Source organism: Candidatus Mycoplasma haematohominis, assembly GCF_902712995.1.
Lineage (GTDB): Bacteria > Bacillota_I > Bacilli_A > Mycoplasmatales > Mycoplasmoidaceae > Eperythrozoon_B > Eperythrozoon_B haematohominis.
The window spans coordinates 1-90,081 of record NZ_CACTIB010000020.1 but is presented as its reverse complement, the minus strand read 5'-3'; the positions used below and the strand labels follow the sequence as shown (position 1 = coordinate 90,081).

Below are 90,081 nucleotides of genomic sequence, written 5' to 3'. Positions count from 1 at the left end.
TAGAAGAGCTTCATCTTTTATAGGCTTCATTCCATGCATTTTTATTTCTTGCAGGATCTAACATATATCTTCCATACTTCCCTCCAAAAGTAGTATTCTTATATTTAGTTGCAAAACCATCCAAAGAACTCAGAGGATAAACAACCTTCAATGTAGAGTCATAAATCAGATAGCCTCCTCCAGCAAAGCCGCTCAATACAAGAACAGCTGCTCCTGCTTTAATTAATGCTGACATTATCTATTACTATGAACCTTTAACGGAACAAAACTTAAGTACATCTGCCTCCTGAACTTTATTACCTTCTACGCTTTCATCTTTATTTGACTTATAAGCTTCTTTACAGGCATTCCTTAAAGTGTCTTTATCTCCTCTGGTTTTATTTCTTTTTTCAAAAAGATCTTTGAATAAAGAATTCCCAGTTTTAGATGCCTTAGCTCCGGATCTGTCACTTTTCTTTTCCTCTTTAAAAAATAATCTTTCCTGCTCTAATCAAAAAGAATCATTTCCAGTTACTGCAACTAAATTGCTTGCTTTTTCTTTTCCATAAGAATTGTTTATCGCATCGTAAATTTTCTTTTCTTCTGTAGCTTCTGAAATAGTCTTCGGTTTCTCTTCAACTGCAGAACAAAAACGTCAAACCTCAGACTCTAAATATTTATTATCTTCAACAGTTGCTGAAATATCGCTAGTTCCTTTTGTATAAGCATCTTCACAAACCTTCTTAATAGAATTGCTATCCCCATCTCCACTAGTAACGTTCTGAAACTTACCTGTTGTAGGTTTCTTAACTGATCATCTATTCTTATAGGATCATCTTCATCAATTTTCATTTCCATTTACAGCCGCAAAGTAATCTTTGTTGTCTGTAAAGTAAGTACCAGTGGGATTATCCAAAGGAGAATAATCAGGCATACTATTATTACTCAATGCCATACTCAATCCTCAACCTCCTCCTCCCAATAACACTGCACCAGTACCTGCCGCAGCTGCTGCTTTTAATGGATCCATAAATTTAAAAGTCTGCTTTTATTCAGAGCAGACCTTAATAGTCAATTTAAATAATAAGCAATACTTTTAATAAATATGTAGCCGCTATTTTTTTAAAAATTCAATAGTTCACTAAAAAACAAAGAGGAAGAATAAAGTCTTGGAGAAATAAGGAATTAAAAATTAACTTTACTCTTTAGCAAAGAAAGAAAAAGCAATAGCAGGCGGAAACATGTTTTTGCTTACGCATAATCAAAATCCAAAATATTTATCATACGCTTTATCTACACATCATGCAAAGCTACAAAAACAAAAATACGCAAAAGAAGGAGCAATAGTAAGTATTTCAACAAACGGACTTAAAAAAATAAAAATCCCTCTTCCTCCCTTAGAAATCCAAGAACAAATAGCTAACAAACTCGACAAGCTAAGAAAACTTTATGAAGAACTAAAAGAAGAAATACCTAAAGAAGTAGAACTAATTAATAAAAGATATCAATGTTATAGAGATCTATTAATTGCAGGAGAATCATTTCCTTATTACTATTACAGAACATCTGCAGATTACGAAAAAAATCCTGATTAATTGCCATACAAATAGAAGCGTTTGATTTCTGATGTTTCTCTATTGAAAATCATCCAAACTTGAGCTATTTTTTAATTTCTAAATTTTTAGACACTCATTTTCTACAATCAAAAAACAAAACAATATTGTTGAAATGTAGGATAACTATTAATAACTAAAAATTAATAAAAACTTTTTTTATAAAACTACCAGCTAATAATTTTTCTGAAAAATGAAAACTTTATTAGCGAAGACTGCAGCTGGCGGGACGGCATTGGCTGCTGCCTCCGCCGGAACATTTGGTTTAAAAAATAGTTCTTTATCAAACTTATTTCAAACAACCACAGAAGAAACAGGATGAAATCGTATTGCTATTACTTTTGAAGAATCATTTAAAGATTTAAGGCCAACTGAAGAAGATAACTACGATAAATTAACTGAAGAAGGAAAAAAATGATGAAAAATCAGATTTTCTACTTTTTGAGCCAACAAAAGCAAAATAAGAAGTAAACGGTTTGATGAATTGGTCGTAAAGAATAACAAATTTGACGTCGAAGATCCGAAAATACAACATTGAGAATATCAAACCGTAAGACAAAAATGAATGTTTGAAGAAATAGAAAGAGCTGAAAAAATAGAAGTACAACAGTTTATAAGAGATTTCTACAAAGAATGTAAGGATATATCTCAATTTATTTTCGGCAAAAAGTCAGATGAAAATCATTGAAGAAGAAGAGCTGAAAAGTTCTTAGAACCAAGCACAAAAACAGACAAAACCGAGATACAAAAAGAACAAGAAGAAAAGCTGGCAAGATACTTCAGAGATGCTTGGGTTGCTTGCTCTAATGAAGGAAGTACTGTTGGCGGGAAGATAGTTAAAGATTGACCTTATAGACAAGAAATTGAGGCAAACGAAGATCCAAATACAGGAAGATGGAGAAATTTAACAGATAAACTGTAGAAAAAACTATTTATTCATTCCCCAATTTACAGGCACTTTATAACCTTCAACCTCTGGGTCATATATAGAACATAGATCTCATACATCATTCCAATACTGTTTTCAATCAGATTCAGATACCTTATCAGAAGATCCAAAAGCATTTAATTTCTTAACTCCTCTCCAGTAATGAGTAGACTTAGTTGACTTACTAATATCCGCTAAATAAGCTTTTTTACATCACATAGCCAAATAGACAAAATCATGGCTTTCCTTAACACTCTTAAGTCTCAAGTTATGAGAATACTTAGTTAAATAATTATCCTGTAAATACCTATATTTAACCTTTCATGCTGATTGTGCTGGAAAATCTGAAGAAGAATGACCTGAAGTAGTAATCAAGTGTTCTCAATATAGATCAGCAACTATTGTCTTAGAAAAAGTATTTTTAGTATGCCTTAATTTGCTAAGACACTCTCTAGTCATAGCTCATGCCTTGCAAGCATCATAATTCTGCGAATAATAAATACCTATGCCAGTAGGTATAGTGATAGCCGTAATGGCAGCAGCAGCCGGCTGTACAAAACTCATATAATCATATTTCTCGCCGCCATTTTATGAACGATCTACAAAAAATAAAAATTAATTAAAGTTAAAAGTAAAAAACTCAGGAAAATGAAAAGAATTTTTTTATCGGGAATTTAAAAACACCACTATCTAAAAGGCATCAAAATTAATCACTACACCACTTCTATTAGTTTTAAAGGATCTAAACGCCACTCCAGCTAACTCAAAAAGTTTTCTAGAAGCAGTTGCTTCTTCTCCATCATGATACTTATCAGACATATATATAACTTCCTTTATCCCTGACTGAATAATTAACTTTGCGCATTCATTGCACGGAAATAAAGTTACATAGACTGCGCACCCCTTAACATCAGATGAATTTTTATTCATAATGGCATTCATCTCCGCATGACAAACATAAGGATACTTAGTAGATAATCTATCTTCTCCTCCCCTATCTCAAGGCAATAAATCATCATTACAACCATTAGGCATCCCGTTATATCCAATACCAACTATCTTGTTCTCTTTATTAACAATACATGCTCCGACTTGAGTATTTGGATCTTTACTCCTCTGAGCAGATAAAAAAGCTACAGCCATAAAGTAATCTGATCATTCCAAATAGTCTTTTCTTTTTTTAATGTTCTCTACACACATAATAGAAACCAAATCGTACTCAATTGTAACAATTATTTAGAAAAATCACATACCCAACAAAATTAGAAAAAAAGAAATATATTCAAAAATAATCTGTCCGGACAAAGTCTAAATATCAATTACTAAAAATTCTTGAATAAATGAGTATGAATTTAACAAATATAGTCGCCAATTTCTATGCTACACGGAGTCGCAAAAACTGTTTTAACGGTTGTGTTAATGATGGCGGGTTGTACTGCAGGTTACTTCGGTACTGCTACTTACTACGAAAAACATCCACAAACTTTAGCTCAATCACACGAATGTGACTCAACTACAGCAAGCATATGCTACGCAAAAAGAGATACTTTACTAGCAATTAGTCCAAAAGAAAACTGAAAAACTTGAAAAATAAAAGAACAAGAATTTCAAACAAAAACAAAAGAATCCACAAATGAGCCTAAAAGTACAGATTTCCAGACTCTAAAAACAACTATAGCAAATGCTGATCCTTCAAAACTAACTGGAGACAAACTAAGAGAAACATGCAAGAAAGCTTATGAAACATCTTCTACAGATGCAAATCAAGCAAACATTAATTTAGACATAGAAGCATACTGCAAAAGATAAAACGCCATGTTACACGGAGTAGCTAAAACAGTTCTAACAGTAGCTTTAATGATGATTGGATGTACTGCTGGATATTTTGGTACAGCAACTTATTACGAACAACATCCTCAAACAGTTGCACAATCTCATGAATGCGATACCATACCAAACTCAATTGGCTACAAAAACAGAAATGATTTCCTAGCAACAAATAGAAAAGAAAACTGAAGAACTTGAAGACAAAGAGAAATAGAACTGTCTAAGGAAACTACTGCTCCAACCAGCACTATATTCAACGGCCTACATACAACACTAAAAGGTCAATCAGAAACATCCTTAAACGGAGAAAAAATTAGAGATAAATGTAGAGAAGCTTATCAAAAAAATAACAATACTGACAGCAATTCAGAAGAAAATAAAACAGAAACAGACGCAAAAAAATACTGCAAATTTAAATAAGGTGGTTATAGAGATCAGCAGAAACAGATCTCCTTTTGTCTTTAAGACAAAAACTCATATCCTTGACAAATATGAGATAACCTTACGACAGACTTATCCTATCCCCTAACCAGACAAGTTGTCGTTAAGTTCAACTATAAACAAACGCTAAATATATAGGAAAAAAGGGAGTCCAAATATTAAAATTCTTTGCCATTTTAAAATTTTTCATGAATAACTCAAAAGTCTTAAAAGTAGGTCTAGGAGTTTTTGGAGCAGGTGGTGGTTGCGCAGCAGCTATGACTTGTTCTCCTCTTAAAAAAATAATGGGATCACATGAAGATATCTTTTACTTAACAGAACAAGAATCAAAACCAGGAACTATAGGAGAACTCTACAAATACCAACTAGTCTCAACAATATCAGACAAGAACAAAAACTGATGAAGAAAATCTTCAGCAGATTTCTATAAATCAACAGGACAAGAAGCAGAAAATTCTTTATTCCGATACATATATTCCGGAATACACAAATACAGTAAAAATGTATACAACTTCAAAACGGTATGTCGAATAGGCTATCACCAAGATATATCTCAGCTTAACGAATGAAAAAATGATTTACTAAAATACTGTTCCTGAACTAGTTCTTTTGAGCAACCCACAACTTAGCTGACCTAGAAGCTCAATTAATTGACTTCTCTAACTCAGTAGGGAATACGCATGCATTAGTTACAAAAGAAAACTGATTAACAAAATTCTGTGCATAATCCTGTATCTGAATATCATCGCAAAGCCTTTTCTTCCAAGCTCTCACTTTCTCGTCCTCTAAAGAATGGAAAGTAACAATAGCTACCACACCTTGTGGCTTAACTATTCTCTGTAAAGAATCTAAAGCTTTTTCTAAAACATCTAATTCTCTATTTACCTCTATTCTTACAGCCTGGAAACACTGCCTAACAAACTTATTAAAGTCAACTCTACCATCTCAAGATTCATTAATAATGTCTAAGAAATCCCCTATAGTACTGATAGAACCATACTGCTTTCTGAATATAGATATGTTGTTTATCAACTTAGATGGATTATTGATCTCACCATATCTCTTAAATATGTGATTTAAATGATTCCTAGAAGAATAGTTAAGAACTTCTGCAGCAGTGTACTGAGAGTCAGTATTCATTCTCATATCTAAGAAAGCGTTCTCCTCTTTAAAGGAAAACCCTCTCTTATTAGAAAGTAGTTGGAACGTACTTAACCCTAAGTCAAAAACAATACCATCTACTTTTCCTATATTGTTCTCTGACAAATACTTATCTATATCTGCAAAATTACACTTAACAATCTTGAATCTCTTATCTTCTTCCTCCAATTTCTTACCTCTCTCTATAGCCTCATTATCAATATCGAAAGCTATTAATCTGCCTTCCTCAGAAAGAATATCAAGAATAAATTTAGAGTGTCCTCCTCCGCCAAATGTAGCATCTATATAGATACCACCTCTATTCTTAACAACATACTTAACAACCTCGTCTCCTAATACAGGAAAGTGGTGAACAATAGGTGACATAGTTAATTCTTGGCTATAGCTTCTGCGGCGCTTTCTAAAGAGTTCTCTTCTTTTTCTGATCACTCTTCGTACTCTTTTTTGTTTCATATCTCAATTGAATCACCATTGCCCCGCATTATTACAGAGCCTTTAAAGCCTTTATTTAAACTATTGGGAATAACGAACCTGGATCATTTGTCCAATACTATGTCGTGTGCAGTACCCAGTATTTTCCTTTTAAGAATTCTTACATGCTTAGAATAAAGGTCATTACTGCATAGTTTATGGTAATATTCTTGAAAAACTGCCTTAGTCCTTATTTCTACTGCACCTTCAAATCCGTCAGATACAACAATATTATTTCCCATTTCTGCTCTTCATCTACTTGGAATCATGATTCTATTTTTGACGTCCACTGCTACCTCAAACTCCCCCATGAATACAAAATTCTGTGTGCTCAACATAGAAAAAGTTTTCCCAGATAATAAATAATGTGCTTACCACTTTCTACCACTTTTAATATTAAAAAACAAATTTCTAAACTCGGAGAAAAAAATTTTTATTTGGAATGCGGGTCTGACAGCCAGTAAAAGAAAAAATATGTCGGTGGTAGATAATTATTTAAAAGAACACGGATTCATAATTCCGGGCAACGAGATATATGGCGGATATAGAGGGCTATATGACTATGGTCACATAGGTGTTCTATTAAAGAAAAACATACAAAGATTATGAGAAAACTTCTTTGTTTTCCAGCATGACAACGTCTACTTTATAGAAGGAACCATACTAGGTTCTGAAATGTGTTGAAAAGCTTCCGGCCACTTAGATAATTTCCACGACATCCTTGTTGACTGCATGGAATGTAAGAAAAGGTACCGAGAAGACCACCTAAAAGACAACACCTGTCCAAATTGTGGTGGTAAAAAGTGGACAACTCCGAAAGAATTCAATCTAATTTTCAAAACAGAAGGAGAAAGTTTATATTTAAGACCGGAAACAGCACAAAGCATATTCATCAACTTCAGAAACGTACAAAGATTTACCCCTTCCAAAATCCCATTCGCTATAGCTCAAGTAGGCAAAGCATTCAGGAATGAAATAACTATGCACAACTCAATCTTCAGAACACTAGAGTTCGAACAAATGGAATGCGAATGATTTGTAAAAAAAACAGACAGCAATATTTGCTTCCAAAAATGCCTAGAACAAATGCAAACATTTCTTATCGATGTAATAGGACTTAAGAAAGAAAAAGTAAAACTATTAGAAATACCAGAACAAGACAGAGCGCACTACTCTAAAAGAAGTACAGATATTCAGTTTGAATATGAAACAGGATGAGGGGAATTATGAGGTTTAGCCAACAGAGGAAATTTCGATTTAACCGCTCACCAGAATGCAAGTAAAAAAAGTCTCGAATACCAGGAACAATGCGATGATTCAAAAGTATGTAAATTCCTACCAGAAGTAATAGAACACTCAATAGGTCTAAACAGACTTATGTACGCTTTAATTACCTCTGCACTAGAAGTACAGGAACCAAGAACTGTCTTAAAAATTAAAGAGTCATTAGCTCCCTATAAATTCGCAATTCTTCCATTAACCAAATCAGAACTAAATATAGCTAACAAAATATACAGTAACTTCCTACAAGAAGGAATTTCAATTCTGATGTTAAAAAAAGGTAGCATAGGAAAAAGATACAAGAAAAACGATGAAATAGGTACTCCATATTGCATAACAATAGACCAAGGAAGCAAATTAGATGCAAACAATCCTAGTTTCACTATAAGAGATAGAGATACCATGAAACAAATAGACAGTTCATGAGATCAACTAAAAAAAGACAACTTTAAAGTAACTTTCGAATAATAAAAATAGAAAACACAAAAGCAAAACCTGAATTTCCCATTCTCCCAGTAGTACAAAAATACCTGAAAACGGTATTGAAAGGAAATAACCATTGAGCTATCTGTCCATTCCATCAAGACAGCGCCCCTTCCTTATCTATTTCACAAGAAAAAAACCTATTTAAATGTTTTGCCTGCAACGTAGCAGGCAATGCTATTGGATTTGTTATGAGAATAGAAAACTGTAACTACGTTTCAGCCATCAGAAAAATAGGAGAACTTTTAGAAATAGACATATCACAATACCTAAATGCAAGAAACAATGAACTTTACTCACTATACCAACTAAATTCTCAGATAGCCAATGCATATCACAGATACCTATTCAACAAACAACCAGAAAGCCAAAAAGCCCTAGACTACCTAACTCAAGAAAGAAAACTAAGTATAGAAACTATAAAAAAATATCAAATAGGCTATGCCCCATCAGAAGACATACTACAAACCATATTCGAGATAGAACAAAGCAAAAGCAAAATATCAGAAGCAACCATAAAAGAAAGCAATATCTTCATATCAACAGCAGGAGAAAGAAGAGCCTACTTCAGAGACAGAATAATATTTCCCATATCAAATACAGAAAAAGAAATAATCGGATTCAGCGGAAGAGGAGATGAACCTAAATACTTAAATATAAAAAACAACAAAGCTTTCTCAAGAAGAACAGCCATCTTTAACTCAGAATACTTACAAGAAGATAAAAAAATATACATATTCGAAGGATTTATAGATCTCCTAAAAACTCAACAAGAACTTTACTGTACAAACGGTATTGCCTGCATGGGAGGTATAGTATCCAAAGAAGTACACACAGTCCTAAAAAAATACACAAACCAAATCGTTCTCTGTTTCGACAACGACCTTGCCGGGCAAAGCTTCACAATAAACATCGGAAAAGAACTTCTATTAAGTGGATTCGAAGTATCAGTAGTAGATTTATTAGACATACAAGAAAAAGACATAGATGAAGCCATTGACAAAGCTTCAGATAAAAGGATTCTCAAAGAAAAAATAGATAACCCTCTCTGCTTTATAGACTGAATTTACAAGAAAAACAAACCACAAAATCTAGATTCCACCATATTGCTAGTAGATGAAACATTCAACATGTTCATCAGCCCTCAAGGGCTAAAGCAAAAAGTAAACAACGTATACGCCAAAACATTGACCAACAAAATATTCGAATGATACAAGAACACACCGGAATACATAACTAGAAATTTAGAAGAAACATTAAATATAAAAAAAGAAAAATATCTGACAATAATAGACCAAAGTTCAGTAGCAGAAATACCTACTCAAGAAGAAGAAACACATCAAGAACTTCCTGAAAACGCTATAGAAAACGACTACAAAGAAATAACAAATCCATTTGTCAAACTAACTATCAAATACCAAAACTTACCTAAATTCCTAGAAAAAAATAAACAAACAATAGAACAAGAAAACGAATGAGAATACAAATTAAATCCAGAACATTTAATAGACATTCCAGAAATATCCTGATTAATATCTCAAATTAACCTCTCTAACCCAAAACTAGAAATACCAGAAAATATTGCAAAGTACAGTAAATTCTCTAAACAAATTACTTCCCAAGAAGAATTCTTTGACAACTATTACAGTTTCTATTGCGAATACCTAAAAGCACTAGCTAACTTCCATCTAAAAGACAACTATGGGGATATAGAAACTAGATTTCTAAAGAACAGAAATATAAAAGAAGAAGCTAAGAAAATAAAAGAAATATCAAGTAAGTTTTTTCTAAAAAGTAAATTTTCTAAGAAAAACTAGAAGGCAGTCCTGAAGGTTTTCATCTTTTCATTCAAGTAAGAGTAATAACTTGTTTTACAAATTGCAGTCGGAGATGATAAACCTATTATCTTCTTTGGAAATGAAAGACAACTTCTTGTGTCAACATCCCCTAAAATTTTATCTACACCCTCTGAAATTACTAGTTCTTTTGCTGTTACCATAGATCCCGATTTATCTTTATCACTAACAAGCTACAAGATTATAAAAATCTTTTGTGCTGTTTCTCAACAACCACAGGTGTCGGAAACGAGGAAGTATCTACAAACCCTTATCAAGAAAGGTTTTTTAGCAACTTCTAACTAATTTTGAACAAAAATAGGAATAGCCGATAATTTACAAGACTAAAGTGAATTCTAATAGGTAACGCATAGAAACAACAGGTCACTTTAGACACAAAATTGGATACTCAGGGAGTAACTAAAATTTGCCGTCAATGAAATTTTATACGAACTCGTTAACAAATTAAAGAAAATATTTTCAAAATTTTAAATATTGAAATGTCAACAGGAAGACTCATATGGAGTAGACCTATGAAAATAGTCTTCACAACTGCTGCCGCTAGCTCATCAACTGGCACTTTACTAAACAGTTCTAGCAATAGCAAACAACCCCAAATAATAAGTGAGCTAAGTGATTTAATAGAAAAATTAGAAACATTATTCCATGAGTTCCAAGAAAAGGTAAATTCATACACTACACCAGAAAAACAAAAAGCAGGTCAATTAAAGGTGCAAAAAGTACGATCGTATATAAATAAGATCAAAGAGATTCAACGTTACATTGTTGAAGAAAATCCCAAAAGGAACACCAAACAACAACTAAAAAAAGAAATTAAAGAGTTTTGTTTAAAAATATACAAAGTTATATATCTAGATAACACAACGTCCAAAATTGTCAGATAAATACCTCCACAAAAGAGATTTAGCAATATCCAATTTCATAGACAAAGGAGAATCTTTATATCAAATATGAAAGATTCAACTTTGTCTAACTCTGACTCTTTATTGAGTGCCTACGATAATCTCAATATGCCATGGAGAGTTATTGTTTTCCCTATATAAGTGACTAGAAAAAGGACTAATAGTTCTAATTCTCTGTTTAGTCTCAGTCTCAATAATTTTCTTTGCAAGTTTAATGAACGCATATAGGACATGAAAAGCTATAGGAAGCACTAAAGAAGCCATATGATGTTCAATGGAACATCCAAATATAAACAAACAAATCAAAAAAGCTAGACGCATGCTTATAACAATCGTTGCCTGCGCAGGAGGTATGGTATTTCTATTCCGTATATTCAAAGAATTACCTAACTGAGATATACAAATTACCTACATAGTTATAGGAATTGTCTCGCTAGTGCACGTAACCTCAACAGCATGTAAATATAAATTTGTAAGGGCAATTAAGAAAATTAAAAGACTATGCGCAGAAGCCTAAAGATCTAAAACTTTTAAAAAATCAATAACGCCTGGAAAGCTAATAGGAATATGTTTGCCTATTGTCTCAATCTCAGAAAAAAATATCTTCTTTTTCTTCCTATCAAATAATTCCTTAAGTCGGTCAGCAGTTATTAAATAAGAAGCATCATTGTAAGAAGAAAAATTAATTAACAAAAAAGATACAGCAGAAAAATCAAGTAATTTAATAAGTATCTCTTTCTGATGATCTCTTATCTGTGAAAGTAAGAAATAATCCTTATTAGTCTCCTTGACCTCAAAAGAGATATATTTTCCCTTGTAAACACCATAATAATCTATATCTGCAAGATCACTAAATTTAGCTCTAAAGTCTAAAGATGAACATTTATCTAATATAGAGATGGGTGTATATGACTTCCTAAAATAAGCTATCCCTTCTCTTAGGTATCAATCAATAGTATTATTTACTAATCCTTCTGCAAATGAGCCTAACACTCTAGTTTAATTTCCAAAAACAGTCAAAAAGGAATAAAAGGTAATTAATAAACTATTATTAACAGTTATTTATGAAGCAAAACTTATTCTTGGATAGATCCAAATACTTGATGAAATGTTGAATAATCTTTGCTGGTATCTGATTCTGCATAACAATGTTTCAAGTCATCCTAGGATTCAAAAGAACAGGATATGCAGCAATATCTAACAACGGCCACGGAGCAACCTCCTTAGAAATGTTTGTTTCAGCATTCTGCTTTGTTTTCTTCTGTACATGATGAATAGTAGAGTTATGAAAAACAAACTACATAAGACAAGACTACTTTGCTTTCGTGAGAAGCAAAAACAAAACTAAAGAAATGAAGCAAATACTCTACAGTATGAAAATATCCATATGATTAATCATGATCGGTTTATTCTTATCAATACCTGCAGGCTTTATTAATCAACTTAATTGAATAATAGTTATGCTAATCTTAACAGTAAAAATAAATTACATATCTAAATTTCACAAACTAATAAACATAGTGATAAATTCAGAAGATAGAGATGTTATTCAGATATCAAAAAAGAAATAACTATAAAGAAACAAAAGCTACTTCAGAGGATTTTCTAAAACAGTGCTCTAAAGTTATTTATTGTTGGACAGCAATCCTAATCTTAATGATTGCTGTTCTGATACTAATATTCCAAAAAGCAGAACAAACAGAAGTAAAGTTGGGTTGTAGTATTGCCTTCTCAGCTATCTGCCTAATAGACATGATAGTAGCCCTAAAAGCAATCCCTATATCCTTCAAATTACTAAGAGATGAGACATACAGAGATGCCTATGTCAAATCATCTATCTGAAAACTAAGACTACTTATCTTGACAAACTTACTATTCAGCCTAGGTTTCATATGCTGAATATGAGCTACCTACAAAGGAGGAACAACTACAGCAGATCAAATACTCAAATGATTCTTCATAGCTATCCTAACAATAGGCATACTATCAATAAAAGGAATATTTATAAAGATATATCTATCCTTTAAAAGACACATCCACGCTCTATTCGCCGGCTTCACAATGATTAAACAACAACCAGAAGAACCAGAAATCTATTCAATAGAAAAAGTTGAAACTATAGAACCAATGAAACAACTAGAAAGTTCAGATCCTATAGACGAGCTAGATTAATAAGCATAAGAGTATCACAGCAAAGAAACTATAGAGCCAACAACAAGCGCAAAACATTGTGAATCAAATCTATCTCAAAAGCCTCCATGAGACTTCAATAAATTTGAATAATCCTTTATTCTGTATAACCTCTTATGCATACTGTAGTATATATCTCCCATATTAGCAATCAATAAAAATCAAACAAACAAAGAAAAAAACAATTCAGCTGGCAAAGAAGAAATAGGTATCAAATAGAACATAGCTACACAAATTAAAAGGGATAACAAAACAGCAATAATTAAACCCTCTCAGGACTTCTTAGGAGAATACTCTATGAGCGGAGTTCTCCCAAACAAGCAACCAAATAAAAGAGCGAAAGAATCATTCAATACAACAAACAAAAAAATAAAAGCTAATACATACCAAGGAGCAAAAACAGTCATAAAAAAAACAGAATTTCAAAAAACACCCGCAGACACCAATAAAGAAGTAAAAGATTTATTCCTAGCGCATATACGAAAATCAACCCAAGGTGTATATACTCCAACTAACAACTTAGATAATCCCCACAATAAAAACAAAAGACAACAAACAGAAACAATTCCATACCCCAAAATAGGCTTAAAATCATAAGAAAATCCAGACCTCATCACAAAAGAAACAAAAATAGGAACAAATATCAAAAAACTAACTAAAGAACCAACAATCCTGTAATCAAAAAAACCTTCTTTCCTTAACAACAATATCTCCCTAATACTCAATCAAACAAAAGGGAACAATAACAATACCCAGAAAACAAAAATAAATGTATGAAATGATGAAGCAGATCCTTGAAATAAATAACTAAAAAAACAAGCAAGAACTAAAGCTAAAACAACCGCAATCCCTACTTTTAATCTAGAAGAAAGAACACCTTTAAGTTTTCGAATTGAAACCATGTTTCAAAACAGGCAACAATCTATCTATAAAGAAATCAGACAAACGATTTACCCTAGTAAAAATACAGGCATTCTCATTGTTTATACTATCCAATTCCTTCAATGCCTCTCCCACTAAAGTCTCGCTCTCAACTCAATCCAAAACCTCTTCCATATCTATAGTTTTTAGATGACTCAATTTCTTAAATCCCTGAGACAATAAATTGTCATTAATCATAGGAAATAAAAACTTATTTCCCTTGTACCCAACTATATAACTATCACTCACAAAATTCATAAACTCCTTAAGAGCCTTACTATTCAAAACACCATCACTATGCTCTCACTTACCAGAGATATAACCTCTAACAGAATGAGGATCTAAAAATATCTTTACTGCAAATAACTTATTTATCTTTGCCTTCTTAATATTCAAACTCCTATCTAATCCCTCCTCTAAGCTACAGTCATTTGATTCCAACAACAAAACACAAAACTTATCCTCTTCCAACTTTCAAGGATTAAGTCCTATCATTTAAATTGTCATCAGGTCTTTCTCTTTAGCGCTAAATATAGCCTCTAATTTACCGTTCATCTTCTTTATTTCTACATCTATCTGATTTATATACTTTTTCTCTTGATCTTCAGGTATTTGATCATCTTTTTTCAATTTATCCATACATTCTTTCCTTATATTTCTAACACCTATCTTAGCCTGCTCTAAATACTCCTTAGCTTCCTTAACTGCTTTCTTTCTACTCTCCTCTGTAGGAGGATTAAGAATTATTTTTATATGATCTGATTGCACTATCGGACTAAACTCTGGATGATACTTCTGTAAACCCTTTACTATTTCATCCATGATAGAAACATCATAAGGCTTAATAACCAATGTTCTGGCAGCTGAAACCTGAAAGTTAGCTGTTTCCTGTATTTTCATTTCAGAACCATAAGCATTAACGTACACATCAGAAACTAAATCAGGACTAACTCTAGATGTATAAAGCTTCTTGTAATTCTTCTCTAATCTATCAACTACACCCGCAAAATCCCCCTGAAACTTCTCTTCCAAAGAAGCCCAATCAAAGTCCATTACTAGTAGACTACAGTATGCTCTAAATCGTCTCCAGTTAAAGCTTTAATATATGCATTCTCAGCATCCTGATCAAACACAACTAATTTAGGTCTTCCATTATCCAACAAAAGAGTCATAGAAGCTAAATCCATAACTTTCAATCTTCTTTCAATAATCTCCTCATAACTAATTTCTGTAAAGAACTTAGCATCTGAAAATTGATTAGGATCTTTGTCATATATCCCTTTAACACCATTCTTGCCAATCAATATCCTGTCAGCTTTCACCTCAAGAGCTCTGATAGCTATACATGTATCAGTAGTTACAAAAGGTAAACCAGAACCGGAAGCAAAAATAACTATTTTTCCGCTACTAAATGCACTCTCAACTCTCTCTGTACAAATATCCTCAGCAACTCTAGGACAAGAAATAGAGGAAAAAATAACTGACTTAGCTCCTATATGTGTCAGATAATTCTGGAAAACGATGGAATTAATAAGGGTGGAAAGCATACCGATAATGTGAGAATCCTGATTCAGAAGAGGAGCAAGATTGTTCTCTTTTCCCCTTCATATATTCCCTCCTCCAATAACTAGGGCAACTTCATAATTTTCAGCAAGCGTCTTGACTTGTTGAGCTAACTTAGTAAGCGTATCTCCGTCGATAATTGTATTATCTTTTCGATTTTCTAAAGTCGCACCACTTATCTTGATAATTATCCTTTCTTTACCCAAAACTAATTGCTACTATTTCTATAGTAATTCTCTATTGATAATAATAAGGGAAGATGTAATGTTCCGCATTCGAATTTGTAAAGTAAATCACTAACAGCATACTTAATTCTATCCGCATGAACAACAGATTTAGAACCTAATATAACCGGTTCTAATTTCAAATAATTCTTAAATCCCATTACTGTAACTCCTGGCATAGGTGTAAATATAAAAACATCCGACTCCTTTATTAATTTTGAAAATTCTCCCAACACTTCCACAACTAAATACCTACAGTTATCTTTTTTACATCAAGTATCCTCCAAAGATAAATTTTTATCATCAAAACACTTTTCTAGTTCAGAAAGAAAACAAACTGAAGTGTCAAAATTAGAATGATTGAGCTCTTCCAAATTCTTGAAGTATGTAGCATTTAAATTATTTTGTTCAAAAATAAAAGAATCTCTCTCCTTACTATTACTGAAAAAACCTACCTTACTCTTATCAGAATTCTTCAACAAATAATTTATAAATGTTATCTTCGCATAATACGGATTCGGTAAAAAAACAATAGTTCCTACATCTTTTCAATCAAAGATTTTCAGTAGATGCTCCCTTAGGGACTCTATTCTAGTCCTCAAGCTGCAGGAAGCAGAAGAATTCGAATTTTGTAAGTTTACTAATTCAGATAAGTAATATTCTCTAATTGTTTTAAACAAACTTCTACTTGCTATCCTTTGTAGTACCTCCCGCCTGATGCTTTGCCTCTTCTTCTAATTGTTTAGCCTTAGCAATAGCATCATCTATATTACCTACATAAAGAAAGGCTTCCTCAGGTAAATCATCTACTTCTCCATCAACAATCATTTTGAATGATCTAACTGTTTCAGAAATTTTCAAATATTTACCTGGCATGTTGGTAAATTTCTCAGCAACAAAGAAAGGTTGTGAGAAAAAATTTCTAATTTTTCTAGCTCTATAAACAGTATTTCTATCTTCAAGAGAAAGTTCATTAATACCCAAAATAGCAATAATATCCTGCAACTCCTCACATTTTTGAAGAATCTCAACAACCCTGTTAGCAACTCTATAGTGCTCTTCACCAACTAACTCAGGAGTCAACCAGTTAGAAGAACTTTGCAGAGGAGAAACAGCAGGATAAATACCTAAGGAAGCAATCTTTCTATCAAGAACAACTTTTGCATCCAAATGAGCAAATACTGTTGCAGGAGCAGGGTCAGTAATATCATCAGCTGGAACATAAACTGCCTGAATAGAAGTAATAGAACCGTTCTTAGTAGAAGTAATTCTTTCCTGCAATCTACCCATCTCATAAGCCAGAGTAGGTTGATAACCAACAGAGGAAGGAGTTCTACCTAGAAGAGAAGAAACCTCTGAACCAGCCTGTGAAAAACGGAAGATATTATCGATAAACAGAAGAACATCAGAACACTGCTCATCTCTAAAGTATTCAGCCATAGTCAACCCAGAAAGAGCAACACGCATTCTAGCTCCAGGTGTTTCATTCATCTGTCCGAATAAAAGAACAGTATTCTTTAAAACTCCAGATTCTTTCATCTCATGATAAAGATCATTACCCTCTCTACTTCTTTCACCTACACCCACGAAAATAGACAAACCATCATAACCAACAGCACAGTTGTGAATCAATTCAGTAACAATAACAGTCTTACCAACACCTGCACCACCAAATAAACCAATCTTACTTCCCTTTGTATAAGGAACTAACAAGTCAATAATCTTGATACCTGTTTCCATGATCTGTAGATTTGTTGACTGCTCTTTAAGTTGCGGAGGCAATGCATGAATAGGTTTTCTTGTGACAGTTGTATTGATACTCATATTGTCAATTGGTTCTCCCAATACATTGAACATTCTTCCTAGAATCTCTCTTCCAACAGGAACAGTAATACTCTCGTAAGTTCTTGAAACTTTATTTCCTCTACTTAAACCAACTGTACTTGTAATAGCAACACATCTAGCCACTCCATCACCTATTAACTGAGCAACTTCTAAAGAACCAACATTCTCTCCCTGAGCATTCAAAATAACCAATTTTTCATTAACTGTAGGCTGTGAAGACTGCTCAAACAGCACATCCACAACAGGGCCAAAAATTTGGTATACGCTACCTTCTGCTTTCATCTACTTAATAAATTTTATTTCTTTGTCTTAAATTGTGACGCAACAACTATCTCAGTTATCTCTTGAGTAATATTAGACTGTCTTATCTTATTAAACAATAATGTATATTCATCCAATAATTCATTTGCATTTTTAGTTGCGCTATTCATCAACTCTCTTCTGATCAAATGTTCTCCTAATTTAGAACTAATCACGGCTCCTAAGATAATACATTCTAAATATTGAGGAAACAAATCGATAACAACATCTGGATATTTAACTTGAGCGTTGAAAGAACTAACAAATACTTTCTTTCTATTTGAAAAATATTTTTCTGTAAAAGGTAAAAGATTTAATTTTTCCAATATTCCTTTTTTAGGGTCTTTCATATAAACAATAGTTAACTTTTGATACCCCTTGTCCATAAACAAATTAAATAATCTCTTAGTCAATTTTCTTATCGAACTATTTGCATTCCTAACCCCCAATTCACTCTTATCTTTAAATTCAAAATACTGCCCTAAATCTTTTTCTATAGAAGAAGCTAAACGATTTCCTAGAACCACCAAACCATCTCCTTTTGGATTAAATGCATGCAGAATATACTTCTTCATCTGATCATTCATATCCCCACACATTCCAATATCTGTTCCTAACAACAACCAAAGCTCCCTTTTCTTCCTAGAAAAAGAAATAAGTCTTTTATTTGTCTCTCTAATATCATGTTCAGGATCACTGAAAACCTCATAGAAAATCTTGTATATCCCCTGAAAATAAACTAAAGACTTAGATTGTAAATCCCTATAAATATGACTCTGAGTTGCTGAAACTATCTCAAGTGCGCGTGTAATCCTAGATGTAACCCTAACAGACTTAATTTTTCTATTAATTTGCGGTAGGTTTGACAAGGTACCACTACTTACTATTTTTCTTCCTGTCTCTGCTGTTTAACAAGAAGAAACTCCTCATAACTACTATAAGCAATATCTCTCATTTTTTCTCTATGCTCTAGGGGCGTAGAAACGTCAAAATTTATTGAATTAGGTAGGTCACTCTTTGCAAAATTATTCAATGCAACATCCAGATATTCAACGACATCATTCACATCTTCAACTTTAAGAATATATCTCTCCCTAATCAAACAAAGAATAAACAACTCTTCTGCAGGACTTCTAGGCTTATTCAATTTCTGAATCAAGCACTTCTGAATCTTAGCTCCCAAATCCAAAGTGTTCTTTGTATGATCATTCAACTCAGAACCAAATCTAGAGAATTCCAGAACCTCAAAATACTGAGCCAACTCCAATTTCATAGTACTACTCATATCTTTAATTGCCTTTTTCTGAGCAGAACCACCAACCCTAGAAACAGACAACCCAACATCAATAGCGGGTCTCTGACCTTGGTTAAACAGCATAGTTTTCAGGAAAATCTGACCATCAGTAATGGAGATAACGTTTGTAGGAATATATGCAGAAATATCATCTGCCTGTGTCTGAATAATAGGAAGAGCAGTTATAGAACCACCCCCATATTCCTTGCTCAATCTACCTGCTCTTTCAAGCAATCTAGAGTGTAAATAGAAAACATCACCCGGAAAGGCTTCTCTACCGGGCGCAAAGTTCAATAGAAGAGACATGGTTCTATAAGCAATAGCATGTTGAGTTAAATCATCGTAAACAATAAGAACATCTTTACCTTCTCTCATTCATTTCTCAGCAATAGTGATACCAACAAAAGGGGCTAGATATTTAAGAGATGGAAGATCAGAAGCAGAAGCATTAACTATGGTTGTGTATGAAAGAGCATCTTTATCTTTAAGTTTCTGAATTAGCTGAAACAAAGTAGAGTTCTTCTGACCGATAGAAACATAAACACAATAACAATCCTTTCCTTTCTGATTAATAATCGCATCAATAGCTATGGATGTTTTTCCTGTCTGCCTGTCACCAATAATTAATTCCCTTTGTCCTTTACCAATAGGAATCAAAGAATCAATAGCAAGAATACCTGTATAAAGAGGTTCAGAAACAGTCTGTCTTTCCATAACTCCAGGGGCTATTCTTTCCACTTGTTCCATAGGAAGATCTCCTAGATCTAATCCTCCATCAATTTGTCTACCAACAACGCTAATTGCCCGACCTAGTAATTGAGATCCAACAGGCGCTGAGAAACTTCTACCTGATCTCTTAACAAGATTTCCCTCTTTAACTTCATCGTATTCACTCAACATAACAGCACCAATCAAATCAGCATTCAAAGATAAAACAAGTGCATAAAACTTATCGTTAATTATTACAACCTCATTCAACTGAACATCGTTCAAACCAGAAATAGTAAGAATTCCATCAGAGTTAGTAACTACCTGACCAATCTCACTACTTACAGAAGTCTTCTTATAGTTCTTGATTAAATCCTTAATCGCCTCTGTATGAGTATCTAACTTTAAATCTGGCATTGCTAAATTAAAAAAACAACTAGAATAGAACTGAATCTAATTTTAATTTCACATTCAACAAATTAGAACTCAATGAGAATTCTTCAACGTATGTGTCCTCTTGAATCTTAATTCCCAATTTCAAGCTCTTGTCTATAGCATAAAAGAAATTGCATTTAGAAGACTGTTTTCTCATTTTTCAAAGTTTCTCAATTCTCACTTTTTGATCAGCAATTACAGGAAAAGCTGAATAAACATAGATATTTCTAACCTGTAGATTCTTTTGCAACTTAGTTCTTATTGTTGAAAGAAACAGATCCAAATGAGAAATCAAATTTTTATCTATCAACATATAAAAAACATTAACCAAGTAAACGTGTAGTCCAGATTTAGATAATAAATCAACTATTTCTTTTTTGGTATCTCTATCAGACAATCTATTTTTCAAAAAATCAGCAACCTCTCTTTCTTTTTCAAAATACTCAACCAAAGAATCAACCTCTTCTAAAAGCTTCTCTTGTTCGTTTATGGAAAATAAACCAACTAGAGCATCAGCAACTCTAGAAACAATTTGAACACAGTACTGAAAACTAGACATAGGTTATTGTGTTAACTTACGAGCTTCACCTTCAACCAATTTCTTCTCTTCTAATTCTTTTAAGTAAGCATCAATAATAGCTTTGTTGTTCGCATCATTTATATTCGCATCAACAAGCTTTTCTGTCAATTCCAATGCAACATTAACGATTTTCTCCTTGATGTGTTCTTTAGCTTTCTCTTCCATCAACTCAATTCTTTCCTCAGCTTTTCTCTGCATATCAGCAACAACTAAATTAACAGATCTCTGTGCTTCTGTTCTAATTCTCTCTGCTTCATCTATAGCTGCTCTAGTAATTGCTCTCTTAGTGTAGAAAAGCTCATTCTTCTCCTTCTTTAGCAAACCCAAAAAATATCTTGTCTCCCTATTGTTAACAACCAAATCATTCTTTTCCTTCTCCAGCTTCTTCTTTTGATTAGCAACAAAATCATTCGTTGGTTTCCATACTCATATAGCGATGAAAGCCATAATGATGATGGCACAAACAAGATGGACTAAAAAAACTCAGACATTCATTTTTAAGTGTTCTTCTACAAATTTAGATATTTTCTCTGCAAAAGTTGAACTATTTCCACTAAGAAGTGATAGATTTCAACTCTCCATCTCTTTTAAATGCATAAGAACCGGGAAAAATAATCCCGGATAACGAGCGAAAAGCTATCAGATCTTAATCGGACTAACCTAACTTTAACTAACTTACGGCGAACATTAACAAAATAGCAACGATCAAACCGTAAATAGCAGCCGACTCACAGATAGCTGCTCCAACTATAAACTGTCTAAAAATTAGAGCTTCCACTTCTGGATTCCTAGCAAGAGCTTCAATAGCTTTACCTCCAATATAACCTTGACCTAAAGCAGCACCTAAACCTGCAATAAGAGAAACACCCGCACCTATGTACTTACCTGTATCACCAGTTTGAAGAGAAAAAGAAATCCCATTAACTAACTCAACAACAAGCTCAGCGAAATCACCCATAAATAATTTGATCTATATTTATTTTAATCTATAAACACCTCAGGTTGAACATCATAATTTTTATCTGATGATCCTTCACCATGTCTTGCCATAGCTCAGTAGCACATAGTTAGCACCATAAATATTAATGGTTGAATGGTTCCATCAATAACGTCAAAATAGATGTGAAGAGGGAATACAAACAAAGGGATTAATATAGGACCCATATATTCAATTCCTCCTTGTTTGAACAATCCTTCAGTAAAGCTCATAACCACAAACAATATAAGAGAACCAGCTAAAGTATTACCTCAGAGCCTAAATGTAAGAGAAAGAATCTTACTAATCTCCCCAACAAACTTTAAAGGATCAACAATAGGAAATATCTTCTGGCCTTTAATCCTCAGCCAAACAACATAATCTCCAAAGAATCTATAACCCCTATGGACTAAACCAGAGATAATAGTTCCTAAGAACACTACCAGAGCTAACGAAGCAGGAACTACCAGAGTATTACCTAGGGAATCAAATCCGAGTATGGAAATTATGTTCGAAAACCAAAATAGAGAAATTATGTATATAAAAAACGGAACTGCTACCTTATAAGACTTCCCAACTATCTGATAAGTATTCTTCTTAATTCACTGAATGGCAATAAACATCAAGAATGCAACAGTAGGAATCTTCTGATAACTAGTTGCCTTCTTCAATGAATATGAATAGTAAATACACAATCCACACATCAAGAATGTCAAAGTCAACATCGTAACGATGTGACCTGAAAACTTCCAATCTAAGCTAAACGCTTCACTAGCCATACTACCTATAAATATTAATTTTTAAACATATTCAATCTTTTCACCCCTCGAAAGATAGTGATCCTAGATGCGATACTAGTTATATACCAAGCAAGATACTTAATAGATGCAGCAGTTAAGAAAAAAGCAAGAGACAATATTGTCCCTTGAGTTCTAGCCGTATCCAAAATACCACACAAACCCAATACAACCAAAGTAATCATAGGTATTAAACCAATAAAGTTAGCAATTGCATGAACAGTGAAAAAAGTTACGTATTTATGCTTCTTAACATTCTTTCTAATCTTTCTTCTCGTCCTAACCTTTATAAATTTTTTCTTCCAATATTTGTTATCTACCTTCAATAAATCTGGCTTAAGAAGAAACTTAGGTCACTGATTTTGCAACAATGCAGAAATAGCTGCAAATATAAATACAAAGACAACATTTAAAAATCTAGGAGTTCTAAGAGCAAAACCACTACCACTTGAACTACTACCTACATAAATACAATCAGCAATTAAAGCGACCCACAACAGCACAAAAAACATATAGAAAAAAATCCATAGATACTGTCTGTGGTAATTTAATGATTGCATCTCCCTAACCTAAACTTGCTTTACTTCTAACTGATTCCAAAACCTTTCTTCTTCTTTCAAACTCTCTAGCAGCAAAAGAAAAAATCTTATCCCAATAATAAATAACTCCTTTTATTAATAAAAGCAAAAACATATGTACACATAGTAATACAAATCCTAAAACCTTAGTAGTCTGTGGATCCGTAATAATGAGTGCCAACTTATCATCCTTAGTAGGAAAATTCCAGTTAAATCCATGAGTAGAACCCAAAATTATCAACAAGAACCAGCAAAACAATAAATAGAAATTAAACGTTCAGACAATCCAAGAAAACAATTTCTTTCTAGAAACCAGAAAATTATCATAAGTTAAATTCCTGAGTATCTTTCCATGGGACTTAAGAAAAAACTTATATGAAATACAAAAACAAACTATACCCAAAAATAAGAAAAGCACCATCTGATTGTAAAAAGGATCAAAGAAAAGAATGGACAAGCTCAACATTATTAAAAAAAGAGTAGTAAAGATCCCAGTAATAGAGACAAAAACTGAATTAGAAACAGTCTCAAAAAAGTGAAAAACCCTTCTCTGAGGCTTCTTCTCTGAACCAAAATGAGGTCTAAATTTATCTAACTTATTCATTTCCTAAGCGCTCCAAACATACTTGCAAATAAAACTAATTTAGCAATTTCCTTAAATGCTCTAACTCTTAAAAATAATAAAGGAGAACCGATCGGATTTAAAAATATTGACCCTATAGTACCCAAACCAAATGAACATAAATATACAGACAAATTCAAAATTATTAATCACCTAAGTGAATCAACATTTTTACCAAATACAAAGACAATCAAAAGATTAATTACAGGAAAAAGCATTAATCACATCATTAACTCAGGAAAAATCAAACAATAAAAGCAAGAAAAAATAATTGAAATAAATATCAACAAGGTCAACAAAGAATTTTCATTTCACTTCTTAAAATTGATTCCGCCTAAAAATCCAATCAAGCCAGACTGCAGCAAAAATAAAAAAGAAAAAGGATAACTACCTCCTCAAGGAAATGTAACTAAATCTACCGCCAATCCATTAAAGAAACCAACTATTGGGCCAAACAAAAAACCTGTCAATAACAGCGTAAAAGACTCAAAACCAATTGAAATAGATAAGTAAGGTATGTAAACGTTAGAGTAGCTAAGGATTACAGAAGATAAGAACAGGATAAATAAGAACTCAGGCCTATATAAAAAATTTTTTTTATTTAAAAGAAACATCTTTACTTAAATCTGACATATGTTTATCCAAAATTGAATCAATCAATTTCTTATCTTTCTTAGGTTGTAAAAAGAAATAAGAGATTAAATAAATAATCAAAACAAGTACAACAATAAACAAAGAAGCAGAAAAACAAATCTTCTCCATACCAGGAGTTTGAGAAAGATCTAAATTATCAAGCCCATAAGTAGTAGCAATAGTTAACCACAGAATAGAAAATACTGAAACATATCCACAAGAATTCTTTTGAAACGAATACTTAAAGTTGTCATTGCTAAACGAATCTTTAATTTTGTAAATCCCAACAGTAAAAAAAACAATCATAAGTATTGACAAAGCAAACGGAGCCCATTGACTTCCATTTGAAGAACCTTTAATCAAAGATATGAAGGAGACTACGCAAAACAATAAGGACGAAAAGATACCTAAAGATAACAAGAAAGTAAGTAGGTATTTAATAAAGACATTTCTTTTCGGTTTGGATTTATAGATATAAACAGATCCATCTCTTATATCCTGACTCAACCTATCATAAGCGTGTGTCTTTAAAAGTAAATCATCAAATAATTTATTTACCTTACTGTTCCTGTCTGTCTCAAAATCCTCATTCAAAATATTTCTAAAAATAGAAACAGAATCAATCCTCTTAGTGTATTTAGTGGTTTTCTCTTCCTCTTTCTTTAAAGAAGATAAATCCTCCTCATCTAGATCAAAGCCAGAGATATTCTTAACACATACTCTCAAATAATTAATTTCATCTTTCAATTCATACTCTTCTTTTTCAGAATAATCAACAACTACAATTTCGTGATCTACATCAACAGAAAAAACTTCATTGAACTTTCTAATTAAATCTTCTGCTGCTGGTTTCTGAAAAGATTCATTAGCTAAAAACAAAAACAAAGGAAAGATACTTTGAACCGCTGGAACAATAACATCCCTATATTCTTTCTTGGAAGAGAAAGCTCTCCCATTTATCAACAAGTTAATGTACTTATTTAAAGTAGCAAACAGACTCCTGTAACCCATAATCACTATTTTCCGAATAACTCAACTCTTTTTCTAAGCAAAAAATACCTAAGAATAGTAGAATCTGCCGAGAAAGAATGCAACGCTCTTGAATGTAAAAAATACAAATCAATTATAAATTCGTCCAACCATAAAATCATCCGCTCTCCATGCCTCTTGAAATATGAATTAAGTATAGACACAGAATATTTTTCTACTTTCATAAGACTTGCTATTCTACTTAAATCCTCTGATTTACTTCTTAAAGACAAAAATTTCTTCAACTCCAACAACTTAAAAGTTAAAGAATAGGAAAATTTTCTTAGAGTTTCAGGACATACAACAAATTCATTAAAGAAAGAAAATCATCTGTTTTCTTCTTTGTCTATATAAAGTTCAAAAAAGTTAAAAAAATTAGGTTCTCTCCTCTGTGTACTTAGAAGGGTTGTCAATATATTGTCCGTAAGCAACCCATTCTTCATCAAAACAATAACATTTTCCATCAACTCATTTATAGAAGTTGCACAAGGAGGTACCTTCTCTTTAATTAACTTAAGAAGATTGTGCGGAAAATTTTTTGAATACCTATTCTTAATCAATTGATTTATATAACCCTTTTTAGTATTCTCATTCAACTTCTTAATCTCCACTTCAGCATTATCAGAAAACCCAATTAAACCCTTTTCCGGTGTACCAATTTGAACCATCAAAATATTCTCATAATCTTCCTTCGCAAAAGGAATAACAGCCTTTAAAAGCTCAAAAGAACCTCTATAGTTTTCAATTATTAAATTACCTATTTCTTCTTCATCACCTAAATTCCTTTGTACAAGAGCTAACTCCAATTCAGAAGAATCCAAATTCCTCAAATGTCTAACATTCCTGTGTTGTCTCTTAAACAAATAAATTCGATTATCTAACAATCCCTGATCCTTAGAGTAGTAAATTTCAAACATCGATAATGAAGAACTAAAAACAATAGACTTAAAACAACTAGGAGAAAATTAGATAATTCTTGACTCCAATGTTCTAAATCAAATGAAGAGGCATTTAAAGGAAACCATTCATTAATAGATAACACAATATCAGTAGCTAGCCTGTGAAAATTTAAAAAATCTGGAATAAACCAAGTAAATCATAAGTATATAAACAAGGCAGAAATAATAGGAGCAAATATAAAAGTATTAACTATTGACAAAGGATATACCCTATGAGGATAAAAGGGAAGAAAAACTAAAGTTGCGAATATAAAAGCTGATCAAGAATTAGAAATACACAACCTTACTCTGCCATCATTTAATCTCCTATTGACAAGAAATATCAAAGAGAAAAAATAAGAAAGAAGAAAACTAAGTGACTTATATATATGAACATTAAAAAACAGAGAGAACAAGGATACTAAAGCTCACTTTTTCAAAGAGTTTTTACTGAATACAAAAAAACCTAGAATAACTCTTAGCGCAGGAATAGAAAAGTCTATCGCCGCTCAATACAAAATAAGAACAACAATAACTATTCATCTTTTCTTAATAAACCTAGACAAAAACTTATCAATCAATAAAAAATGAAATCCACTAATAGAAATAAGATGAAGTATTCCAAAACCCTTTAGATCTGTGTATATATGGCTATTCTTATTTCCAAATATCAATAAATTAATCAACTCCGCAATATCCCTATCATGAGTAGAAACAACATAACCAGTGACCCATCTATGTACAGGAAAGAAACTTTCGAAAAAAGGAGATAGATAATTCGTCTTAACAACCAGGCCGCGCTTGGACATAAAATCCTGAACAAAAATTAAAGTTAATCCAGCTAAACACGAGATGGAAACTCACTCAAAAGAAATTTTGTATAAATATACAGATAACAGAAGGGGGACAAAAAATAGTACCTTCGAGAAAGAAAAAGGAAATAAGTTAGAAAAAAGTATCAGGTTGAGAACCAAGTATACCCATGGAAATGCTCTCTTAGTAGCATTCCTTGATTCGCTGTAACTAAAAAGCATTCTTCCTTTTGATGCTTTTTTATTGCGAATTAACTAACAAGTTGGACTGTTTATTACAAAAAAATAAACATGTTTGAAAACCATTTAATTTGCAAAATACATTTTCTTAAAGACACAATTTTGTGATTTTTCAATTTTTAAACACTTCTCCGTAGAGAATGTAAGTAAAAGTAGACTCGACCGGCGAAGATAAACAATAGTTCTTAAGTACAGTTAGGGGGGTCGTTACTTAAGGAGACTGTATCTTGCGGTTAAAGTAGTTAAGATAGTTACTATCTTGGCTACATATTTTTGCGCTAACTAATAAAAAAATTAATTATCAATAACAATTACCGATCTATCTTTTTTTCCTTTATTAACTACCTTCACGTCCAGAAACTTAGGGTAAATCTTGTCATATCAGTAAGGATGCTTTAATCTAAACTTCTTCAACCTCTCATTAGTCTGCAAATTCTTCTTTATAAAAAGTCTCCAGGTCTCTCCAAAAAAGGAATCTGTCTTGTAAAGATTGTAATAAGTATAAGAAAAAAAGACACACGTATGTAAGAAAAAACCAACAAATACTACTGCCCAGAAAAATTTTTGATCTTCAACAGAATGAGCCTTAGGACTCTTAACATCTCAAAATCATTCATACAAATGATCCAACTCTAATAAATATGTATCTACAAACGTATAAAGGAAAAAGAAAATGTTGAATATAAAAGCGCCAAATAAAAAGCAGAATAGGAAGTTATGAAAGACATAGCTGTGCATTCAGAAATTCTTGCAATTCGAAAAGACAAAAACAACATTTTTATTCTTATTAATCTCCTTTAGGAATAGAAATAAACCACCAAAAATACAAGGGAAAACAAAGAACCAAAAAATAACTATGAACCTAGTAAAGTACGCACTCCAGTTATAAGAACCACTATCTATCCCCTCTCCAATTTCAACATTCAATAAATTCAAGAAGTCCATAACCTTGGACTAATTCCTAAGTCTCAAAAAAATAAAAGTGAATACTAATAACTAGTTTATTGTTCGAAATCAGAAACAGATTTAACGCGATACCTGTACAAAAACAAGAACAAAAAAAATATAAATTTTTAAAGATATTAAGAAATATTTAAAAAACAAAGTAAAAATTTTATTTTTCAACATAAAAGTAGGGACATTCACAAACGATAATTAAAGAAAACTGAGCGCATGTAGATTGGAATAAACTGAATATGTTACATTAATTACACATTCATTTGAGTAAGCAAAAACTCAAAGCTTGCTCATCAAGTCATTTTTTTAATATGTCAATTCTTAATTCAAAAACTACAGTTGCAGGTGGTTTAGTAACCGCCATTGCAGGAACAGGAACCTATCTAGGTGTTAAGTATGGATCAAGTGATGCTGTTGAAGAAAAAGAGAAACCAATCGCGATTGTAGGCAATTCAAATGAAGAAAAAAAGAATTTAGGTACTGAAAACTTAGTAGTTGATGAAAACGACATCGTAGAGGTTGAAGATGATGGGGAAGATTTAGAAGACGAACCCAGAACAAATATAAGTGATAAGCAAGAAACAATATCCGAAGAACAAAACGTTAGAGAAAACAAGGTTGACTCTGAAACTTCCAGACCAGAAAATGTGTCGGATGAGTCAAGTAAATCAGAAGAGAAAACAGAACAAACATCAGCCGCAGTTGATCTGCCGAGATATAGGAATGTGTCAGGATCAAGTTTTTTGCCTGTAAGAAATAGCTTCTCTTGCGAAACCTTTAAGCCTGGCTCAATAGGATACAGATTTAGAAATGATTTAATTTGCGACCCTAATGATTCAGAATGAGATAGAAAATTAGAGCATTGAAAAACCAACTTAAACGATAAAGTAGAGAGACATTTGTTAGTTGGATCTAAATTTAATCCAAAAAATAAAAATAACTTAACAAAAACGAAACTTCAGGCAAGATGCTCTAATGCGTTAATTGGAAGAGATTGAAATGTATCAGGCTTAAGAGAAAGATTCGCAAAAGAAAAATATTGGGCAGAAGTAAAGAACTATTGCACAAAATCAGGCACATCAATAACTGGCTGATACAGTCACTAATAGATTATGGCAATATCAAAAACTAAAGCTGCAGTTGCAGTTATCCTAACTAGCGGTTCTTCTTATGGTATTTATGAGATAGTTAAACATGGTTCTAGTAACACCCTTTCTAAAGAACAAGAAAATAAAAAAAATCAAAGCCTAAAAGAAAGTGCGGAAAATAAAAAAACAGAAAAAAACGGTGAGCAAAGAGAAACAAAAAAAGAAGTAAATGAAGCGGAAGACGACGTTGAAGTGGCTAATCTTTCAGTAAATAATGCAGATAACGAAGACACTTCTTTCTGTGATAAATTCCATGAAGGCACTTTAGGAAATAAATTTAAAAATAATTTGATTTGCGCTATAGGAGATAAAGAATGAGAAAAAAGAGTTGAGCATTGAAAAACTAATTTAGGAGAAGCAAACAGACATTCAACCTTATCTAAATTTAATGTGAGAAATATAAAAAATGCCAATATAAAAAATTTACAAACTAGATGCGAGAACTCTCTCAAAGTTTTAGATTGAAAAGCAGATTTTAAAAAAAATAAAGAACAAGAAAAAAACCAACATTGAGCAGAAGTAAAAATTTACTGTACTAAGCCAGGAACAACAATAGAAAACTGGAATCCGCAATAAAAGTAATCAATGCATCTAGCAGTTAAGACATTAATAACTGCTGTAGTTTCTGGTGGTTGTGTTTACGGAATTTACAAGGCAATCAAATACGATCTATACAGACAAGAAGATAAAGAAAAATCAAATACTCAAGAAGAATAGATTTCCTTAATCCTTCAAAGTCTTTAATTAATTATCTGAACCTCTTTCAGGAATCAAGTAACAAAATTGCTTTATATCTGTATTCGTAAACTTAACATTTGCATTTCCATTATTAACTAATTTTTCATAACTCTCTTCACAAATATTCTTTATCTCTTTTTCTCTTCTAGGAGCATGTCTATCGTTATATAGAGTTTCAAATATAGAACCCTTAGATGCCTTTGCTCCAGAAAAATCTGATTCAACTTCACCAAAGAATTCCTGATTTCTTCTACGTCAGAAATCTTCATTTACATTTTTATTGCCTTCCTTAACAGCAACTAATTTTCCGCTGAAAGTAGATTCGCCGCCAAATTTGCCTGTATAACTATGCCCAGTTGTAGGAACCAACTTAGGCTCTGATTTCAATATAGAACAATAAGTTCAGACATTAGTTTTTTTATTAGCTGCTCATGAGTCATAATTCTCTTCTTTAAAGAAATCTCCACAAGTTTTATTTAAGGCTTTATCTTCTCCTTCCTCTCCAGTTTTTGCATATCCTTTTGTAAATTTATTTTTTGCAAACTCTGTACTTAAAGAAGGGCTAGGTGATGTTTGTTGCTGATTTTTATCTCATCTTTCAAAAGCCTTATTTCACTCTTCTGCATTCTTTTTATTTGCAGGATCCAATAAATACATCCCATACTTTCTTCCAAATGATCCTTCTTCATAATCTTTTGTTTTCAATGTCTTAACTCCAATATCAATAAAGTTGTCATAAATCAAATAACCACCTCCTCCAGTTACAGCTGTTCCCAATCCAACTATTCCTACTGTCTTTAATACTGACATAAGCTAAGCTATAGATAAAGATTTATCTTTGCCTTTGACACAAAACATCTCAACATTTTTCTTTAATTTGTTTTTGTCTTCGTTTCCCGTAGTCGTTTCATTTGAAAAATCCGTTTTATCCTTCTTATAAGCGGTCTCACAAACTTTATTTAGGGCTTTTGTAGCATCATCATTTGTATTTCCATATCCTTTTTCTACTGACCCAAAATGACTATTTAATTGATCAGAACTTTTTTCCTTAAATGGTTTAAATACATTCTCATAAACTCAATCCCACCAACCTTTATTACCCTCAATATCTGCAACTAACTTAGATTTATTATTCGTAATACCTCCGAACTTATTTTCATAAGTATTAGAAGTTGTTGTCTCATCCGAAAGTGTCTTTGCTGTAGGTTCATTTCCTTTCTCAGAGAAAAGTGCAGAATCAGAAGAACAATATCTTCAGATATTCTTCACATAATCTGAATTAATAACTTCAACTTCTTTTTTAAGAAGAGCTGTATGACAAACCTGATTTAAATGTTGTGTAGCATTTGTTGGAATATCTTTTACAAAACCCTTTTCGATTTTCGAAAACTCACTGCTAATAGTTATCTTTGATCCTGCTTTATCTACTTTAAAAACATTCTCATAAACTCAGTTCCATCATTTTTCGTTACTTGCAAGAAGAGGATCAACAAACTGATCCTTGTATCTTCCCCCAATAGTTTCTGCAGAATAAGCATCAGTGCCTGATTCTTTTATAGTTGTATACCTTACAGAAATAAGATAATCAGACAAACCTCAACCTCCTCCTATAACCGCCGCACCAAACCCTGCTGCTAAAGTTGCCTTAAGTGGATCCATAAATAACTAATACTCTCAAATAAAAATTAAAGTTGGCTATTTATTAAACATCTGCAATTAAAAAATACAAAAATTTAAATTTTCTGCATATCTAACTCTCTACATGTAACAAATAACAACAATTCTTAATGTAACTCAAGATCTTAACTAGATGATTTTTCCAAATAACAATAAGCCTTTAAATCAGCTTCTTTTACTGAAGTAGCGCTACTTGAAGAATCCATATCATACGCTCTCTGACAAGTAGCCTTAACTGTACCATTTGAATTCTCCTTCAAAGCCTTGAAAATATTGTTTGTTTCATTTGTAACAACGGAGCTCGCTGACCTAAATTGTTTTTCTTTTAACTCTCAAAACCAATTATTAGATTCAACTCTTGTAGAAACCAAAACATCCTCTTTTTTCTTTCCTCATTTATTGCTATTATCAGCAGAAGTTCCTACTAATTTTTGATCTTCTGTATTGCCAGATTTATTAAGCAAAATCGGTTTAGTTCCATTTGAAGATATAGAACAGAATTTCCATACATCAGCTTCTAAATATTTGTTTGTTTCAGTATCTTGTGCATTATCTGTCACATCAGTCTTATTAGCTTTATATGCGTTTTTACAAATTTGATTTAATGCCTTCGTATCAGTACTATCAAAAGCTTTTGAAACACCTGCAAACTGCTTTTTAATTTTTGTTTTATCTTGCTTACCCAATAACCTAAAAGATCACTCTCATCAATCCTTGTTTTTAGGTTCTGACAACTTATCAGGATCAACTAAATAATCGCCATATGCGAAACCATATTTTCCGCTTTGATAATCGTTATTATCAGAAAAATTATTCATACCAGACAAAACATCACATTCTGGCATAGGATCCATAGAGCTATATACTCCAAAAGCAGTTCCTCCTACAATTACAGCACCTGCTGCAACTCCAATAGAACCTTTAACTGGATCCATGATTAATTAAGTAGTTTTAGAACCCTTTAAAGAACAAAACTTAAATAAATCATTTTCATCTACCTTATTATTTGCATTAGCAGAAGTTAATTTATAACCCTCCTCACAAACATCTTTAAGTGATCCTTTGCCTGAATCATATAACTTCTTAAAAATAGATGATCCGTTTCCTGAAAATGTTCTATCTGAACCGTTATCTTCTTTTTTAAAGAATCATTTTTCCTGAACATCTCAAAACAATGCATTCTCAGGATCTGTAATAGAAACTAGTTGATCTTTGTTTTGCCTTCCAAAAGAGTTTTCGGGATAACCTTCTGATTCTTTTTGTCCTCCTGTTCCGCCCTCCTTAGGAAAAACTCCAGCAGCAGTTGGTTTTCTATTTACAGCAGAACAGTATCTTCAAACATCTTCTTCAGAGTATTGGCTATCAGTTGGAGAAGAAGTGACGACATTATTCTTATCTGATCCATATGCAACAACACAAGCGTTCTTTAAAGCATCAACATCACTTAAACTATTAAATTTATTACCTACTGTCCTTGGATTTTCTGTAACTTTTTTATCATCTGAAAGTTTTTTAAATAATTTTTCCCACCCCTTACTATTTTTCCCTTCTTCATTACTTAAAAAATACTTTCAATAGTCAGAAGCATATTTGTTAGCATGGTCAGAGCTTTTAAGAGAAACAAAATCTTCTATTGATTCACTCAATAAATATTTAGCTCCTATCGCGGCAGAACCACCAACTGTAACAGTAAGAGCTGTGCCAACCGCAACAGACTTTGCAGGAATTGCCATTTCGTTATTCTGTACCTTTTAACGAACAATATCTAAGCACATCCTTTTTAGGAGTTTCTTCATCGCTTTCTTTCTTAAAATACGCCTCTTTACACAAGCTTTTTATCTGTTTGCCAGTTGAATTTTTAGTTTTGAAAAGTTTATTAAAAATTGATTTATCATCTGTTGCCTCCTGTCCGTTTGAAGCAGCCCCTTTCTTATTACTCCAACCAAAGAACTGCGAATGTTTCAAGTTTCAAAAATCTTCATTGTCCAGATGATCCGGATCTATTAGATTAGCAGCTTTATCTTTTCCATACATTCCTGCAGTAGTGTAAGTTGAAACCTTATTCGCTTCCTGAATAGTCTTAGGTTTCTTTCTTAACAATGAACAATATTGCCAAACTTCATATTCTGAATATTTATTCATTTCATGAGTAGTTCCTGTATTTATGTCCCCTTTATCCTTGGTATAAACATCCTTACATTTAGCTTTCAAAGAATTTTCTCCCTGTGCACCGCTTGCTATTCCAGCAAACTTACTACCATTTGCTGGTTTATCCATTAATTCATATCTATTCCTATAAGCTCATTCTCATCAATCATTGTTTGTATCACCATCTGCAACCACAAAATAATCTTTATGCTCTTCTACATACTTACCAGAAGTTACGCTACTTAAAGTTGTATATTCAGGCATACCATTATTCAAAAGAAGTACTGCTCCTAAACTAGTAGCTCCTATTAATGCAACAGATACACAAATCCCTCCTACAACTTTTACCATTGCCATAACTAACTAAGTTAATTAGCTACCCTTATATCCCTGTAAAGAACAAAATTTAAGAGTTTCATTGTCTTTATTGCCGCTATCAGAAGTATCCTTATACCTAGTTTCACAAGCATCTTTTAAATCCTTTGTTGCTCGTTTGTTCTGATCATCATAAAGAGTCTTAAATCCTGCGCCAGCATCAGAAGCTCTCTTTCCTAAACTATCTTTATTTTCCTTTGGCAAAAAGAAAGCCTTAGCTTGTCTATCCCAAAACTTTTGATTACTACTATTTTTTGTTGAAATTAGTTTCTTCTTTTTGGTTCCGCCTAATTTAGAAACATGCTGACCACCATCTTTAAAATCAGGCTCTTCGTTCACAGATTCTCCTATAGTTAAAGGCTTAACTCCATCTATAGAACAGAAGATTCAAATATCGCTTTCATATTTTGCTTTAGATTGATCAGAATCCTCATCAGGGGAAATATCTGTCTTAGTGGCTTTTTTATAAGCCTCGTTACACTTTTCCTTTAACTTATCAAATCCAGACAAATTCTTAAAATCGTTGCTCTGCGCTGTTTCAGATTTATATTTCTCACTAAAACGACTACTTCATCAAGAATCATTTTCATTTCCAGAGGCATCAGCAAAATGCAATTGAAAATCTTCTCCGAAAGTTCCAACAGTTGCAGTCTTTAAGTAAATAGGCTCTTGAGAAAATAAGGTACTAACTCCATAACCTCCTCCAGCTATCAATACAGCTGTTCCAGCTCCTATAGCTAATTTAGTTGGATCCATCACTAAGTTACTTTTTCAAAATAACAATATTTTTTAAGATCTGCTTCCTCAACTTGAGCCGTACTATTTGTTGAATCCTTGACATACGCAAGTTGACAAGCTTGTTTAACTGAATTTCCATTTCTCTTTCTAGTTTTGAATATATTCTGTTCGCCGACTGTCTCTGAATCCTTCTCAGAGCTAAATTTCTTCTCTTTTAATTCTCAAAATCAATCATTAGATGTATTTTTTGTTGAAACTAAATGATCTTTAGATTTTTTACCTCATGTTTCAGTACTTCCTGCGGCTGTAATTAATTTAAGATCTTCTTGATCCTGAGAATCCTTCAACAAAACAGGTTTAGAACCAGTTCTTGAGGCTGAACAATATTTTCAGACTTCTGATTCTTTAAACTTGTTTGCATCATCGGCAGCAGTATCAATTAAAACATCAGTCTTCTGCGACGTAAAAGCAGCCTTACAAATCTGATTTAACGCCTTTTCTTTAGCTGGTTCACTGTCATCTTCATAAGCAGACTGAACATCCGCAAACTTCACCCCTTTTTGGCCACTATCACTTTGCCATTTTTTAAATGCCGCTCCTCAAAATGGCTTATTTTTTCCGCTAACGGATCGGCCATGTAATCAGCATACGCATTTCCGAACGTACCTGTTTTATATACACTATCAATGCTTCCTTTATCTGAAATAACAAAAACTTCTATTGAACCATCAGCGAACAAGAAATATCCCCCAGTAGTCACTGTTGCTACTACGCCCAAACCAGCTGCTGCCTTAACCAATGCAGACATAATCAATTACTCTTTGCCTTTTAAAGAACAAAACTTAAGAACATGTTCCTTAGAAACCTTTGGAGTTGTGCTTTCTGATTTGTTATATGCATCTTTACACACATTTTTCAAAGTTTCATTCTTGCTTCTACGTTTATTTCTTTTGTCAAATAAAGCCTTGAATATAGAACTATCCGCAGTAGTTGCATGCCCTCCTGATCTACTATCATCTTTCTGATCTCTGAAGAATCTTCTCTCTTGCTCTTCTCAGAAATGACTATTCTCCTCAGCTAAAACAGAAACTAACTTACTTGCCAAATCTTTACCATGAGCATTAGTTTCTGTATAGGAAGAGGTTTCGGCAGTTCCGCTAGTAACCTCAGAAACTAATTTAGGCTTAACTTCAACTGCAGTACAATATCTTCAAACATCTGCTTCTAAATATTCAGTATTCTGAGAAGCGCCAGACGGCTTTATAGTATTGGTGCTTTTTTCCTTAGCCACTGCGTAAACCTTCTCACATACTTTCTTTATAGAATTATCCTTTCCATCACCGCTTTTCAAATTAGCAAACCCTGCAACAGGTTTATTATTGCTTCCTAGAGCGACTTGATATCTATTCTTATAAACCCATCTTCATCAAGCATCATTATCTGGTTTTGAATGATCTACAAAATAATCATAATAGTCAGTAATATATTTATCAGCTTGGTCAGGCAAAGAAAAATAATTAGGCATACTCCCATCAAACAAAGTACTCACTCCATAACCACCTCCAGCTATCAATACAGCCGTTCCAGCTCCTACAGCTAATTTAGTTGGATCCATGATCTACTCTCCTTCAAATGAACAAAACTTAAGAACATTAACTTGCTGCGCCTTTTCTTCATCGCTTGTGCCCGCAGCAGTCAAAGAATAAGCTCTTTCACAAGTATCTTTTATTGTGCCTCTATCTTTCTTATCTTTATCATCATACAATTTCTTAAATAAAGAATCAGAATCATTTAATCCATTCCCTATTCCACTATTTCCATTTTCCCCAAAAAACTCTTTATTTCTGATCTCTCAAAACAAATAATTGCTTGAATCTTTCGCAGAAACCAATTTATCCTTTTGAGTATTTCCATAAACTCCAATTCCTGAATAACTCTCATCATTATTTCCTGCAACAGTCACTGGCCTTCTAACTAAAACAGAACAATACTTCCAAAGATCTGTATTTAATTTATTTTGGTTGTCGCTTGCATTATTTGTAGGAGTTAAATCAGTCTTAGGTTTCCCATAAACAGAATTACATACCTTATTTAAGGATTTAGAATCATCACTACCATTTGCTGATTCAGGTCTGAAAGCATACTTAATCTTGTCTTCATTCTCAAACTCATCACTCAAATTAACTGTCTTATTATCAAAATCATACTTTCATCACCTATAAGCTCAATTTCATCAGTTCTCATTACTTGCATCAAAAGGATCAACTAAGTAATTCTCATATTTCTTTCCTACATTATTAGCGTCTGTATGTTTTCCATTACTACTACCCTTAGACAAAACAGTGTAAGTAGGCATCATCCAACCAACTGCATTATGAACGGCATATCCTCCTCCCCCAGCAATCACAACCGAAGCGGCCAACAGAGTCGCTAATTTAACTGTACTCATTTTGCTAACTTATTAAAAGAACTGGAGATTCTACCCGAAAAGTCTGCAAAAACATTTTTGTCTTTTATTTAAAAAAACCAACAACATCTACCAGCTATTTTTTTGAAAATTGAAATTTTAGGATTTAACTTTCATCACCTAGTGAACTAGCTCCTCTCAATGAACAAAACATAACAACCTCATTTAAAACTTTCTCGAATTCTTCTGGTTTCTTTTCATAATTCTCCCTACATTTTTTCTTTAACGCCTCCTTAGTCTGCTCTTCTTTCTTTGTAGAAGAGAAAATATCTTTAAAGCCAGCCTCATCTAATTTTGCTTTCTTACCTATTCCCTCCCATTTGTTATCTCCTGAAGCGAAGAAACCTTTTGCCTGTTTCTCTCAAAACAAATCATTAAATGAATTAGTAGAAACTAAAGAGGTCTCTTGAATGAAAGAAAATAGTTTTTCTCTTCTATCCTCTTTCATCTGTGAACATCTTTCTCAGAAAAACAAAACATCATCTTCTTCAATCTCTCCTTCCTCATAATCACATGCAACTTTCCAATCTAAATCATCTTCTAAAGTAACAGGAGAAAACCCATCTATAGAGCAATACATCCAAACATCATATTCATTAAATGATTTGTCCGCTTTTTCAAAATCAAAAGATTTAATTGCCTTAGAATAAAAGCTTTTACAAGCATCCTTCAAAGCAGAAAAGCTAGCAACATTCCTAAAAGAATTAGATGCAAATTCAAGCTCTACATATTGCATCCTCTTAGACGGCAAATATCTATACTGATAACTCCAATTCCATCACAAATCATTCGCTGCATCTTCTGCATCAACAAAGTGATATTTAAGGTTATGACCAAAAGTTCCCTCATTAGTATTCTGAATCTCCTTACTAGCAGGAGCATCAGGAACAACTAGCAAAGAGGATAAATTAGAACGAAGAACTGAAGATTTAAGTCTGGAGCTTAAAAATTTGTTTACAACAAGAGCTCCTGTGCCAATTACAAAAACTAAACTACCAAGAACAAAAGTTGGAAGTTTCAATTTAAAGGCCTATAAATCAGAAGAACCAGCCAAAGAACAGAATCTAAGAGTCTCTTTTGCTATATCAGTAATTTCATCGCTGTAAAAATAACTGTAATTCTTTTCACACAACTCTCTCAATGAATCAAGTGTTCTATCTTCTGTTTCATACAATTGTTTAAATCCAGCAGCTTCATTTTTAGCACTAATCCCTAAACCAACTGTTTTGTCTTTATTGCCATAAAAAGATGCAGCATGTCTCCTTCAAAATATATTATTTTTTTCAGAGGTAGTTGAAATCATTCTGGATGAATATATGTTGCTCAATCTGCTTCTTCCTTTCAACCCATCTCTCTGTTCTAAGACAGTAACAGGAACTCTTCCTTCTTCAGAACAATAAGTTCAAACATCGTTTTCATATTTGTATTGTTCTAAATTGCTATTAATAGGAGAAATATCAATCCTTGTATTTTTCTTATAAGCTTCATCACACTTTTTCTTCAGATCTTCTACGCTTTTGACATTAGAAAATTCAGAACTAGTCTTTCTATAGTTAGTGCCATCCTCTATATTCTTCAAAAATATATTTGTGTAATTTGAATTTCATCAACTATTGTTAGCAGGAACATGAACATCTATGAAATGACCTCTAAAGTCAGAACCAAATGTGCCTAAAATTGGTTCCTTAATAAACCAACGACTTGAAGACTTTCTTCCAGGCCCAGAACGATTCCTATAACTTGACCGTATTCTTAAAGATACATCTCTTGATCTAAGAGCGTAAGCGCCAAAATAAAGTAAAGCAAAAACAGCAGAACCAGTTATTAATGTAATAGCCGCCTTTGTAAAACTAAACAATGTAAATAATCTAGAACCTTGATCTTTGATCCTAGAACCCTTATAAAAAAGTTACAACAAATTAACAAGTTCCTTAAGATGAAAAAATGAAAATATATTTTTGTTCTTCTAGCTTAGATACAAATTGAAACTTTTTTATAAAAATCGCCAAAAAAACTACTTAGTAAGACAACTTATTTCTCAGGAAATAAATAACAAAATTTCTTAATTTCTTCCTCTTTTATCTTAGGTTTATTTGCTTCCTGAGCCTTAGAAATCTCTCTTTCATAAGCCTCTTTACAAATATTTTTTATTGTATCATTCTCATTTCTAGAAGATTTTTTTCCATACAAAGTAGCAAAAATAGAATCAGAAATTCCATGTCCTAATCCATTCTTACCATCTGCTCCGAAAAACTCATCATTTCTTATTTCTCAAAATCTATCTGTAGCTTTGCTGTTTGCATAAGTAACTGCAACTGCCTTATGCTTAAATTCTTCTTTCTTTAGAAAAGTTGTATTGTCTGTTGTTGCGTTCAATAACTCAGGAATTCCCTCTAAAACTGAACAATATTTTCACAAGTCATTTCATAACTTGTGTTTATTATCTGTGCTATTCGCCTTAGGATCCAAATGATCATCTTGCTTTTTTAAATAAACAGATTTACATACTTTATTAAGAGACTTATCATCATTTGTTCCTTTTTCCTTCTCAATCTTGTAACCTGACTTAACATTATCTTTTCCAAACTCAGAACTTGATTTATCAATTGTTACGCTTGAATCATTACTCCATCTTTCATAAGCTCTCTTTCATCAACCTCTATTCTCAGACTTACTTCCTTCTATAACTCCTCCAAAAGGAGCAACTAAATAATTACCATACCTTTTCCCAATATGCTTATCTTCACTATAAGTAGAATCAAAATTAGAAGTCTTAGATAGAACTACAACAATTTCTCCGCTAAATCAATGAAAAACACCATACCCAGTTCCTCCAACAGCCACAACTGAGGCAGCTGTAATAGCTCCTAACTTAGCTGGATTCATAAACTAAAAATAAGAATTAGTAATTCTAATGAAACTGACCAAATTTTTTCTTTCCCAAAGGAGAACAAAATCTAAATGCAGAAAGCTCATCTTCTTTCAAAACATTATTTTTAGGAGTTGAATAAATATTCATACATACCTTCTTTAGAGATTCAAACTTATCTACTTCTTGTCCATTTTTCTCATACAAATTCTTAAACAAATTCCCTTTTGGAGCTTCCTTCAGATCAAAAAACTTTTTCTCTCTTCTAGCCCATCATCAATTGTTAGAAGAATTAGTTCCAACTAAATACTTCTGATATGTCTCTCCAAATGTATCAACACCATATGTCCCAGTATTAGACAAATACTCCTCAACATATCCAGCTTTTCTAGCCTCTTCAATAGTAAAAGGAACTGAATTTAACTGAGCAGCTCCAAGAATCAAAGAACCTCCAATAACTAGAGATGCTGCTATAGCAGCAAACTTAACAGGGGAAAACATGATCTTTTAATTAGGGGAGTTAGACATGAACCTTATCTAATTAGACAAAGAACAAAAGACATTCAAACACAAAGTCAAAAAAATATCATTCATATCACTAATTCTTAATATCTCTTACCTGCACTTCATAGAAGAAAATACAGATACGTAAGATGAGGTGACTTTCAAATAACTTATTTGTTTTGTAAATACCTTTTCGTAAGCAGTCTCAACAATATCTACACCTTTAAAAACTCTCCTATTTCCTACTACAAGAGGATGCTTCTGAAAACCCTCTAAATCTGTAATGCGCTCATCTGTTTTGATAATCTTCAAAATCTCGAAGAACAACTTTCCTCTACCAAACAAATATGAATAACCCCCCCCCAAGAATCTCTGCATTACAAAAGAAGAACCCTTTGCTATCTGAATTAAAGACATAACTTAATTAAATTTTTTGATCTACAAACAATTACTTACTTCCCTTCAAAGAGCAGAATTTAAATACATCTGCTTCTTGCAAATTGCTGTCAGAAGTGCTTGTGTTATATGCTGTTTTACAAACTGACTTAAGAGTTTCTGTTTTCTTTCTTTTTCCGCCTTTCTCGTTTTCATAGAGAGTTTTAAATATAGAGCTTACAGATTTTCCTTGACCTGATCTTACGCCACTATCTTTGAAAAATAACCTTTCCTGTTCAACTCAAAAGAAATCGCTATCCTGAGCTTCAACGGAAATTAACTTATCTGCGTGCGCTTGTCCATAAGCGTTGCTAGTTGAATAATTAGTTTTCTCTTCAGTATTTTTACTTTCTCCTAAATCTTTAACTTCTGAAACAGTTTTTGGTTTCTTATAGACAGGAGAACAATATCTTCAAACATCTGATTCTAAATATTCTTCTCCTGTGGCTCCAGTTGCCTTTACTTTAGTGCTGCTTTTTTCCTCCAAATAAACTTGAGCACAAACCTTTTTTATAGATTTACCATCTTCGCCATAGCCACTAGTCAAACCACTAAAAGCGGCAGTAGGTTTGTAAGAAGAATTTTTTTCTAGATCTTTTTGATATCTATTTTTATAGACCCACGCTCATCAACCTTCGTTCTTAGTTGCATCTACAAAATAGTCATGAGAATTCTCTAAATACTTATTGCTCAAAGTTGAAGCACTCAAAGAAAAATAATCAGGCATATCACGATTAAGAAAAGAAATAAGGCCGTAACCTCCAGATCCTGCAACCACAACTACTCCAGCAACAACTGCAGCTCCTTTAAGGGTAGCCATAAATTTAAATCTCTACAAAAAACAAAAAAAGACTATTAATAAAACTAGATATACAATTAATAACTTACCTAACACATACCTCAAAGAAAGCTACTTGTTGATTTAAAAAAATATCTAAAAATTAGAACAAAACCCAAAAACTTCTCTTATCTCTGCTTCTGCAATGACATTGTTATCTGAATAAGCCTGCTTACAAGTATCCCTAAGAGATCCAACTATCTCACTAGACTTCTTATTCCTATTAGTTTCATAAAAATGATAAAAGTGAAAATAATTCAATAGAGCCCTGTCATAAGAAAAAAATCAATTCTGCTTCTTAATCCACCAATCATCATTAACTCCCTTAAAAGTAGCAGCTAAATAATTCTTATTCTTCTCCCCAAAAGAATTTTTCCCATATGTCCACACTACTTTCTTATTCTGATTAATACTTACAACTCCTTCATTATTTAACTTACTTCTAGATTCAGAAATAGTCAGAGGATAAACATTCTGTATAGAAGATCTATAGTTAATTCCAGTAACAACAAATGATCCTAGAATCGAGAAGAAAACAATTGAAGCTTTCTTATAAGCAAAATCCATATTCAACAACAAACAATAACAAATCAGTTTGATCTAGTTATTCAAAGACCAAACAACCCAAGTTTTCTTGCTCGTAAACTAAAAAACTACCTCAACAATATCAAATAAATATTCCATATTAGGATGCGCTGCTACTTGTCTATTTCTGACCCTTCAAAGAACAAAACTTAAATAGATCGTCTTCTAAAACCAGTGAATTCTGTTCTGTGTTATCTTTAGGTAACTTATATGCAGCTAAACATTCCTCTTTAATATCTCCCTTACCCCTATGTCAAAGCTTTCCAAATATAGAATTTTTGTCATTCTTAAACTTAGATCCTGATCTTCCTCCTGATTTTTTGAAAAATAATCTAGTTTGCTCTTTCCAAAAATAAACATTATCGTCAACAGTAATAGAAACTAATTGATCTTTATATTCCTCTCCATAACTTTTCTTGCTTGCATCTGAACCCTTATATGAACTATCTTCTCCCATATTTTCTGCAATAGTCTTAGGCTTGTATTTAACTCCAGTACAATACCTTCAAATATCTGCTTCTTCATATTCATCGTTAGCAGAAACTCCCTTCTTAACTTTTGCATTTTCTGCTTCATATACTTTTAAACAAACATTTTGTATATGCTTATCTGTTTTTCCCAACCCTCCAGTTAATCCAACAAATAAAGTTTTAGGATCAACTCTTTGCTCGCCATCATAATCTTGTTTATCTTCATAAACTAAATACCTATTCTTATATGACCACTTTCATCAAGAATCATTCTTGCTTGCATCTACAAAGTAATCTTTGAAATCTGAAACATATTTACCATCAGAATTAGATAAAGGTTCATAATCTGGCATTACTCCAGAAAATAAAATACTAACTCCATAACTTCCTCCTGCTACTAATATTGAAGAAGCTCCAACTACACCTGATGCTTTAGTTAATGTCATGTTCATTCACTCAACTCAATAGCAACTATATAAACTCTTTCCCTGAAATTATTCTCTAATTTACCTATATGTTGCTTATGTTTTTTCAAAAATATTTAACTATAAAAACCTATACATTTATTTCTAAAACTAATTTTTGCCTACCAAAAAAGAAAAAAATCAAGTCTTGACAACAATAATTTGAAAATTTAAAACAATTTTTTAATACTACCTACTTGTCTAAAGTGCAAAATTTAAGAAGATTAGTTTCTGTAACTTTAGGTTCAGTTGGTTGAGAAGTCTTATTAACTCTGTAAGCTGCTCCGCATGTATTTCTTAGATCTCCTCTACTTCCTTTATTTTTAGAATCATAAAGATCATAGAACAAAGAATCAGTGGCTTGAGTTAAACCATTGCCCGTTCCTTGATTGTTATCCCCTCTTTCAAAAAACTCTTTATTCTTTACTTTCCAGAAGCCATCATTACCAGTAATTCCAATTAACTTGTCTTTCTTATCTTCTCCAAAAGTACCAGTTCCATAATTCTCAGTTCCTATATCGCTAACAGTTTTCGGAGCTTCTCCAAATACAGAACAGTATTTTCAAAGATCATTTTTCAATCTTTCTTTTTCTGGTTTATTAGCCTCCTTATTTATTTCAGTCTTTGCCTTTTCATAAACAGTTTGGCAAATTTTGTTTAAAGATTTTTCTTCTCCGGATGTTTCGTTTTTGCCCCTATAAGAACTCTTTACTACGTTTTTGTCAAAGTTGCCACTTAACGTAATATTCTTATTTTCAGAATCTGCCTGTCATCTTCTATATGACCAATCCCATCATTCTTTATTGTCATTTCCATTGTCCCCAAAAGGGGCAATTAAATAATCGCCATAAACATTTCCAATATGGGCGGTATCTGATACCTTATCACTACTTTTTGCCAAAACAACATAATTCTCCGGCATAGGATCATGAGACAAATGTCTATAAACTCCAAAGCCTGTTCCTCCAACTATTACTGCTCCTGCCCCTAAAGCAGCAGCTCCTTTAAGTGTTGACATATTAAGGTGATGTTAAATCGTTATCTAAATCTGATGGAACTTCCCCAGAAACAGAACAGAATCTTCAAAATTCTTCTCATTTAGACTTATCTGCTGTTTTAAGTGCAGTTGCTGTCTCATCATACTTAGATTTGCAATTGCTCTTCAACTCATCTACTGCTGCTTTTAATTTAGTTTCATCCATTTTATTCGTTTTGTAGTCATTAAGTTTGGTCTCAAAATTAGTCTTGAAATAACTTTCAGCTACTAAAGAAAAAGAACTGCCTTCAACTAATTTCTTAACTCTTTGTTCTCAGAAAGGTTTATTCCTTTCTGCAGTAGTAGACATAAGTAGACTAGCTCTCTTTTGACCATATTTGGAATTATCAGTTCCAGAATACCCTTCTTCACCAACCAAAGTAGTTGGTTGTTGTTGATCAATAGCACACTTAATCCCGAATCCTCCTGCAACTGCTGTCGCCGTTGTTCCTGCTACTGCAGCTCCTAATTTAGCTAAAGACATTTTTCTATTCTTCGGAAGTTAAATAACAAAACTTCTTAATATCAGACTCATTCACTGTTGGGTTTGTGCTTGCTTCTGTGGTTTTTTTAGAATAGGCGGCTTCGCAAGTATTTTTTATAGTGTCACTAGATGCTCTATTTGACTTCTTTTTATAAAGCTCTTTGAATATTCCATTTTCTGTTGCACTATTTCCTTTTCCATCTCCTTCTCCTGCCCCAAAAAACTCCTCATTTTTTAACTCTCAAAACTTATCATTAGAGCTACTTCCTGAATAGCCTTTAGTTGCTACTGCCTTGCCATGATGATCTACTTTATTTCCAAATGTTCCGGCCTCATAACCAGATTTATCACCTAAAAACACTAATTTAGGGGCTAGAGAAGAACAATACTTCCACAAGTTTTTATTTAATTTATTTTTCGTTGCATCTGAAGTTGGTTTTATATCCACTTTATCCTTCTTATAAACGTCATCACAAACCTCATTTAAAGCCTTTGGAGAAGAATTAGGAGATTTACTACCAGAATCCTTATATGGAGAGTTAATTTTTTCTTGTCCTGCCTTATAAAAAATTTCATCAAACTCATTTGGATAATACTTAACATCATACTGATATTGCTTGTAAGACCATTCTCATCATTTCTTATTTCTATCCTTTGCTGCGCTTGTATTTCCATAAACTCCCACTAAGTATTTTCCATACTCTTGTCCAATTTTGTCGTTGTAATCTGTTGTTGAAAAATTATCCTCTTCTGAGAAAGCATAAAAAGTAGGTTCCATAGAATTAACAAACTCGTTAACTCCATAACCCACAGCCCCTATTACTACTAAACCTAATCCTCCTGCAGATAACTTGACTGGATCCATTATTTATTAACTATTATTCAACCCATCAGGAATTAAAAAGCAGAATTTTTTTATGTCACTTTCATGAAACTTATGTGTGTCTGTTCCGTTTTGTGTTGCCTCATAAGCCTCTTTGCAAGTCTCCTTAACTGTTCCTTTCCTTGTCCCATCAAACAATTCTCTAAAAATAGAGTTTGTTGTTTCTGATTGTGATCCAGTTCCTGTAACAGCATCTCCTCCTTTTCCATATCTAAATTCATGTTCTCTAATTTCCCAGAATCAATCAGTTGAATCTTTATCTTCTTTTTTTACGGACACTAACTTCCCTTTTAAGCCCGACTTATCTCCGAATTTATCACTTTCGTAACCTGAACTATTTTCGCTCACCAAAACAGGTTTAATGCCTCCTATAGAACAATATCTTCAAACATCCCTTTCTTCAAATTCATCATTATCATTTGCATCTTTTTTAACTTTTGCAGATTCTGCTCCATATGCATCTTTGCATTTCTTATTTAAAAAATTATCACTATCTGAATCTTTTCTCTTAAAGCCCCCTTTTAAATCTTTAAATTTATTTTTAGGTTTTGTGCTTTCTTCACTACCATCCTTATCTGAGAGTCATCTATTCTTATAAGATCATTCCCATCAATCCTTATTCTTGTCAGAACCATCATCTACAAAAAGAGATTTGAAATCTTTTGCATATTTAGTGTCATAACCAGTCCCTCCAATCTCTTTTAAAGTCTTAAATGTAGGCATCATATTACTAAATAAAACACTCATTCCTCAACCGCCGCCACCTAATACCAATGCAGCCGCCCCAGCTCCTGCGCCTAATTTAGCGATAGACATTTTTACTGTTCTGGACTTAAATAACAGAACCTCTTAATATCCGCTTCTGGATAATTAGAATTATCTGATGTTTCTGATTCATAAGCATCTTCACAAACCTTCTTGATGGTATCGTCTTTCTCTTTTTTCTTTTTGTAAAAAAGCTCCCTAAATTTTGAGTTTTGAGTTGCTAACTCTCCTTTATAAATTTCTTTTCTTCTTCCAAAAAACTCATCATTTCTTAAATTCCAAAAAATATCATTTTTGACATCTATTGCGACTGCTTTATCTTTATGGCTATTGCCTCGTTTGTCTGAATAATTGCTACTACTTACTAAAATTGGCTTCCCCTCTAATAAAGAGCAATAAGTTCAAACATTAGATTCTTTTTTATCTTCTGAACTTAAAGCATTTTCTTTACCGGTAAAAGCTGTTTTACAAATAGTATTTAAAGCAGTTGCTTCACTTCCAAAAGAAGAAGCAACCTTAGTTGTATCCTTAAATGTTTCGCCTAATTTACCTTTCTCACTTCCAATTGCATCTTTCTTAAAAGTTTCATACTTCTCTACTCATCATCACTGATTACTATCCGGATCAACCAAATATAAAGAATTCTTCCTTCCAAAAGATTCAGTATCAGAATAAACAGTATTTAAATTCGATAATTCAGCAAGAACAGTTGGAAGGTGTAAACCATACAAACTAGAGTAAGTTAAATAACCCCCCCCAGCAGCTATTAAAGCGCCTGCGCCAGTTCCAGCAGCTAACTTAATTGGATCCATCTAAAGTGCAAAACTTAACGACATCATCACTTGGATATTCAGTATTATTTGATGAGTCAGTCAAATAAGCGGCCTTACAAATATCCTTTATATGTTCGGATTTATTTCCAGCATCATACTTGATCTTGAACTTAGATTTTGATTTTGCTGTATCTAAATCTTTTCCAGATCTAGATCCAGAAGATGAGTAGAATTCTTCGTTTCTAATATCTCAGAAAATACTATTTCCTGAATATTCTGTAGAAACTAAAGTTGTCTTTTTAGAACTTCCGATTTTAGCGTCTGTATAAGTTTCACTTGTATTTTCTGAAATTGTTTTAGGTTTCTCTTTAACTATCGAACAGTAAGTCCAAACATCATTTTCGTAATTAGTATTAGTTCCGCTTTTAACATCAGTTGATTGTTTATTAAAAGCAGCTTCACAAACTTTATTTAAAGCAGTAGCTGTAGATTCATGATAGGCTGCTGTCACCTTATCATTGCCAGTGAACTCAGCACTCTTTGTTGCCGTAGAAGAGCTTCATCTTTTATAGGCTTCATTCCATGCATTTTTATTTCTTGCAGGATCTAACATATATCTTCCATACTTCCCTCCAAAAGTAGTATTCTGATATTTAGTTGCAAAACCCTCCAAAGAACTCAGAGGATAAACGACTCTTAATGTAGAGTCGTAAATAAGATAACCTCCTCCAGCAAAGCCGCTCAATACAAGAACGCCTGCTACTGCTTTAATCAATGCTGACATGATCTATTATTATTCACCTTTAACGGAACAAAACTTAAGTACATCCGCCTCCTGAACTTTATTACCTTCTACGCTTTCATCTTTATTTGACTTATAAGCTTCTTTACAGGCATTCCTTAAAGTGTCTTGCTCTTCTCTGGTTTTATTTCTTTTAGCAAATAAGTTTCTAAATAAAGGGTTTCCAGTTTCAGACGCCTTGGCTCCAGATCTATCACTTTTGTTTTCCTCTTTAAAAAATAATCTTTCTTGCTCTAATCAAAAAGAATCATTGCCAGTTACTGCAACTAAATTGCTTGCTTTTTCCTTTCCATAAGAATTGTTTATCGCATCATAAATTTTCTTTTCCTCTGCAACTTGTGAAATAGTCTTCGGTTTCTCTTCAACTGCAGAACAGAAATATCAAACCTCAGACTCTAAATATTTATCATTTGTAGCATTTGCTGAAATATCGTCAGTACCCTTTGTATAAGCATCTTCACAAACCTTCTTAATAGAATCTTTATCCCCATCTCCACTAGTAACGTTCTGAAACTTACCTGTTGTTGGTTTCTTAACTGATCATCTATTCTTATAAGATCATCTTCATCAATTTTCATTTCCATTTACAGCCGCAAAGTAATCTTTGTTGTCTGTAAAGTAAGTACCAGTAGGATTAGTCAAAGGAACATAATCAGGCATACTGTTATTACTCAACGCCATGCTCAATCCTCAACCTCCTCCTCCCAATAACACTGCACCAGTACCTGCCGCAGCTGCCGCTTTTAGTGGATCCATAAATTTGAAAGTCTGCTTTTATTCAGAGCAGACCTTAATAGTCAATTTAAATGATAAGCAGTACTTTTAATAAATATGTAGCCGCTATTTTTTTAAAAATTCAATAATTCACTAAAAAACAAAGAGGAAGAATAAAGTCTTGGAGAAATAAGGAATTAAAAATTAACTTTACTCTTTAGCAAAGCATACCTCCTTAAAAACATTTAAATCTGATTGTTTCTCCGTTTTTCATGTTCTATTCTTTCTTGACTTACATCATGCTTTTGTGAAATCAGCTACTGCGGTTTGCTTATCACTCAAGACAGGAGAAGTTCCATCATTAGGAAATAAACTGTCCAAATCATCTTCAGGTTTCTTATTTTCAGAATCTTTGAGATTCATACTCCCTCAATTCTTTTTCAAAGCTGCTCTATAGTCATTGTTTTTTTGGTTGTAATTTTTTATTAACTTATCTACAGAGTTGTTATCATCTTGATCCTTGCCTCCAACATACTCTTTCCCATGCATTTTCTCATCTGATAAAGCTATAGAAAAGAAAGTTGTCTTATTGCTATCTACTCTTGACATTCCAGTTTCTCAACTGAACTGTGTGCCAAGAAAATAACTGCTGCCACTAAGGATAGCAATAGCAGTTCCTCCTAATACAAGAGTTAAAGCAGTTGAAGCCATATCAAACTTTTATTTTTTAAATATCTTACAAACACCTCTCTTTCTCTGATCAATAGCCAACTTTCTAATTTGTTAAATCTAAATTAAATAAGCAACTTAAACCTTTTGCAATCTAGATTTTCTTGAAACAAACATCCTTAAAAATCCCTCATCTTTTTCCCTCTGCAGTTCTCTCATCTAACTGAACAGAAACCAAAGTCTTTTTTGAAGTTCTCTTACATCATTTTGTGATGTAATCTGATACATCATCAAGATTATTAAAAGAATTGATTTTGTCTATATCAGGTCTAGCTTCTCCATTCATGCCATTTCATCTAGCCTTAAGAGTGTTCAAATAGTGGACTGCGTCTCTGCTTAAATTTCCTTTAGCGTTCTCTAATAACTTCTTAACTTTCCCAACATCATTTCCTATGTATTCTTTTCTATTCTTAATATCAGAATCTTCTTCAGAATGCAATAAAAATGTTGGTGCTCTAACTGTTCTTTCTACTTCATGATTCAACTCTTCCTTGATTTTCTTCCCTAAAAAGTAACTACTACCACTTAAAACAGCAATAAATACTCCACCTAAAACAAAAGTTAAAACATTTGAAGACATTCTCTAGGTAGTAGCATCAGCATCCCAAGAAACAGAATCCAAATCTAAAGTACAAAATTTCTCGAATTTGTTGTAATCAGCTGAATTATTTTTTCCATTTGCTCAAAGTTCGCATCTGAAAGCTATTTCAGAAGCAACTTTCCTAACGCTCTGATAATCATCATCGCTTGTTCCTGCTGTATATTGAGTAGTTCCGCTCAACTTCAACTGCTTCCATATTTGCTCTAACTCTTCATGAGTCATATCAATCAATATGTCAGTAATCTTCTTCTCATCATGACCTATATATTCTTTCTTTTTTTCCTTAGCAGTTTTATAAAAACTCTGATACTTGCTTGTATCTAAATAAGTCTTTTCATAAACTCCCTTCTCGTTATTTCATGCAACTTTGTAAGTGTTAATCTCGTCAGCAAAAAGTCCTGCCGTAAAACAACCAGAAACTGCAAAAAAACCTACACCTATTAAGGATTTAACTAAAGGTTCCAACGAAATAAAAAATTAAACGCCTCCGTAGAGAAGCTTAAAAAAGATACTTTTTCTCAATTTGAGTAACTACTTTCCTAAATATGTATTTCTAAAAAACATGTAAACCAATATTCAAACAAAATTTAATTTTTTCTCTCCTCTACAGATGATAAATAATTAAAAAAATAGCTAAAAATTGGCTCAAAAATAGATGAAAAATGGAAGGCATACTTACTACCGCGAACAAAGTTTTTTTAATTCTTTATCTTGCATAACTTAAACCCGCCAAAAACCACTACTAATAAGACCAAATATGAAATTTCTATAATTCTTTGAACACATTCCTTTCTTTATGAAACTTGCTTTAACAACACCTACATTAATTAGTTCTTCTGTCGCTTCTGTTTCAACAATAGTAGCTGGCTTGTCTCTCGGTGGAGTGTTTACTCCCGAAAAGAAATGAGAGTGAGATCAAAACAAAGCAGACGATGTCGGCTTTTTAAATGAAGTTCTAGACGGTATGTGCGGAGTCTGAATAAAAACAGACGGTTACAAAAGAAATTTTTCAGAAGTAAAGGAAGAAGATGCAGAGCAAAACAAAAAACGAGCTCAAGACATAAACGAGGTTTGTTTTCAAAGAAAAGAATTACAGGAAAAAATGAAACAAAAACCCAATCGTTCTTCTTAGGTTCTTAAATTACCAAACCTAAAACAAACTAGTTTTCTCGGGAGAACTACCCTCAATTAATCTGAATAAAGCTTGCCAAGAACCAAAAAACAAAAATTTATAACAAAAAGAAATAATTCACAAAAGAGGAATCATTGAACCTAATAGATAAAACAGCAAAACAAATTTCAAATGCTTACAACTCTTTTCAAAGGCATAGAAAAATGGCATGCTAAAGCCTCTATTTACAACTGCAAAAGCATAAATATCAGAAATTAAAGTAAAACAGCGAAAAACATCAATAACTCAAGAAACAACTAATACAAACCCTGACAAAACAAAAATTATCAAAAAGATTGCGCTGAATAGTGTTGTTAACAAATAAGAAACTGATGCAACAACAAAAGCAGAAAACTCTACAATTCAGACAGTTTTTAAAAAAGATATCTTGTTTTCTAAGCTATCTATACGGCCATCCTCTGAAACATCAAATTTTGCCATTACAACTTTTAAAAACTGCCTACTTTAATAAAGAGTCTAATTAAAAGAAGGGAATTGCTACTCTTCTGATTACTAATCAACTTTCTTCTTTTAATTAACTACCCTTAAAAATCCGACAAAATCCCCAAATAAATAAAAATCAAGTAGCCTATCTAACAACAGAACTGCAAGTGGTTGAAGCTTTATTAGATCTTTCATTTGCATGAACCAAACCAAAACTAAAAGCGGAAGCCAATCCTAAATTTACAATTGCAAAACTACTCTTTAAAAATGCAAACATACTTTCCGAACACGAAAAACACCATAACAAATTCAATAAATATGGCTATTTAAGCCACATTAAACATTTAAAGATCTAAATGTCCTTAGGAATTAAATAACAAAATTTTTCTATATCTGTATCTTTTACTGTGGGTGTTCCGGACGTAGGTGTGTCATAAGCATCTTTACATTTTTTCTTGATAGTATCGTCATTTCCCCTACTGTTTTCTGATTTCTTTTTATAAAGTTTTGCAAATTCTGAACCTTCAGAAGCTTTAGCTCCTCAACCAGCTTTTTCTGCTTCTCCAAAAAACTGTTTATTTCTTTCTGTTCAGAAAGCATCATTATCGTTATTTTCTACAGAAAGAATCTTATTTTTGTGTTCCGGCTTAGAACCAAACTTACCTGTATATTTATCTGTAACAAAAATATATTTAGCGTTAACTATTGAGCAATAAGTTCAAGCGTTTTCTTCGTAGTTCGCTGGAGTTTTTAACGAATCAGGAGTAGATTTAAAAGCTGCATCACAAACATGATTTAAAGCTTTACCGTCTTCTACTGAAGAATAAGCTTTATCAATTTTTCCTTTTTGAAACTTATCACTTAACTTAGTATTCTTTGTGCTGTCTGCAATATCTTTCTTTAAGTTTTCATATACACGATTTCATCATCATTCATTCTCTGCTTTATTGGGATCAACCATGTAAATGGAATAGATTCCGCCAAACTTATCTGATGTATATACAGAATCTGGAGATGGTCTTTCAGAAAGAAGAATAGCTGACTTTTTCTCTCCTGTTTCCATATTGAAAAGATAGTATCCTCCCACACTTGTTGCTGCCAAAACAACAACTGCAAACCCAACTTTAAAAAAGGGAACCATATTTGTTAATTATTCTTGTTTGCCTCCCTGTAAAGAACAAAATCTAAGTGTTTCTTTTTCCTTATTAGTTTCTACGTCCTCCGCATATCTATTTTTACAAGCTTCTTTAAGTTCTGAAGTTGTTTTTTTAGATGCATACGTTACAGCTGATGTGCTCAACTCTTTAAAACCTGCTCCATCTACCGTCGCTCTACTTCCTAAACCACCTGTTTCAAAAAAAGCTTGTGCTTGTATTTCTCAAAATTTATCATTTCCCTTATGTTTTGTAGAAATTAAAGATGCTTTCTTAGAACCACCTAATTTAGAAGCATTAGCTTGTCCTGTTTGAAACTCTTTCTCTTCAATTTCTGCCTCTTCTATAGTAAAAGGTTTTTTGCCTTCTATAGAGCAAAAAGTTCAAATGTCTTTTTCATACTGAGTTTTATTTGCTTCTTTAGTATCAGAATGAATACTTGTTTTCACAACTTGAGAATAAGCAGTTAAACACTTACTTTTCAACTCAGAGCCACTTGAAACTCCAGTCTTAAATTCAGTACTTAAACGAGAGGTATCAGAAGGATATCTACTCTTATAGGATCAATTTCATCAACTATCATTTTTTCCATCAGATGCATCTACAAAATGATGTTGAAATTCATAACTTAAATTACCTTCAGTTCCTTTGTTTACTATGTGTTTCTTGCTAGGTTCTTTTCCTAATAAAGTAGCAACTCCATAGCCACCGCCTGTTATTGCCAAAGCACCTCCGCCAACCGCTGCTGCTTTTAATGGATCCAAATTAACTTCCTAAATCTAACTGACCAGATTCTTTATAAATACAAAATTTCTCAACATCGGCCTTATATTTAACCTTGTTTGGCTCATTATTGCCTTCAAAATCAGTCTTGTTTTTTTTATAAGCAGCATCACAAACCTTATTTAAAGACGTAGTAGTTCCTGTTCCGTATCCTTCAGTAACAGCTTGAAATTCGGTTGATAACTTAGACGCCTCTCCTTCTTTTGCTTCCTTTGCATATGAAAGTTTGTTCTTATAAACTCAATTAAATCAATCCTTATTCTTCTCGTGATCTGCAACCAACTTAGATTTATTAGCCTCTATGTTGCCAATATTTCCATTAGTAAAACTAACTGTTCCAATTTCTTTAGAAGATAAAGTAAAGGCAGTTGGTTCATTATTTATATAAGCAGCTCCTACTCCTCCTGCTACTATTAAAGCCACCGCTCCAGCACCAACTGCGCCTTTTAATGGATCCACAACTTAATCTATTACTAACTAGTCTTTTCTAAAAAACAATATTTCTTTAATTCAGCATCTGTGGCTTTACCATCGTTATCTGAAGTGCCCAAAAGATAAGCATCTTGACAAGTATCTCTAACTGATCTTTTGTTCTTCTTCATTAATTTGAAAATATTTTTTTCAGTACTTTCCGGTTCAGCAACAGTTTCCTTTTTAAGCTGTTCTTCTTTTAAGTCTCAAAATCATTGATTTTTATAGTCTTTGGTAGAAACCAATTTATCTTTATGAGTTGCGCCAAATTTTCCTGAATTTTTACTATCTATCAAACTTTTGTCTGAACCATCTTGAGAAGAAGATAAGAGAATAGGTTTAGCTCTATATGGAGATATAGAACAGAACTTTCAAACATCTTCTTCTCAAAACTTGGTTGTGTCTGTTGATGCAGGTTTAGTGCTTGTCACGTTAGCAATTTCAGCTTTATAAGCAGAATCACAAACCTTATTTAAAGCTTTTGTTGCATCTGATTCAGCAGAACTAAAAGACTTTTCAACAGACTTAAACTTTTCTCCGACATTTTCTTTTCCTACAGAAGTAAACACTCCATATGCCCATGTTCATCAACTTGAATTATTGTTATCTCCATCTAACTTATTAGGGTCAACTAAATAATCGCCATAAAAGTGACCATATTTGCTAGAATAACTAGAAAAAGTAGTAGTGTTTGCAGAAATAACTGAACATGCAGGCACGCCACTAAAAAAGTAGTAACCTCCAACTCCTCCAGTTATTACTAATGCTGTTGCCCCTAATCCGGCAGCTCCTTTAGCTAAACTCATTTTCTATCCTGCTGATACAGTTGCTGGAACAACACCATCAAAGGAACAAAACTTCCAAATATTAGATTTTTTCGTAGTCTCAGTAGGATCATTCTCTTTATACTGATCATCACAAACTTTATTTAATGCATTAGCGGCTCCAGTTTCAGAACTTGAAGCAGCATAACCCTTAGTCACAGCAGTTGACTGAAAAATAGAATTCAGTTGTGTAGTCGCATCACTAGCTGTTTGCATAGGCTTAAGAATCTTATCGTATATATACTCCCATCTTTTCTGATTTCCAGAATCAAAAGCAGCAATTAACTTTGCCTTATTCTTTCAACCAAACTTATCATTAGGATAAGTACTAGACTGACTACTATTACTCCCCAAAAACTTTTCTAGAGAAGAAGCATCAGGAACCTTAAAAAGAGTACTTACTCCGTATCCTCCCCCTATTGCTAAAACTCCCACTCCCGCACCAACTGCTCCCTTTACTGGATCCATAATCTAATAACTCTTATTTAAAAACTCTAAAGCTTTCTTATTCTCCTCTAGTTTATCAATTGACTCCTGCCTTATATGTTCAGGGGTCTGAAAAGTAAATTTATTTATTTGTCTTTCAAAAAAAACAATCTCTTGTTGTATCTTTTTTTTATCTTCTTCTATTATCAACCTATATTTATCAACCCATTCCTTACCTATATCAACATAAGTTACAAAACTAGAATGTCTAACACTAATCTCACTTTCATTTGCCCTTCTCTCATCATTCTCTAACCCTAAAAACCTATGTCCTAAAGAAGCAAGAGAACTATTTATTTCATCTGAAGAAACATCCAAAACACTAAACAACCTAACCTTTATCTCATAACTCTTAGGCATAGCTAATTTATTCCTGATAGACCTATGAAACTTAAAGTAGTCTTCAAACCAAAATATAAGAGGATCTAGGGAAATATCCTGACTCCAATCAGAAAGAGAAGCAGAATGAAACTTACATGAAATACCACTTGAAAAATCAGGAATAACAGAACTAATTAAAGAAATAAATTCCTTTCAAAGAGCAGATAAGAAAACTAAATTATTTTTGTTATTAACCTCCCAATACTTGTACATCTCCAAATAAGTACCACAGAAATCATCTCTAAGAAATCTCTCTATTTCCTTAACCACAAAAGAAAACTCAAAGGACTCAAAATGAACCTTAAGTTTTTCCTTCAACTCCAAAAAATTCTTAAAAATAGCCTTCTCACTAGAATTCAAACTCTCCTGTCTAATCTCATTTACATCCAACTTCTCCAATTTCTGTCCCACAAAAACAGCAGCATTCTCAAACTTCTTAACCAACCTAGCATAATAATCCAACTTCTGCTCAGAGAAAGAAATATTCCCATCCTCATGAGTATTGCCCAAAAAAAATAATCTAACAACATCATGTGAATACTTATCAATCAAAACTAAAGGATCTATCCCATTATTAAGAGACTTAGACATCTTCCTATTCTTGCTATCCAAAACCAATCCATGAAGAAATATCTTTTTAAAGGGTAACAACCCTTCTGAATAAACAGACATAAATATCATCCTAGCTATTCAGAAAAACAAAATATCTTTTCCAGAAATAAGAACAGATAAAGGCAACATGTCCCTCCTACCATGAAACACTATATTAGGCCAAAGGGAAGAAGAAAACCAGGTATCCAAAACATCCTCAGATTCCCTCAAACCTTCTCTTTTTTCTAAAGAATGCTCATTAGTCAAATCATTCAAATAAACAGGTATCTTTATCCCCCACGCCAACTGTCTAGATATACATCAATCCTTCATATTCTCAAACATAAAAACCAACTCATCATTCTTAGATTTCTTAGTTACCTCCATAGAAGAAAAATCTTTTCTTCAAAACTTCAATGCTCTCTTAGCCAACTCAGAACTCTTAACAAACCACTGCTTACTCAAAAGAGGCTCAATAACAGTCTTACTCCTTGAAGAATAAGAAACATTAGATGAATAATCAACTATAGTCACCAACCCCTTATCCAACAATTCCTTAACTATCAACTCTTTAGCTTTATCCCTATGCAATCCTTTGTAAGGATCTAACTTAACAACTAAATCAGAATCAAATACCTCTATTAAATCCAGACCATACTTGCTTCCTAACTCATAATCATTGAAATCATGAGCAGGAGTACACTTCATAACCCCTGTACCAAAAGAAATATCAATATAAGTATCAGACTTAACAGGTATAGATTTATCAATAATAGGTATAAGAACATTCTTTCCTATCAAATGAACATACCTCTCATCCTCAGGATGAACAAACACTGCTACATCCCCTAATATAGTCTCTGGCCTAGTAGTAGATACTTCTATATAAGAATCCTCTCCTTCTACCTGATACTTAATCGTATAAAGCTTCCCGTTAGTCTTTACATAATCTACTTCAGCATCAGAAATAGCTGTCTTAAGCGTAGTATCCCAATTAACCAATCTCTCTGCTCTATATATCAACTTCTCTTCATACAATCTCCTAAAAACTGAAAGGGTATACTCCTTAGATTTCTCATCCAAAGTAAATCTCTTCTCGTCAAATGGCAATAGATAACCTAATCTAGAATATTGCTCAGTTATCCTATCTTCATGCAATTCTTTTCACTCCCATAACTTCCTATCAAACTCCTCCTTAGACAAAGAATCCTTAGATATTCCCTTTTTTCTAAGCTCCTCCTCTACCTTTATCTGAAGAGATATCCCTGCATGATCTACTCCATATCCTCAATAACACTTGTCTTCTCCCAATAAACCTCTGTAATACCTAATAAGAGTATCCTGAAGAATAGCATTCCACATATGACCCAGATGCAACACTCCAGTCAAATTAGGTGGTGGCAAAAGAGTAGAAAAATACTTCATCATTCCTATTAATTCAAATAATCTCTTATCCTCTTATTAACCAAATTTATATTCACTCCCTCTTTAGCACTAATTAAAAAAACTGAATCTTCAGAAAGCTTAGTAGTCTTCAAAACTTCACTCAATAAATTCTTCTGCTGATTATTAGAAAGCTTATCTATCATATTTATCAACAACGTATAGTTATGAAACCTACTAGTCAAAAAAGAAAATATCTCCATATCATTACTAGTCAAACCATGACTAGAAATAATCTGAAAAACCCCGACTATAGGCCTCTCCCCTTCACAAAAATAACTATCTAATATAGAAAGTAAAGTAGCTCTATCAGTCTTAGAACCCTGAGAAAACCCATACCCAGGAGTATCAACTAAATAATGCCTATCAAACTCATAATAATTAAGTGTTCTAGTCTTGCCAGGCTTATTAGAAATCAAAGCTATCCTAGCTTTAGCCAAAGTATTTATTAAAGACGACTTACCAGAATTAGAAGAGCCTACTAAGGCTATATCTGGAAGATCAGAAAGATTGACGGAATCATTGAATTTAGATACACTAGTAACAAACCTAGCCATCTAATCCTGTTGCCTCTTAATACTATTCATAATTCTCAAAACTTGACTCTCAGAAAGCTTCTTACCTGTCTGTCTATAAAGTTCCCTTATCTGTTGCTCAGTAATAGGAGGATTCTCCTTTATTTGTTTTTTCAAAACATTAGAAGCAACAAGTCAACCAACAACAATGCCGATTAAAAGAGCCAAAATAGCTGCTCCTATCCCATACCCCCAACAACTCAAAATAAATATAGGCATACAAAAAATGGCAGGCGTGGCAGGACTCGAACCCACAACATATAGTTTTGGAGACTATCGTTCTACCAATTGAACTACACGCCCTTCTCCCTAACTAATAATATGTTACCGAATTAACAGCTTACAAAAATAAACCATAAATAATAAGAACTAAAATTAAAAGAACTATATATAGATAACTAAGACTTGCACAAAATTGAACAAATCTTAGAACAAGAAATAAAAAGAGCTTTAACCAATCTCAGCTATGAGGTTGGTGAAATATCTCTGGAGGTGATTAATTCAGATTACGAAGGAGACATCTGCACAAACGTTGCACTTCAAATAGCATCAAAATATCAAGTCAATCCTAAGCAGATAGCCACAGAAATAGTAGAACTAATATCAAAAAATGAATACATATCCTCAATAAAAGTAGAAAACAATGGCTTCATAAACATAACCTTCTCAGAAAAAGTATTCCAAGAATACTACTCAAACCTAATAAAAGACCAACCAAGAATAAAGAATAGAGGTTGAAAATACCTAGAAATCGTGTCAGCTAATCCAACAGGATACTTACACATAGGCCACACAAGACACGGAATCCTAACAGACACCCTAGGAAACATATTCGAATATATGGGCTATTCAGTAAAAAGAGAATACCTAGTAAACGACGCAGGAAACCAAATAAAAGAACTTATATTTTCATTCTGAGAACTATGAAAAGAAAGGAAATATATACCAACCAAAATAAACCTACTGAAAGCCCCACAAGAAATATCCTACAGAGGAATAGATATGCAAGAATGTGTAGATAACTTATGAAAAAAATACCAACACAGATGATGTGTAAATCAAATAGACAAATTAAAAGAACCTGCCTACACAGAAGTTAAAGAACTAGTACTCAACTACTTCCTACACCACATAAGAAAAGTAATGAGTCAATACAACATACAAGTAGACTACTGAAGACATGAAAACTCATTCATGACTACTTACAACATAAACAGAATCCTTAGAGAAATAGAAAAATATACTTTCAACTGGGAAAGAGCTATTTGACTGAATATACCATCTAAGAAAGAAGTATTAATAAAAAGCAACGGAGAGCACACCTACTTCATGCAAGACATCGTATACCACGAACAAAAACTATCAATGATAGGCCCAAAAGATGAAATCATAAATGTCCTAGGATGCGACCACTACGGCCACATAGACAAACTAATTGGTTACCTAAAACTTAGAAACAAAGGAGAAGAAAAGAAAATCAAGTTCATATGCCTACAACTAGTAAAGCTATTAGAAGGTGGAAAAGCAATAAAGATGTCAAAAAGAGACTCTACAGCAATCTTCATGCGAGACCTAGCAAATTATATGACTTATGAAGAAGTAAGATGATTCTTCATCTCTCAACCATCAACCACATCGCTAGAAATAGATGTACAAAAAATAAGATCTAAAGACTACAACAACCCTGTCTACTACGTAATATATGCATACTCAAGAATCTCAAAAATACTACAAAAAATAGACTCATCTCTGTACCTAAACCCAAACATAAACTTCAACAAACTAGAAAACAAAGAAAGAGAACTGTTGAATCAATTAATACACTTCGAACCTTTACTAGAAAACATAACTATCAACCACCTACCACACAAATTACCTCAATACTTATTCAAACTAGCAAAACTATTTCACTCCTACTACGAAGAAACTTCCATATTAAATAGTGAGATAGAGGATAAAGATTTACTTTCTCAAAGATTAGCTTTACTAGAAAGCATCAGAAGAGTTATAAAAACCGGATTAACCCTAATGAAAATAGAAGCAAGAGATGAACTCTAATAATGCAAACTGAGAAAAGTTATCTATAGGTTCTGACGAATCAGGAAAAGGGGACTTCTTCGGAGCTCTTTCTATAGTAGCAGTAAAACTAGATGAACCCACGCTAAAAAAACTAAAACAAACCGCTTTCTTCAAAAAAATAAAAGATTCAAAAGCCTGCACAGAAGAATGAATAAAAGAAGTAGCTCCTCAAATAATGAAACTATGTGAATACTCCTATATAGATTTAACTATTGAAGAATACAACCAGCTCTACGCAAAATATTCCAACCTAAATATCCTCATAGCCTTTCTACACAATAAAGTTCACTCAGAAATAAAAGGAGATGAATTCAGAGTAATAGATGCTTTCACAAACGAAAAACTCTATTACGAATATCTAAAAAAAATAAACGAACAACCAGTAACTATAGACCTCTTCTGCACCAAAGCAGAATCATACTATCTATCAGTCGCTCTAGCTTCCATAATAGCTAGATATCTCTTCATACTAAAAATGGAATCTATCTCCCAAAAAACAGGAGTTGCTATACCCTACGGAAACAGTTACTACAGACCAAATTCAGTAATAGATGCCTATCTAGCCCTTAAAAAAGCAGGATACAAAGACGAAGAAATCTGTACCAAACTAGTCAAGAATCACTTCTCAACCTTAAAAAAAATAAAGCAACTATAAGATTGCTACATTCTTAACAATTGTCTTATGCAATATTCCAAATATAGACCCTATTTTTGCTTTCTGTAACAAGGAAGTTAAAAACTTGTAATCAACCTTCTTAACCTGCTCAACATCCAATAAAGAAGAAGGTAAGCCATACTTCTTAATATGAAGAGACAATCTATAGATAAGCCCCTCTATTGAATGCGCATCATACAAATCAGCAGCTAATTTCTTAGCCCTCTTATTAAATTCAGCACTCTTAATAGACAAAGCTTCTATATATGCCGGCATAAACAAAGCAAGTCCATCTGATCTCTTGGAATTAACCAGAAGAGACAAAGCTCCTTCAAGTTTATGAATAGCTCAAAAATCAACCACATCAACTATTGACCTTCCATCTAGAGTAGATGAAATAATGTGAATCAAAATTCTCTTATCCTCATGACTCAACTCTTTTCCAAAAACAAACACATCCAATAACTTCTCAACAGTCTTAATGTTGTTAACAATGGAATCCAAAAGAGAGTCAGTAGAAGAAAGATCAAAGTAACAGAAAATCAATCTAAAGAAAGTTTCATGCAATACTTGTTGCATCTTGTCCCTGCTCAATATCTCAAATACATCGGTACAATAGAAAACACCCTCTGCATCATCAATTTCACTTTTCAAATAAAGAATATTTCCAAAGAAATCATACTTAGGCAAGAACAATCTATTTCTTATTGCTGATCTAGAGTTAACTTTAGGATCAGGAACAACAAAAGTCGGAATAGTAAACAAAGAATACTTAGCAGCTAAAGCAGGTTCAAACTCCCTTGTTTTATGCAACCTAATTATGTTAGGTTTCATCAATTTAGGCATCAAAATCTGCGCAATATCAACAGTTGACATACTACCAATAGCAATAAGGGCATTCACGTCATGATCATTTGCAAACTCAGAAATTCTAAAAATTAACTTCCTATCCAGCTCCGGCTGTATATTTGTAAACTCAACAAATGAAATCTTATTTCTATCCAACAAATCAGTAATTCTCTTATAGAAATCAGTATCCCTAGTAAAGAAAGAGTCTGTTAATAAAAGAGCGCATCTAACCTCAGCTTGTTTCAACTGAGAAATAAATAAACCAGAATCCTCAATTGAATTAAGAAAACTAACGTTATTAAACTTACCCTTAATGATTTCGTCCTGCTGTGTTTTTAAATCCTCTGATTTTTTAAATTCTTGAGCAGTTTTAGCCTCTAAGTCCTTCACATAAGCCTTAATATTTTTTGTTTCTCTATCAACAAACTCATTACTAAACTCAGCTGCTTTAGACACTTCTTCTATGTCATACTCAAAATCAATTAAGGCCGCTTCATTAGGATTCAAAATCACTCTCTGAAGATCCTGACCAGAAACATTAGAATCCTCATATTCTTCTAAATTTCTCTTAGTCCATCTAAGTCTATGATCTAAAAAAGTTATTGCATTCCTCAAGTTATCTTCAGAAATACTCTTTAAATCATTTATAGAAAAATTAGATTCTCTAACCACATCTACAACCTCTAAATCAGAACTTGTATTATTGGAATAAGTATCCGCTCCAGCTTTGCTTACTCCGTAATTGCGCCCTAATAACTTATTTACTAAATTTCTTCACTTCACTATAGTATTTCGTTATCTTTTAAAAACCTAATTGTCTCTCTTTCAACTTCATCTCTGTACTCATAAGGAATCTTCAAAACTCTATTAGCTTTATCTGCTCAATATTTAGAAAATAAATCCATATGTAATTCTCTTCAAAATTCCTCTCTGCCAAAAATGTAATCCCTTATGCTAGATGAATGAACTTGTTTAGGAACTCTAACTAAATCTAAGGCTAAATAACAATGATCGCCATCATCCACATACTTCTCATTTTTTATAAAGAAAAAATTCTTAAAAGCTCACTTTCTAATCAAAAAATAATCAGTATGACTCAACAATATTAAATGTTTTATATGTGACGGCATTCTTTCTAAAATTTTAAGAATCTGAACAGTCCCCATCCCAGCAATAACAACCACACTATTCTCTGGAAAACTAACTAAACTAGTAAATCCATCATTGAGTAAAAACATAGCTCTTTTTTCAAAACCAAGACGCTTATAAGCCACTTTAGATCTTTCCAAAGCATCTGCGCTTAAATCAATATTTATAACTCTAATCGCCTTCTCGCTTCTCAACAACTCCAAACCCAAATGACCATGATCTGAGCCTATATCCACTAGCACATTTCCCTGAGGAAATAAATCTACTAATGCCTTGATCCTAGGATGCATTTCACAACTAAATTAAACCAGTCTTTTATATCACTCAACAACGTAAACCTCATTAATTTGATGATTAATCTCTTTTCTCTCTGGATATCTAAGCACAATTCCTCTTTTTCCTTCAACATCTACATCCACATAATCAGGAGTATCATTGTCGTTTAAATAGTTAACAAGAGGTATTTTCTTAATCTTAGAAACTATCTCAATCTCATCTTTAGCATTAACTAAAGCAGAAGGAATATCCAATTTCTTTCCATTAACCAGAACATGACCATGAGAAACAAGCTGTCTAGCTGCTCTTCTAGTAGGAGCAAAATTCATTCTGAAAACCATATTATCTAGTCTTCTTTCTAATAGTTGAAGTAAATTATCAGAAAGAGAGCCCTCTAACTTCTTAGCCATCTTAAAGAACCTTCTCAACTGAGTATCAGTTAAACCATACATCAATCCAACCTTCTTCTTCTCTCTTAACTGTTCACCATAAATAGAAATCTTCCCCCTTCTTCTAGTAGATCCATGCTGCCCGGGAGGAGAAGTTCTTCCTTTTCACTTGTCAAACTCTCTATTATTTTCAAGAAGGGACATGCCCATTTGTCTTGACTTCTTAAAAATACTTCCAATAAAACGTGACATTATCTTACCAACCCTTTATTTTTAATAGTTCTTATATTTTTAGCAGAAGTTTTCAGAGTAACTTTTTTGCCAGTCTTATCTACTAAAGTAACAGTCTGTATGTTAAATTTCCAGTCTCTCTTAGTTATATTAAGAGCCTTAGATCTGTTATTTCCTGTTTTAGCAACTTTTCCAGTTAACCTATCTTTTCTTGACATAATCGTAAATTTTATACGGTTGTAAAATCATCCTTCTCATCCTTATTTTTTGGACCATATATTCACCTGTTAATTCAATAGAAAAATCCTTGTTTCTTTTCCTTGTCTGTTACTGCTTTAACATCTGTTCCAGAAGGATATAGATCATCTCTATCATCTTCCAATTTGATTGCTAAAGATTTCTCAGTTTCAGCAAAAAGATCTTCTAGTTCTTTCTCTTTATCTGTCAAGAAATCTTTAGCTTGATTTACCTCTGTTTTTAATTCATCAAATGCAACCTCTCTATCCATCAAAGCCTGTTGTAACTGTGAAGTATTAGTTTCATGATAGTCCCTCAGAGACTTCATCTCATCTTCAATCTCAAGCAATTTCCCTCTCAGAATCTCAAGATCATATGTTTTGCTTTTCTCTTCTTGATATTTCTTCAAACTAATTTGAGCCCACTCTGTAATAGATGGTTTAGGTGGATTGCTCAATCCTCCCAATTTCTCCTCTCTCTCCTTGATATGTGATATGTACTCTGTATCAGAAAGAAGTTCCAACATCTTCTCATCTGGTTCATTGCGAGCCTCTTCAGATTCTCTTAAATCCAACTCATCTGATGCATCTTTGAACTGATCTTTATCTGGTTTAATAAAGAAGTCTTTGGCTGACATTATCTCTGTATTTCCATCTCGAACAAATCCATCATCTGTAAACACCATATTTGAATCTACCAAACGAACAGATCTAGTACTAAACAATTTCTGAGTTATTTCATATAAAGCCTCTTTGAATTCACCTCTTGAGTTAGAAATCAAGTAATTGTCACGTTTTCACATTTGCAACTCTCCATCTTCAATATCTTTGTATTTTTCTTCCTTCTCTAGACTAGTCAACACTTTTGAATTCTTATCTAAAGCTGCCATCTTAGTTGGGAATCTATTTCCAATATTTTTCAACTGCTCACTACGTAAAAAGTCTTTATGTCTCTTATACTCTTCAGCTTTCTTATCTATTTGTTCCTGTTTCATTTGCTCTGCGGCAAAAAGCTCTTGTTCAGGTGTAAGGTTTCTCCAAACTTGATCAATTATCAAGAAAGCATCATCATCCAATATCTTTGGATCAAGCCCTAACTTCGGATCCTTATGATTTGACAACTGAAAATTTTGTTCAGAAATAAACATAGCCTTCTTAGTTTCCTTAGACAACTTCAGACTTGCAGAATCAAGCTTTTCTAGATACCTATTATCCAATTCAGAAGGTTTAGGTGTATCCAACTCATATTGCATTGCTTTGAATTCCTTCTGAATCTCATTAAATACCCTTTTTCACTCCCTTTGTCTATCAACCGCTTCTTTCATTAACTTTCTCTGCAATTTGTAAATCTTTATTACCTGAGTAGCTGGAATAGGAGAAAAAGCCTGAATTATTCTTTCAGTTCTATCAAACATGTCTGCAACTACAGGCATACCCTCGTTTTCCCATTTTTGTCTTCATTTATGCAAACAGTGCTCTGCTAATCTATCGTTATCTGCGCAAGTTCTTGCAACTTCTAATTTGAAACTCTTAATTGAATCCTGAACATTTATGAAGAAATCATCATATTTTTTCTCTTTTCTATTAATAGCCAATCTCAATTGATAAAGACTCTTTCTAAACTGAATAGCATCGCGTTTAAGTTGTTTTTTCTTCTTGTTATGTTCAAATACAGAAGTCTCATAACTCTCGTACCTATCAAGTGTCTTAAGGTTATTTAAGTAATAATTAATTTTCTTTTTCTCTGCCTCTATATGTTTTTGGATATAAGCAGTGCTCTCCTGTATTGCTCCTAACTCCTTATAAACTTCTGTTCTATTTCTTCTCTCTAAACTCTCCTGATTTTCTTCCTGGAATTCTTTTAGTATCTCATCTTTCTCTAATTGAATTAATTTCTCTTCAAGATCCTTAGCATCCTCTATATCCTTCAGACGTTTAATCAATACATTCTCTATCTCCAGATGACTCTTATGAATAGAGTTAATTTCAAGGTTTAAATCAATTAATCTACTTGTTATCTTCTCGTAGTGCTTAGACATCATCTCTGGGTTACCCCTGATGTCTATTACTGATTTGTGCAGTATCTCATTTGCATTCTCTTCTATTGTCTTGATTGCCTCTGAATATCTATTTAAAGAAGCATTGGCGTTACCGATGCATTCTGATATCGCCTTCTGCTCTAAAACAAGTTCCTTATAACTAACGTCTTCTCTAGGATTTATCCCTCCTTTAATTAATCTAGACTCTAAATCTAATAATTGTTCTCGTATAGAAACCTTATGCTCTTCTAATTCAGTAATCTTGTTATTAATTCTCTCTACTACTGCTGCATGAAGATCCTTCAGATTCTCTTGAATTCCCTCTTTCTTAGAGAAAATAGGAGGTAAATCTTCTGAAGTCTTAGAAAGAGGAGCTAATTTCTTTTGTAATTCTCCTTCTGGAACCCTATAGTAATCTCTTAATTCTTTTCAGAATTCATCTGTTTCTTTAAAGTCCTTCTCTATTTCAAACCAGATACCAGTTGGCCTATCTAAATCTACAGGATAGAGATATTTTGTAGCTGGATCTATTGTCCTAAAGTAAGGATCTTGTCTTACAGTTTCAAAAGAAAATTTTCCATAGCTTTCTTCCTTCGCTTTTCTTAATTCTTGTTCTTCTCTCGCAACAGCCTCTTTTACTGATACAAATACAAAAGGATCTCTTTTTGGAAGAGGATTATCGTCACCTAAACTTTCGTAAGACTCGTCAAAATTAAAAATCTCAGGTCTAGTCTCATCTTTTGAATCGCTCTCCTGACTAGAGAAATAATCATCAGACTTAACTTCTTCATCTTGTAATGGCTTTAACTCTTCAGACGCTTCTTCTTGTTGTTGAGTCTGTAAAACATCAACTATCTCCTCCTGTTTTTCATCTAATTTTTCATCTAATTTTTCATCTAATGAATCCAAATTCTCAGGTTGACTTTTTACTTCCTCAGTTACTAATTGATCACTTAAATCCTCTTCTTTCTTATCAACATCAGGCAAATCAGTTACACGTATCTCCTCCCCAGTCATCAAAGGAGTAGGCTCCTTTTTCTTCTTCGGCTTACTTGTTTTTGTTTTTGGCTTTGATTTAGTTTTAGGAAGAGAAGAATAATCTGGTTCAAGATCAACAACAGAACCCTTGCCTCCTTCACTAACAAAATCAGATAGATCAAATAATTTCTTCGCTTCTCCTCTAACAATAAACCTATTAGTCTCTAAATCAAACTCGTAATCGCTCTCTAACTTATCCTCTAGAACCTTAAATAAGAAGTAAACCTCATCTTTTTTGAACTCTACCAGTTGAAAATGAGAATGCTCAAAGTTAAGTGTTTTGTAAATAGTAGCTCCTAAAAGCGAAACTTCATCTGGCCCTAACTTGAATACACAATTATCCGCCTCTTCAAAAATTTTCTGATGAATTCAAGATTTAAATTTGATACTTTTAGTGGCCATTATCGCTTTTTATGCTTAACTAAATAAATTTTATTATCGAGCAATCATCACAAGTTGTTCTGGTGTCATAAATAAACCTAAATAGTATGAATGAAAATAGAAATAGTAAAGTATTGAAATAAAAAACATAGAAGCAAATAGAACCATCAACTCCCACATACGAACTATGTGAAGCCTAAATGAATTTCTTGGATGATTGTGATTATACCCACGAGCAGTCATTGCTTCTGATAATTCTCCTGCTTTTATAAATGAAATTACAAATAATGGCACAAAAAGAGAAAGTAATGCAGAAGCCTTATCTCTTAATTTTCCATTTTGATAATCAATTCCCCTAGAAGCCTGCGCCTTAATAATTCTCAAAGCTTCCATAATCAATGAAGGAACAAATCTAATAGAAATTGCAACAGCTAAAGCCATAACTTTTGTTGGTAACTTAAATACTTTCAGAGGTCTAAAGAAATCCTCTAAAGCATATGCAAAAGAACTAAAGGACATAGTAATGGTAAATATAGAAGACAACAAAATAATAAGAATTAACTTATTTGATAAAGAAAAAGCATGAACAATCTGGTAACTAGAAATGGTATACCAAGCTGGAGCAAATGCTGCATACTTTTCTTTCCCACTACCATCTGAAATTCTAAAAATATTCCATTTACTTGAAGAAGTTAAATTCTGAAACAAACTATCATCCGCAGAACTTCCGGAAGAACCATGACTATGATTACTTTTACATTCACTAGCAAAACCTAAATACTTCTCTACGCACTTAACACTATCGTCATCACCTACTCATAAATTTCCATCTTTACTCTTCAATATTTCTCCACCTATAAACCAGCCATGTTTCAACTTTTCATCATGATTAGCGCTAGTGCTGGCTATCCCCAAAACATCATGAAACTTATCTCCAAAAGTACCTAATCAGAACCCAGGAGTCTTCATAAAGAAAAAATTAACCGTAAACAAAAATAAAAATAGAACAAAGTAAATAGGCGCAACCTTTCTAACTATTCTCCAACAATCACTTTTCCAAACTATTAACCAAGAAAAAAGAAGTAAAAAAAACTGCACTAAGAAAGAAATTCTCAGGAATAAAAGAAAAACAATTGATAGAAATACTATGAATTTAACTAGAGGGTTTAAGTTGTGTACAAGAGTGTTCTTAGGAACAAAGCTATTTTCTAAGAACATCAGCTATTGATAGGGATAACTCCTCAAAATTCTTAGGCTCATAATCTCAAAGAGCTTCAAAAGCAGGATTCTCTTTAACTAACTTATCAATAAACTTGATAATTTTAGGCACTCCAAGATCCAACCTTGAATCTCTAAATATAGTATAGGGAGTTCCGTGCATTATCAACTTTCCTTTATCCAAAACCAACACTTCATCCCCTAACTCCAAAAGTAAATCAATATTATTAGAAATTACTATTATTGTTTTCCCTTGCTTTCTCAAATTCTCTATCATCTCCACTATCTTCGCGGAAGAAAAAGGATCCAAACCTAATATAGGTTCATCAAAAATTATTATTTCTGGATCTATAACCAATATCCCAGCTAAAGCGATTTTCTTCTTCTGGCCACCAGACAATAAAAAGGGATTCCTTCCAAAAAACTCTTCAGATATACCTAACTCCAACAATTTAGATTTACTCTTCTCCTCTGGAGAAATATCTCCTGTAACCCTCAACATCTTCAAACCACAACACACATCCTCCAATACTGTCTCCTTAAATAACTGATACTCTGGATTCTGCAAAACCATGCCTGTAGTCTTCCTAATCTCTCTAAAGTTAGCAATCTTCTTATTGAATTTGTATATATTCTCTCCATTAAATAAATAGATATTCGCAGTAGGAGACTTAAGTAAACCATTAAAGTGAGCAGCTAAGACAGATTTGCCAGATCCAGACTTACCAAGAAATGCATAAATCTTATTTTTCTTAAATGAAAAAGAAAAAGAATCTATTACCTTATATTCCCCGTAGTGATAATTAATATCCTGCACTTCTATTGCAGAATCTGGCTTTATCTTATATTCCAGTATTCTTTTACGCTCTTTATATTTATCTATTAACCATCTATAATTCATTTATTTTTTTAATTGAGATAACAACTTAATCAACTCATCTTCATCATCAAAACGAGATATATTCACACCCTTCTCTCTTAAAGAATTAGCTAAACAATGTATAAAGGGCAAATCTAAATTAGAAGATTTCATCAACTCAACATCATTCAATAACTTTTTAGGTGTTGTATGAGCCAATACTCTTCCTTCTTTTAACAAAACTATCTCATCTGCAAGTAATAATTCTTCCATATCATGAGTAATAGAAATAACAGTCTTATTTTCTCTTTTCACTAATGTCTGCATAACATCCAATATCTCTTTCTTAGATCAAGTATCCAACATTGAAGTTGACTCATCAAAAATTATTATTTCCGGATTTAAAGCCAAAATAGAAGCTATAGCTACTTTCTGTTTCTGGCCTCCTGATAAAAAAGAAGAATTTACATTTAAATAAGACTCAATATTCAAAAATTTAGATACCTGATTAATTATCTTTCTAGAAAGAGCTTTAGGTACATTTCTATTCTCTAATCCAAAAGCAATATCATCCTCAGCAGTTAAACCTATAAATTGCGAATCAGGATTCTGAAAAACCAAACCTACTTTATGGAGTATCTTTCTATAATTAGAATCATTTAACTCTATATCCGACACCTTTATAGTTCCTGATCAAGCTTTAAATATACCTATCAATAACTTAGAAAGAGTAGATTTGCCAGATCCATTATGACCCAATATACATATGTACTTATTAAAAGGTAATTGTATATTTAAGTCCTTAAGAATAGGCTTTCCTTTGTCATAACCAAAAGTCAGATCAGTAATCTCTACTGAATACCTCTTACTACTCATTTAGACTCTTCATAGCTACAGGTAGATACATACCTTTTATTTTCCTCATAGAAGTTCAATAGGAGAAACCAAACATACCTAACAACAATGCAAAAGATAATAGAGCATAATCAAATCTTAAATATATAGGCAAGTAAATACTTAGTGTTTTAAACATTCCGTCCACATAAACAGACAATAATAGAGAAGAGATAGGAACCGCAACAAATATAGAGAATCCTAGTATTAATCCTAAGTAAAGTAATATAGTTATTGAGTTTTCAACATGAGTAAACCCTAAAAGATTCAAGATAGTCAATAGATTTTTTAAATCTTCAATAATTAGAGTAGTAATAATCAATAATGTACATATCAATAAAGGAGTAAATACAGAAATAAATAAATTTATTACTGACAATACTAAGTCAGATACAGTACTAAACACAAAATCATTAAATAAACTCGCATTTTCAAGAGCAATTATTGAAGAATTAATAGAGTAATTAGAACCATAAACTTGTTCAAGAACATTAGCTATCTGATCTGATCTGCCAAATTGTTCATCAGATAAACCAGCCTTCAACTGAATCCATTTATGGTTTTTTGGTTGATGTAAAAAGTGTGAAGATCAATCAGAATCTAGAATTAAACCAGCATTAGAATCCAAGAAACTCAAGAATGCAGGTGATGATTTATTTATTTTTTGTTTTGCATATATACCAGAACTACTGTAACCAGATACAGCCTTAATCAGCTGCATAGGTAGATTATCTACACTGCTTGTTTGTTTATTAGTGTAAATTCCGTTATACCCATAATCAGGATCCAGCCCTATTATTTCATTAGCATGTTTCTGACTAATGTAGAAAGAATCGTTGTAATAAGAATCGTATATATCAACTACTCTTAACTTAACTTTTTTGTGAGAGTTATCTCCTTGCATTCTCTTCACAAATCTATCAATAGTATTAACGATAGATACTTCCAGTGTTGAACCTAGAGTTGCATACAATTTCTTGGCAGTAAAGTGGTTAATAATCACTGGATATGATCCATCATCAAATTTATTGGCATACAGTTTGTGATTTATATTTTTTCCATCTTTATTTAATTTCACATAAGAACCTCTCGGATCCTGTTTAAGTCCTATTATTTTTGATAATTTATTACTTCCAGAAAATAGAACATTCAAATATGTATATGTTTGATCGCCATTAGGGGTTTTTTCATATTCCTCATTGCTTACATCTTTATATTCAGAAGTTAATCCTTTTTTAAGAGCGGAATCTGCTGCTGCATCTCCGCTAATACTTCATTCTTCAAAAGGTTTTGAGTAATCAGGTGTATAAACGTTTTGATGGAATGAAATCTTCATTGGTGCTATCTCAGGTTTTAAGAAGTGTTCATCCTTAGATAGAGCAAAGAATAAATACAAGAAGTCTGGTCTGAAGATAATGAATCTCTCAGGATGTTTTGTGCTATTTGAATCCGGATCTTTAGGCTTTGCGCTTCCTAATTGATCAATTGATTTCAACTTGTCATAGAAATAAATAATCTTTTCTGCGTCGAATCAATATAGACCTTCTTCTATTTGGCTTTTATTCTCTTTTGCAACAATTGAATTAGTTACCTTCCAAGTAGGTTTTTGATAGTAAAGTTTTCCTGGTGCATGATTTATATTATGGTTTGCTGCCTCGTGCTTAGTCATAAATCTATTAACAAAGAAAGCTCCATATCTAGACTTAATAATCTCATTAATGTAATTTACATAGTTAGATTCCATAGCTGACATAAGCTCTGTAGAGTATTTAGAAAAGAATTCACTAAATTCATTTCATGGGTTAACTCTCAAAGTTTTTCCAAACAACTGTAGAGTTCAGTCATGGTTAAACAACATTGGCATAATTACTTTGTTTCTGAAGAAAACAGGATTATCAATAACAGATTTCAAATCCTGATATGAGAACAATCAGTAATTGGCCTGATCTTTAAATAGTCTTCTTAGAGTTGGATGGTCATGTGTTTGATCTTGGCCTCCGCTATTTCCATTTTTAAAACTCAAGAAGTCTTCTCCTTTTTTTGTTGGTTTGCCATCTGATCCTCCATTTTTTGTCTTCACTTGAGCTCCATTAGCTCCATTTTTCTTCCAGAAAGTGTAGGATTGCAAACCTCCATCAAGTTTTTCAACATTAGCATTTGTAATTTTTAATTCCTTATTATTTTTGTAATAGTCAATTAAAGGTTTAAATAACGGTTCATTTCCATACTTAATCATTTCATATTCTTTATCACCATTTCCTCCTGCATTAGATTTTCCATTAGCAGCGCTTTTCTTCCTCAACTCATTCTTAATAGGAACATAATCCCCCAAATATTTAAGTTCTTTTGCGTTTGCATCACTGTCATCTACTTTAAATTTCCTATTATCTTCACTATTGGATGTCCCGTCCCCTGCAAGAAATTTCTTTCTAGAACTATAAAAGACTTTTGTTGAATCTACATCCGGAATAGGAAGATTCATCTCTGATCTAGTGAAATACTCAGATAAATCTTTTTGGCAATCAATTTCTACATTTTCTTTCTTAGTCAAAGAATTACCAAACATATAAACGTTGTATGGAGTCTTATTAAATACATGAGCAGGATAGTTAAAGTCAAATGTTCCTAATTTTTTGTACCAATCATTCATCTTCAACTTATCTGAACAAGTTGTATAAAAACTCTCTAAATCCTTAGGAATATAAGCAGAATAAAGACCACTAGCTACTAACTCAGGATTATCTTTATTGAATTTAATTTCCTCAACACCTCATTCTCCTTTTGTTGTTTTCTGATAAGGAACTTTCTTGCTGTGAGGAATACGGTTCATGAAACTATCACCTAAATTTGTGTAACTAGACAAATGAGGTTGTCCAGATTGAATAGAAGGAGTTTCTAAAGCAATATCAAATCCATAATCTTTAGTTGCCAACTCAAAGTTACTTACAGCTTGGAATTGACCCAAATTATTGAATAAGAAACTACTGAAAACAAATAGAAATACAGTTGCAGAGGAAAGAATCAATCCTCTATTAATAGTGTTCATAATCACTGAAGCTCTAAATTTCCACAATGAAGAAGCATTCTTAAATAATTTGTAGATAAGCTCAGTAGCTTTGTTATGTTTGAAAGCAACATTTACTTTCATCAATTGACTCACATCATCCTTCATCATTCAATAAGCTGAAATTCAAGATAAAGGTGCCAATGTACCTAGAGTGATCAACACGTAATACAACATGGTTGATAAATTGAAACCACTAAATACAGGTTTCAAATATCAAATATCTGAAACCATAGAGAATAGAGTTGGTTGCAGTCCTAAAGCTACAAAATAACCAAACAATGAACCGATCAATGCCGGAATAAGAATGAATGAGAAAGAATTAAGGATAATTTGTTTTCTAGTAATTCCGTTAGCTACGAATATCCCAAAGATATTGATTGATGAAGCAATATATTTCTTAATCAATACTCATACAGTAAAGAAGATTATTACTCCCATGAAAGCTAACAAAGTTCATGAGATAGCATGGGTAGCTCCCAAGAAATAATCTACGTAATTACTTCTTAAGAAAACAAGTTTCAGAGAATCAGCATCTTTAACTGTAAATAAGTCAAATTCAGTATTTACAACCTCGCCTGCATTTCCTCCCAACAAGAATTGGGTCATAAAGTTCTCAAGTTGAGATTTATATTCCTTCTCGATTGATAAGTCCTTAACTATTTGTGGATAAGAAAGAGACAAATAGTATTCATCCCAAGCAGATAATGAGTTGTATTTAACGTTTCTATAACCAAACTTATCTACAAAAATAAGAGCCTCTTTTTCCTTATTAGGAACTAGATTTAAGAACGAATGAGTAGGCAATAGCATGTCAGGGGAGATCCCTGTTCCTACAACTATTAACTTATTCCCGTTTACATTTACGATACTGTCATGATTTGCTGGATTCATGACAAAAGTTGAATACTCCTTCTCTCATTCCTCCTGAGTAGTATCTCCGCTCTCTACTATCTTTTTGAACTTAGCATATTGCTGATTAGAAATAGGTTTAATTCCATTTTTAGCTGCATAATCAGGAGAGATAATGGTAAAGTATGCAGAGAACTGATCGATGTAAGCGGGACTCTGAAGAGACATAACATCAGAGTGAACATCGAAAGTTCTTAAAAAATAAATTGTTTCAAAATTACTTAAACTAAAAAATAGTTTTGAGCCCTGTGTAACTATATTTCTAGAGCTCTGAATAACTGAGTCATAGATTCTTCTGTATGCTTCTAAATCTTCATAAGTAATCCAAGCTTTATTCTCTCAAGTCTCATCTCTTTCATTTCCAAAGTATTGGAAATATCTGGTAAATAATCTCTTATGTTTAGGGTTAGAAAACTTAGCTCTAGAAAGTAACTTAAATGCTGGCAGAAGTTTTCTTGTTATTATGTAATGTTTATTTGGTTCAGTCTCTAACTCAGCTATCTTTTTAAAATCAACAACATTATCAATAGATGCATCAAATAAAGGATTTCCTGAAATAACTTTGATCCTATTAACATAAGCATCATCCTTTCTTTCCTGAGAAATTATCTTAAAAGCATGATTCTTTTTAGAAGGATCATTTAATTTGGAAGAAGTAGAAGAAGAATTGAATACTACTAAAGATTTATGGTAGTTAACAGAAGGAGAATAGTCATTTTCCTCATAGGTTGAAGAGAAATTATCGGAAGCTTTCTGAGGCAAGAAAGTAGATATTGAGCTATATTTAACGTTTGAATCATTTAAATCCTGAATTCTCTTTCTATTTTTCTCTTGTAAATTTGGATCGTAATTAAAGTTCTGTAACAAAAATGTAAGAGTAAATATCTCATGCTCGCTTATAAATTTCTTAATTGTTTTTAGGTTTTCAATTTCAACAGAGGTCAAATAGTGACTAAGTGACTTAAAAATAACCCTTTCAACTAGTTGTTCATAAACAGTCTTAAAATCATCTGGATATGTTCTATAGTACTCATAATTATCGCCTGTTTTTTGGAAAGGTTTTTTACCATTGTTGTTTCCTGTTGATGCAGTTGAAAATTTTTTATGAGAATCTTTATTAAAAGAGGGAATGAATTTCTCTCCATTAGTTTTAGAAGGTTGCCGGTATTCTCCTTTTATTCAAGAACCAAAAACACTCTTAACTGCTTTAACTAATGTGTCGCTATCCTGATAACCTAAGTTTGAACACTGGTCACCATTTTGAGTGCAAAACTCTGTATCTCCGTTTCCATTATCTGAAGATTTAAATTCCTGAAATTCATCTCCTGCTTTTTTGATAGTTTCATTTTTAGGAGTTAGTTCATTTATTTTTTTATTTGCCTCTAAAACAGAAAACAAATAACTAGCAGCATCGGTAGGCTTTTTATCTTTTTCGCCCCGCTTTCCATCTACTCCCTCTTGAAACTTTTCAAAAATATTTCAATCACTTAATCCTTTCGCATTTTCATCTAAACTTTCAACTATCTTTTCTAAATTGTTCTTTATTTCACCGCTTCATTTCAATTTTTCAATTAAATTCTCTACTCTATCTCCCTTACTCAAAATATCTCACAGAACCAACTTCAACAACAAGATAGAAGTCTCTTTATAGGTCATCCCAGGAATCATGGGCAACCAAAAAGAAAATTCATTTAAAGCATCATTAAAAGACGTCAGATAGAACTTAAGATTTAGAGTCTCAAATTCATTGCTGTTAACAAAAGAATTAACACTTTGCCTAGTTCCTTCGTCTAATCTATAAAAAATTTCCCTAGATTTCATATTTTGAACAAGTTGCTTGAACTTCTTGGAAATATCCTTTCCTGCCAAGTTGTTCTTAAAGGGCAATCTAAATGCAAGGAAAAAATCAGATTCAAATAAATGCATGAATGTTCACTTTCCCCCAATTTGATTCTTCCAAAATCTTTTAGGATTGAAAGCGCTCAGTTTTCTATGCACTTCTGCTATCTCATCTGCTTCTAGAACATCTGCTTTCTCATCAACGCCGTTGCTTTTTTCATCCGTTGCATTAATTGTTTGACCCCCATTATCATTCTTCAAAGTAGACTTTGCGATTCCCTGTTGATAGTAACCATAAACAGAAAAAAGAAAAGAACTAAAGTAAGGATAATGATACCTATCAAAAGAACCGTCAAAACAACCTGAATTTATTTGTTGAGATGAAAAAGGAGTTTCAAGATCAAAAATATCCCATGATTGTGATGGACCTTGAACAGGATTAAAAGTAGAGTTGTTTCTGTCTAATCACTGAATCTCTCTCGAATATTCAGAAACAAAACTAGATGAAGATGAACAAACAAGTAATCAGTTATTGTAGGAATACTTAGCAAAAGCCTCTGAGTGAGGAATAGTAAAAACTAGCTTTGCTGTCTGAGATAATTTATCATTTCCAGATATTTGAACGCCTCCTGAAGAACCCTCTTGACTAGATTTAGTCTGAGCATCCTTAGTCTTAACCCACCCGTTCTCCTTATTACTATCAAAAGACCACTTATATCCTCACTTAGGTGTAAAAGCAACCTTTGATAGTTCAGTCTCAAAAGTAGGATTTACCTTAAGTTCCTGAGATGGTTTAAATAACTTACTAAGTAAAACCAGATCATGAGGATTACTATCGTAATTAATCTCATGAAAACCCTTATTTAAGTTAGAAGAAAGTAAATCTACTGAAGATAATACGGAAGTGCCGAAAGCAACGAAAAAACCTAATACTGATACTACTGCTAAATTCTTTTTTACATGTATCAGAGTGGTCTTAAAAAGAAAACCCACAATGAACTATAGAAATTTAAAAAACTATCTTAATCTTGTTTTAGGGCCCAAGTGCATGAACATTATCACTATTCTTAAGACATGTGCGGCTATCTGCAAAAGTTGGAATGTTATTTCGAAAGTAAAGTAATTCTCTCATCTTTTTCTTTCAAAAGGATCTTCGTAGTTTATGTAATGAGCAACTGTTTTCATCCTATAAACAGTCAACACAGGAGAGAAGAACAATAGAACTGAAACCAAAAGGAAAAGAACAATATGAAGAACTCCACTTAGACTTAAACCCAAGAAAGCTACTAGAACTGTAACAACAAACAAAGCAATATAAAGCAGATAACAGAAATTTAAAAATCTATTAAGAGTCATAACAGTTCTTCTACTTGAAATGAAGAAAGCCATAGCTGCAGGAATTAAGTAAACGAAGCAAGTAACTCCAAATACAGCAAGAATAGTCAACAAAACATGCTGTTGAGTTTTGCCCATAGCTTCTGAGCCCAATAAAACATGACCCAGAACACCTGAAAGGCCTAAGAAAATAAGAACAAAGGTAGAGAATAAAGTCATGTAAGCAGTCATGACAAAGGAGGTAGGAACTCTCAAGGGATTATTCCTATACTTAAGAGCAAAGAAACTTAGGGGAAAGTAACAAAGAATGCCTAGAAAAGTAAGAATTAAATAAACAGCTGGAGAACTTCCAAGTATCTTAAAGACTATTCAATGAACACAAGAAATAAAAATCCCAAACAGAAGGAAATATAAAGCAGAATAAGAGAAAGTTCTGATAAGGAAACGTACTTCAGATTGTTCTAGAGGACTCCTAAGGTGATTACGGAAACTTCTGTAACTAAAAGAAAACATAAATCTCTGATAAGAATTTTACTTTTTTATCATACACAAAAGAACTATCTGAAAATTATTGCATTTATACCCAATCCCAAAACAAGCAAAAATGTTAGTTAAGCTCTACTTGCCCCAGCAAAAATTCTCACAACAATAGAAAGAAGTCTACAAACTAACCAAAGCAAACCTCAAAGATTCTCGAAAACAAAGAACTTGTGTCATCTCTCAACCTCATAAGAATTTTCATAGTCAATGTATTGAACAGTAGCTTTCATTCTGAAAATACTTCTAACAACCATTGCTCCCCAGAAAAATCATGTAAGAAGAAAAGCAACTAGAAAAGAAGCAAGAATTGTTCAAACTAAAAGAAGAGCACTTGAGAGAAGCAAGGCAATAGCAATAGCGGCAGCAGCAAAAACAAATAAACCCAATCAAGCAAAAAAACATCTTCAAAGAAGCTTACCAACACTGATAATAGAAGATCTCTTAGACATTCTCATTCCAATAGAAACAGGAATCATATAAACCAAGAAAGCTAACCCAAACACAGCCATAACCATCAACATCATGTAGAAATTAGCCAAGGCTAACCCTCCTACATGTTTGGCAATGATAGAAGACAAATACATGGCAGAAAAAACGCATGCACTTGTATAAGAAAGAAATAAGACAAAATAAGAAGTAGAAATAAAACTATCAGAAACCGATACAGGATCCTTCTGGTATTTTCAATACTTTCATCACAAAACAAAGTTTGACAAAAACCCTACTATTCCAACACACAAAATAAATAAGATTGCTGCCTCTCCAAACGCAACAAGGAGAAGAGAAGCTAACCCAGAAACAAAAAATCCAAATAGAAAGAAATATAAAGCAGTTCTCTTAAACGTATCAACAATAAACCCAACTTCTCTTTCGCCTAAACCAGCACCTAGATTCTCCTTAATGGACTCTAAAGAAAACACGAGAAATCTTTTAAAGCTTAAATAATAACAGTCTTAAAGGTTCATTTCGAAAAAATCAACAAATGCAGAAAAAATAAATAACATGGAGCGGCCAATGGGAATCAAACCCACATCGATAGCTTGGAAGGCTATTGTTCTATCATTAAACTATGGCCGCTTATATGGTGCTGGAAGAGAGACTCGAACTCTCACGAAGCAAAGCTTCACAGGATCTTAAGTCCTGGGCGTCTACCTATTCCGCCACTCCAGCACTAAAAACAAACAACATCTATATTTTTAAATTAAAAACTGGTGACTCGCCTGGGATTCGAACCCAGGACCCTTCGCTTAAAAGGCGAATGCTCTACCGCTGAGCTAGCAAGTCGAAAAAATGGCTGGGCTAGATGGATTCGAACCATCGCATCATAGAGTCAAAGTCTAGTGCCTTACCGCTTGGCTACAGCCCAACACTGGTGGGCAGGGAGGGATTCGAACCCCCGAAACCATAAGGTGTCTGATCTACAGTCAGAAGCGTTTAGCCACTTCGCTACCTACCCTGGAATACTAATTTAAATAATAATATATTACAAACAAATTACAGATAACTTTAGAGTTATTTTTTCTTCTGGTTTTTCCTGTTTGTAACAACATTTTGAGCTTCTTTTTCTAGTTTTAAAAATGCATTATCTATAGTTTCCAACAAAGCGCAGCTCTTAAATAAGACCAAATTAGAGGTCTTTATTAACTCTCCAGAAAAATATCAAATCCTATCATTATCCATTTGTCTCAGGCAATAAATTGGCATGATCGAAATATGACTAGCTTTAATCTTCTCCATTGAATTAGGATGTCTCGCTAAAAAGCTTCTTTCTATAAATAAAGACCTCTTGTTTGACAATGCCCTATCTAAATCACTTTCTCCATAGAAAGTATCTATAAAGTCCCAGAAAACAGGCAAATTATTGTCTTTCTTCTTATCGATAAACAAATCATTAAGTAGAAACTTAGGATAGGGATGTTCTTGATATTTAACTATGTAATTCATCAAACCTATAGAATACCAATCCAGAATATCGTTAACTACAAAAATGATCTGTTGCTTTGCTATCTTCTTTTTAAAAACGAAAGAATACTCTAATTTTTTTCTAAATAACTGACTCTTATATAAAGCTAAAAACTTAGTATACCTACTCTCTTCGCTATCATCAGAAGCCCCTACAACATAGTTCTTCGAAATCCTCTTTAACTTAAAGAGCTTAAAAAAATACCTAAATAAACTAAAGGGTAATCCGAATAGCCTTAAATAAAAATACCTATTATCTCGATCTATATTTGCCATCTGAAGTAGAAACAGAAATCTTCTCTCCTACTTCACAAAACTTAGGAACAGCAACAACTAATCCAGTGCTAGTAATTGCCTTCTTCTGTTCTGTAGCTGGCAAATCATCATCAAACCTATCTATAGTCAGAGTAACTATCTCAGGAAGATTTATAAATAAAACTTCTCCATCTCACATACTCAAAATAACTTCCAATCCATCTTCAAGATACTTCATTTCTTCCTTAAAGTCATCTCCATTAACCTCTATATCCACATAAGTATCCTTATCTAAAAAATGAAGTATTCCATTATCTTCATATGAATAAATAACCTCTACCTTCTCTATTACTGCTTTCTCAAACTTGCTTCCAGAAAAATCCTCAATAGTTATAGATTTAGTCTTTAAACATTTAACTTTGCATTTAACTATTCCTCCCCTCATAGCTGTCTTATTAAAAGAATGATCAAGAACTAAATACAACTCTCCCTTCCAAATAATTGTCTGACCTCTTCTAAGATCTATTGCCTGTATATACTCTGCCATCTAATATCCGCTTCTTTGTCTCTCTCAATTCACATTCCTTTTATCTAAAAAAGATTTCATGATCTTATCTCAAGAAAAACCAAGATAACTAGATAAGTCAATGAATTTTTGAACTCAACTTCTAAAAGAAGACTCCATATCTGCTGCGCAAGAACTATCAAAACATATAACAGAACTTAAATCTTTATGCAACATAAGAAAAAAATCAGTCAAAAACTCCTTATCTTTTTTATTTGCCGGTTCTCTAACTCCTATCCCATCCAAACTGAAACCTCTTTCCTGAAAGATAGAAAGAACAAAATGTAAGACATCCGCATACTCAGACAATACTTTCTCCTCATCTCATCCCTTTTCAGATCAAAACTTAAACACTTTAGTTTCATTAGATAACTCACTTAACTCAACTATCAAAGACAAAAGTCTTTTTTTAGAAGTATCCTGATAAGTTAAACCCTTATTCTTAAAAACAAAAAGATCTAACTCCTTTTGAGCATTTAATAAATCTGCTCAGTCAATTAATGCGCCCACTATTTGACCAGTCCGCAAAGATTCTTAAATTGATCAGGATTGTGAATTGCCATTTCAGAAAGCATCTTTCTATTTAAGCCTACGTTATTTTTCTTCATAGCCTCCATAAATCTAGAGTAAGTAACACCATTTAATCTAGCAGCTGCGTTGATCCTAAGGATTCACAATCTTCTGAAATCTCTCTTTCTTTGTTTTCTAGAAATAAAAGCATATTGCGCTGATCTAACTAAAGATTGTCTAGCAGTTCTATAAGAGACATGCCTATGACCTCAATATCCCTCAGCCCTCTTAACTATTTTTTTTCTTCTTTGTCTTGTCTTATAACCTCCAGGTACTCGCATTATCTAACGTTGAAGCAATTGATAAGCTCTTTTCATTTGTGGTTTATTAAGAATAGCAGAACTCCTAGCATGTCTTTTCTGTTTAGTAGTTTTATTAGAAGCCAAGTGGGATCTATGTGAATGCTTTCTCTTAAGCTTACCATTGCCCAAAACTAAGAATCTTTTAGCAAAGGCTTTCTTTGTTTTAATTTTATTTTTCATATCTATTTTTTACCAGTTGGAAAGAAATATGTCGCATATTGAATTTTACTAATCTTCTTTAACGCTTCTTTAGGCTTTCCATATTCTTCAACTAATTTAGTAAAAGAATCATAAACCTCATTTATAAGATCTAGTCTTTCTGACATACGCCCAGGAGCTTTAACTACAAATTGAACTTTATCGCCTAATTTAAATCACTCAATCGCTTTATCAGCTTTTCAACCAATATCGTGTGCGCTTATCTGAGGTTTAACAGTTACTGATTTAACTTTAATGGTATGTTTCTTATTACCTGACTTTTGCTTTTTAAGTTCATACAAAAACTTTCCGTAATCAAGTATTTTTACGATAGGAGTGTCTGCTTTATCGTTAATCAAAACTAAATCTAGATTTTTTTGTTTTGCTAAATCAAGCGCTTCTTCAATAGTTACAACTTTATTTTCCCCATCAGGAATTACCAACAATACAGGAGAACAAGTAATTCTTTCATTTATCTGATGCAACGGTTTCTCTGGATCTCTGTTAAATCTATCAAAAGCCATGCTTAAAAATTCTAAAAAACAGTAAAATTCTAATTGTTACCTATATGCCCGGGTGGCGGAACTGGTAGACGCAGCAGACTCAAAATCTGCCAATAGCAATATTGTGGGGGTTCGATTCCCCCCTTGGGCACCACTATTCTTCCTCGCTTTCAAATAATTCATCTTTTTCAATCCTATTACTTGCTCCATCTTCAGCCTCTTCATCGCTTGTCTCCTCTTCCTCAGAAGAATCCTCTTCTGGATCAAATGATGCAGTCTCATCACTAGGAATAATTTCAACTTCTTTATTCTTATTTTTCACTGAAGTTATATAAGCTTCATATTCTTCCTCAAAAACAGCATCATCTGAGAAGATAGTTTTTTCCAGTTTCTTAATTTCATTAAGAGGAACAAACTCTCTCAACTTTCAATTATTAAACCCATAAATTGTGAACCTAGGGTCTAATATCAGCTCTGTGTAAAAATAACCTATTCAGTCCTCAACTTTTTCCTTAGAAAACCTCTCAGCAGACTTCCAAACCTTACTCCATATTTCAGAAAAAGAAAAGAACTGATTCTGAAACTGCTCTTTAGCTATACCGTAAGCAATATCAACAAGTTCAGTAACGTGTAAAACTTGAACTGGTTCTCTCTTAACGTCTTCTGCGCTATTATCCAATGACATACTTTATTTATTTTAAATAAGAATAGGTGTTAACCTCTTATTATATGGATCTCATATATTTACTTTTATAAATTTATCACCCTTCTTCTTTTCTTGTTTAACTAAAGTTGCTTCGTCGAGAGGGACTTTTTCCACTTCGATATCTCTAGCAGAAATTGGATTACCCTTTTCATCTAATCAAATTCCAAATAAAAGACCAAGATATATTCTTGCCTCATCAAACATAATTCCATCAATTAAAGCAGATTGCAAAAAGATCAAAAATCTTTCATCATCCAAATCCAAAAAGTCTTCCAATGGTCAATTTTCATCAGGCATCAAAAACATAAATAAATACTTCTGAAAAGAAGGTTTAGATTTATAGTGATCTATATGAGTAACCAAAAAATTACAAATCTTTGTAATCAAATTTTCATACACTCTAAACACAGCATTGTTGTACAGATCTTCATACATATGCTTCCTAGACAATGCAAAATGTTCCAAACTATTCATAATTTTCTTTCTAAAACCAAAACTTCCATTCTGAATAGTAGATCACTTAATAAATAAATCTACATCTATATTGTTCCCGTACCTAACTCCAGAAAAATAAGAATCTCTAACTAAGTAGTCCATCCTGTCAACATCCACATCAGAGGAAATCAACTCAGTTATCCACTTATATTCACTACTCTTATCCAATACCTTGACTATCTCTCTGGCATAGAAATCTTCATCTAAACCATCATGCAATGACTTCTCTCTTAATAACTTATTTATCTTTGTTTCAGGAGAAGTAATAATCCTAATTCCCATTCTTTCATGCTCAAAATTTTTAATGGCATACTCAAAAGCATGAGATAAAGGTCCATGACCTATATCATGCAATATTGCTGCTCCTAAAGCAATATTTATCTCCTTAAAGTTCTTTTCCTTATCTAACTCTCCCTCAGATATGAAATGCTTAATAAACCTATTACACAACTCATAAACTCCTAAAGAATGAGTAAACCTTGTATGTAAAGCAGAAGAAAAGTTATAGAAATTCAAAGACATTTGTTTAAGTCTGTGTAATCTCTGAAACTCAAGAGTATCCACCAATTGATAGAGCCAAGTTTGTTCTCTGTCAAAATGAATAGACCTGTATATGGGATCCTTTATGAAATGAGACTGATCTTTTTTTATTGCAAGATGAGGTATATGAAAACCTAATAATTTATTCACTTTTTACGGCTTCTAGAGATTCAACTAAGTTCTTAATAACAGTATCTCTTCCCAAACATTCCAAAACATTAGACAATTCAAAACCTTCTTCTTTGAAAGAGCAAGCGACTCTTAGAGGTTTAAAAAAATCTTTGCCTTTTATTCCACTAACTTGAGACAACTGTTTCAGATAATTCCTTATAGTCGTTTGGTTTCAGTCCTCTTCTACTCTTGGAAAATTATCATACGCCAGACTGACTACTTTTTTACCTTTCTTCAAAATATCTATTAAATCAGGAGTCAATTTTCCAGGAGTATAAAACTCCAAAGCCAACTCATTCAACTGAGAACCGTAATAAATATTCTTTTTATTTGCCAAAGCAAATAACTTTTTCTTTTGTTCATACTCTCCTAAATCCACAGTAAATATAGGAATCAAGTAATTTAAGTAATAATCTTGTGTCATTCCTTGTATGTATTTATGATTAATCCAATTCAATTTCTCAATATCAAAAAAAGCTGGAGATTTACTTACAGAACTAATATCAAACAACTTAATTAACTCCTCATGACTAAATATTTCCTGTTCTCCATGCGACCAACCTAAAAGCGCTAAAAAATTAACAATAGCTTCAGGAAGATAGCCCTTACTTATTAACCCAGATACAAAATTAAACTCATCTTCAGATCTCTTAGACATTTTTTTTCTATCCTTATCCACAATAATTGAAAGGTGCCCAAAATTTGGAATTCCATCCACAAAACCAAGCGCATGATATGTAGCCAATTGATAAGGAGTGTTTGCAATATGTTCTTCTCCCCTTAAAACACAAGTAATTCCCATATCAAAATCATCTACAGTTACTGTGAAGTTATATGTTGGACTCTTATCAGATCTCATAATCACATAATCACTCATAGAGTACTCAGGCACTGAAATATTTCCCCTTATCAAATCATTCCACTCATACTTCTCCAGAATATCTACCTTCAATCTAATAGTGTATGGTTTCTTATCCGCCAAATTTTTCTGTATTTCTTCTTCAGACAAGAACCTACACTTTCTTGAATAAATCGGAGTTGAATTATTAGCTAATGCCGCCTGTCTAGATTCTTCCAATTTATGCCCAGTACAAAAACATCTGTATGCCTTTCCTTCTTTTAGAAGCTTGTCTGCTAACTCATGATACCTATTCAACTTCTGAGATTGAAGATAAGGCCCTCTAGATCCTGGAACACTAAATGATTCATCAGGAAATATATTTAAAGCCTTCAGATCATTCTCAATTGCTATATGCCCATCTGTAATATTCCTTGCTTTATCGGTATCCTCTATTCTTAAGATAAACTTCCCGTCATTTTTCTTTGCATATAAATAATTAAATAAAGCAGTTCTAGCCCCTCCAACATGTAATGAACCAGTAGGAGACGGAGCATATCTAGTACACACCGTCTTATTATCGTTATTAGTCACTATCTATACATCTATTTATTCTCCAATTCTTTAAATACTCCTTTGCTTTTAACGCAACTTCTGTTTTCTTACTAGACAGAACTTTAAAAATCTGATTAACCAATCACTCCACTTCCTCGATTGAGGGTTTTAAAGTAGTTAAAAAAAGCGTTCCAATTCTAACACCGGAAGTTATAAAAGGGCTTTCGGTATCAAAGGGGAGTAGATTTGGATTAGTAATATATCCTGCCTTTTCTAAAAGTTTAGAAGCTTCTAAACCTGTAAGGCCAAAAGATTTTTTAGTATTTACCAAAAAAAAGTGAGTTTGAGTTCCTATTACGGCTGCCCCCAATTCTTTTAGCTTATTCATCATTATTCTAGCATTCATCAGTACATCTGACATATATTGAAAATAATCAGAACTCAGAGATTTCTTTATAGCAATGGTATTGATAGCTATAGTAGAAGGATTCATGCCTCCTTGAGTTCCAGGAAATACTGATTTATTTATACGTTCAGTTAAATCTTCATCATTCCAAAATATTAGAGCTCCTCGAGTACCTCTTAATTGTTTATGTGTAGTGCACATTGCAACATGTGCATGAGGAAAACAATGATTATGCAATCCAGTTGCTACAAATCCAGATAAATGACAAATATCTGCCAATAAATAAGCGCCAACTTCATCTGCAATCTTTCTAAAAGACTCAAAGCAAATCTCAAAAGGATAACTGGATGCTCCTGCAATTATTAACTTAGGCTTTACAGACAAAGCAATATCCCTAATAGATGAATAATCCAATTTAAGTGTTTCTTTGTCCACTGTATAAGTCTCCACCTTATAGTAATGCGTAACAAACGAAACTTTAGAAGAATGAGTCAAATGTCCTCCAGAGGACATATCCATGCTAAGGATAGTATCCCCGGGCTTCAACAAAGCCTTATATATGGATAAATTAGCTATAGAGCCAGAAAAAGATTGAACATTGGCATACTTACAACTAAATAGTTTCTTTGTAGACTCAATTGCTTCACTCTCAATCAAATCTATATATTCGCACCCTGCATAAAACCTTTTCCCTGGATACCCTTCACAATACTTATTAGAAAGAGGAAAACTAGCAATTTCTAAGGCTTCTGGGTATACAGAATTCTCAGAAGCAATTAAGCTCAAAGTTTCCTCTTGTCTCTTTTTTTCTAATACCGCGAGTTTCAGTATCTCAGAATTTTCCAATAATTTAAAATTAAGCTTTTATTATTTAAATAAATATTACTTCTTAATAAATAGGTGTCCAAACAATTTAAAGGAATTGGTGTAGGAGATGGTGTTGGAATAGGAAAAGTTTTCTTATTACAGGATCCCGAGTTCAACTACAAAGAAGAGTCAACTGATCAGAGCAAAGAATGAGACTATTTTCTTTCGTGTCAACAAGAAGTAATTTCTCAAATAGAAGGGTTAATTAAGATTGCTACAGAAAAAATCTCTCCGGAAAAAGGAGAAATATTTCAAGCGCATCTAGAAATAGCTAAAGACGAACAAATTCACGAGGAAATAAAAAAATTAATTAATGAAGGTAAGAGCGCTGCTTGATCAGTAAACGAAGTATTCAACAAATATCAGATGATATTTGAAGGAATGGAAGATGATTATTTCAAAGAAAGAGCCAGCGACATCAAAGATTTAAAGAGAAGATTTTTAGCATGCGTATGCCAAGTTAAGTTGCCTGATCTTCTTCTAATACAAGAGGAAAGCATCATAATTGCTCACGACCTAAGTCCTAGTGAGACAGCGATGCTTAACAAAAAATACATAAAAGGTTTTGCAACCAACATTGGAGGTGCAACATCCCACTCTGCAATCATGGCCAAAACATTAGAAATTCCGGCCATTGTATCTTTAAAAAACATAACTAATTCCGTGAAAGAAGGAGAAATAATAGCTATAGACGCAAGAGAAGGAATAGTAGAAACAGACCTAAGTCCTGAGGAAATTAACAATTGAGAACAGAAAAGAGAAGATGCAGAAGAAAGCAAAAAAGAATTAGAGAAATTCAAAACCGGAGAATGCATTATGAAAGATGGAACCAAAATTCCATTAAGGGGAAATATAGGACAACCTAAAGATCTAAAAAAAGTAATCGAATATGGAGGTAAAGGAGTTGGTTTATTCAGAAGCGAATTCCTTTACATGGAATCACAAGATTGGCCAACTGAAGAAGAGCAATATCAAGCATACAGTGAAGTTCTAGAAAAAAATCAAGGAGAGCCAATAACGATCAGAACATTAGACATAGGAGGAGACAAACACCTAAACTACTTCACTTTCCCAAAAGAAATGAATCCTTTCCTGGGATATAGAGCTTTAAGGCTTAGCCTAGACAAGAGGGAAATTTTCAAAACCCAACTGAGAGCTTTGCTTAGAGCAAGCGAGAAAGGAAAACTAAAAATTATGTTTCCTATGGTCGCAACTGTAGATGAATTTACAAAGGCAAAAGCAATAACAAAAGAAGTTGAGGAGGAATTAATAAAAGAAGGTAAAGCAGTTTCCAAAGATTATCAAATCGGAATGATGGTGGAAATACCAAGTACCGCTGTAATATCCAAAGCTTTTGCTAAGGAAGCAGATTTCTTTTCTGTAGGAAGTAACGATTTAATTCAATATACTCACGCTGCAGACAGAATGTCCGAGGAAGTGAACTACTTATATCAACCAAATAATCCAAGTATCTTGACATTAATTAAGTACACAGTAGAAGGGGCAAGAAAATACTCAAGAGAGGTAAGCGTATGTGGAGAAATGGCAAGCAATCCTATTTCTGCAATAATACTAGTAGGTCTAGGAATAAATTCTTTATCCATGAGCGCTACAGCTATTCCAAGCATTAAGAGAGTTCTTAGCCAATTAAATCTAGAAGAATGTAGAGATATAGCAATGGAGTGCGTAGATTTCTCTACAGAAGAAGAAGTATTGAATTACGTAAAAAGTTATCTAGCGCAACAAAATATTAGATACTAAGAAACATATAATCTATTGTCTCGCCAGAAAAAATAGGGTTAGGTTTCCTTCTAAAAAATAAACGAAACCTTATTTTCTCCCAAACTTCCTAATTTTTGAGCCCAAAAAAAATCGAAATCAAAAGAAAGGTGTATAAGGGGGGGGTTGAATATGGAAAAGACTGGATGAAGTCGTTCAATTCATCAGAGGCTTTAGTTTTGACGATAAAAAATACACAAGTTCAGGTTACCCAATAGTAAAGGTACTAAATATCC

The 90,081-nt window shown here is 32.8% G+C and carries 104 protein-coding genes and 7 tRNA genes; 20 read left to right on the top strand and 91 right to left on the bottom strand.

What is annotated here, in order from left to right; translation table 4 throughout:
- Both H6411_RS03745 and H6411_RS03740 read right to left on the bottom strand, forming a co-directional pair.
- Positions 1-235: hypothetical protein (locus tag H6411_RS03745; RefSeq protein ID WP_216083305.1), on the bottom strand; the 235-nt coding region annotated here is incomplete at its 3' end.
- Between the two features lie 9 nt (positions 236-244).
- Complete coding sequence (locus tag H6411_RS03740; protein ID WP_216083304.1) at positions 245-1,009, bottom strand: hypothetical protein; 765 nt, start codon at positions 1,007-1,009, stop codon at positions 245-247.
- A gap of 175 nt (positions 1,010-1,184) precedes the next feature.
- On the opposite strand from H6411_RS03740, the gene H6411_RS03735 reads away from it, so the two are divergent.
- Both H6411_RS03735 and H6411_RS03730 read left to right on the top strand, forming a co-directional pair.
- Complete coding sequence (locus H6411_RS03735; RefSeq protein ID WP_369408498.1) at positions 1,185-1,574, top strand: restriction endonuclease subunit S; 390 nt, start codon at positions 1,185-1,187, stop codon at positions 1,572-1,574.
- Positions 1,575-1,785: 211 nt separating this feature from the next.
- A complete protein-coding gene (locus H6411_RS03730; protein ID WP_216083302.1) occupies positions 1,786-2,514 on the top strand; it encodes a hypothetical protein in 729 nt (242 codons plus the stop codon).
- A gap of 6 nt (positions 2,515-2,520) precedes the next feature.
- On the opposite strand, the gene H6411_RS03725 is transcribed toward H6411_RS03730, so the two are convergent.
- Both H6411_RS03725 and H6411_RS03720 read right to left on the bottom strand, forming a co-directional pair.
- A complete protein-coding gene (locus H6411_RS03725) occupies positions 2,521-3,084 on the bottom strand; it encodes a hypothetical protein (protein WP_216083301.1) in 564 nt (187 codons plus the stop codon).
- Positions 3,085-3,210: 126 nt separating this feature from the next.
- Complete coding sequence (locus H6411_RS03720; RefSeq protein ID WP_216083300.1) at positions 3,211-3,720, bottom strand: deoxycytidylate deaminase; 510 nt, start codon at positions 3,718-3,720, stop codon at positions 3,211-3,213.
- A 177-nt stretch (positions 3,721-3,897) separates the two neighbouring features.
- Between H6411_RS03720 and H6411_RS03715 the strand changes: the two genes are divergently transcribed.
- The 3 genes from H6411_RS03715 (at position 3,898) to H6411_RS03705 (ending at position 5,417) form a co-directional block, all read left to right on the top strand.
- The gene (locus H6411_RS03715; RefSeq protein ID WP_216083299.1) at positions 3,898-4,329 is read left to right on the top strand and encodes a hypothetical protein; all 432 of its coding nucleotides are present in this window, start codon (positions 3,898-3,900) and stop codon (positions 4,327-4,329) included.
- A gap of 6 nt (positions 4,330-4,335) precedes the next feature.
- Positions 4,336-4,767 carry a hypothetical protein gene (locus H6411_RS03710; RefSeq protein ID WP_216083298.1) on the top strand — a complete coding sequence of 144 codons (432 nt, stop codon included), beginning with the start codon at positions 4,336-4,338 and terminating at the stop codon, positions 4,765-4,767.
- 209 nt (positions 4,768-4,976) lie between these two features.
- The gene (locus H6411_RS03705) at positions 4,977-5,417 is read left to right on the top strand and encodes a hypothetical protein (protein WP_216083297.1); all 441 of its coding nucleotides are present in this window, start codon (positions 4,977-4,979) and stop codon (positions 5,415-5,417) included.
- Here H6411_RS03705 and rsmH read toward each other — a convergent pair.
- Both rsmH and H6411_RS03695 read right to left on the bottom strand, forming a co-directional pair.
- Positions 5,389-6,315, bottom strand: a complete 927-nt coding sequence (rsmH, locus tag H6411_RS03700) for a 16S rRNA (cytosine(1402)-N(4))-methyltransferase RsmH (RefSeq protein ID WP_216083296.1) — start codon at positions 6,313-6,315, stop codon at positions 5,389-5,391. The genes H6411_RS03705 and rsmH overlap by 29 nt on opposite strands.
- Before the next feature lie 2 nt (positions 6,316-6,317).
- A complete protein-coding gene (locus H6411_RS03695; RefSeq protein WP_216083295.1) occupies positions 6,318-6,731 on the bottom strand; it encodes a division/cell wall cluster transcriptional repressor MraZ in 414 nt (137 codons plus the stop codon).
- Between the two features lie 163 nt (positions 6,732-6,894).
- Between H6411_RS03695 and H6411_RS03690 the strand changes: the two genes are divergently transcribed.
- Both H6411_RS03690 and H6411_RS03685 read left to right on the top strand, forming a co-directional pair.
- Positions 6,895-8,169 (top strand): glycine--tRNA ligase, encoded by a 1,275-nt coding sequence (locus tag H6411_RS03690; protein ID WP_216083294.1) that lies wholly within the window; start codon positions 6,895-6,897, stop codon positions 8,167-8,169.
- Positions 8,166-10,001 (top strand): CHC2 zinc finger domain-containing protein, encoded by a 1,836-nt coding sequence (locus H6411_RS03685; RefSeq protein WP_369408497.1) that lies wholly within the window; start codon positions 8,166-8,168, stop codon positions 9,999-10,001. The genes H6411_RS03690 and H6411_RS03685 overlap by 4 nt, the downstream gene beginning before the upstream one ends.
- Here H6411_RS03685 and H6411_RS03680 read toward each other — a convergent pair.
- A complete protein-coding gene (locus H6411_RS03680) occupies positions 9,998-10,183 on the bottom strand; it encodes a hypothetical protein (protein ID WP_216083292.1) in 186 nt (61 codons plus the stop codon). The two genes, H6411_RS03685 and H6411_RS03680, sit on opposite strands and share 4 nt — an antisense overlap.
- Positions 10,184-10,519: 336 nt before the next feature.
- On the opposite strand from H6411_RS03680, the gene H6411_RS03675 reads away from it, so the two are divergent.
- A complete protein-coding gene (locus H6411_RS03675; RefSeq protein WP_216083291.1) occupies positions 10,520-10,924 on the top strand; it encodes a hypothetical protein in 405 nt (134 codons plus the stop codon).
- A gap of 232 nt (positions 10,925-11,156) precedes the next feature.
- Complete coding sequence (locus tag H6411_RS03670) at positions 11,157-11,459, top strand: hypothetical protein (RefSeq protein WP_216083290.1); 303 nt, start codon at positions 11,157-11,159, stop codon at positions 11,457-11,459.
- Here H6411_RS03670 and H6411_RS03665 read toward each other — a convergent pair.
- Positions 11,456-11,935, bottom strand: coding sequence for a Holliday junction resolvase RecU (locus tag H6411_RS03665; RefSeq protein ID WP_216083289.1), 480 nt, complete (start codon positions 11,933-11,935; stop codon positions 11,456-11,458). The two genes, H6411_RS03670 and H6411_RS03665, sit on opposite strands and share 4 nt — an antisense overlap.
- 155 nt (positions 11,936-12,090) lie before the next feature.
- Between H6411_RS03665 and H6411_RS03660 the strand changes: the two genes are divergently transcribed.
- Positions 12,091-12,513, top strand: coding sequence for a hypothetical protein (locus H6411_RS03660; protein WP_216083288.1), 423 nt, complete (start codon positions 12,091-12,093; stop codon positions 12,511-12,513).
- Complete coding sequence (locus tag H6411_RS03655; RefSeq protein ID WP_216083287.1) at positions 12,485-13,114, top strand: hypothetical protein; 630 nt, start codon at positions 12,485-12,487, stop codon at positions 13,112-13,114. Before H6411_RS03660 ends, H6411_RS03655 begins: the two co-directional genes overlap by 29 nt.
- Here H6411_RS03655 and H6411_RS03650 read toward each other — a convergent pair.
- The 17 genes from H6411_RS03650 to H6411_RS03570 all read right to left on the bottom strand — a co-directional run bounded on the left by H6411_RS03650 (position 13,111) and on the right by H6411_RS03570 (position 26,554).
- A complete protein-coding gene (locus tag H6411_RS03650; RefSeq protein ID WP_216083286.1) occupies positions 13,111-14,034 on the bottom strand; it encodes a phosphatidate cytidylyltransferase in 924 nt (307 codons plus the stop codon). The genes H6411_RS03655 and H6411_RS03650 overlap by 4 nt on opposite strands.
- Complete coding sequence (locus tag H6411_RS03645; protein WP_216083285.1) at positions 14,012-14,548, bottom strand: hypothetical protein; 537 nt, start codon at positions 14,546-14,548, stop codon at positions 14,012-14,014. The genes H6411_RS03650 and H6411_RS03645 overlap by 23 nt, the downstream gene beginning before the upstream one ends.
- Positions 14,549-15,106, bottom strand: a complete 558-nt coding sequence (locus tag H6411_RS03640; protein WP_246307751.1) for a ribosome-recycling factor — start codon at positions 15,104-15,106, stop codon at positions 14,549-14,551.
- Positions 15,107-15,108: 2 nt separating this feature from the next.
- On the bottom strand, positions 15,109-15,822 hold the full coding sequence (locus H6411_RS03635; protein WP_216083284.1) for an amino acid kinase family protein: 714 nt from the start codon (positions 15,820-15,822) through the stop codon (positions 15,109-15,111).
- Between the two features lie 2 nt (positions 15,823-15,824).
- On the bottom strand, positions 15,825-16,322 hold the full coding sequence (locus H6411_RS03630) for a hypothetical protein (protein ID WP_216083283.1): 498 nt from the start codon (positions 16,320-16,322) through the stop codon (positions 15,825-15,827).
- A gap of 202 nt (positions 16,323-16,524) precedes the next feature.
- Positions 16,525-17,967, bottom strand: coding sequence for a F0F1 ATP synthase subunit beta (gene atpD / locus H6411_RS03625; protein WP_216083282.1), 1,443 nt, complete (start codon positions 17,965-17,967; stop codon positions 16,525-16,527).
- 14 nt (positions 17,968-17,981) lie between these two features.
- Entirely contained in the window at positions 17,982-18,854 is an 873-nt protein-coding gene (locus H6411_RS03620; RefSeq protein WP_216083281.1) for a F0F1 ATP synthase subunit gamma, read from the bottom strand.
- Between the two features lie 14 nt (positions 18,855-18,868).
- Positions 18,869-20,404, bottom strand: coding sequence for a F0F1 ATP synthase subunit alpha (atpA, locus tag H6411_RS03615; RefSeq protein WP_216083280.1), 1,536 nt, complete (start codon positions 20,402-20,404; stop codon positions 18,869-18,871).
- 19 nt (positions 20,405-20,423) lie between these two features.
- Positions 20,424-20,981 (bottom strand): F0F1 ATP synthase subunit delta, encoded by a 558-nt coding sequence (locus H6411_RS03610; RefSeq protein WP_216083279.1) that lies wholly within the window; start codon positions 20,979-20,981, stop codon positions 20,424-20,426.
- Positions 20,982-20,984: 3 nt separating this feature from the next.
- The gene (locus tag H6411_RS03605) at positions 20,985-21,584 is read right to left on the bottom strand and encodes a F0F1 ATP synthase subunit B family protein (protein WP_216083278.1); all 600 of its coding nucleotides are present in this window, start codon (positions 21,582-21,584) and stop codon (positions 20,985-20,987) included.
- A gap of 88 nt (positions 21,585-21,672) precedes the next feature.
- Positions 21,673-21,960, bottom strand: coding sequence for an ATP synthase F0 subunit C (gene atpE / locus H6411_RS03600; protein ID WP_216083277.1), 288 nt, complete (start codon positions 21,958-21,960; stop codon positions 21,673-21,675).
- 23 nt (positions 21,961-21,983) lie between these two features.
- A complete protein-coding gene (locus H6411_RS03595) occupies positions 21,984-22,757 on the bottom strand; it encodes a FoF1 ATP synthase subunit A (protein WP_216083276.1) in 774 nt (257 codons plus the stop codon).
- Between the two features lie 14 nt (positions 22,758-22,771).
- Positions 22,772-23,287, bottom strand: a complete 516-nt coding sequence (locus H6411_RS03590) for a hypothetical protein (protein ID WP_216083275.1) — start codon at positions 23,285-23,287, stop codon at positions 22,772-22,774.
- A 52-nt stretch (positions 23,288-23,339) separates the two neighbouring features.
- Entirely contained in the window at positions 23,340-23,585 is a 246-nt protein-coding gene (locus H6411_RS05875; RefSeq protein WP_246307750.1) for a hypothetical protein, read from the bottom strand.
- A gap of 359 nt (positions 23,586-23,944) precedes the next feature.
- On the bottom strand, positions 23,945-24,433 hold the full coding sequence (locus tag H6411_RS03580) for a hypothetical protein (protein ID WP_216083273.1): 489 nt from the start codon (positions 24,431-24,433) through the stop codon (positions 23,945-23,947).
- Between the two features lie 139 nt (positions 24,434-24,572).
- Positions 24,573-25,619 (bottom strand): cytochrome P450, encoded by a 1,047-nt coding sequence (locus tag H6411_RS03575; RefSeq protein ID WP_216083272.1) that lies wholly within the window; start codon positions 25,617-25,619, stop codon positions 24,573-24,575.
- 5 nt (positions 25,620-25,624) lie between these two features.
- A complete protein-coding gene (locus tag H6411_RS03570) occupies positions 25,625-26,554 on the bottom strand; it encodes a hypothetical protein (protein ID WP_216083271.1) in 930 nt (309 codons plus the stop codon).
- An 873-nt stretch (positions 26,555-27,427) separates the two neighbouring features.
- On the opposite strand from H6411_RS03570, the gene H6411_RS03565 reads away from it, so the two are divergent.
- Complete coding sequence (locus tag H6411_RS03565; RefSeq protein WP_216083270.1) at positions 27,428-27,598, top strand: hypothetical protein; 171 nt, start codon at positions 27,428-27,430, stop codon at positions 27,596-27,598.
- Between the two features lie 323 nt (positions 27,599-27,921).
- Here the strand turns inward: H6411_RS03565 and H6411_RS03560 are convergent, their stop codons facing one another.
- Positions 27,922-28,572, bottom strand: a complete 651-nt coding sequence (locus H6411_RS03560; protein ID WP_216083269.1) for a hypothetical protein — start codon at positions 28,570-28,572, stop codon at positions 27,922-27,924.
- 323 nt (positions 28,573-28,895) lie between these two features.
- On the opposite strand from H6411_RS03560, the gene H6411_RS03555 reads away from it, so the two are divergent.
- Genes H6411_RS03555 through H6411_RS05930 form a run of 3 tightly spaced genes read left to right on the top strand, consistent with a single transcriptional unit; the run spans position 28,896 to position 30,449 of the window.
- Positions 28,896-29,690, top strand: a complete 795-nt coding sequence (locus H6411_RS03555) for a hypothetical protein (RefSeq protein ID WP_216083268.1) — start codon at positions 28,896-28,898, stop codon at positions 29,688-29,690.
- Positions 29,691-29,696: 6 nt separating this feature from the next.
- Positions 29,697-30,308: a hypothetical protein gene (locus tag H6411_RS03550; RefSeq protein ID WP_216083267.1), complete on the top strand. Its 612-nt coding sequence runs from the start codon at positions 29,697-29,699 to the stop codon at positions 30,306-30,308.
- A 9-nt stretch (positions 30,309-30,317) separates the two neighbouring features.
- A complete protein-coding gene (locus tag H6411_RS05930) occupies positions 30,318-30,449 on the top strand; it encodes a hypothetical protein (RefSeq protein ID WP_369408496.1) in 132 nt (43 codons plus the stop codon).
- Positions 30,450-30,476: 27 nt separating this feature from the next.
- Here the strand turns inward: H6411_RS05930 and H6411_RS03545 are convergent, their stop codons facing one another.
- The 28 genes from H6411_RS03545 to H6411_RS03410 all read right to left on the bottom strand — a co-directional run bounded on the left by H6411_RS03545 (position 30,477) and on the right by H6411_RS03410 (position 51,292).
- The gene (locus tag H6411_RS03545) at positions 30,477-31,280 is read right to left on the bottom strand and encodes a hypothetical protein (RefSeq protein WP_216083266.1); all 804 of its coding nucleotides are present in this window, start codon (positions 31,278-31,280) and stop codon (positions 30,477-30,479) included.
- A gap of 3 nt (positions 31,281-31,283) precedes the next feature.
- Positions 31,284-32,129, bottom strand: coding sequence for a hypothetical protein (locus H6411_RS03540; RefSeq protein WP_216083265.1), 846 nt, complete (start codon positions 32,127-32,129; stop codon positions 31,284-31,286).
- A 143-nt stretch (positions 32,130-32,272) separates the two neighbouring features.
- A complete protein-coding gene (locus tag H6411_RS03535) occupies positions 32,273-33,082 on the bottom strand; it encodes a hypothetical protein (RefSeq protein WP_216083264.1) in 810 nt (269 codons plus the stop codon).
- Between the two features lie 6 nt (positions 33,083-33,088).
- Positions 33,089-33,880, bottom strand: coding sequence for a hypothetical protein (locus H6411_RS03530; protein WP_216083263.1), 792 nt, complete (start codon positions 33,878-33,880; stop codon positions 33,089-33,091).
- Positions 33,881-33,884: 4 nt separating this feature from the next.
- Positions 33,885-34,652: a hypothetical protein gene (locus tag H6411_RS03525; RefSeq protein ID WP_216083262.1), complete on the bottom strand. Its 768-nt coding sequence runs from the start codon at positions 34,650-34,652 to the stop codon at positions 33,885-33,887.
- A gap of 15 nt (positions 34,653-34,667) precedes the next feature.
- Entirely contained in the window at positions 34,668-35,426 is a 759-nt protein-coding gene (locus tag H6411_RS03520; RefSeq protein WP_216083261.1) for a hypothetical protein, read from the bottom strand.
- A gap of 2 nt (positions 35,427-35,428) precedes the next feature.
- The gene (locus tag H6411_RS03515) at positions 35,429-35,962 is read right to left on the bottom strand and encodes a hypothetical protein (protein ID WP_216083260.1); all 534 of its coding nucleotides are present in this window, start codon (positions 35,960-35,962) and stop codon (positions 35,429-35,431) included.
- The gene (locus tag H6411_RS03510) at positions 35,896-36,216 is read right to left on the bottom strand and encodes a hypothetical protein (protein ID WP_216083259.1); all 321 of its coding nucleotides are present in this window, start codon (positions 36,214-36,216) and stop codon (positions 35,896-35,898) included. The genes H6411_RS03515 and H6411_RS03510 overlap by 67 nt, the downstream gene beginning before the upstream one ends.
- A gap of 6 nt (positions 36,217-36,222) precedes the next feature.
- Positions 36,223-37,023 (bottom strand): hypothetical protein, encoded by an 801-nt coding sequence (locus tag H6411_RS03505; RefSeq protein WP_216083258.1) that lies wholly within the window; start codon positions 37,021-37,023, stop codon positions 36,223-36,225.
- 3 nt (positions 37,024-37,026) lie between these two features.
- Positions 37,027-37,857, bottom strand: coding sequence for a hypothetical protein (locus tag H6411_RS03500; protein WP_216083257.1), 831 nt, complete (start codon positions 37,855-37,857; stop codon positions 37,027-37,029).
- Positions 37,858-37,981: 124 nt separating this feature from the next.
- Positions 37,982-38,896, bottom strand: a complete 915-nt coding sequence (locus H6411_RS03495) for a hypothetical protein (protein WP_216083256.1) — start codon at positions 38,894-38,896, stop codon at positions 37,982-37,984.
- Between the two features lie 9 nt (positions 38,897-38,905).
- Complete coding sequence (locus H6411_RS03490) at positions 38,906-39,733, bottom strand: hypothetical protein (RefSeq protein ID WP_216083255.1); 828 nt, start codon at positions 39,731-39,733, stop codon at positions 38,906-38,908.
- 173 nt (positions 39,734-39,906) lie between these two features.
- Positions 39,907-40,761 (bottom strand): hypothetical protein, encoded by an 855-nt coding sequence (locus tag H6411_RS03485; RefSeq protein WP_216083254.1) that lies wholly within the window; start codon positions 40,759-40,761, stop codon positions 39,907-39,909.
- A gap of 25 nt (positions 40,762-40,786) precedes the next feature.
- Positions 40,787-41,245 carry a hypothetical protein gene (locus tag H6411_RS03480; protein WP_216083253.1) on the bottom strand — a complete coding sequence of 153 codons (459 nt, stop codon included), beginning with the start codon at positions 41,243-41,245 and terminating at the stop codon, positions 40,787-40,789.
- Between the two features lie 114 nt (positions 41,246-41,359).
- A complete protein-coding gene (locus H6411_RS03475) occupies positions 41,360-41,665 on the bottom strand; it encodes a hypothetical protein (protein ID WP_216083252.1) in 306 nt (101 codons plus the stop codon).
- Positions 41,666-41,696: 31 nt separating this feature from the next.
- Positions 41,697-42,503 carry a hypothetical protein gene (locus tag H6411_RS03470; protein WP_216083251.1) on the bottom strand — a complete coding sequence of 269 codons (807 nt, stop codon included), beginning with the start codon at positions 42,501-42,503 and terminating at the stop codon, positions 41,697-41,699.
- Between the two features lie 114 nt (positions 42,504-42,617).
- A complete protein-coding gene (locus H6411_RS03465) occupies positions 42,618-43,088 on the bottom strand; it encodes a hypothetical protein (RefSeq protein WP_216083250.1) in 471 nt (156 codons plus the stop codon).
- Positions 43,089-43,227: 139 nt separating this feature from the next.
- Entirely contained in the window at positions 43,228-44,022 is a 795-nt protein-coding gene (locus tag H6411_RS03460; RefSeq protein ID WP_216083249.1) for a hypothetical protein, read from the bottom strand.
- Between the two features lie 211 nt (positions 44,023-44,233).
- Entirely contained in the window at positions 44,234-45,058 is an 825-nt protein-coding gene (locus H6411_RS03455; protein ID WP_216083248.1) for a hypothetical protein, read from the bottom strand.
- 1 nt (position 45,059) lies between these two features.
- The gene (locus H6411_RS03450) at positions 45,060-45,560 is read right to left on the bottom strand and encodes a hypothetical protein (protein ID WP_216083247.1); all 501 of its coding nucleotides are present in this window, start codon (positions 45,558-45,560) and stop codon (positions 45,060-45,062) included.
- A gap of 4 nt (positions 45,561-45,564) precedes the next feature.
- A complete protein-coding gene (locus tag H6411_RS03445) occupies positions 45,565-46,425 on the bottom strand; it encodes a hypothetical protein (protein ID WP_216083246.1) in 861 nt (286 codons plus the stop codon).
- Positions 46,426-46,431: 6 nt separating this feature from the next.
- The gene (locus H6411_RS03440; RefSeq protein ID WP_216083245.1) at positions 46,432-47,259 is read right to left on the bottom strand and encodes a hypothetical protein; all 828 of its coding nucleotides are present in this window, start codon (positions 47,257-47,259) and stop codon (positions 46,432-46,434) included.
- A 2-nt stretch (positions 47,260-47,261) separates the two neighbouring features.
- Positions 47,262-48,020 carry a hypothetical protein gene (locus H6411_RS03435; RefSeq protein WP_216083244.1) on the bottom strand — a complete coding sequence of 253 codons (759 nt, stop codon included), beginning with the start codon at positions 48,018-48,020 and terminating at the stop codon, positions 47,262-47,264.
- Positions 48,007-48,765: a hypothetical protein gene (locus H6411_RS03430; protein WP_216083243.1), complete on the bottom strand. Its 759-nt coding sequence runs from the start codon at positions 48,763-48,765 to the stop codon at positions 48,007-48,009. Before H6411_RS03430 ends, H6411_RS03435 begins: the two co-directional genes overlap by 14 nt.
- 9 nt (positions 48,766-48,774) lie before the next feature.
- Entirely contained in the window at positions 48,775-49,539 is a 765-nt protein-coding gene (locus H6411_RS03425; protein WP_216083242.1) for a hypothetical protein, read from the bottom strand.
- 168 nt (positions 49,540-49,707) lie between these two features.
- Positions 49,708-50,208: a hypothetical protein gene (locus H6411_RS03420; protein WP_216083241.1), complete on the bottom strand. Its 501-nt coding sequence runs from the start codon at positions 50,206-50,208 to the stop codon at positions 49,708-49,710.
- A gap of 112 nt (positions 50,209-50,320) precedes the next feature.
- Positions 50,321-50,806 carry a hypothetical protein gene (locus H6411_RS03415; protein ID WP_216083240.1) on the bottom strand — a complete coding sequence of 162 codons (486 nt, stop codon included), beginning with the start codon at positions 50,804-50,806 and terminating at the stop codon, positions 50,321-50,323.
- Between the two features lie 3 nt (positions 50,807-50,809).
- Positions 50,810-51,292: an SAM domain-containing protein gene (locus H6411_RS03410; RefSeq protein ID WP_216083239.1), complete on the bottom strand. Its 483-nt coding sequence runs from the start codon at positions 51,290-51,292 to the stop codon at positions 50,810-50,812.
- A gap of 331 nt (positions 51,293-51,623) precedes the next feature.
- Here H6411_RS03410 and H6411_RS03405 point away from each other — a divergent pair, with 331 nt between their 5' ends.
- A complete protein-coding gene (locus H6411_RS03405; protein WP_216083238.1) occupies positions 51,624-51,959 on the top strand; it encodes a hypothetical protein in 336 nt (111 codons plus the stop codon).
- 18 nt (positions 51,960-51,977) lie between these two features.
- On the opposite strand, the gene H6411_RS03400 is transcribed toward H6411_RS03405, so the two are convergent.
- The 11 genes from H6411_RS03400 to H6411_RS03355 all read right to left on the bottom strand — a co-directional run bounded on the left by H6411_RS03400 (position 51,978) and on the right by H6411_RS03355 (position 59,453).
- Entirely contained in the window at positions 51,978-52,439 is a 462-nt protein-coding gene (locus H6411_RS03400) for a hypothetical protein (protein ID WP_216083237.1), read from the bottom strand.
- 148 nt (positions 52,440-52,587) lie between these two features.
- Complete coding sequence (locus tag H6411_RS05925; protein ID WP_369408495.1) at positions 52,588-52,719, bottom strand: hypothetical protein; 132 nt, start codon at positions 52,717-52,719, stop codon at positions 52,588-52,590.
- Positions 52,720-52,794: 75 nt separating this feature from the next.
- Positions 52,795-53,583, bottom strand: a complete 789-nt coding sequence (locus H6411_RS03395) for a hypothetical protein (RefSeq protein WP_216083236.1) — start codon at positions 53,581-53,583, stop codon at positions 52,795-52,797.
- A 9-nt stretch (positions 53,584-53,592) separates the two neighbouring features.
- Positions 53,593-54,360, bottom strand: a complete 768-nt coding sequence (locus H6411_RS03390) for a hypothetical protein (protein ID WP_216083235.1) — start codon at positions 54,358-54,360, stop codon at positions 53,593-53,595.
- 1 nt (position 54,361) lies between these two features.
- Positions 54,362-54,838 (bottom strand): hypothetical protein, encoded by a 477-nt coding sequence (locus H6411_RS03385; protein WP_216083234.1) that lies wholly within the window; start codon positions 54,836-54,838, stop codon positions 54,362-54,364.
- Positions 54,839-54,852: 14 nt separating this feature from the next.
- On the bottom strand, positions 54,853-55,656 hold the full coding sequence (locus H6411_RS03380; RefSeq protein ID WP_216083233.1) for a hypothetical protein: 804 nt from the start codon (positions 55,654-55,656) through the stop codon (positions 54,853-54,855).
- 3 nt (positions 55,657-55,659) lie between these two features.
- A complete protein-coding gene (locus H6411_RS03375; RefSeq protein ID WP_216083232.1) occupies positions 55,660-56,142 on the bottom strand; it encodes a hypothetical protein in 483 nt (160 codons plus the stop codon).
- 3 nt (positions 56,143-56,145) lie between these two features.
- Complete coding sequence (locus tag H6411_RS03370; RefSeq protein WP_216083231.1) at positions 56,146-58,557, bottom strand: valine--tRNA ligase; 2,412 nt, start codon at positions 58,555-58,557, stop codon at positions 56,146-56,148.
- An 8-nt stretch (positions 58,558-58,565) separates the two neighbouring features.
- On the bottom strand, positions 58,566-59,132 hold the full coding sequence (gene yihA / locus H6411_RS03365) for a ribosome biogenesis GTP-binding protein YihA/YsxC (RefSeq protein WP_216083230.1): 567 nt from the start codon (positions 59,130-59,132) through the stop codon (positions 58,566-58,568).
- Entirely contained in the window at positions 59,133-59,354 is a 222-nt protein-coding gene (locus H6411_RS03360) for a YneF family protein (protein WP_246307748.1), read from the bottom strand.
- A 23-nt stretch (positions 59,355-59,377) separates the two neighbouring features.
- Positions 59,378-59,453: transfer RNA gene (locus tag H6411_RS03355), tRNA-Trp, on the bottom strand.
- 102 nt (positions 59,454-59,555) lie between these two features.
- On the opposite strand from H6411_RS03355, the gene argS reads away from it, so the two are divergent.
- Both argS and H6411_RS03345 read left to right on the top strand, forming a co-directional pair.
- The gene (gene argS / locus H6411_RS03350) at positions 59,556-61,208 is read left to right on the top strand and encodes an arginine--tRNA ligase (RefSeq protein WP_216083228.1); all 1,653 of its coding nucleotides are present in this window, start codon (positions 59,556-59,558) and stop codon (positions 61,206-61,208) included.
- The gene (locus H6411_RS03345) at positions 61,198-61,884 is read left to right on the top strand and encodes a ribonuclease HIII (protein ID WP_216083227.1); all 687 of its coding nucleotides are present in this window, start codon (positions 61,198-61,200) and stop codon (positions 61,882-61,884) included. Before argS ends, H6411_RS03345 begins: the two co-directional genes overlap by 11 nt.
- Here H6411_RS03345 and H6411_RS03340 read toward each other — a convergent pair.
- From H6411_RS03340 to infC, 22 genes are all read right to left on the bottom strand, one after another.
- Positions 61,879-63,516 carry an iron-containing alcohol dehydrogenase gene (locus H6411_RS03340; RefSeq protein WP_216083226.1) on the bottom strand — a complete coding sequence of 546 codons (1,638 nt, stop codon included), beginning with the start codon at positions 63,514-63,516 and terminating at the stop codon, positions 61,879-61,881. The genes H6411_RS03345 and H6411_RS03340 overlap by 6 nt on opposite strands.
- Positions 63,516-64,172, bottom strand: coding sequence for a class I SAM-dependent methyltransferase (locus H6411_RS03335; RefSeq protein ID WP_216083225.1), 657 nt, complete (start codon positions 64,170-64,172; stop codon positions 63,516-63,518). Before H6411_RS03335 ends, H6411_RS03340 begins: the two co-directional genes overlap by 1 nt.
- A gap of 12 nt (positions 64,173-64,184) precedes the next feature.
- Positions 64,185-64,799: a 30S ribosomal protein S4 gene (rpsD, locus tag H6411_RS03330; protein ID WP_216083224.1), complete on the bottom strand. Its 615-nt coding sequence runs from the start codon at positions 64,797-64,799 to the stop codon at positions 64,185-64,187.
- Entirely contained in the window at positions 64,799-64,996 is a 198-nt protein-coding gene (gene rpmB, locus H6411_RS03325; protein WP_216083223.1) for a 50S ribosomal protein L28, read from the bottom strand. The genes rpsD and rpmB overlap by 1 nt, the downstream gene beginning before the upstream one ends.
- Before the next feature lie 11 nt (positions 64,997-65,007).
- Complete coding sequence (locus H6411_RS03320; RefSeq protein WP_216083222.1) at positions 65,008-68,493, bottom strand: coiled-coil domain-containing protein; 3,486 nt, start codon at positions 68,491-68,493, stop codon at positions 65,008-65,010.
- Positions 68,494-68,526: 33 nt separating this feature from the next.
- Positions 68,527-69,441, bottom strand: a complete 915-nt coding sequence (locus tag H6411_RS03315) for an energy-coupling factor transporter transmembrane component T (protein ID WP_246307746.1) — start codon at positions 69,439-69,441, stop codon at positions 68,527-68,529.
- A 232-nt stretch (positions 69,442-69,673) separates the two neighbouring features.
- On the bottom strand, positions 69,674-70,591 hold the full coding sequence (locus H6411_RS03310; RefSeq protein WP_216083220.1) for an ATP-binding cassette domain-containing protein: 918 nt from the start codon (positions 70,589-70,591) through the stop codon (positions 69,674-69,676).
- The gene (locus H6411_RS03305) at positions 70,592-71,425 is read right to left on the bottom strand and encodes an energy-coupling factor transporter ATPase (RefSeq protein ID WP_216083219.1); all 834 of its coding nucleotides are present in this window, start codon (positions 71,423-71,425) and stop codon (positions 70,592-70,594) included.
- Positions 71,418-78,251 (bottom strand): ABC transporter permease, encoded by a 6,834-nt coding sequence (locus tag H6411_RS03300; protein ID WP_216083218.1) that lies wholly within the window; start codon positions 78,249-78,251, stop codon positions 71,418-71,420. Before H6411_RS03300 ends, H6411_RS03305 begins: the two co-directional genes overlap by 8 nt.
- Positions 78,252-78,275: 24 nt before the next feature.
- Positions 78,276-78,848, bottom strand: a complete 573-nt coding sequence (locus H6411_RS03295) for a hypothetical protein (RefSeq protein WP_216083217.1) — start codon at positions 78,846-78,848, stop codon at positions 78,276-78,278.
- A gap of 356 nt (positions 78,849-79,204) precedes the next feature.
- Positions 79,205-80,053, bottom strand: a complete 849-nt coding sequence (locus tag H6411_RS03290) for a hypothetical protein (RefSeq protein ID WP_216083216.1) — start codon at positions 80,051-80,053, stop codon at positions 79,205-79,207.
- 83 nt (positions 80,054-80,136) lie between these two features.
- Positions 80,137-80,210 (bottom strand) — tRNA-Gly (locus H6411_RS03285).
- 5 nt (positions 80,211-80,215) lie between these two features.
- Positions 80,216-80,303, bottom strand: a tRNA-Leu gene (locus tag H6411_RS03280).
- A gap of 39 nt (positions 80,304-80,342) precedes the next feature.
- Positions 80,343-80,417: transfer RNA gene (locus H6411_RS03275), tRNA-Lys, on the bottom strand.
- 7 nt (positions 80,418-80,424) lie between these two features.
- Positions 80,425-80,499 (bottom strand) — tRNA-Gln (locus H6411_RS03270).
- 4 nt (positions 80,500-80,503) lie between these two features.
- Positions 80,504-80,589, bottom strand: a tRNA-Tyr gene (locus H6411_RS03265).
- Positions 80,590-80,645: 56 nt separating this feature from the next.
- A complete protein-coding gene (locus tag H6411_RS03260; protein WP_216083215.1) occupies positions 80,646-81,371 on the bottom strand; it encodes a hypothetical protein in 726 nt (241 codons plus the stop codon).
- The gene (locus H6411_RS03255; protein ID WP_216083214.1) at positions 81,349-81,897 is read right to left on the bottom strand and encodes a translation elongation factor P; all 549 of its coding nucleotides are present in this window, start codon (positions 81,895-81,897) and stop codon (positions 81,349-81,351) included. Before H6411_RS03255 ends, H6411_RS03260 begins: the two co-directional genes overlap by 23 nt.
- Positions 81,898-82,425 (bottom strand): dUTP diphosphatase, encoded by a 528-nt coding sequence (locus tag H6411_RS03250; protein WP_216083213.1) that lies wholly within the window; start codon positions 82,423-82,425, stop codon positions 81,898-81,900.
- Positions 82,425-82,766, bottom strand: coding sequence for a 50S ribosomal protein L20 (rplT, locus tag H6411_RS03245; RefSeq protein ID WP_216083212.1), 342 nt, complete (start codon positions 82,764-82,766; stop codon positions 82,425-82,427). The genes H6411_RS03250 and rplT overlap by 1 nt, the downstream gene beginning before the upstream one ends.
- 3 nt (positions 82,767-82,769) lie before the next feature.
- Positions 82,770-82,967, bottom strand: a complete 198-nt coding sequence (gene rpmI, locus H6411_RS03240) for a 50S ribosomal protein L35 (protein ID WP_216083211.1) — start codon at positions 82,965-82,967, stop codon at positions 82,770-82,772.
- Between the two features lie 2 nt (positions 82,968-82,969).
- Positions 82,970-83,509 (bottom strand): translation initiation factor IF-3, encoded by a 540-nt coding sequence (gene infC / locus H6411_RS03235; protein ID WP_216083210.1) that lies wholly within the window; start codon positions 83,507-83,509, stop codon positions 82,970-82,972.
- 46 nt (positions 83,510-83,555) lie between these two features.
- Here infC and H6411_RS03230 point away from each other — a divergent pair.
- Positions 83,556-83,642, top strand: a tRNA-Leu gene (locus H6411_RS03230).
- Here H6411_RS03230 and rpoE read toward each other — a convergent pair.
- The 4 genes from rpoE to glyA are packed head-to-tail and all read right to left on the bottom strand — an operon-like array spanning position 83,643 to position 88,045.
- The gene (gene rpoE / locus H6411_RS03225; protein WP_216083209.1) at positions 83,643-84,173 is read right to left on the bottom strand and encodes a DNA-directed RNA polymerase subunit delta; all 531 of its coding nucleotides are present in this window, start codon (positions 84,171-84,173) and stop codon (positions 83,643-83,645) included.
- A 12-nt stretch (positions 84,174-84,185) separates the two neighbouring features.
- Positions 84,186-85,379: an HD domain-containing protein gene (locus H6411_RS03220; protein WP_246307745.1), complete on the bottom strand. Its 1,194-nt coding sequence runs from the start codon at positions 85,377-85,379 to the stop codon at positions 84,186-84,188.
- The gene (gene gltX, locus H6411_RS03215) at positions 85,372-86,832 is read right to left on the bottom strand and encodes a glutamate--tRNA ligase (protein ID WP_216083208.1); all 1,461 of its coding nucleotides are present in this window, start codon (positions 86,830-86,832) and stop codon (positions 85,372-85,374) included. Before gltX ends, H6411_RS03220 begins: the two co-directional genes overlap by 8 nt.
- Positions 86,825-88,045 (bottom strand): serine hydroxymethyltransferase, encoded by a 1,221-nt coding sequence (glyA, locus tag H6411_RS03210; RefSeq protein WP_216083207.1) that lies wholly within the window; start codon positions 88,043-88,045, stop codon positions 86,825-86,827. The genes gltX and glyA overlap by 8 nt, the downstream gene beginning before the upstream one ends.
- Positions 88,046-88,099: 54 nt before the next feature.
- Between glyA and ptsP the strand changes: the two genes are divergently transcribed.
- A complete protein-coding gene (ptsP, locus tag H6411_RS03205; protein ID WP_216083206.1) occupies positions 88,100-89,827 on the top strand; it encodes a phosphoenolpyruvate--protein phosphotransferase in 1,728 nt (575 codons plus the stop codon).
- Positions 89,828-90,081: the final 254 nt, after the last annotated feature.